This is a genomic window from Pigmentiphaga sp. H8 (assembly GCF_003854895.1).
Classification (GTDB): Bacteria; Pseudomonadota; Gammaproteobacteria; order Burkholderiales; family Burkholderiaceae_B; genus Pigmentiphaga.
In genome coordinates this window covers 559906-670454 of sequence record NZ_CP033966.1, presented here as the reverse complement: position 1 = coordinate 670454, position 110549 = coordinate 559906, and the positions used below count along the sequence as shown (strand labels likewise).

The 110549-nt window shown below is 67.4% G+C and carries 120 protein-coding genes and 1 riboswitch (2 of these 121 only partly in view); of the genes, 44 read left to right on the top strand and 76 right to left on the bottom strand.

Features of this window, described 5'->3' with window-relative positions; genetic code table 11:
- From EGT29_RS03300 to EGT29_RS03280, 5 genes are all read right to left on the bottom strand, one after another.
- On the bottom strand, positions 1-92 hold the beginning of the coding sequence (locus tag EGT29_RS03300) for an alpha-hydroxy acid oxidase (protein ID WP_124687681.1). The gene continues 1102 nt to the left of window position 1, outside the view; 92 of the gene's 1194 nt are visible here — the first part of the coding sequence; the start codon lies at positions 90-92; its stop codon lies beyond the left edge, outside the window.
- A gap of 9 nt (positions 93-101) precedes the next feature.
- Positions 102-1076 (bottom strand): tripartite tricarboxylate transporter substrate binding protein, encoded by a 975-nt coding sequence (locus EGT29_RS03295; RefSeq protein ID WP_124687680.1) that lies wholly within the window; start codon positions 1074-1076, stop codon positions 102-104.
- A gap of 54 nt (positions 1077-1130) precedes the next feature.
- Positions 1131-2261 (bottom strand): mandelate racemase/muconate lactonizing enzyme family protein, encoded by a 1131-nt coding sequence (locus tag EGT29_RS03290; protein WP_124687679.1) that lies wholly within the window; start codon positions 2259-2261, stop codon positions 1131-1133.
- 17 nt (positions 2262-2278) lie between these two features.
- On the bottom strand, positions 2279-3250 hold the full coding sequence (locus EGT29_RS03285) for a tripartite tricarboxylate transporter substrate binding protein (protein ID WP_161567680.1): 972 nt from the start codon (positions 3248-3250) through the stop codon (positions 2279-2281).
- 70 nt (positions 3251-3320) lie between these two features.
- Positions 3321-5036: a thiamine pyrophosphate-requiring protein gene (locus EGT29_RS03280; protein WP_124687677.1), complete on the bottom strand. Its 1716-nt coding sequence runs from the start codon at positions 5034-5036 to the stop codon at positions 3321-3323.
- 99 nt (positions 5037-5135) lie between these two features.
- On the opposite strand from EGT29_RS03280, the gene EGT29_RS03275 reads away from it, so the two are divergent.
- The 4 genes from EGT29_RS03275 to EGT29_RS03260 all read left to right on the top strand — a co-directional run bounded on the left by EGT29_RS03275 (position 5136) and on the right by EGT29_RS03260 (position 8584).
- On the top strand, positions 5136-6071 hold the full coding sequence (locus tag EGT29_RS03275; RefSeq protein ID WP_161567679.1) for a LysR family transcriptional regulator: 936 nt from the start codon (positions 5136-5138) through the stop codon (positions 6069-6071).
- Positions 6072-6115: 44 nt separating this feature from the next.
- Entirely contained in the window at positions 6116-7351 is a 1236-nt protein-coding gene (locus tag EGT29_RS03270; RefSeq protein WP_124687675.1) for an MFS transporter, read from the top strand.
- A gap of 159 nt (positions 7352-7510) precedes the next feature.
- Positions 7511-7984, top strand: a complete 474-nt coding sequence (locus EGT29_RS03265) for a hypothetical protein (protein ID WP_238160275.1) — start codon at positions 7511-7513, stop codon at positions 7982-7984.
- Positions 7985-8002: 18 nt separating this feature from the next.
- Positions 8003-8584 carry a hypothetical protein gene (locus tag EGT29_RS03260; protein WP_124687673.1) on the top strand — a complete coding sequence of 194 codons (582 nt, stop codon included), beginning with the start codon at positions 8003-8005 and terminating at the stop codon, positions 8582-8584.
- 17 nt (positions 8585-8601) lie between these two features.
- On the opposite strand, the gene EGT29_RS03255 is transcribed toward EGT29_RS03260, so the two are convergent.
- The 6 genes from EGT29_RS03255 to EGT29_RS03230 form a co-directional block, all read right to left on the bottom strand.
- Positions 8602-8949 carry a hypothetical protein gene (locus EGT29_RS03255; RefSeq protein ID WP_124687672.1) on the bottom strand — a complete coding sequence of 116 codons (348 nt, stop codon included), beginning with the start codon at positions 8947-8949 and terminating at the stop codon, positions 8602-8604.
- A 74-nt stretch (positions 8950-9023) separates the two neighbouring features.
- Positions 9024-9674 (bottom strand): sulfite oxidase heme-binding subunit YedZ, encoded by a 651-nt coding sequence (locus EGT29_RS03250; protein ID WP_124687671.1) that lies wholly within the window; start codon positions 9672-9674, stop codon positions 9024-9026.
- A 10-nt stretch (positions 9675-9684) separates the two neighbouring features.
- Entirely contained in the window at positions 9685-10650 is a 966-nt protein-coding gene (msrP, locus tag EGT29_RS03245; protein ID WP_124687670.1) for a protein-methionine-sulfoxide reductase catalytic subunit MsrP, read from the bottom strand.
- A gap of 178 nt (positions 10651-10828) precedes the next feature.
- Positions 10829-12103: a c-type cytochrome biogenesis protein CcsB gene (gene ccsB / locus EGT29_RS03240; protein WP_238160414.1), complete on the bottom strand. Its 1275-nt coding sequence runs from the start codon at positions 12101-12103 to the stop codon at positions 10829-10831.
- A 57-nt stretch (positions 12104-12160) separates the two neighbouring features.
- Complete coding sequence (locus EGT29_RS03235) at positions 12161-14293, bottom strand: cytochrome c biogenesis protein ResB (RefSeq protein ID WP_192901818.1); 2133 nt, start codon at positions 14291-14293, stop codon at positions 12161-12163.
- A gap of 128 nt (positions 14294-14421) precedes the next feature.
- Positions 14422-15102, bottom strand: coding sequence for a cytochrome c (locus EGT29_RS03230; protein ID WP_124687668.1), 681 nt, complete (start codon positions 15100-15102; stop codon positions 14422-14424).
- 334 nt (positions 15103-15436) lie between these two features.
- Between EGT29_RS03230 and EGT29_RS03225 the strand changes: the two genes are divergently transcribed.
- From EGT29_RS03225 to EGT29_RS03205, 5 genes are all read left to right on the top strand, one after another.
- The gene (locus tag EGT29_RS03225) at positions 15437-15961 is read left to right on the top strand and encodes a gamma carbonic anhydrase family protein (protein WP_124687667.1); all 525 of its coding nucleotides are present in this window, start codon (positions 15437-15439) and stop codon (positions 15959-15961) included.
- 72 nt (positions 15962-16033) lie between these two features.
- The gene (gene yihA, locus EGT29_RS03220) at positions 16034-16657 is read left to right on the top strand and encodes a ribosome biogenesis GTP-binding protein YihA/YsxC (protein ID WP_124687666.1); all 624 of its coding nucleotides are present in this window, start codon (positions 16034-16036) and stop codon (positions 16655-16657) included.
- Between the two features lie 81 nt (positions 16658-16738).
- Complete coding sequence (gene hemB, locus EGT29_RS03215) at positions 16739-17749, top strand: porphobilinogen synthase (RefSeq protein ID WP_124687665.1); 1011 nt, start codon at positions 16739-16741, stop codon at positions 17747-17749.
- A gap of 4 nt (positions 17750-17753) precedes the next feature.
- Positions 17754-18959: a magnesium transporter CorA family protein gene (locus tag EGT29_RS03210; RefSeq protein ID WP_124687664.1), complete on the top strand. Its 1206-nt coding sequence runs from the start codon at positions 17754-17756 to the stop codon at positions 18957-18959.
- 3 nt (positions 18960-18962) lie between these two features.
- Positions 18963-20075 carry a LuxR C-terminal-related transcriptional regulator gene (locus EGT29_RS03205; protein ID WP_124687663.1) on the top strand — a complete coding sequence of 371 codons (1113 nt, stop codon included), beginning with the start codon at positions 18963-18965 and terminating at the stop codon, positions 20073-20075.
- Between the two features lie 18 nt (positions 20076-20093).
- Here the strand turns inward: EGT29_RS03205 and dsbD are convergent, their stop codons facing one another.
- The 4 genes from dsbD to EGT29_RS03185 form a co-directional block, all read right to left on the bottom strand.
- On the bottom strand, positions 20094-22019 hold the full coding sequence (dsbD, locus tag EGT29_RS03200; RefSeq protein ID WP_124687662.1) for a protein-disulfide reductase DsbD: 1926 nt from the start codon (positions 22017-22019) through the stop codon (positions 20094-20096).
- Positions 22019-22360 (bottom strand): divalent-cation tolerance protein CutA, encoded by a 342-nt coding sequence (gene cutA / locus EGT29_RS03195; RefSeq protein WP_124687661.1) that lies wholly within the window; start codon positions 22358-22360, stop codon positions 22019-22021. Before cutA ends, dsbD begins: the two co-directional genes overlap by 1 nt.
- A 16-nt stretch (positions 22361-22376) precedes the next feature.
- Positions 22377-23171 (bottom strand): ABC transporter permease, encoded by a 795-nt coding sequence (locus EGT29_RS03190; protein WP_124687660.1) that lies wholly within the window; start codon positions 23169-23171, stop codon positions 22377-22379.
- A gap of 115 nt (positions 23172-23286) precedes the next feature.
- Positions 23287-24246: an ATP-binding cassette domain-containing protein gene (locus tag EGT29_RS03185; protein ID WP_124687659.1), complete on the bottom strand. Its 960-nt coding sequence runs from the start codon at positions 24244-24246 to the stop codon at positions 23287-23289.
- Between the two features lie 145 nt (positions 24247-24391).
- On the opposite strand from EGT29_RS03185, the gene EGT29_RS03180 reads away from it, so the two are divergent.
- The gene (locus EGT29_RS03180) at positions 24392-25489 is read left to right on the top strand and encodes a helix-turn-helix transcriptional regulator (RefSeq protein ID WP_124687658.1); all 1098 of its coding nucleotides are present in this window, start codon (positions 24392-24394) and stop codon (positions 25487-25489) included.
- A 133-nt stretch (positions 25490-25622) separates the two neighbouring features.
- A riboswitch (glycine riboswitch) is annotated at positions 25623-25732 on the top strand.
- A gap of 47 nt (positions 25733-25779) precedes the next feature.
- A complete protein-coding gene (locus EGT29_RS03175) occupies positions 25780-27072 on the top strand; it encodes a D-amino acid dehydrogenase (protein WP_124687657.1) in 1293 nt (430 codons plus the stop codon).
- A gap of 6 nt (positions 27073-27078) precedes the next feature.
- Here EGT29_RS03175 and EGT29_RS03170 read toward each other — a convergent pair whose 3' ends face one another.
- The 5 genes from EGT29_RS03170 to EGT29_RS03150 all read right to left on the bottom strand — a co-directional run bounded on the left by EGT29_RS03170 (position 27079) and on the right by EGT29_RS03150 (position 33247).
- Entirely contained in the window at positions 27079-28758 is a 1680-nt protein-coding gene (locus EGT29_RS03170; RefSeq protein WP_124687656.1) for a GMC family oxidoreductase, read from the bottom strand.
- 107 nt (positions 28759-28865) lie between these two features.
- The gene (locus EGT29_RS03165; protein ID WP_124687655.1) at positions 28866-30338 is read right to left on the bottom strand and encodes an aldehyde dehydrogenase family protein; all 1473 of its coding nucleotides are present in this window, start codon (positions 30336-30338) and stop codon (positions 28866-28868) included.
- Between the two features lie 49 nt (positions 30339-30387).
- On the bottom strand, positions 30388-31383 hold the full coding sequence (locus EGT29_RS03160; RefSeq protein ID WP_124687654.1) for a TRAP transporter substrate-binding protein: 996 nt from the start codon (positions 31381-31383) through the stop codon (positions 30388-30390).
- Between the two features lie 38 nt (positions 31384-31421).
- Positions 31422-32699, bottom strand: coding sequence for a TRAP transporter large permease (locus EGT29_RS03155; RefSeq protein WP_124687653.1), 1278 nt, complete (start codon positions 32697-32699; stop codon positions 31422-31424).
- Positions 32696-33247 carry a TRAP transporter small permease gene (locus tag EGT29_RS03150; RefSeq protein WP_161567677.1) on the bottom strand — a complete coding sequence of 184 codons (552 nt, stop codon included), beginning with the start codon at positions 33245-33247 and terminating at the stop codon, positions 32696-32698. The genes EGT29_RS03155 and EGT29_RS03150 overlap by 4 nt, the downstream gene beginning before the upstream one ends.
- 106 nt (positions 33248-33353) lie before the next feature.
- Between EGT29_RS03150 and EGT29_RS03145 the strand changes: the two genes are divergently transcribed.
- Together EGT29_RS03145 and EGT29_RS03140 are read left to right on the top strand one after the other, a co-directional pair.
- Positions 33354-34301, top strand: a complete 948-nt coding sequence (locus EGT29_RS03145; protein WP_124687651.1) for a LysR family transcriptional regulator — start codon at positions 33354-33356, stop codon at positions 34299-34301.
- Positions 34302-34493: 192 nt separating this feature from the next.
- Positions 34494-34976: a cupin domain-containing protein gene (locus tag EGT29_RS03140; RefSeq protein ID WP_238160514.1), complete on the top strand. Its 483-nt coding sequence runs from the start codon at positions 34494-34496 to the stop codon at positions 34974-34976.
- On the opposite strand, the gene EGT29_RS03135 is transcribed toward EGT29_RS03140, so the two are convergent.
- On the bottom strand, positions 34973-35929 hold the full coding sequence (locus EGT29_RS03135; RefSeq protein WP_124687649.1) for a LysR family transcriptional regulator: 957 nt from the start codon (positions 35927-35929) through the stop codon (positions 34973-34975). The two genes, EGT29_RS03140 and EGT29_RS03135, sit on opposite strands and share 4 nt — an antisense overlap.
- A 125-nt stretch (positions 35930-36054) precedes the next feature.
- Here EGT29_RS03135 and EGT29_RS03130 point away from each other — a divergent pair, with 125 nt between their 5' ends.
- The 6 genes from EGT29_RS03130 to EGT29_RS03105 are packed head-to-tail and all read left to right on the top strand — an operon-like array spanning position 36055 to position 42719.
- Positions 36055-37563, top strand: a complete 1509-nt coding sequence (locus EGT29_RS03130; RefSeq protein ID WP_124687648.1) for an FAD-dependent monooxygenase — start codon at positions 36055-36057, stop codon at positions 37561-37563.
- Positions 37560-38897, top strand: coding sequence for an amidohydrolase family protein (locus EGT29_RS03125; RefSeq protein WP_124687647.1), 1338 nt, complete (start codon positions 37560-37562; stop codon positions 38895-38897). Before EGT29_RS03130 ends, EGT29_RS03125 begins: the two co-directional genes overlap by 4 nt.
- Entirely contained in the window at positions 38894-39901 is a 1008-nt protein-coding gene (locus EGT29_RS03120) for an alpha/beta hydrolase (RefSeq protein ID WP_124687646.1), read from the top strand. Before EGT29_RS03125 ends, EGT29_RS03120 begins: the two co-directional genes overlap by 4 nt.
- Positions 39898-40881, top strand: a complete 984-nt coding sequence (locus EGT29_RS03115) for a tripartite tricarboxylate transporter substrate binding protein (RefSeq protein WP_124687645.1) — start codon at positions 39898-39900, stop codon at positions 40879-40881. Before EGT29_RS03120 ends, EGT29_RS03115 begins: the two co-directional genes overlap by 4 nt.
- Before the next feature lie 10 nt (positions 40882-40891).
- Positions 40892-41845, top strand: a complete 954-nt coding sequence (locus EGT29_RS03110; protein ID WP_124687644.1) for a VOC family protein — start codon at positions 40892-40894, stop codon at positions 41843-41845.
- A 19-nt stretch (positions 41846-41864) separates the two neighbouring features.
- Positions 41865-42719 carry a fumarylacetoacetate hydrolase family protein gene (locus EGT29_RS03105; RefSeq protein ID WP_124687643.1) on the top strand — a complete coding sequence of 285 codons (855 nt, stop codon included), beginning with the start codon at positions 41865-41867 and terminating at the stop codon, positions 42717-42719.
- A gap of 31 nt (positions 42720-42750) precedes the next feature.
- On the opposite strand, the gene yghX is transcribed toward EGT29_RS03105, so the two are convergent.
- From yghX to EGT29_RS02980, 25 genes are all read right to left on the bottom strand, one after another.
- Entirely contained in the window at positions 42751-43638 is an 888-nt protein-coding gene (yghX, locus tag EGT29_RS03100) for a YghX family hydrolase (protein WP_124687642.1), read from the bottom strand.
- Between the two features lie 63 nt (positions 43639-43701).
- Complete coding sequence (locus EGT29_RS03095) at positions 43702-44589, bottom strand: alpha/beta fold hydrolase (protein WP_238160274.1); 888 nt, start codon at positions 44587-44589, stop codon at positions 43702-43704.
- 49 nt (positions 44590-44638) lie between these two features.
- Positions 44639-46195: a bifunctional 3-(3-hydroxy-phenyl)propionate/3-hydroxycinnamic acid hydroxylase gene (locus tag EGT29_RS03090; protein WP_238160273.1), complete on the bottom strand. Its 1557-nt coding sequence runs from the start codon at positions 46193-46195 to the stop codon at positions 44639-44641.
- Between the two features lie 5 nt (positions 46196-46200).
- Positions 46201-47112 (bottom strand): VOC family protein, encoded by a 912-nt coding sequence (locus tag EGT29_RS03085; protein ID WP_124687640.1) that lies wholly within the window; start codon positions 47110-47112, stop codon positions 46201-46203.
- 56 nt (positions 47113-47168) lie between these two features.
- Positions 47169-48128, bottom strand: coding sequence for a tripartite tricarboxylate transporter substrate binding protein (locus EGT29_RS03080; protein ID WP_161567676.1), 960 nt, complete (start codon positions 48126-48128; stop codon positions 47169-47171).
- 114 nt (positions 48129-48242) lie between these two features.
- The gene (locus tag EGT29_RS03075) at positions 48243-49172 is read right to left on the bottom strand and encodes a LysR substrate-binding domain-containing protein (RefSeq protein WP_124687638.1); all 930 of its coding nucleotides are present in this window, start codon (positions 49170-49172) and stop codon (positions 48243-48245) included.
- Positions 49173-49321: 149 nt separating this feature from the next.
- A complete protein-coding gene (rplQ, locus tag EGT29_RS03070; RefSeq protein WP_124687637.1) occupies positions 49322-49711 on the bottom strand; it encodes a 50S ribosomal protein L17 in 390 nt (129 codons plus the stop codon).
- Positions 49712-49919: 208 nt separating this feature from the next.
- Positions 49920-50906 (bottom strand): DNA-directed RNA polymerase subunit alpha, encoded by a 987-nt coding sequence (gene rpoA, locus EGT29_RS03065; protein ID WP_124687636.1) that lies wholly within the window; start codon positions 50904-50906, stop codon positions 49920-49922.
- Between the two features lie 179 nt (positions 50907-51085).
- Positions 51086-51709, bottom strand: a complete 624-nt coding sequence (gene rpsD, locus EGT29_RS03060) for a 30S ribosomal protein S4 (protein ID WP_124687635.1) — start codon at positions 51707-51709, stop codon at positions 51086-51088.
- Positions 51710-52028: 319 nt separating this feature from the next.
- Positions 52029-52430, bottom strand: a complete 402-nt coding sequence (rpsK, locus tag EGT29_RS03055; RefSeq protein ID WP_087838298.1) for a 30S ribosomal protein S11 — start codon at positions 52428-52430, stop codon at positions 52029-52031.
- A gap of 29 nt (positions 52431-52459) precedes the next feature.
- On the bottom strand, positions 52460-52825 hold the full coding sequence (rpsM, locus tag EGT29_RS03050; protein WP_087838299.1) for a 30S ribosomal protein S13: 366 nt from the start codon (positions 52823-52825) through the stop codon (positions 52460-52462).
- Between the two features lie 42 nt (positions 52826-52867).
- Positions 52868-52981 (bottom strand): 50S ribosomal protein L36, encoded by a 114-nt coding sequence (gene rpmJ, locus EGT29_RS03045; protein WP_087780027.1) that lies wholly within the window; start codon positions 52979-52981, stop codon positions 52868-52870.
- A 36-nt stretch (positions 52982-53017) separates the two neighbouring features.
- The gene (gene infA / locus EGT29_RS03040) at positions 53018-53236 is read right to left on the bottom strand and encodes a translation initiation factor IF-1 (protein ID WP_124687634.1); all 219 of its coding nucleotides are present in this window, start codon (positions 53234-53236) and stop codon (positions 53018-53020) included.
- Positions 53237-53243: 7 nt separating this feature from the next.
- Positions 53244-54569: a preprotein translocase subunit SecY gene (gene secY / locus EGT29_RS03035; RefSeq protein WP_124687633.1), complete on the bottom strand. Its 1326-nt coding sequence runs from the start codon at positions 54567-54569 to the stop codon at positions 53244-53246.
- A gap of 17 nt (positions 54570-54586) precedes the next feature.
- Complete coding sequence (gene rplO, locus EGT29_RS03030) at positions 54587-55018, bottom strand: 50S ribosomal protein L15 (protein ID WP_124687632.1); 432 nt, start codon at positions 55016-55018, stop codon at positions 54587-54589.
- A gap of 10 nt (positions 55019-55028) precedes the next feature.
- Entirely contained in the window at positions 55029-55217 is a 189-nt protein-coding gene (rpmD, locus tag EGT29_RS03025) for a 50S ribosomal protein L30 (protein WP_124687631.1), read from the bottom strand.
- Between the two features lie 3 nt (positions 55218-55220).
- Positions 55221-55742, bottom strand: a complete 522-nt coding sequence (gene rpsE, locus EGT29_RS03020; RefSeq protein WP_087838303.1) for a 30S ribosomal protein S5 — start codon at positions 55740-55742, stop codon at positions 55221-55223.
- An 11-nt stretch (positions 55743-55753) separates the two neighbouring features.
- Complete coding sequence (gene rplR, locus EGT29_RS03015) at positions 55754-56119, bottom strand: 50S ribosomal protein L18 (RefSeq protein ID WP_124687630.1); 366 nt, start codon at positions 56117-56119, stop codon at positions 55754-55756.
- A gap of 18 nt (positions 56120-56137) precedes the next feature.
- Complete coding sequence (rplF, locus tag EGT29_RS03010) at positions 56138-56671, bottom strand: 50S ribosomal protein L6 (RefSeq protein ID WP_124687629.1); 534 nt, start codon at positions 56669-56671, stop codon at positions 56138-56140.
- A 9-nt stretch (positions 56672-56680) separates the two neighbouring features.
- Complete coding sequence (rpsH, locus tag EGT29_RS03005) at positions 56681-57076, bottom strand: 30S ribosomal protein S8 (RefSeq protein WP_087838306.1); 396 nt, start codon at positions 57074-57076, stop codon at positions 56681-56683.
- Positions 57077-57087: 11 nt separating this feature from the next.
- A complete protein-coding gene (rpsN, locus tag EGT29_RS03000; RefSeq protein ID WP_124687628.1) occupies positions 57088-57393 on the bottom strand; it encodes a 30S ribosomal protein S14 in 306 nt (101 codons plus the stop codon).
- 11 nt (positions 57394-57404) lie between these two features.
- Entirely contained in the window at positions 57405-57944 is a 540-nt protein-coding gene (gene rplE, locus EGT29_RS02995; RefSeq protein WP_124687627.1) for a 50S ribosomal protein L5, read from the bottom strand.
- A 15-nt stretch (positions 57945-57959) separates the two neighbouring features.
- Positions 57960-58277 carry a 50S ribosomal protein L24 gene (gene rplX / locus EGT29_RS02990; RefSeq protein ID WP_124687626.1) on the bottom strand — a complete coding sequence of 106 codons (318 nt, stop codon included), beginning with the start codon at positions 58275-58277 and terminating at the stop codon, positions 57960-57962.
- A 10-nt stretch (positions 58278-58287) separates the two neighbouring features.
- On the bottom strand, positions 58288-58656 hold the full coding sequence (gene rplN, locus EGT29_RS02985; protein ID WP_087780015.1) for a 50S ribosomal protein L14: 369 nt from the start codon (positions 58654-58656) through the stop codon (positions 58288-58290).
- Between the two features lie 292 nt (positions 58657-58948).
- Positions 58949-59938, bottom strand: coding sequence for a LysR family transcriptional regulator (locus tag EGT29_RS02980; RefSeq protein WP_124687625.1), 990 nt, complete (start codon positions 59936-59938; stop codon positions 58949-58951).
- A 108-nt stretch (positions 59939-60046) separates the two neighbouring features.
- Here EGT29_RS02980 and EGT29_RS02975 point away from each other — a divergent pair, with 108 nt between their 5' ends.
- Positions 60047-61225 (top strand): MFS transporter, encoded by a 1179-nt coding sequence (locus tag EGT29_RS02975; protein ID WP_124687624.1) that lies wholly within the window; start codon positions 60047-60049, stop codon positions 61223-61225.
- A 10-nt stretch (positions 61226-61235) separates the two neighbouring features.
- On the opposite strand, the gene EGT29_RS02970 is transcribed toward EGT29_RS02975, so the two are convergent.
- Positions 61236-62186 carry a dioxygenase gene (locus EGT29_RS02970; RefSeq protein WP_124687623.1) on the bottom strand — a complete coding sequence of 317 codons (951 nt, stop codon included), beginning with the start codon at positions 62184-62186 and terminating at the stop codon, positions 61236-61238.
- 40 nt (positions 62187-62226) lie between these two features.
- Positions 62227-63747 carry a glucan biosynthesis protein G gene (locus EGT29_RS02965; RefSeq protein ID WP_124692193.1) on the bottom strand — a complete coding sequence of 507 codons (1521 nt, stop codon included), beginning with the start codon at positions 63745-63747 and terminating at the stop codon, positions 62227-62229.
- 408 nt (positions 63748-64155) lie between these two features.
- Between EGT29_RS02965 and bglX the strand changes: the two genes are divergently transcribed.
- Entirely contained in the window at positions 64156-66450 is a 2295-nt protein-coding gene (bglX, locus tag EGT29_RS02960) for a beta-glucosidase BglX (protein ID WP_124687622.1), read from the top strand.
- A 33-nt stretch (positions 66451-66483) separates the two neighbouring features.
- Here the strand turns inward: bglX and EGT29_RS02955 are convergent, their stop codons facing one another.
- The gene (locus EGT29_RS02955; RefSeq protein ID WP_124687621.1) at positions 66484-67449 is read right to left on the bottom strand and encodes a tripartite tricarboxylate transporter substrate binding protein; all 966 of its coding nucleotides are present in this window, start codon (positions 67447-67449) and stop codon (positions 66484-66486) included.
- A gap of 56 nt (positions 67450-67505) precedes the next feature.
- A complete protein-coding gene (locus EGT29_RS02950) occupies positions 67506-68294 on the bottom strand; it encodes an RraA family protein (protein ID WP_124687620.1) in 789 nt (262 codons plus the stop codon).
- Positions 68295-68464: 170 nt separating this feature from the next.
- Here EGT29_RS02950 and EGT29_RS02945 point away from each other — a divergent pair, with 170 nt between their 5' ends.
- On the top strand, positions 68465-69307 hold the full coding sequence (locus tag EGT29_RS02945; RefSeq protein WP_161567675.1) for an IclR family transcriptional regulator: 843 nt from the start codon (positions 68465-68467) through the stop codon (positions 69305-69307).
- Between the two features lie 92 nt (positions 69308-69399).
- On the opposite strand, the gene rpsQ is transcribed toward EGT29_RS02945, so the two are convergent.
- From rpsQ to rpsL, 15 genes are all read right to left on the bottom strand, one after another.
- Positions 69400-69663 (bottom strand): 30S ribosomal protein S17, encoded by a 264-nt coding sequence (gene rpsQ / locus EGT29_RS02940; protein WP_124687618.1) that lies wholly within the window; start codon positions 69661-69663, stop codon positions 69400-69402.
- Positions 69664-69665: 2 nt separating this feature from the next.
- Positions 69666-69857: a 50S ribosomal protein L29 gene (gene rpmC / locus EGT29_RS02935; protein WP_087838317.1), complete on the bottom strand. Its 192-nt coding sequence runs from the start codon at positions 69855-69857 to the stop codon at positions 69666-69668.
- Positions 69858-69867: 10 nt separating this feature from the next.
- The gene (gene rplP / locus EGT29_RS02930) at positions 69868-70284 is read right to left on the bottom strand and encodes a 50S ribosomal protein L16 (protein ID WP_087780002.1); all 417 of its coding nucleotides are present in this window, start codon (positions 70282-70284) and stop codon (positions 69868-69870) included.
- Between the two features lie 2 nt (positions 70285-70286).
- The gene (rpsC, locus tag EGT29_RS02925; protein WP_124687617.1) at positions 70287-71147 is read right to left on the bottom strand and encodes a 30S ribosomal protein S3; all 861 of its coding nucleotides are present in this window, start codon (positions 71145-71147) and stop codon (positions 70287-70289) included.
- 9 nt (positions 71148-71156) lie between these two features.
- On the bottom strand, positions 71157-71486 hold the full coding sequence (gene rplV, locus EGT29_RS02920) for a 50S ribosomal protein L22 (RefSeq protein ID WP_087838319.1): 330 nt from the start codon (positions 71484-71486) through the stop codon (positions 71157-71159).
- 5 nt (positions 71487-71491) lie between these two features.
- Positions 71492-71767, bottom strand: coding sequence for a 30S ribosomal protein S19 (rpsS, locus tag EGT29_RS02915; RefSeq protein ID WP_087838320.1), 276 nt, complete (start codon positions 71765-71767; stop codon positions 71492-71494).
- 12 nt (positions 71768-71779) lie between these two features.
- Positions 71780-72607, bottom strand: coding sequence for a 50S ribosomal protein L2 (gene rplB, locus EGT29_RS02910; RefSeq protein ID WP_124687616.1), 828 nt, complete (start codon positions 72605-72607; stop codon positions 71780-71782).
- Positions 72608-72907 carry a 50S ribosomal protein L23 gene (gene rplW, locus EGT29_RS02905; RefSeq protein ID WP_087779997.1) on the bottom strand — a complete coding sequence of 100 codons (300 nt, stop codon included), beginning with the start codon at positions 72905-72907 and terminating at the stop codon, positions 72608-72610.
- Positions 72904-73527, bottom strand: coding sequence for a 50S ribosomal protein L4 (gene rplD, locus EGT29_RS02900; protein ID WP_087838322.1), 624 nt, complete (start codon positions 73525-73527; stop codon positions 72904-72906). The genes rplW and rplD overlap by 4 nt, the downstream gene beginning before the upstream one ends.
- Positions 73528-73529: 2 nt before the next feature.
- Complete coding sequence (rplC, locus tag EGT29_RS02895; protein ID WP_087838323.1) at positions 73530-74222, bottom strand: 50S ribosomal protein L3; 693 nt, start codon at positions 74220-74222, stop codon at positions 73530-73532.
- Between the two features lie 248 nt (positions 74223-74470).
- Entirely contained in the window at positions 74471-74782 is a 312-nt protein-coding gene (rpsJ, locus tag EGT29_RS02890; protein WP_087779994.1) for a 30S ribosomal protein S10, read from the bottom strand.
- A 137-nt stretch (positions 74783-74919) separates the two neighbouring features.
- Positions 74920-76110: an elongation factor Tu gene (gene tuf / locus EGT29_RS02885; protein ID WP_124687615.1), complete on the bottom strand. Its 1191-nt coding sequence runs from the start codon at positions 76108-76110 to the stop codon at positions 74920-74922.
- A gap of 55 nt (positions 76111-76165) precedes the next feature.
- Positions 76166-78268: an elongation factor G gene (gene fusA, locus EGT29_RS02880; RefSeq protein ID WP_124687614.1), complete on the bottom strand. Its 2103-nt coding sequence runs from the start codon at positions 78266-78268 to the stop codon at positions 76166-76168.
- A 78-nt stretch (positions 78269-78346) separates the two neighbouring features.
- The gene (rpsG, locus tag EGT29_RS02875) at positions 78347-78817 is read right to left on the bottom strand and encodes a 30S ribosomal protein S7 (RefSeq protein ID WP_087838326.1); all 471 of its coding nucleotides are present in this window, start codon (positions 78815-78817) and stop codon (positions 78347-78349) included.
- 152 nt (positions 78818-78969) lie between these two features.
- Positions 78970-79347 carry a 30S ribosomal protein S12 gene (rpsL, locus tag EGT29_RS02870; RefSeq protein ID WP_124687613.1) on the bottom strand — a complete coding sequence of 126 codons (378 nt, stop codon included), beginning with the start codon at positions 79345-79347 and terminating at the stop codon, positions 78970-78972.
- Between the two features lie 434 nt (positions 79348-79781).
- Here rpsL and EGT29_RS02865 point away from each other — a divergent pair, with 434 nt between their 5' ends.
- From EGT29_RS02865 to EGT29_RS02850, 4 genes are all read left to right on the top strand, one after another.
- A complete protein-coding gene (locus EGT29_RS02865; protein WP_124687612.1) occupies positions 79782-80471 on the top strand; it encodes a TetR/AcrR family transcriptional regulator in 690 nt (229 codons plus the stop codon).
- A gap of 101 nt (positions 80472-80572) precedes the next feature.
- Positions 80573-81622, top strand: coding sequence for an aromatic ring-hydroxylating dioxygenase subunit alpha (locus EGT29_RS02860; protein ID WP_124687611.1), 1050 nt, complete (start codon positions 80573-80575; stop codon positions 81620-81622).
- Positions 81623-81665: 43 nt separating this feature from the next.
- Positions 81666-82673: an ABC transporter substrate-binding protein gene (locus EGT29_RS02855; protein ID WP_124687610.1), complete on the top strand. Its 1008-nt coding sequence runs from the start codon at positions 81666-81668 to the stop codon at positions 82671-82673.
- Positions 82674-82695: 22 nt separating this feature from the next.
- A complete protein-coding gene (locus EGT29_RS02850; protein ID WP_124687609.1) occupies positions 82696-83511 on the top strand; it encodes a TauD/TfdA family dioxygenase in 816 nt (271 codons plus the stop codon).
- A 16-nt stretch (positions 83512-83527) separates the two neighbouring features.
- On the opposite strand, the gene EGT29_RS02845 is transcribed toward EGT29_RS02850, so the two are convergent.
- From EGT29_RS02845 to EGT29_RS02820, 6 genes are read right to left on the bottom strand one after another with little or no spacing between them, the layout of a single operon-like run.
- Positions 83528-84760 carry an NAD(P)/FAD-dependent oxidoreductase gene (locus tag EGT29_RS02845; protein WP_124687608.1) on the bottom strand — a complete coding sequence of 411 codons (1233 nt, stop codon included), beginning with the start codon at positions 84758-84760 and terminating at the stop codon, positions 83528-83530.
- 40 nt (positions 84761-84800) lie between these two features.
- Complete coding sequence (locus EGT29_RS02840) at positions 84801-85544, bottom strand: ABC transporter ATP-binding protein (protein ID WP_124687607.1); 744 nt, start codon at positions 85542-85544, stop codon at positions 84801-84803.
- On the bottom strand, positions 85537-86286 hold the full coding sequence (locus EGT29_RS02835) for an ABC transporter ATP-binding protein (RefSeq protein ID WP_124687606.1): 750 nt from the start codon (positions 86284-86286) through the stop codon (positions 85537-85539). Before EGT29_RS02835 ends, EGT29_RS02840 begins: the two co-directional genes overlap by 8 nt.
- Entirely contained in the window at positions 86279-87319 is a 1041-nt protein-coding gene (locus tag EGT29_RS02830) for a branched-chain amino acid ABC transporter permease (RefSeq protein ID WP_238160272.1), read from the bottom strand. Before EGT29_RS02830 ends, EGT29_RS02835 begins: the two co-directional genes overlap by 8 nt.
- Complete coding sequence (locus EGT29_RS02825) at positions 87316-88236, bottom strand: branched-chain amino acid ABC transporter permease (protein WP_124687605.1); 921 nt, start codon at positions 88234-88236, stop codon at positions 87316-87318. The genes EGT29_RS02830 and EGT29_RS02825 overlap by 4 nt, the downstream gene beginning before the upstream one ends.
- A 10-nt stretch (positions 88237-88246) precedes the next feature.
- Positions 88247-89434: an ABC transporter substrate-binding protein gene (locus EGT29_RS02820; RefSeq protein WP_124687604.1), complete on the bottom strand. Its 1188-nt coding sequence runs from the start codon at positions 89432-89434 to the stop codon at positions 88247-88249.
- Between the two features lie 183 nt (positions 89435-89617).
- Here EGT29_RS02820 and EGT29_RS02815 point away from each other — a divergent pair, with 183 nt between their 5' ends.
- From EGT29_RS02815 to EGT29_RS02735, 17 genes are all read left to right on the top strand, one after another.
- Positions 89618-90088: an Rrf2 family transcriptional regulator gene (locus EGT29_RS02815; protein WP_124687603.1), complete on the top strand. Its 471-nt coding sequence runs from the start codon at positions 89618-89620 to the stop codon at positions 90086-90088.
- Positions 90089-90245: 157 nt separating this feature from the next.
- The gene (locus EGT29_RS02810) at positions 90246-91703 is read left to right on the top strand and encodes a catalase (RefSeq protein ID WP_124687602.1); all 1458 of its coding nucleotides are present in this window, start codon (positions 90246-90248) and stop codon (positions 91701-91703) included.
- A gap of 253 nt (positions 91704-91956) precedes the next feature.
- Entirely contained in the window at positions 91957-92943 is a 987-nt protein-coding gene (locus EGT29_RS02805; RefSeq protein WP_124687601.1) for a tripartite tricarboxylate transporter substrate binding protein, read from the top strand.
- Between the two features lie 30 nt (positions 92944-92973).
- Positions 92974-93966, top strand: coding sequence for an ABC transporter substrate-binding protein (locus EGT29_RS02800; RefSeq protein WP_124687600.1), 993 nt, complete (start codon positions 92974-92976; stop codon positions 93964-93966).
- 7 nt (positions 93967-93973) lie between these two features.
- Positions 93974-94837, top strand: coding sequence for a xanthine dehydrogenase family protein subunit M (locus EGT29_RS02795; RefSeq protein ID WP_124687599.1), 864 nt, complete (start codon positions 93974-93976; stop codon positions 94835-94837).
- 8 nt (positions 94838-94845) lie between these two features.
- Complete coding sequence (locus EGT29_RS02790) at positions 94846-95352, top strand: (2Fe-2S)-binding protein (RefSeq protein WP_124687598.1); 507 nt, start codon at positions 94846-94848, stop codon at positions 95350-95352.
- Positions 95342-97717, top strand: coding sequence for a xanthine dehydrogenase family protein molybdopterin-binding subunit (locus EGT29_RS02785; protein WP_124687597.1), 2376 nt, complete (start codon positions 95342-95344; stop codon positions 97715-97717). Before EGT29_RS02790 ends, EGT29_RS02785 begins: the two co-directional genes overlap by 11 nt.
- 17 nt (positions 97718-97734) lie before the next feature.
- On the top strand, positions 97735-98517 hold the full coding sequence (locus EGT29_RS02780) for an SRPBCC family protein (RefSeq protein ID WP_124687596.1): 783 nt from the start codon (positions 97735-97737) through the stop codon (positions 98515-98517).
- A 64-nt stretch (positions 98518-98581) separates the two neighbouring features.
- A complete protein-coding gene (locus tag EGT29_RS02775) occupies positions 98582-98890 on the top strand; it encodes a non-heme iron oxygenase ferredoxin subunit (protein WP_124687595.1) in 309 nt (102 codons plus the stop codon).
- Positions 98874-100151 carry an NAD(P)/FAD-dependent oxidoreductase gene (locus tag EGT29_RS02770; protein WP_124687594.1) on the top strand — a complete coding sequence of 426 codons (1278 nt, stop codon included), beginning with the start codon at positions 98874-98876 and terminating at the stop codon, positions 100149-100151. Before EGT29_RS02775 ends, EGT29_RS02770 begins: the two co-directional genes overlap by 17 nt.
- Positions 100152-100173: 22 nt before the next feature.
- Complete coding sequence (locus EGT29_RS02765) at positions 100174-101469, top strand: aromatic ring-hydroxylating dioxygenase subunit alpha (protein ID WP_124687593.1); 1296 nt, start codon at positions 100174-100176, stop codon at positions 101467-101469.
- A 5-nt stretch (positions 101470-101474) separates the two neighbouring features.
- The gene (locus tag EGT29_RS02760; RefSeq protein WP_370283089.1) at positions 101475-101987 is read left to right on the top strand and encodes a nuclear transport factor 2 family protein; all 513 of its coding nucleotides are present in this window, start codon (positions 101475-101477) and stop codon (positions 101985-101987) included.
- A gap of 11 nt (positions 101988-101998) precedes the next feature.
- Positions 101999-102961: an amidohydrolase family protein gene (locus EGT29_RS02755; protein WP_124687592.1), complete on the top strand. Its 963-nt coding sequence runs from the start codon at positions 101999-102001 to the stop codon at positions 102959-102961.
- Between the two features lie 82 nt (positions 102962-103043).
- Complete coding sequence (locus EGT29_RS02750) at positions 103044-103871, top strand: alpha/beta fold hydrolase (RefSeq protein WP_124687591.1); 828 nt, start codon at positions 103044-103046, stop codon at positions 103869-103871.
- A gap of 43 nt (positions 103872-103914) precedes the next feature.
- Positions 103915-104946 carry a 2,5-dihydroxypyridine 5,6-dioxygenase gene (locus EGT29_RS02745; RefSeq protein WP_124687590.1) on the top strand — a complete coding sequence of 344 codons (1032 nt, stop codon included), beginning with the start codon at positions 103915-103917 and terminating at the stop codon, positions 104944-104946.
- A 13-nt stretch (positions 104947-104959) separates the two neighbouring features.
- On the top strand, positions 104960-105592 hold the full coding sequence (locus EGT29_RS02740; RefSeq protein WP_124687589.1) for an isochorismatase family protein: 633 nt from the start codon (positions 104960-104962) through the stop codon (positions 105590-105592).
- A gap of 86 nt (positions 105593-105678) precedes the next feature.
- The gene (locus EGT29_RS02735) at positions 105679-106164 is read left to right on the top strand and encodes a MarR family winged helix-turn-helix transcriptional regulator (RefSeq protein WP_124687588.1); all 486 of its coding nucleotides are present in this window, start codon (positions 105679-105681) and stop codon (positions 106162-106164) included.
- Here the strand turns inward: EGT29_RS02735 and EGT29_RS02730 are convergent.
- From EGT29_RS02730 to EGT29_RS02720, 3 genes are read right to left on the bottom strand one after another with little or no spacing between them, the layout of a single operon-like run.
- On the bottom strand, positions 106137-107384 hold the full coding sequence (locus tag EGT29_RS02730; protein ID WP_124687587.1) for a LysR substrate-binding domain-containing protein: 1248 nt from the start codon (positions 107382-107384) through the stop codon (positions 106137-106139). The genes EGT29_RS02735 and EGT29_RS02730 overlap by 28 nt on opposite strands.
- Positions 107384-108049 carry a cysteine hydrolase family protein gene (locus EGT29_RS02725; protein ID WP_124687586.1) on the bottom strand — a complete coding sequence of 222 codons (666 nt, stop codon included), beginning with the start codon at positions 108047-108049 and terminating at the stop codon, positions 107384-107386. The genes EGT29_RS02730 and EGT29_RS02725 overlap by 1 nt, the downstream gene beginning before the upstream one ends.
- 12 nt (positions 108050-108061) lie before the next feature.
- Positions 108062-108595 carry a 3-hydroxybutyryl-CoA dehydratase gene (locus tag EGT29_RS02720; RefSeq protein ID WP_124687585.1) on the bottom strand — a complete coding sequence of 178 codons (534 nt, stop codon included), beginning with the start codon at positions 108593-108595 and terminating at the stop codon, positions 108062-108064.
- Positions 108596-108822: 227 nt separating this feature from the next.
- Between EGT29_RS02720 and EGT29_RS02715 the strand changes: the two genes are divergently transcribed.
- The gene (locus EGT29_RS02715; RefSeq protein WP_124687584.1) at positions 108823-109803 is read left to right on the top strand and encodes a tripartite tricarboxylate transporter substrate binding protein; all 981 of its coding nucleotides are present in this window, start codon (positions 108823-108825) and stop codon (positions 109801-109803) included.
- Positions 109804-109812: 9 nt separating this feature from the next.
- On the opposite strand, the gene EGT29_RS02710 is transcribed toward EGT29_RS02715, so the two are convergent.
- Positions 109813-110523 carry an isochorismatase family protein gene (locus EGT29_RS02710; RefSeq protein WP_124687583.1) on the bottom strand — a complete coding sequence of 237 codons (711 nt, stop codon included), beginning with the start codon at positions 110521-110523 and terminating at the stop codon, positions 109813-109815.
- A 13-nt stretch (positions 110524-110536) separates the two neighbouring features.
- Positions 110537-110549, bottom strand: partial view of a class II aldolase/adducin family protein gene (locus EGT29_RS02705; RefSeq protein WP_161567674.1) — the 3' portion only. It continues 713 nt past the right edge of the window; 13 of the gene's 726 nt are visible here — the last part of the coding sequence; its start codon lies beyond the right edge, outside the window; the stop codon is at positions 110537-110539.

Genomic DNA, 110549 nt, shown 5'->3' with positions numbered 1-110549 from the left:
CGTTCGTCCTCCGCGCCGTGCGCGGCGAAGCCATAGATGCTGCGCGGCAGCCTTCTCCTGGCCTCGCGTTCGAAGTCGGCAAGCGCGAGCATCGGGCCGCCCTACTCCACCTTGACGCCGGCCCGCCGGACCGCTTCCGTCCATCGGCCGGCCTCGCCGCTCACGAAGCGGGCGAACTCGGCGCGCGACTGCGGCACGGGTTTCTCGCTCCCCCAACCTTCCCACATGCGCTGGATGTCCGGGTCGGCCAGCGCCCGGTTCAGCAGGTCGCCCATGGCATCGGCGATGCGCGGCGGCGTCGCCGACGGCGCGAACACGCCGTACCAGGTACCGAGCACCATCCGGTCCAGCCCCAGCTCCTTGACGGAGGGAACGTCGGGAAACAACGGCGAGCGGCGGTCGGACGTGACGGCGAGGGCTTTCAGCCGGCCCTCGCGCACGAAGGTGGAGGCGGCCGGCATGGTATCGAACAGGACGTCGATCTGCCCGCCCACGAGGTCCTTGAGCGCCGGCGCGCTGCCCTTGTAGGGAATGGCGACCATGTGGATGCCGGCGCTCTGCGCGAAGGTGATGCCGGCCAGGTGCTGGAGATTGCCGAGGCTGCCCACGCCGTAGCTGATGCCCTGGGGGGTGCCGCGCGCCTTGGCCACGAACGCGTCCAGGGTATCGACGCCGGTCCCGGCCTTGACCACCACCAGATTGGGCATGGTGGCGAACCGCCCGATGGGCAGGAAGTCCGGCCCGGTCAGGGGATAGGACAGCGACGGCGTCAGCGCCAGCCGGGTCAGCTCGTGGACGCTGCCGAGCAGGAAGACAGTCCCGTCCGCGGGCGCGTGCGCCACGAATTCCCGTGCCAGCACGCCGGCGCCGCCGCTGCGGTTGTCGACGATGAAGGTCTGCCCCGACAGGCGGCTCATGGCGGCGGCCAGCGGCCGCACCATCTGGTCCATCGATCCCCCGGGCGAGGCCGGCACGACCAGCCGCACCGGCTGTGCCGTCCAGGCCTCTCCCGCCGTCGCGGCCGTGGCTGCCGCCAGCCCCAGGACGATGCTTCCCCCCAGCCTTATCCAAGCCATGCTGTCTCCCCTAGTCGAAATGATGGGCGGCACCCCGCGCCGGGGCGCCGCCGTTCACGCGCGAAACAGATCGAGCATCTCGGCGCCGGGCTCGAAGCCCAGGCCGGGCGTATCCGGAAGGTCGAGCCAGCCGGAGGCGGGCTCGGGAAAGCCGGTGAAAAGGCGGTGCATCAGCGCGACCGTGGGCAGGTGCCACTCGACCTTGCCGCCGTTGGCCAGCCCCGCGTGCAGGTGCATGTTGTGCAGCGGAAAGGCGCCGCCGTTGGTGATCGGGACGTTGAACGCGCTGGCGAGTCCCGCGATGCGGACACATTGCGTGTAGCCGCCGCCGATCACCACATTGGGCTGGATGAAATCCACCGCGCCGTGGACCAGCATGTCGCGGAAGCGGAAGGCGAGCCCTTCGTTCTGCCCGGCCGCCACCGCGATGCCGCAGCGGCGGCGCAGGTCCGCCATGGCGGGAATGTCGTTCTGCGTGACCGGCTCCTCGAAGAAGGCGATGCGGCAATCGGACAGGTTCATCGCCAGGCGCTGCGCATGGAAGGCGTCGAGGCTGCAATTGGCATCGATGTAGATCTGCGCGTCCGCGCCCGCGGCCTCGCGCACGGTACGCACCCGGCGTTCGTCCTCGGCGATGACCTCGTCCAGCGAAGGGCCGCCGCGATCGCGCCGCTGCAGTGCCTGGTGGCCGACGACCATCTTCAGGTGCTGGTAGCCCTGGGCCCGGAGCGTGCCAGCCGCCTGGCCGAGCGCGTCGCGGTCCAGGAAATCGAAGCCGAAGGTCGCATAGACGGGCACGCGCGCGCGGGCGCCGCCCAGCAGCCGCCATACCGGCTGCGCCAGCGCCTTGCCCTTGATGTCCCACAAGGCGATATCCACGGCCGCCATGGCGTGGGCGGCGTGGCCGGTCTGCCCCCGGGGGGACAGCAGCCAGTACAGGCGGTCCCACAGCGCCTCGTGGTTCATGGGGTCCTCGCCGACCAGCGCCGGCGCGGCCACGTCGTTCACGGCCGCGGCCACGACCCGTTCGTTGGTGATGGACGTCAGCCCGTGGCCGCACAGCCCGGTGGAGGTTTCCACCCGCACCAGGCAGGCGCGGATTTCCTGCTCGACGGGCGCGGTCCCGGCGATGCCGACCTGCACGGGCCATTTGATCGGCACCGCGGCGACTCGTGTGATCTTCATGTCCGCTCCCGTGTGCCCTACTCGACCTTGATGTCGTTGTCCCGCGCCACCTTGGTCCAGAGCGGCACCTCCTTCTCGATCAGGCGGCGGAACTCGTCGGAGGTGCTGGCCTGGGCCGAGCAGCCGAGGGCGGACATCTTCTTGCTCACCTCGGGCAGGGCGACCACGCGCGCGATCTCCCGCTGCAATACCTGGACCACATCCGCCGGCGTGCCGGTCGGCGCCAGCAGGCCCGCCCACAACTCGACATCCAGGTCCACCCCCGCCTCCCGCATGGTCGGGACCTCGGGCAGGAAGCCGGCCCGCTGCGGAGAGGTCACGGCCAGAGCCCGCACGCGCTTGCCCTGCAAGCCCGTCATGGCCGGCGCCGGATCGGTGATGGCCATGGTGACGTTGCCCGCCATGACCGCCTGAATCGACTCGTTGCTGCCCTTGTAGGGGATGTGCGCGAAGCGCGCGCCGGTCTTGCCGTTGAACAGTTCGGTCACGAGCTGGAACGAGGCGGCGCTGGAGCCGTAGTTCGCCTTGTCCGGATGCTGCTTCGAATAGGCCACCAGATCGCTCACGGACTTGATCGGCAGCGAGGCATCCGATACCAGCACCAGCGGAAACTTCGCCGTCAGCGAGATGGGGGTGAAGTCCTCGACCTTGTAGGGCAGCTTGGCGTACAGGGCCGGATTGAACGAGATGGGGCCGCTGGCCCCCCAGAACAGCGTGTAGCCGTCGGGCTTGGCCTTGGCCACGTAGGCCGCGCCCACGATGGAGGCCACGCCGGGCCGGTTCTCGACGATCACGGGCTGCTTGAGCCCCTTGGTCATTTCCTCGGCCACGATCCGCGCCAGGACATCGTTGCCCCCGCCCGCCGCGTAGCCGATGATGATCGTGATGGGACGCGCGGGATAGGACGGCTGCGCGTGCGCGGCCGGCAGGCCGAGCGGCGAGATGGCCAGCGCCAGCGCGGCCAGGTTCAGGATGCGGCGTACTTGCATGGTGTCTCCTTCCATGGGACTCGTGCGTTCCCTCGTTTCCGGCCACGGGCGGCAGTTGCCGCCGGCGCCGCTAGATCCCGCCGATGCGCACGTGCAGCACGGCGGCCCTGCCTTCATCGACGGCGCGCAGGCAGCGGGCGATCGCGGCCGGCACGTCGTCGGGGTCCTCCACCATCTCGCCATGGCCGCCGAAGGCCTGGGCGACCAGTTCGAAGCGGCGCGTCTCGCCATGCAGGCGCGCGTGGAACTCGTCCGTATCGGCCGCCGTGCCATCCGGATGCACGCGCAGCACGGCCTCCTTCACCGCCTGCCAGCCGCCGTTGTCCAGCACCACGGTCAGGATGGGCAGCCGGTAGCGCTGCGCGACATCGTAGACCGAGGTGGGCGTGCCGAAGTGGAAGCCGCCGTCGCCGACCATCTGCACCACGCGCGCATCCGGCCGCGCCAGCTTGACGCCCAGCGCCATGCCGCCGCTGTAGCCCAGGCCGCCTCCGGCCGTGCCCAGCAGCGTCAGCGGCCGGGTCCGGCGGATGTGGCCCAGCACCGCGGGCGCGTTGCGGATGGCTTCGTTGATGACCACGTCGTCCTGGGACAGCGCCGCGCTCAACTGCGCGCACAGGTAGGCGGGCGAGATCGCGCCACGCGCGCCACGCTTGCCCGCGGCCTGGGACAGGCCCTCGGCACGGGCCTGGGCCTGCGCCCGATAGCCGTCCAGGCGCGCACGCACCCGCTCGTGGAAATCCTGCCCGGCCCGGGCCCGGACGATGTCGATGACCTGGCGCAGCACCGTGGCGCAATCGGCCTGCACCCGCATGTCGGTCGCGAATCCCCACATGGGGAAATCCTTCTTGATCGGATCGACGTCGACATGCAGCCAGCGCATGCCGGGCCGTTCGGCCACGTACTTGGGCAGCCAGGGCACGTCCACGTCCAGCAGCAGGCCCAGGTCGGCATCGGCCTGCGCCGCGCCGGGATCGAAGCCGCCGAAGCACGGCGAATCGCGCGAGATGCCCAGGTAGCTGGGCGCGAATTCGAAGACGCGGATGCCGCACAACAGGGCCAGCTCCTCCAGCGCCTCGACCGCCTCGGCCTTGCGGCCGAGATAGGCGGTGACGGCCATGGGCCGCTCGGCACTCATCAAGGCCTCGGCGATCTGCGCGGCGCGCGCCTCGTCGATGCCGCCGGCGGCCACGGGGCCATAGCGATCCTGGCCGAAGGCCTGCACCTGCTCCTCGGCCCATTCCTGGGTCAGCGCCTCGCGCGGCAGCGTCAGGTAGACCGGGCCCGGCGGATCGCTCTGCATGACCGAGTGGCCGCGACGCACCACCTCGCGGGCATTGATGCCGGTCGACAGCGAGTATTCCCATTTGACGTAGGGGCGCACCAGGCTGGCCATGTCGAACGGGTCCTGCACGAAGTGCACATAGTTGTCGCGCGATCCCGGCAGCTCGCCGCGCACGGTGCCCGGCGCCCGCCCCGCCATCAGCATGACCGGCAGCCGCGAGCGGAACATGTTGTGCATGCCCATGGCGGCGTTGGCCGTGCCGGCGTCCACGTGGACCATCACCGCCTGCCCCTGCCCGGTCATCGCCGCGTAGCCGGCGGCCATGTGGATCGCGACGTTCTCGTGCGGACAAAGCATGAAGCGGGGGTGCTTGCGCCCCTGCTCGCGCCAGCGCGCGAGTTCCTCGATGACGGAGGCGTGGTCGGTGCCCAGGTTGGAAAACACGTACTCGATGCCGAGGTCGGTGAGTCCCTGGAGCAAGTAGTGGGCGCTGCTGTACATGGGGTCTCCTGTAGGGGTTCGCCCATCTTAGGAATGGCAGTGAAATCCGTAAAATGAAATGAGCTGATGTCTGACATGCACCAGAGGTATATCTTCTCCATGGCCAAACGTCTTTCGCACCAGGTCGACCTGAACCTGCTCGAGCTGTTCCTGGCGGTGTACGGCAGCCGCAACCTCACCACCGCCGGCCGGGAACTGGGACTGAGCCAGCCCGCGATGAGCCGCGCCCTCGCCCGCCTGCGCGATGCCTATGGCGACCCGCTGTTCGTGCGCCAGCCGCACGGCCTGCTTCCCACGCCCTTCGCCGACAGCCTGAATTCGTCGCTGCACCAGGCCCTGGACATCGTGCGCTGGACGCTGCACACGCCGGCCTTCGTCCCGGCCAACGAACGGCGCGTGTTCACCCTGGCGATGTCCGACGTCAGCGAGCAGGTGTTCCTGCCCGGCCTGGCCCGGCGGGTGGCGGAACAGGCACCCGGCGTGCACCTGCGCACCAGCCAGTTGCAGGGCAAGGCGCTGCGCGACGCCATGGCGGACGGCAGCGTGGACCTGGCCATCGGCCACCTGCGGCTGGACCCGGAAGGCCTGCAGGCCGACCGCCTGTTCTCCGCCCGCTATGCCTGCATCGCCCGCAGCGACCACCCCGCCATAGGCAGCCGGATGACAATGGCGAACTTCCGTCAGCTCGGCCATGTGATCTCGGAAGGTTCGATGACGGGCCATGCGCACGTGCTGGAAGGCATCCTTGCCTCGCGCAAGGTGGGCGCATCCGTCGCCCTGCGCGTGGGCCACTTCCTGTCGATCGGCCGCATCGTCGCCCAGACCGACTACATCGCCACCATCCCGCGCACCCTGGCCGCCACCTTCGAGACCGCCTGGGGCGTCAGGATGTACGCACCGCCGATGCGGCTTCCCGCCTACGACGTGTCGCAGTTCTGGCACGAGCGCTATGCGCGCGAGCCCGGGCTGGTCTGGCTGCGGACCGTGCTCCGCGACTTGTTCGGCCGGCTCCCGCCGGCGCAGGCGGCTCTGTAACCGGACTCGACATCCCGGACGGCCCGTTGCTATGTTGCCTGTCCATGGACACACACGATACGGACCCCGCCAGCCGTAGCGATGGCGGCTACGGCTGGGTCATCGTCGCCGCGGGCGCGTTGATCACCTGCGTGGCGGCCGGCGCCATGTTCTCGCTGGCGGTCTACCTCCAGCCCATCTCGGCCGACACCGGCTGGTCGCGCGCCGGCATCTCGGCGGCGATGACGCTCGATTTCCTGGTGATGGGCGTCGCCGCCTTCGGCTGGGGCACGCTGAGCGACCGCTACGGCACGCGCCCCGTGGTGCTGGCCGCGTCGCTGCTGCTGGGCCTGGGCCTGCTGCTGGCCAGCCGCGCCACCTCGTTGCCGGCCTTCCAGCTCGGCTATGGCGTACTGGTGGGCGTGGCGGGCGGCGCGTTCTTCGCCCCGCTGATGGCCCTGGCCACGACCTGGTTCGAACGCCACCGGGCGCTGGCGGTCTCGCTGGTATCGGCGGGCATGGGGGTCGCCCCCATGACGGTCTCGCCGCTGGCGAGCTGGCTCATCCTGGAATACGGCTGGCGCACGGCGATGGCCACGACAGGCATCGCCGCCCTGCTGCTCCTGATTCCCGCCGCCCTGCTCATCCGCCAGCCGCCCGCCGCGCGGCTGGCCCGGCAGGCCCAGCCCGAAGCGGCCGGCCCCGGCCTGTCGGTGCGACAGGCCCTGCGATCGGCGCCCTTCATCGCGCTGGCGTTGACCTTCTTCCTGTGCTGCGCCGCCCATTCCGGCCCGATCTTCCACGTGGTCAGCTTCGCCACGTTCTGCGGCATCGCGCCCATGGCGGCCGTGACCATCTACAGCGTGGAAGGACTGGCGGGACTGGGAGGACGGCTGCTGCTGGGCGCGCTGGCCGACAGGCTGGGCACCAAGCGCGTGCTGATAGCCGGCCTGCTGCTGCAGGCCGTGGTGATAGGTGTCTATTCGCAGGCCCGCCTGATCGGCGAGTTCTACGGCCTGTCCATCCTGCTGGGCGCCGCCTACGGCGGTGTGATGCCGCTGTACGCGGTGCTGGCGCGGGACTACTTCGGCCCGCGCATCATGGGCAGCATCTTCGGCGCCGCGGTCATGGCCTCGAGCCTGGGCATGGCCTTCGGACCGCTGGCCGGAGGCTGGATCTTCGACCATTTCAACGGCTATGCCTGGCTGTACCTGGGCTCGGCCGCGGTCGGCCTAGGCGCGGTCGCGATGGCCTTCGCCTTCCCGCCATCGCCGGCCAGGGCAGCGCTTCAGACGGACTGAATCGCGGCTTTTCCCTCCCGCCAAAAGGTTACTATATGTGTCAAATTATTAGTAACCTGAATCGACGAGGGGAGTGGAATGATACGCAGTGTTGGTGCGATGGTTGTCGCGATAGTGCTTTCGGGCTGCGCCATGAATGCGCCGCAGTATTCGGCCCGCATGGATAATGTGATCAAGCTGAAGGATGCGGAGTTCCGGGACGCCAAGGTGGCGGACTTCAGCAGCCTGGCCGCCAAGGACAATGCCAACCCGATTTCCCTGCGCGCCGATCGCCTCGAGTCGCCTTACGGCAAGTCCTATTCCGCCTACCTGACCGAGGCCATCAAGCAGGAGCTCACGCTCGCGGGCAAGTACTCGCAGGCCTCGAACGTGGAAATCTCGGGTGAACTCCAGAAGAACGACCTGAACGCGGGATCGTTCACCACCGGTGACGGCCTCATCGCCGCGCGCGTGGTGGTCAGGAAGGGTGGGCAGGTCGCGTACGACCAGGTCAAGTCCGCCACGATCACCTGGCCTTCCTCCTTCGTGGGTGCCGTTGCAATCCCCGCCGCCGCGCAGTCCTATCCCAAGCTCGTGCAAACGCTGCTGGACACGCTGTTCAGCGACAAGGCGTTCCTGGACGCGCTCAAGTAATCGACACGGAGTTTCCGCATGAATCTCATCAAGCGCCTGAGCGCGCTGGCGGCGGTCCTGGTCCTGGCCGGCTGCGCCCATCCCATATCGATCGCGCCCGACGTCGCCAAGCTCGCCCCCAGCGAAAGCGGGCGGCGGATCGAGGCCCGCGTGGCCTACCACATTCCCGATTCGCTACAGGATAAGGACGTCATCACGGCGGGCGGAGGCGGAGACAAGGTCCAGTACAAGCCGTACAAGGACATGGAAGCCGCTTTCTATGTGATGCTGGGCAACGTCTTCGCGCAGGTCACCAAGACGAAGGCCGTCCCCCCAGCCGCCACGGAGAACGTCAGCTACGTGATCACGCCCGAGATACTGACTGCCTCGTCTTCCGAAAGCCTGCTCACCTGGCCACCGACGCGCTTCCAGACCCAGTTGACCTGCGTCGTCACGGATGCCGCGGGCAACCCGGTGACCACGGTCAGCGTAATGGGGGAAGGACTCGCAGAATTCGACGAGTTCAAGACCAACTTCAATCTTGCGGCGCAGCGGTCGACGGAAAGCGCCCTGCTGAAAATGCGGGACGCCTTGCTGGCCGATGCAACGCTGAAGAAATAGTCTGGAAACCCGGCCCCTCAGGCTGGGTACATCGGCTTGTTGTCGTTCAGGTTCAGCCAGCCCTTCACGATGCGGTAGATGTACCAGATGAAGGCCACGAACCACACGACCCAGCCGATGAAGGCCCATACCGTCAGCGCTCCCACGATGGCCCACAGCACGGAGAACCAGAACGTGCGGATCTGCCAGCGGAAGTGGCTGTCCAGCCAGGTGCCCGCCATGTCGCCCTTCTTGACGTAGTTGATGATGATCGCGACGATGCTGCTCAGGCCGATCAGGATGGCCAGCGCGTACAGCGCATAGACCACGGTGGTGAGGTTCTTGGCGGATTGAAGCTTGGCGGTGTCGACCGTGACGTCGTTCATGATGCACCTCTTGTTGTTGTGGGTAGCGGGCATCGGGAACCGCATGGTCGGGCGGCCCGCGCCGCCTGCTGCAGTCACGGCCTGGCGGCACGCCGGCGCACCAGGCGCCATCCCATCAACCCCGCGAAGACCACAGTGTAGAGAAACACCGCCGAAAAATCATTCTTGCCGGCCTTCTGCCACCAATAGTGCAACAGCACGAGCACGCCGATCAGGTAGACCAGCCGGTGCAGCGACTGCCAGCGCGAGCCCAGGCGCCGCATCCAGCCGCGCGTGGACGTGGCCGCGAGCACGCACAATCCCAGGAAGCCGGCGAACCCCATCGTGATGAACGGACGCTTGGCCACGTCGCGCGCGATGGACATCAGATCGAACCACTGGTCCCACCAGATGTAGGTGGTGAAATGCAGGCAGGCGTAGAAGAAAGCGAACAGCCCGCACATGCGGCGCACCCGCAGCAGGGCCGGCTGGCCCAGCAGGACGCGCAAAGGGCTGATCGCCAGCGTGACCAGCAGCGCCACCAGGGTCCAGGTGCCCGAGGAACGGGTCAGGAACTCCACGGGATTGGCCGTCAGCGCATCCGTCGCCCCCAGCCAGATCCAGCGCGCCAGCGGCAGCAGCGCGACGACGAACAGCAGGACCTTGAAGCGCCCCACGGCCAGCCCGAACACGCGCGGCTCGGACGGCGCTGCCCGGGTGGCGGTACGCGGCGGCGCGACGGGCATGTCCGCCATCTCAGTAGTCGCGGGCCAGGTCCATGCCGGCGTACAAGCTGGCGACCTGGTCGCCGTAGCCGTTGAACATCAAGGTCTTGCGCTTGGGCGAAAACAGGCCGTCCTCGCCGATGCGGCGCTCGGACGCCTGGCTCCAGCGCGGATGGGGCACGTTGGGATTGACGTTGGCGTAGAAACCGTATTCCTGCGGCGCGGCCTTGACCCAGCTGGTGGCGGGCTGTTTTTCCACGAAGCGTATCTTCACCAGCGACTTGCCCGACTTGAAGCCGTATTTCCAGGGCACCACCACGCGCACGGGGGCGCCGTTCTGGTTGGGCAGGGTTTCGCCGTAGACGCCGAAGGTGAGCAGGGTCAGCGGCTGCATGGCCTCGTCCATGCGCAGCGCCTCGACATAGGGCCAGTCGAGCACGCGCGCGCGCAGGCCGGGCATGGTGTCGGGCTGCACGGCGGTGACGAATTCGACGAAGCGGGCATTGCCGGTGGGTTCGACCCGGCGGATCAGCGCCGCCAGCGAATACCCGGTCCAGGGAATCACCATGGACCAGCCCTCGACGCAACGCAGCCGGTAGACCCGCTCTTCCAGCGGCGCCAGCTTGCGCAGGTCGTCCAGGGACAGCACCTGCGGCTTCTTGACCTCGCCCTCGATCGCGACAGTCCAGGGCGAGGTGCGGAAACGCCCCGCATGGTCCGAGGGATCGCCCTTGTCGGTGCCGAATTCGTAGAAATTATTGTAGGTGGTGACGTCTTTCTGCGAGGTCGGCTTGTCCATCACCACGAACGCGCCATTGCGCTGCGCCGCCAGCTTCACGCCCGTCGTCTGCGCGAACGCCTGCCGGTCGCTCCACCCCGCCAGCCCCAGCGCCGACGCGGCCAGCCCCGCCTGCAACATCCACCGCCGCCGCTCGCGATAGACCGCCTCGGGCGTGATCTCGGAAGGCAAAACATCGGCAGGCCTGCGTATCAGCATGACGGTCTCCAGTCCGTATAAAGCCCACCCCGTACCCGCTTACGCGGGCCCCCTCAAGGGGGCAGCGCGGGTGGACCGGCAAAGCCGGATCCACCGCATCCTGGGTCTAGGACCGCTATCTTGGGGTGTGGTTCCGTTGCTATCGCTGGCTGCCAGCGGTAGCAACCGTGAGCCAATGTCAGAGCTCTCCATAGGAGTGCAGTCCCGACAGGAACATGTTCACGCCCAGGAAGGCGAAACCCGTTACCAGCAGGCCCACCAGGGCCCAGTAGGCGGCGCCGTTGCCGCGCAGGCCCTTGATCAGCCGCATGTGCAGCCAGGCCGCGTAGTTCAGCCAGACGATCAGCGCCCAGGTCTCCTTGGGATCCCACTGCCAATAGGCACCCCAGGCGTCGGCCGCCCACAGCGCGCCCAGCACCGTGGCGACGGTGAAGAACGCGAAGCCCACGGCGATGGCCTTGTACATGATGTCGTCCAGCACCTCGAGCGCGGGCAGGCGATCGGCCAGCTGGCGGCGGCCCAGCAGGATGCCGCCGACGATCAGCGCGGCCACGCCGGCGTAGGTCATCCAGTAGGCCGGCATGCCGGTCTGGCGGAAGATCAGCGGCTCGACCGCCAGCAGCACGCCCAGGATGAACAGCGGCGCCAGCTTCACCCACGAGGAGGTCTTGCCGTGCGCCTTGACCAGGTAGGCGAAGGCGACCATGGCGGCCAGCGAGAACGTGCCGTAGCCGATGAAGTTGGCGGGCACGTGCAGCTTCATCCACCAGCTTTGCAGGGCCGGCACCAGCGGCTGGATCTGCTGCGCGCCACGGTCGAAGGTGTACCAGACCAGGAAGGCGACGGCCGAGGCGATGACCAGCAGTACGAAGCCGCCCAGGCTGCGCGTGTCGTATTTGCGCTCGTAGTACAGGTAGAACAGCGCCGTGATCAGCGAGAAAAGAATGAAGACTTCGTACAGGTTGCTGACGGGGATGTAGCCGATGTCCGGGCTGAGCAGGTAGCTTTCGTGCCAGCGCACCAGAAGGCCCGTCAGGCCGGCGAACACCGCGCTCCAGGTCAGCGCCGTCCCCAGCCAGGCTGCCGTGCCGCTGCGGGCGATCAGGCCTATCCAGTAGCATCCGGTGGCGATGACGAACAGCGCGCACATCCACAGGATGGCGGACTGCGAGGACAGCAGATATTTCAGGAAGAAGGCCTGGTCGGCCCGCGCGAGGTCGCCCTGGTAAAGGGTGACGGCCAGGCCGCCGCTGATGGCCACCGCGATCATCAGCGCGCGCAGCGGACGCCACAGCCAGGCCAGCCAGGCCAGCACGACCGCCGTGCCGGCCAGGATGGCCTTGTCGTAGTAGTTCATGATCCCGCCTACCCGCTGGAACGCGAAGGCGGCGCCCGCCGCCAGCAGCGCGGCGAAGGCGATGTCGGTCCAGTCGAGCCCCCGGGGCCCGTCCATGCCCCGGCGGGGAGTCCGGACGGCGCCGTCGCGGGCGGATGAGGTCAGTTCCATTAGCTACCCTTTCTGCTGCGGCGGCAAGGCGGCGATATCCGCCTTGAGCCGTTCGAATTCCTGGTTGAAATCCAGCGTGCGCCGCTGGGAAGTCATGGCCATCATGGTGTGCGCACCCTGTCCGTCCTGCCCCGGCTTGACCCACAGCCAGACGCGGCGCTCGCGGATGTAGAACATCGAGAATACGCCCAGGATCAGCAGCACGCAGCCCAGGTATACCGCATTTTTGCCGGGGGTCCGGCTCAATTGGAACACGCTGGCCTGGACGTGATGGAAATCCTTCAGGCTGAGCACGACCGGCGCCGGATACAGAAACAGGTCCGACATCGCGCCCACGGCCGCCTGGGTCCAGGCCGCGGCCTCGGCGCCCTCGGGGCCGCTGGTGGGCAGCGCGGGCAGCCCCGCGCGCTCGCGCTCGACCGCGCGCAGCTCGCCCATCGCGCCGCCCAGCAGCTTGACCACGACGTCGGCCGCGCGCTGCTGTTCGCCGGACGACACGTTGGTTTCCAGGAAACGGGCGATGGATTGCAGGCCGCCGTCGGCGAAGGTGTCCAGCGCCCGCTCGGCCGAAGCCTGCAACTGGGCGGTCAGTTCGCTGTCGGCGGCGCTGCCCGCGGCCAGCCGGTTGGCGTGGGCGAAGCGGCGCGCGGCCAGCGCGCGGGCCTGCGGATCCTGCAGGATGGCGCGCAGGCCCAGGAATTCCTTCAGGGAGTTGTCGGCGTCGGCCGGCATGCGCACGTAGCGGAAATCATCGTCGGGGTTGGTGCGCACCCCGGACAGGAAGACCTTCACGCCATCGACGTCGACCGGCAGCATGTAATTGTGGAATTCGTGCGCCTGGCCGCTGGCGTCGCGCAGCTTGTACTGCACGCTGGGGCCGACGTTGCGAAAATCCTCGTTCTGGCCCACCCGGGCGGCACTGCCGGACACCGCCGCGACGTGCTCGCGCAAGGCCTTGGGCTCGGCCGCGCCCACGCGGCCGTTGGCGAAGTTCTCGACGTTGATGGGGCGGAAACCGCTGAACTCGACGGTCAGGTCCTTCAGCGCGTCGCTGGCGGGGGCGCCGTCGGCCACCAGTTGCGCCGTGCCGCCGACCTTGCCCGACACCGGGAAGGTATAGGGCTGGCCGCCGCGCAGTGCGTAACCGGTCAGCTCCAGGGTACTGCCGCCGTCGTCGAAGCTGGACTGGTAGACCGTCACGCCCTTGTAGCGCAGCGGTTCATTGACCTTGATGGTGGCGGGGAAGTGTTCGCCGGTCTCGTTGTCGGTGACCTCGACCTCGCTCGCGAACAGGCGCGGCATGCCCGTGGAATAGTATTCGACGATGAATTTCTTCAGCTCCAGCGTGAACGGCAGGGGCTGGACCAGCGCGCCGTCGTCCACCATGACGATGCCGTTGCGGGCCTTGCCGCCCTCGGGCACCAGCACGCTGCTGCGGAAACTGGGGTTGCCCAGGCCCAGGCGTCCGGAGGCGGGCACGTCGGCGATGGCCATGTTCTCGAACAGGGGCTTCTTGCCGGCCAGCCAGATCTGCAGCCGTATCGGCAGCTCGCTGTCGAGCAGGCCGCCTATGCAGACGATGACGATGGCCGTATGGGCGAAGATGTAGCCCAGCCGGTTGCCGCTGCCCCGCTTGGCCGCCAGCAGCGTGGCCGGGCCCTCGGTCCGGGCGCGCACCGCATAGCCCTGGCGCTTGAGCAGCTCGGCCAGCGAGCCGGCCAGTTGGGCCGGTGCCGCCGGCGACGCGAACTCGGCTCGGTGATGGAAGGATCGCAGGCTGCTTTCGCGCACGTGTTCGCGGAACGAACGCATGTCGCGCACCATCTTGGGCGCGGTGCGGAGGATGCAGAGGCTGGTGGAGACCACCAGGAAACCCATGATGAGCAGGAACCACCACGCGTTGTAGACGTGGTAGAGCGAGAAGGTCTCGAACACCTCGAACCAGAACTGCCCGAACTGGTTGACGTAGTTGTTCGACGGCTGGTTCTGCACCAGCACCGTCCCGACGATGCTGGCCAGGCAGATGAAGACCAGCAGGCTGACGGCGAACCGCATCGAAGCCAGCAGTTCTAGCAGATCGGCGCCGAGGCCGCGCGAGGCCGGGCGGGAAGCGGAGGAAGTGGCGGTGGTCATGATGGGTGCTGCGGACCTCGGTTCGGACAGGTCGGTTGCCGCTGAAAACCTGCCAAATCATGCAAAAGCAAAGGGGCGGAAGATCCGCCCCTTCAATGACCGCGATCGACAGCAGTGGTTCCGGGCGCGGATCAGCGCAGGCCGGCGATGTAGTCGGCCACGGCCTTGATTTCGGCGTCGGTCATCTTGTTGGCGATCTGCGCCATCGGCACGTTATTGTGCCGCGCGCCGCTGCGGAAGGCCACGAGCTGGGCCTCGGTGTACTCGCCGAACTGGCCGCCCACGCGCGGATATTGCGAGGGAATGCCGGCGCCGTTGGCGCTGTGGCAGGAGGCGCAGGCCGGAACGCCCTTGCTGGCGATGCCGGCGCGGAAGATGCGCTGGCCGAGTTCGACGGTGTCCTTGCTCTTGGCCACGGCGGGCTTGAGGGTCTGGGCGCCGAGGTAGGCCGAGATGTTGCGCATGTCCTCGTCGGTCAGGCCGGCGGCGTTGACGTTCATGACGGCATTGACGCGCTCGGGCGTCTTGGCGCCTTCCTTGACCTTGAAATTGACGAGCTGCTTGTAGATGTAGTCGGGATGCTGGCCGGCCAGCTTGGGATTGGCGGCGCCGGCGCTATTGCCGCCGGGGCCATGGCAACTGGCACAGGAAATGATGTTGCGGGCCGCGTCGCCGTTGGTGAACAACTGCTCGCCCTTGGCCGCGTCGACCTTGGGACGGGGTTGGGCATCGGCGGCCAGGGACGGCAGAGCCATCGTCGCACCCAGGATTGCACCGCTCGCGACAAGCATCAGGGACAGCACACGCTTCATGAAAACCTCGACCTAAATTCCACAATCAGGCTACGGATACGCGACTCACGGATGCCCTGCTCCTGCTGCTCCAGCCGACGTGCGGCAAGAATTCTCCTGCAGGTGTCTCCGCGGGGCCCACCTACCCCCCACCTACTCCGTTTATCGATTCGTCCCGGCTCGCGCCGGAGGTGATCGTTCTTCTACTGCGAGTTTTGTTCTACTGCAAACCTGGTTCGCCCCCGCTCCCGCGGGGAACGCATAGGCAAGCCCAACGGCGCTTTCCTATGTTAAGTAACCGCTTATTATAGCAACTACAACGTAGCCCATAGAAAACTATTCGGGAAGGACCATCATGGCTGTCTACCAGCTCGGCGCCGACGCGCCCCGCATTCCGGACTCGGCATACGTGGCCGAGCAGGCCACCGTCATCGGCAAGGCCAGGCTGGGCGAGAACGCCAGCGTCTGGCCGGGCGCGGTGATCCGGGCCGACAACGACGACATCGTCCTGGGCGACTCCAGCAACATCCAGGAAGGCGCGGTGCTGCACACCGACCCGGGGCTCAAGCTCACCATCGGCGACTACGTGACCGTCGGGCACCAGGCCATGCTGCACGGCTGTACCATCGGCGACGGCTCGCTGATCGGCATCCAGGCCGTGGTGCTGAACCGCGCGGTCATCGGCAAGAACTGCCTGGTGGGCGCGGGCGCCATCGTGACCGAGGGCAAGGAGTTCCCCGACCGTTCGCTGATCCTGGGCGCGCCCGCCAAGGTCGTGCGCCAGCTGACCGACGAGGACATCGCCCGCATCCGGGCCGGCGTGGAAAGCTACGTGAAGCGGCAGCAGTTGTTCAAGAAGGAATTGAAGCGGGTCGGCTGACGCGCGACCGCGCCGCGGGGCCGGCCGTACAATAGCGGGTTATTGCTTAACTTCGCCGGCCGGCGACGCCCAGTGTCCATTCTCCATCGCGCCCATTTCACGACGTCCGCCGCCCGGCTCGACCAGTTGCCCCCGCCCGGGGCGCCGGAGGTCTGCTTCGTCGGCCGCTCCAACGCCGGCAAGTCGTCGGCGATCAACGTGCTGACCCAGCAAAGGCGCCTGGCCTTCTCCAGCAAGACGCCGGGGCGCACCCGGCTGATCAACATGTTCGGCCTGCCCGACCCGCTCGAGCCCGAGCGCGACCTGGGGTTCCTGGTCGACCTGCCCGGCTACGGCTATGCCTCGGTGGCCCGGGAAGACCGCTCGCAGTGGGCCCAGGTGCTGGGCGGCTACCTGCGCAACCGGTCCTCGCTGGCCGGCGTCGTGCTGCTGGTGGACATCCGCCGCGGCGTGACCGACCTGGACCGCAACCTGATCGACTGGATCGCGCCGTCCGGCAAGCCGGTGCTGGCCTTGCTGACCAAGGCCGACAAATTTCCCTACGGCCAGCGCATCAAGGCCCAGTTCGCCGTCAAGAAGGAACTGGCCGCCATCGGCGCGCTGCACACCGTGCCGTTTTCCTCGACCCACCGCATCGGCCTGGACGAAGCGACCGCCCACATCGAGGGCTGGCTGATGCCCCAGGTCGCGGCATGACGCCCGCGGGGACGCAATGGTATCTTGCGATGGCAGGGGGTCCGTCCCTCGCCGCGCAGCATTGACAGGACGACAACCGCAATGAGCCAACACGAAGTATTCGCCGATTTTCCCGCCGGACGCCCCCGCCGCCTGAGGCGCGACGACTTCACCCGCCGCCTGGTGCGCGAGAACCGGCTGTCGGCCGACGATCTCATCTATCCCGTATTCGTGGCCGAGGGCAAGGGGCTGCGCCAGCCGGTGCCGTCGCTGCCGGGCGTGGAACGCTACAGCCTGGACACGCTGCTGCCGGTGGCCGAGGAATGCGTCGAGCTCGGGATCCCGGTCCTGGCGTTGTTCCCCGTGATCGCGCCTGAACTGAAGACGCCGGACGGCATCGCCGCGACGCGGCCCGACGGCCTGATCCCGCGCGTGGTGGCCGAACTCAAGAAGCGCCTGCCCGAGCTGGGCATCCTGACCGACGTCGCGCTCGACCCCTACACCAGCCACGGGCAGGACGGCCTGATCGACGAGTCCGGCTACGTGCTGAACGAGCCCACCGTCGAGATCCTGGTCAAGCAGGCCCTGGCGCAGGCCGAGGCCGGCGTGGACATCGTCGCGCCCAGCGACATGATGGACGGACGCATCGGCGCCGTGCGCCAGGCGCTGGAAGGCAACGGCCACATCCACACCCGCATCATGGCCTACTCGGCCAAGTACGCCAGCGCGTTCTACGGCCCCTTCCGCGACGCGGTCGGGTCGGCCTCGAACCTGGGCAAGTCCAACAAGGCCGCCTACCAGATGGACCCGGGCAACATCGACGAGGCCCTGCGCGAGGTCGCGCTGGACCTGCGCGAGGGCGCGGACATGGTCATGGTCAAGCCCGGCATGCCCTACCTGGACGTGCTGCGGCGGGTCAAGGACACCTTCCGCGTCCCCACCTTCGCCTACCAGGTCAGCGGCGAATACGCGATGATCAAGGCGGCCAGCGCCAACGGCTGGCTGGACGAGGACAAGGTCGTGATGGAAGCCCTGCTGGCGTTCAAGCGCGCCGGAGCCGACGGCATCCTGACCTATTTCGCGCTCGACGCCGCCCGCAAGCTGAAAGGCTGAAGCCATGGACGTCCTCTGGATCTCGGAAAACGGAGGGCCCCGTCCACATAACGCGGCGCAACTGGCCGCCAGCAAGGGCTACCTGTGGATAGACGCGGGGGCCGAGGACCTGGCGGCCAACCCCGACGCCTGGCGCGACGAGATCGCGCGGCTGACCGGCGTGCAGTTGCACGACCTGCACCTGCAGGATGCCGCCAACCCGGTCCACCCCTCGTACTTCGACAACACGACCACCTACGAGATGGTGGTATTCCGACGCATCGTGACCGACGCGCCGGCAGCCGAGCCGCGCCCCGCGGCCAACGGCAAGACGGGCATCCCGCTGCTGGCCAGCCTGCGCACGCAGCCGGTGTCGTTCTTCGTGCTGGGGCAGGCGCTGATCACCGTCCGCCACGGCTACAGCGCCACCTGCCAGGAAATGAAGCGCCGCCTGGCCGAACAGCGCGGCGAGGTCCCGCCCGAGGGGCGGCGCGACCGCGCGCCCAGCAGCATCGGCCCGCTGGGCCGCGTCCCGTCCGGCCCCGCCGAACTGATGCTGCGGCTGCTGAACGGCATGGTCGACAAGTACCTGGCGCTACGCCAGCCCCTGACCTTGCAGCTCGATCGCTGGCAGCGCGAACTGCTCAATCCCAACGGCCGTTTCCGCAACTGGCTGGCGCTGCTCGATGCCCGCATCGTGCTGCGGCGCCTGGAGAACATCTGCGAGGAACAGTACGACGCGCTGTCCGAGCTGCGCGACGCGGCCATGGACCGCAGCGAGGATGCCTGGGGCTCCGGCGCCTTCGACCAGCGGCGCGATGCGCTGCTGGTCCGCATCAACGACGTCATGGAACATGTGAACCGCGTGCTGAGCCACGCGCGGCGCATGGAATCGTCGGTGGAAACCGCCGTGCAGCTGCACTTCTCCGCCACGGCCCACCGGACCAACGAGATCATGCGCATCCTGACCGTGGTCACGGTCATCTTCATGCCGCTCACGCTCATCACCGGCATCTTCGGCATGAACGTGGACCACCTGCCCTTCGTCCACGACAGCGGATCGTTCTGGTGGATCATGGTCGGCATGGTGCTGCTGGCGCTGCTTCTGTGGAGCTGGTTCTCGGCGCGCCGCTTCCTGGAAATGCGGCCCTACCGGGTGGCGGAGGCGCTGGCGCGCAAGGCGGGACTGCGGGCCGGCAAGGACGATCCGGACACCGCCGACAGGCTTTGAGCCATGCCACCCCGCCTGTCGCTCCTGGAGTGTTCCCAGTCGATCGCCGCGCGCCTGTATGAAGGCATCGCGGCCCCCGACCAATGGCAGGCCGGGCTGGGCCTGCTGGCCGCCAAGGTGGGCGGCCAGGCCTTCCATCAGGTGACGGTGGACCTGCGCGACGGCAGCGTGCCGGACCGCGTGATCTGCGACGCCGCGCCGCTGCACAAGTTCGACGAATACGCCGAGCACTACGTCCAGGGCGACGAACGGCTGGCGCTTTTCGCGCACCTGCGGGAAGGCAGCTTCATCCTGGACCATGAGCACCTGGACAGCCGGCAGATGTCGCGCTCCGCGGTCTACGCGGACTTCCTGCGAAGCGTGGACCTGCGCCATACCCTGTGCATCCTGCAACGCGACGACGGCCATACGCGCGACTATCTGGGCATCATGCGCCCGGCGGACCACCGCCCCTATGGGGATCGCGAACGCGCCTTGCTGGAACTCGTCATGCCCGACATGGTTCGCGCGTCACGGCTGCGCGCGCGCATGAGGCAGTTGCAGCGCGAGGCGCTGGTCGGCCGCGCCGCCCTGGACGGCCTGCCACGAGGCGTGGCGGTCGTCGATGCCCGTGGCCGGATCGAATACGCCAATGCGCGCGCCGAACGATACCTACGCACGTCGCCATGGCTGGCGCCTAAAGGCGGCATCCTGGGCATGCGGGACGCCGCCACCCAGCGGCGCTTGCAGGCCGCGCTAAGCCAGGCCTGCTCGACCGCCAGGAAGGCGGACCTGTTCTCCACCGGCGGGCCGCTGCCGGTCTGGATCACCGTCCTGCCGCTGGACACCCTGCACCTGTTGGCCGGACTGCGCGACACGCCGCTGGCCCTGGTCATATTCTCCGTACCCACCGACCGCCTGCCGCTGGACACCCAGCTCATCGTCCGGGCGCTGGGCATCACGCCGGCGGAGGCACGCCTGGCCCTGGCGCTGGCCACCGGCCAGACCATCAAGGAGTACGCCGCCGCGCAGGCCGTCTCGCCGGAAACCGCGCGCAGCCACCTGAAGAACCTGTTCCGCAAGACCGGCTGCCGGCGACAGGTCGAGCTGGTGCAGTTGATCCGGACGCTGGCCTGAACCCCACCCGGGGCCGACTCAGCGCGCGGCCGTCGCCAGCACGTCGTCCAGCACGCGGGCGAAGCGCTCCGCCCCCTGGAAGCCGATCACCCGCTGTGGCAGCGGCGCGCCGCCCGGCGCGAAGAACACGATGCCGGGCGGGCCGAACAGCCGGAAGCGCTTGAGCAGCTCGCGGTCGTCGGCGTTGTTGGCGGTCACGTCCGCCTGCACGAGACGCATGCCCGCCAGCCGCTGCACGACCTCGGGACGGGGAAAGGTCAGTGCCTCCATTTCCTTGCACGACACGCACCAGTCAGCATAGAAATCCAGCATCACCGGGCGGTCGGACGCCGCCAGCAGCGCATCCAGCTCTGCCACCGAGCGCACGCGCTCGAATGACGCCGCGGCGCCGGGCCGCGACGAGGCGCCGCCGGGAGGACGCCACAAGCCGTCCCCGTCCTGCGCCGGCGCGGGCCCCGGCACAGGCGGCGCGAGGACGGGAACCGGGCCCGCGCCGCCCGACGCGGCCAGATGGCTCAGCGGCTGCCACGGATCCCGGCCGCCGCTGGCCACGCCCACGGCCTGCAGGACGCCGATCAGCGCGAACAGGATGCCCACACCCTTGAGCACGCGGCGGCCCGTGCCCGCGTCGGCGGGCAGGGCATCGAAGGCGTGCAGCAGGGTGGCGGCCAGGATGGCCAGCACCGCCCAGCCCGACATCTGCACCCAGCCCGGCAGGACGGGCCAGAGCATCCACCACGCCACGGCCAGCAGCAGCATGCCGAAGAAGCGCTTCACACCGTCCATCCAGACTCCCGCCTTGGGCAACAACGCGCCGGCCGAGGCCCCCGCCGCCAACAGCGGCACGCCCATGCCCCAGGCCAGCGCGAACAGCGCCACGCCGCCCAGCAGCACGTCGCCCGTCTGCGAGACATACAGCAGCGCGCCCGCCAGCGGCGCGGCCACGCACGGCCCGACGATCAGCGCGGACACGGCGCCCATCGCCAGCGCTCCGGTGGCGCGGCCGCCGGGCAGGCGCGAGACGCGGTCCGACAGGGAAGTCTGCCAACTGGACGGCAATTGCAGCGTGAACACGTCGAACATGGCCAGGGCCAGCACGGCCAGCAGCGCGGCGAACACGCCCAGCACCCAGGGCGTCTGCAAGGTGGCCGCCAGGCTGACGCCGCTCAGCGCCGCCAGCAGGCCGACCGCGGTGTAGACCACCGACATGCCCAGCACATAGGCCGCGGCCAGCCCCAGCCCGCGCAGGCGGGGCCGGGCATGGCCGGCGGCGTCGCCGACCACGATGGCCGACAGAATGGGCACCATGGGCAGCACGCAGGGCGTGAGCGACAACAGGATGCCCAGGCCCAGGAAGATCAGCGCCGTGCGGGCCAGGCCGCTGCCGGCCAGCATGTCGGCCAGGCCCACGTCGTCGGCGCCGGCGAACGCCGACCAGCGCAGGCCGGTCCCCGCCCCGCCCTCGACCTGCGGCAGGCCGCCGGGCGCCGAGGCGGCCACGACGCGCACCTTGTGTTCGGCCGGCGGATAGCACAGGCCGGCGTCGGCGCAGCCCTGACTGGTGACGGCCAGTGCGAAGGCCGTGCCGGTGGGGATCGTCAGTCGGGCCGCCACCTTGTCGCGGTAGGTCTCGACCTCCTTGTCGAAGGTCTGGTCGAACTTGACCTGTCCGGGCGGCAACTGGGGCTCACCCAACGCGACTTCCGGCGGATCCGCGACGAACCGGAACTGCTCGCGGTACATGTAGTAGCCGGGCGCGATCGCCCAGGACAGCTCGATGGCGTCGGGCGCCACGGCGCGCGCGGAAAAACGGAAGGCCTGCTCGGGCGGCAGGAAATCCTCCGCCGGCGCGGAACGCGGCAGGAGCGCGGCGCAGGCCCACACGAGGCAGGCCAGGAGCCAGTGGGCGCGCGGGCCGACCGCCCGCAAACGGAATATGGACATCAGTTCTTCGTTTCCTGCCGGACCCAATCCAGATAGGCCGGCAATCCTTCGGTCACGGGCACGGCGATGATCTCGGGCACCTCGTAGGGGTGCAGCCGGGCGATCGTCTCCTGCACGGCCCTCTGGCGGGCCGCCGTGGTCTTGATGAACAGCGGAATCTCGTCGGCGGACTCCACCTCCCCCTTCCACCGATAGATGGACAACACCGGCGCGCCGACGTTCACGCAGGCGGCCACCCCGTCTTCGACGAGGCGGCGGGCGATGTCCCGGGCGGTATCGGCATCGGGGGCATTGCAGAATACCAGCACCACTTGGCGGGCGGCCTCGGACGGCGACGACATGGCGGTCTCCAGGATTTCAGCTCAGCAGGCGGCGGCGCATCAGCGCGGTGGCCAGCCAGATGGCGACGGCCGCGGTCAGCGCCAGCTGCAGCACCTGTTCCCAGGGCTGGTCGGGCATCCGGCCCAGCACCAGCGGCCTGACCAGCTCGATGGCCGGGGCCAGGGGCAGCAGCCGGGCCGCCTGCACCAGCGCCTCGGGCAGTTGCGACACGGGAAAGAACACGCCGGACAGGAACACCATGGGCGTCACGCCCAGCGTGAAGTAATACATGAAGAAATCGAAGCCCCTGGCCAGCGCCGACATGACCAGCGCCAGCGCCGAGAAGGTCACCCCCAGCAGCACCAGCGCCGGCGGGATCCACAGCAGCGTGACGGCGCGCGAGATGTCCAGCGCCACCACCACCAGCAGGATCGCCAGCCCGCTCTTCATGCTCTTGGCCGCGGCCCACAGGATCTCGGCGAACACCACGTCGTCCAGCGACAGCGGCGTGTTCAGCATCGCATCCCAGGAACGCTGGATGTGCAGCCGGGAAAAGGCGCTGTAGGTCGCCTCGAAGGTGGCCGCGTACAGCGCCCCCATGCAGATCGAACCGGCGGCCAGGAACGTCACGTACGGCACGCCATCGATACCCGGCAGCAGGCTGCCCAGGCCATAGCCCAGCGCCAGCAGCGCCACCATCGGATCCATGACGTCGCCCAGCACCGTGGTCAACGCCGTCTTGCGCCAGACCAGGAAATTGCGCCGCAGCACCGGCACGCACCCCCGCCCCGGCCGAGGCAGCCCCCAGATCCCCAATCGCGAAACATCCATCGCCCATTCACTCATATCATCTCAGCCCTCAATCCAGGGCACAGCGGATCCGGCTCCGCCGGTCCGCCAGTGCCGCCCCCTGGGGGGCGCGCGTCAGCGCGTACGGGGGGCCCTATCATTCTCTTAAATCGCGGCCGGCCAGCCTTAGAAAGAGGTCTTCCAGATTGGCCGGTCGGTGCAGGTAGCGCACCCGGCCTCCCTCGCGCAGCAGCGCCAGCACGCGATCCGGTTCGGCCGTATAACAATAGACCGTCTCGCCGCTGACCTCGACGCGGTCCGGCATGGCGGCGCGATGGCGCGCCAGCCAATCCCGGGCCCCTTCCCCGAACACCTCCACCACCTCGGGTTCGACATGACGCGCGATCAGGTCCTGGGGCGCCCCTTCGGCAATCATCCGGCCCCGGTCCAGCAGGCCCAGCCGATCGCACAGGCGCTCGGCCTCGTCCATGAAATGCGTGGTCAGCAGAATGGTCTTGCCCTGCGCCAGCAGCGTCTTCAGGCGCTCCCAGATCAGGTGGCGCGCCTGCGGGTCCAGCCCGGTCGTGGGTTCGTCCATCACGATCAGGTCGGGATCGTTGACCAGCGCCCGCGCCAGCGTCAGGCGCCGCTTCATGCCGCCCGACAGCTCGTTGATGCGCGCCGTGCGCTTGGCGGCCAGCGAGGCGAATTCCAGCAGACCGGGGATGCGGCGGCGGATCTCGCCGTCGGCCAGGCCGAAATAGCGGCCGAACACGAGCAGGTTTTCCTCGACGGTGAAATCGGGATCGAGATTGTCGATCTGCGGCACCACGCCTATGCGCGCCCGGGCCTGGCGCGCCCGCGCCGGCACCGGGTAATCCAGCAGCCGGATCGAGCCGCCGTCCACCGGCGTCAGGCCCAGGATCGACCGCAGGGTGGTGGTCTTGCCCGCGCCGTTAGGCCCCAGCAAGCCATAGCACTCGCCGCGCGCGATCTCGAAGGACAAGGCGTCCACGATCGCGCGGCCGCCGTAGCGCTTGTCCAGCCGCTCGACCCGCAGCGCGGGTCCGGGGGATGCCAGGGGCCTGGCCCCCGCGTGCAGCGAATTGGTGGTCATGCGCCGATAGTACCCGCAGCCCGCCCGCGCCGGCTGCGACATCCGCGCGCAGGGTTTTCCTGATGTGGACGGATCGATGAAAGTGATTGCCCGCTTCGCATGTTGCGTAACATGATGTAACCACCCGTTCAACCACATGACTACCATGGGCATTGCTCCCTCCCAGGAAACCTACGACGCCCTCGTCGGACTCTGCTATGAAAGCGTGCTGGACAGCGCCCGATGGCCGGCGCTGCTCGACGCGTTGGCCGCCGCCAGCGGCAGGCAGTTCGGCGCGATCGCCATCAACCATCCCGGCGAAACCGCGGCTACCGTCACGCTGGCGGCTCGGTGCGATCCCGCCGCCATCCAGGCCTACAACGTCCACTATGGCGCCATCGACCCGATGCGCGAGCTGATCGCGGCAACGGACGACGGGCGGTGGAACCACGACCGCCGCGAGCTGCCCGCCGAAACGCTCGACCACCACCCCTACTACCAGGAATTCCAGCGGGTCCAGGGCATGGACGACCGCGCCTCGATCCGGCTGAACGGCCAGGGCGCCTGCGTCTACGTCGCGCTGCTGACCGCCATCGGCGTGCGGCCCGATCCCTGCCAGGACGACCTGCTGGCGCGCATCGCGCCGCACCTGCAGCGCGCCGGCACGCTGTACGACACGCTGACCGGGCTGCGCGACGGCCTGGCGCTGCGCGACCAGGTGCTGGACAGCCTGCCCACGCCGCTGTGGCTGCTCGATGAAGGACGGCGGGTGGCCTACCGCAATGCCGCGGCCCAACGGCATGCCGCGCTGCCCGATGGCGCGCTGTGCGAACACAACGGCCAGATCCGCCCCCGCCATGCCGCCGCCAGCCGGCTCGAAACGGCCATCCTGCAAGCCACGGGACATTCCGGATCGCGCCGTGCCTCGCGCATCGCGCCGCCCACCGCCGGTGGTCCGGACGTCGTGGTCACGCCGCTGTCCGAGGACCACCCCGACAATCCGCTGCAACGCCCGCTGGTCGCGGTCAGCGTGGTCGATCCCGAGCAACAGAATCTCCGCGTGAACGACCTTTTCCAGTTCAGCCGGGCCGAGGCGCGCCTGGCAACCAAGCTGCAGGAAGGGCTGAGTCTGGCCGAATACGCCGAACGCCACGGCATCGCGCTCAGCACCGCGCGCACGCAGCTGCGCGCGCTGTTCACGAAGACCGGCACGCACCGCCAGGGCGAGCTGGTAAGCCTGTTGCTGCGGCTCGCGCGGCATTGACGCGCGCCTGCGCGATACCCGGGATGGCACTGGCGCAAGGCCCATGCTATCCTGCTTCGCACCAGGAGAACGAAGCGGCTTGCCGCTTCTACCGAAGGCGTATCCCCTGAAACGCTCAGGTCACGAGACTGGCAACCAAACAACTGGAGAGCGTCGCGCCCTGAACCGGCGCGGCCGCCGAAGGGGCAAGCGGCGCCGGCCGGCGCGCGCGAATCTCTCAGGCAAAAGGACAGTAGGGGCAAGCGGCAGACATCTGCCGCTTGCCCCTGTTTTTTTCCCGAGAGCCTGCAATGAAAGTCATCGTCATGGGCGCCGGCATCACCGGCGTCACGTCGGCCTGGTATCTCGCCAAGGCCGGGCACGAGGTCGTCGTCCTGGAACGCAACGCGGGCGCCGCGCGCGAAACCAGCTTCGGCAACGGCGGCCAGATCTCCGTCAGCCACGCCGAACCCTGGGCCAACCCGTCCGCGCCGCTGAAACTGCTGCGCTGGCTGGGCCGCGAGGACGCCCCCCTGCTGTTCCGCCTGCGCGCCGATCCCGACCAATGGAAATGGGGCCTGCAATTCCTGCGCGAATGCACCTCGGCGCGATCGCGGCACAACATGATCCAGATCCTGAACCTGGGGACCTACAGCCGCTCCAGCCTACAGGAACTGCGCGCCGAGATCGGCATCCGCTACGACCACCTGCAACGCGGCATCCTGCATTTCTACACCAGCCAGAAAGAGTTCGACGCCGCGCTCGAACCGGCCCGCATCATGCGCGAGATGGGCTGCGAGCGGCAGGTGATCGACCGCGACGAAGTCGTGCGCCTCGAGCCCGCGCTGGCGCAGATCGCCCCCCGCCTGGCGGGCGCCACCTACACCAGCGCCGACGAATCGGGCGACGTGCACCTGTTCACCACGCGCCTGGCCGAGCTGTGTGCGCAGCGCGGCGTGAACTTCCGCTACGGCGTGCGCGTGCAGGCGCTGCGCACCGAGGGGGGCGCCATGACCGGTATCGAGATCGCCAGCGAGACCGGCGGCTATGAAACCGTGACGGGCGACGCCTACGTGCTGGCGCTGGGCAGCTTCAGCCCGCAACTGGCGCGGCAGGCGGGCGTCCCCTTGTCCATCTATCCGGCCAAGGGCTATTCGGCCACCCTGCCCGTGCTCGACCCCGCGCTGGCGCCCGAGGTCAGCCTGACCGACGACGAATACAAGCTGGTGTTTTCGCGCCTGGGCGACCGCCTGCGCGTGGCCGGCACCGCCGAACTGAACGGCTACGGGCTGGCGCTGAACCCCGTGCGCTGCGAGGCGCTGGTCAAGCGCACGCTGGAGATCTTTCCCGGCATGAGCCGGCCTGAGCTGGCGCAGTACTGGGCCGGACTGCGGCCGGCCACGCCGGGCAACGTGCCCTACATCGGCGCCTCGAAGGTGCGCGGCCTGTACCTGAACACCGGCCACGGCACCCTGGGCTGGACGCATGGCTGCGGTTCGGGCCGCGCGGTGGCCGAGATCATCGACGGCCGCCAGCCCGAGGTGGACTTCGCCTTCACCGGCCGCGAAGCGATGCAGCCGGCACCCCGGCTGGCGGCGGCCTGACGCGGGTCAGGCCGGGACGGTTTCGCCCGCGGGGAACGGGCGCGACGCCGGCGCCCCGCGCCTGTCGCGCGCCAGCGGCGGCCGGCCCAGGATATGGTCCGCCGCCTTTTCCGCCATCATGATGATGGGGGCGTTGGTCGGCCCCCGCACCACGCGCGGCATGGCCGATCCATCCACCACGCGCAGGCCGTCCACGCCGCGCACCCGCAACTGCGCGTCGAGCACGGCGTCGGGATCGGCATCGCTGCCCATCCGGCAGGTGCCCACCGGGTGGTGCAGGGTGATGGCCGTGCGCCGGATGAAGGCATCGATGTCGGCATCGCTCGTGGCCTGCGGACCGGGCGCCAGTTCCTCGGCCCGGAACGGCGCGAGCGGCGGCTGTTCGCCGATGGCCCGCATGATGCGTACCATCTGGCGCACGGCGCGCCGGTCGTAATCGGTGGACAGGAAGTTCTGGCGGATCACGGCGGGGGCCGTAGGATCGCCGCTCGCCAACGAGACACTGCCCCGGCTCTCGGGCGTGATGAAGACCCCCTTGATGGCGAACGCATCGACGTAGGGCTTGAGCAGCGGACCGAAATGCGGGCCGGCGTCCATGGGCGCGGCGGCCAGCAGCAACTGCAGGTCGGGCAGCGGCAGCTCGGGATGGCTGCGCACCAAACCCACGGCCGCGGCGGGCACCTTGCTGGACAGGCCCGAGCCGAACATCCAGGTCCGCAGCAGGTCGAAGCCGATGCGGTCCAGCCGCAGCGCGCGGTGCAGGGGTCCCGTTTCCTTGCGCCGCCAGCGGACGTCGCACACCACATGGTCCTGCAGATTGCGCCCCACGCCGGGCAGGTCGATCCGGGTCGCGATGCCGTGCCGTCCCAGCTCCGAGGCGTCGCCGATACCCGACAGCATCAAGAGCTGCGGCGAGTTGATCACGCCGCCCGCCAGCAGCACTTCGCGTTCGCACCGCACCTGCTCGCGGCGGCCGCCGCGCTGGACTTCGACGCCCACGGCGCGGCCCTGCTCCATCAGCACCTTCGTGGTCAACGCGCCGGTCCACACCGTGACGTTGCCGCGCGCCACCGCCGGCTTCAGGTAGGCCGACGCCGCGCTCCAGCGGCGGCCGCGGCGGATGGTCGCCTGCATGGGGCCGAAGCCTTCGATGCTGGCGCCGTTGTAGTCGTCGTTGCGTCCATGGCCGGCCAGGTCCGTGGCGCACAGGAAGGCGTCCACCAGCGGGTCCTCGTAGTGCAGGCGTGTCACCGTCAGCGGGCCGTCGCCGCCGCGCAGATCGCTGGCACCTTCTTCCCACGACTCGCTGCGGCGGAAATACGGCAGCACGTCGTCATAGGACCACCCTTCCAGCCCCAGGCCGCGCGCCCAATGGTCGTAGTCCTCGCGGGCGCCGCGCGCATAGGCCATGCCGTTGATCGAGGTCGAGCCGCCCAGCACCTTGCCGCGCGCACATTCGATGCGGCGGCCGTCCATGCCGGGCTCGGGCTCGGTGAAATAGCCCCAGTCGTACATCCGGTGCTTGAGGATCAGGCCCCAGGTCAGCGGAATCCGGATCACGGGCGAACGGTCGGGGCCGCCGGCCTCCAGCACCAGTATCTTCAGCGCCGGGTCGGCACCCAGCCGGTAGGCCAGCGTGCACCCCGCGGAGCCCGCGCCCACGATGATGTAGTCGTAGTTGTTCATGTCATTTTCCAAGCCGCCAGCGCATGTCGATCCAGGGCGCCGCGGATCCGGCTCCGCCGGTCCGCCAGCGCCGCCCCCTGGGGGCGCCCGAAGGGCGTAGGGGGGGACTAGTTCAGTTTCAGGTTGACGTTCTTGGTGTAGGTGAACTCCAGGAGTTCCTCGAAGCACTCCTCGCGGCCGATGCCCGACTGCTTCACGCCGCCGAACGGCGCGCCGATGAAGTGCTGGCTGGTGTTGTTGATCCAGACATAGCCGGTATGGATGCGGCGGGCCGCGCGGTGCGCGGTCTCGAGATCGCGGGTCCAGATCGAACCGGTCAGGCCGAAGTCCACGGCGTTGACGTCGGCCCACATCGCGTCCTCGTCGGACCAGCGGAACACCGACATGATGGGACCGAACACTTCCTCGCGCGCCAGCCTCATGTCCGGCCGCATGTCGGCGAAGATGGTGGGCTCGAAGAAGAAACCGTCGCGCAGCGCGGGATCGTCGGGCCGCCGGCCGCCGGCCACCAGCCGGCCGCCTTCGTCCAGCGCGGACTGCACGAAGCCTTGCACCTTCTCGAGCTGCGCCCGGCTGACCAGCGATCCCATGGTCGTGGCCGGGTCCGTCGGAATGCCCGGCCGGTGCCGCCGGGGCAGCAGTTCGGCCACTCGCGCCAGGACTTCGTCGTGGATGCTTTCATGCAGGAACACCCGGCTGGTGGAGCCGCAGCTCTGGCCCGACCACGTGAAGTTCATGCCGCCCACGATGCCGTCCACCAGCTTGTCCAGGTCCGCGTCGGGATAGGCCACCAGCGCATTCTTGCCGCCCAGCTCCAGCAGCACCGGCTTCAATCCGTCGGCCGCCGTCTTCATGACGGACTTGCCCGTGGGCACACCGCCGATCAGCGTGATCTTGCGCACCAGCGGGTGCTCGGCCAGCGCCTGCCCGCATTCGCGGCTGCCGCACAGGAAGTTGACCACGCCCTTGGGGAACACGTGGCCGATCAGTTCGGCCAGGCGAATGATGGACAGCGGCGCCTGGTCGGGCGACTTGACCACGACCGTGTTGCCCGCCGCCAGCGGCGCGGCCAGGCGCATGGCGGCGAACATCAGCGGATGGTTGTAGGCGACGATGCGCGCCACCACGCCCAGCGGCTCGCGCACGGTGTAGTCGAGGTAGCCGGGCCCCATGGGCAGGGTCTCGCCCTTGACCTCGGTGGCCAGGCCGGCGAAATACTCCAGGCTGTCGGCCGCGAAGCCCGCGTCCTTGGCCAGGATGGACACCGGATTGCCATTGTTCAGCGCATCCAGCAGCGCCAGCTCCTGCGCATGGGTCCGCAGGATGTCCGCCGCCCGGCGCAGCATGCGGCCGCGCTCCATCGGCGGCGTGGCGGCCCAGGCGGGAAAGGCGTCCTGGGCCGCCCGCACCGCGGCGTCGACGTCGCGCGCATCGGCAACCGGCGCATCGGCCAGCCGCTCGTCATACGCGGGATTGATGGTCGGCGCGTAGACGCCGGCCAGGGGCTCGTGCCAGGCTCCCCCATAGAAAAGCTGGCGGTGGGTCGGCAGGATGCCGGCGGGAATCTCGTGTGCGCGCATGGCGTCTCCGGTGTATCAGTGCATGTGGGTATTCATCGCGCCGTTCGCCTCAAGTCCGAAGACGGACAGCGGCGGCGCGCAGCGCTTCGTAGTCCTTGCGGGCATCGGCCGACAACTCCTTCATCGCGGCCGGAATCACCGCGTCCAGGTAGGCCTTGGCGTCGGCCGACGGCAGCTCGATCATCTCGCCGCCGCCCTTCTCCCAGATCGCCCGGGCCTCGGCCACGCGCGCGTGCACGCGCGGACCGATCTCGACATCGGTCTTGCGCGCGGCCTGGCGCAGCGGCTGCTCCAGCGGACCGGCCGATTTCAGGAAGGTGGGGCTGGCCAGCCCGACGATGGCGATGTAGGTGGACGGCAGCAGCGTCTGCGACTTGGCGACGTCGAAGTATTTCAGCGCCGAGGGAATGGGCGTGCCGGAATAGACGCCATCCAGCGTGCCGTTCTGGAACGCGGGCAGCACCTCGCCCAGCGACATCGACACCGGATTGGCGCCCAGTTGCCGCAGTTGCGCGATCAGGATCGAGGAACCGGGCACGCGGATCTTCTGCCCGGCCAGGTCCGACAGCTTGCGGATGGGCTTGCGCGAGACGATGCTGCACTGGGAATGCACGAGCGTGGTCAGCACCTCGACGCCCTTCTTCGAGGCGATGGACGCAAGCCGAGCCTTGACCTCGGGATCGGCCAGCACCTTCATGCCATGATCGATGCTGTCGAACACGCCGGGCACGGCCAGCGCGCCGAAGCGCGCGTCCAGGCCCTCGTACATGCCCGAGGCGTTCAGCGCCATCTCGACGGTGCCCATGCTCACGCCTTCGATCGTGCGCTGCGCGGTACCGAGCTGGCTGGCCGGGTACACCTGGCCCTTGACCTTGTTCTGCGTGGCCGCCTCCAGGTTGACCTTGTAGGCGTTCAGCCAGTCGACGCCCAGGTCGTCGGACGTGGTGGTGGTGAGCTTCATGACCAGGTTCTGCGCGCGGGCGGTGGGCAGGAGCGCGAGCGCTCCCAGGCCGGCCAGATGCGCCAGGCATAGACGGCGATTCATGGTGATGTCTCCAGTGATGGGTGGCCGGCGGACGGCCTTCAGTTCAACAGCAAGCGCATGCCCCAGAGGGATATGTCCGGGATGTAGGTGATCAGCCCCAGCGCGATCAGGTAAATGACGACGAACGGCACGATGCCGCGGTAGATGCTTTCCAGCGGCAGCTTGAGCACGCTCTGCGCGACGAAGATGTTGATGCCGAAGGGCGGATGGAACAGGCCGATGGACAGGTTCACCGTGATGATGATCCCGAAGTGCACCGGGTCCACGCCGATGGCGGTGACCAGCGGCATCAGCAGCGGCGACAGCAGCAGGATGGCCGACAGCGGATCGATGAAGCAGCCTACCGCCAGCAGCAGCACGTTGATCGCCAACAGCAGCGACCAGCCCGGCAGGTGCAGGTCGGTCAGCCACTGCACCAGCGCGGCGGGCACCTGGTGCACCGTCAGCAGCCAGCCGAACACGTTGGCGCAGGCCACGATGATCAGGATCTGCCCGGTGAACACCGCCGTCGTGCCGGCGCTGGCCAGGATGTCGCGCCACGACAATTCGCGGTAGAAGTAGCGCGCCACGACGATGGCGTACAGGCAGGCCACCGCGGCGGCTTCGGTGGGAGAGAACACGCCGCCGTAGATGCCGCCCAGGATGATGACGGGCGCGCCCAGCGCCCCCAGGCCGCGCGCCGCGGCGCGGCCGAAGGCCGCCCACGAGAAGCGATCGCCGCCGCCGATACGATGGCGGCGGGCATACCACATGACGTAGGCGCAAAGCATGCCGGCCAGCAGCAGCCCGGGCAGCACGCCCGCCGCGTACAGCCGGGGAACCGACTGCTGCGCGGCCGCGCCGTAGACGATCATCGGGATGCTGGGCGGGATGATGATGTCGATGGCGCCCACGGCGGTCAGCAGCCCCGCCGAGAACTTCTCGGGATAGCCATTGCGCCGCAGCGCGGGCAGCATTACGCGCCCGATGGTGGCCACGGTGGCCGCGCTCACACCCGAGATCGCGCCGAACAGCGCCGAGGAGCCGACGGTGGTCACCGCCAGGCTGCCGCGCACCGAACCCACGCCGGCGTTGACGAAGTTCACCAGCCGGTCCGCGACCGAACCCCGCCCCATCAGCTCGCCGGCGAAGATGAAGAACGGAATCGCCAGCAGCGCATAGGCATCGATGGCGCCGAAGAGATTCTGGTGCAAGGCCGTGAGCGGCACGTCCATGAAGAACAGCAGCGCCACGCTGACCGACGCCAGCAGCACGAGGAAAATGGGAAAGCCCAGCAGGAGCAGGCCCAGGGGCAGGAAACCGAGCGCGAAACTCATGACAACGCCTCCTCGGCGGCATCCACCGGATCGGGCTGGCGCAGGCCGCCGCCGGCCACGCGCAGCACCACGTCGAACAGGCCGACGACCACCATGGCAGCGAACGCCACCGCCACCAGCGAATGCGGGATCCACATCGGGATGTGGCCGTTCTCGCTCACGCTGCCGATCTGGTAGATGCGCCAGGCGTATTCCGACGAGATGAAGCAGACGAAGCCGCACAGCGCCACCGCCGCCAGCGCCTCGAAGGTGGACAGGAAGCGCCGCAGCTCCTCCGGGAAGTAGCGGTTCAGCACATCCATGCGCAAATGCTGTCCCCGCACCGCCGCCACCGCCGAACCGAAGAAGGCCAGCGCGGCCATCAGGTAGACCTGCAGTTCGTCGGCGCCGGTGATCGAACGGCCGAACACGTAGCGCGCCACCACGTTGGCGACGTTGATCGCGACCGCGGCCAGCAGCGCGCTGGCCAGGGCGCGCTCCAGGCTGGTGGCGGCGCGCTCCAGGCCGCGCAGGATGCGCCGCGCGCCGCCGGGCTGGGTACTGGACATGATGTCTCCTCTCGTTGTGGGGAGAGATCCTAGGTTGACGCCAACCATTCGTCTAATTCAAATATTTACCTTATTACATAGCCGTTCAACTATGGATTGAATCTCCATGGCTCGCTTCGATCCCTACCTCACCTTGCAGAAGCTGGAAGTCTTCTGCGTCGTGGCCGAATTGCAGAGCGTGACGCGCGCCGCGGACTACCTGTTCGTTACCCAACCGGTCGTCACCTCGCACATCCGCAGCCTGGAAGAAAAACTGGGCACCACGCTGATCCGCCGCGAAGGCCGCGGCATCGCGCTGACCGCCACCGGCCAGCGCGTCTACAAATGGGCGCAGGAAGTCGTCACCCGCACGCGCGAACTGGAGCGGGAACTGGGCGGCTCGACCGATCTCGCGCCGGGCCAGGTGGTGGTCGGCTCGTCCATGAGCGTGGGCACCTATCTGTTGAGCCAGTTGATCTGCGACTTCCAGGTGCTGCGCCCCGACGGCCAGGTCCATGTGTCGATCTCGAACCCGCAGGTGGCGCTGGAGGCCACGCGCACCGGCGCCTGCGACTTCGCCGTTCTCATCATCGCGCCCACGCAGAACCTGGATGGCCTGGCGGTGCGCCCGCTGTGGGACGAGGACCTGCTGCTGGTCAGCGCTCCGGGCAGCCGCTGGGTGGGCGATGAGGCGCGGCGCGAGGACATTTCCCGCCTGCCCTTCATCAGCACCGCGAACAGCACCGTCATGCAGCAGCTGGAGGAAGGGCAACTGCGCGCCAACGGCATTCCATCGCGGCGCATCGTGCTCAACCTGGGCCATCCGGAAGCGCAAAAGGAAGCCGTGCGGCGCGATCTGGGCGTGTGCTTCTTTTCCAAGACGGCGGTGGAACGCGACCTGGCTCGTGGCGAACTGCGCTGCGTGCGCACGCCCGGCCTCGCGCTCACGCTGCCGCTCTATCTGGCCAGCCGCGAGGGCAAGGAATTCTCGGAGTTCCAGCTGGCGCTGAAGCGGCATATCGAAAAAGCCCGGCCGCCTGGTCTCAAGCCTTTCCAGGGCAATCCCATGGAGTGATGATTTGTTTTATATATAAGACGTCGGTTTATTAATAAAACATTCATGATCTAGATCAAGGCCTCGGCCTGCCATCCTTCCTAGACTGGCAGTTCCCGTTTCCCCCATACCGCAAGCAGGAGCTGCCCCATGAACGATCCCGTCGACACCTTGATCGATGCCGCCAAACCCACCCTCCGGCGCCCCGAGGGCATGAGCTTCGGCGACTGGATGAATTCGCGCTGTGTCCAGCGCTCCACCCGCAAGTACGACTGGAACGCCCTGAAGTTCCAGGCCGACCACGACCCCAAGTACGGCCGCGCGCAGATGCGCTACCTCGGCACCGGGGCTACCGGCGTCGCCAGCGATTCCAATACCGTGCCGGCGGTGCATTTCACCTTCTCGACCATGATCATCCCCGCCGGCCACGTCGGCCCGCTGCACCTGCACGAGGACACCGAGGAAGTCTTCTTCGTGCTGCGCGGCAAGGTCCGCATCATGTGCGAATCGAAGGAAGGCGAATACTGGGAGATCGAGGCCGGCGAACGCGACCTGATCTCGGTCCCGCCCGGCGTCTACCGAGGCGAGGTCAATATCGGCGACGAAGAAGCGCTGATGTGCGTGATGCTGGGCTCGCCCAGGCCGCAGACGCCGACCTACAAGCCGGACGATCCGCTGTCGCGGGTCAAGCGCTAGGCTCCGCGCCGGCGCCGCGGCGGAGCCTGCGGCGGGACCTCCAGGCGCGGCAAGTCCGCGGCCGTGGCCCGCAACAACCCCCGCAACCACGAGATGGCCGGATCCCGCTCCTGGTACTTATGCCATTGCAGATTCTCCGCGAAACGGGGAATCGCAATCGGACAAGGCACCACCCGCAGCGCAAAGCGCGCCGCCATGTGGCGCGCCAGCCGGGTCGGCAGGGTCGCGATGCGCGGCGTGCCGACCAACAGCTCCGGCACCAGCGTGAAGTTGGGCGCGATCACGTCCTGGCGGCGCTCGCGCCGGCCCCGCGACAGCATCTTCGCGTCGTAGGTGATCCGCCGCCCGCCTCCCCATTCGACGCCCACATGCGTCGCGTCGAAATACGCCTCGCTCGATAAATCGAAGTCCGGCGCGAAATGCGCCTCGCACACCAGGCAGGAGAACGTATCCTCGAACAGCGGTTCGGCCGGGTGTCCCGCCACCACCGCGAACTCCGGCGCGATCAGCAGCTCGATCCCGCCGCTGTCCAGGTGCTCGGGCGTCTGGGGGCTGATCGCCCGCAGGTCGAACTGCATCAGCGGCGCCAGCCGGGCCGCGCGCCGCACCACTTCGGCCAGCAGCACCGTGATCACGTAGTCCGAGGATTCGATCGTGAAGCGGCGCGTGGCCGTGGCGGGATCGAAGGTGGGCCGGGCGCGCGTCACGGTCTGGATCTGCAGCAGCACGTCGCGCACCGGCTTGACCAGTTGCTCGGCCAGCGGAGTCGGCACCAGGGTCTTGCCCACCGGCACCAGCAGCTCGTCGTCGAAATACTCGCGCAGCCGCCCCAGCGCCAGGCTGGTCGCGGGCTGGCTCAGGAAGATGCGCTCGGCGGCGCGGCTCACGCTGCGGGTGGCCAGCAGGGCGTCGAGCACCACCAGCAGGTTCAGGTCCAGCTTGTTGAAGCGCATGGCGCATCCATTTACCAAACAAATGGTTCGAATTTAAACAATTAACTTTACGTCTGTCGATGGGCTCGCCACCATGCGAGGCATGCGGCTTGAAGCCGCCATGACGAGAAAGCTGGAGACAGACAATGCAGTGGGATGTGATCGTGGTCGGTGGCGGCCCGTCGGGGTTGACCATGGCCGCCGAACTGGCCGGCTCGGGAGCGAAGACGCTGGTCCTGGAACGGCGCACCGAAGGCGTGCAGTCGCGCGCCGGCACCCTGCTGCCGCGCGTGCTGGAACTGTTCGACGCGCGCGGCATCGCCGACCGCTTCATCCGGCGCACGCGCGACATCAGCCCCTACCCGTTCCGCCCCTCTCACATCTGGGCGGGCTTCCACCCCATCGAATGGCATTACCTGGAGACCCGCTACGGTTTCACGCTGGGCCTGCCGCAGAACCTGACCGAGGAAATCCTGTGGACCTGGGCCGAGGAAAGCGGCGCCGAGATACGGCGCGGCGCCGAGGTCCGGGCCGTGCGGCAGTCGGCGGACGGAGTCGAGGTCGACGCAGGCAGCGAAGACGGCACCATGACGACCCTGCGCGCCCGCTATCTGGTCGGCGCCGACGGCGGCCGCAGTGTCGTGCGCGGCCAGGCCGGCCTGCCCTTCGACGGCCGCGGCGGTTCGTTCCGCGGCATCGTGATCGACGCCGAACTGGACGCGCCCTGGCCCGGCGGCCGTGTCAACGTCGACAACGAGATGGGCTGGGTGCGCGGCTACGCGTTCGGCGACGGCATCACCCGCTTCAATATCGTGCACCGCGACCGGCGGCATGCATCCAAGGATGAACCCGTCACGCTGGAAGAGGCCCTGCAATGCATACGCGACGTGCACGGCACCGACTACGGCATCCGCGGCCACCGCTGGGCCTCGCGCTTCGACGACCAGATGCGCGCCGTGCCCACGCTGCGCAGCGGCCGCGTCTTCCTGGTGGGCGAGTCGGCGCGCATCCATTACCCCGCCAGCGGCGTGGGCATGAACTTCTGCCTGCAGGACGCCTTCAACCTGGGCTGGAAGCTGGCCCACGTCGTGCAGGGCCACAGCGACGCCGCGATCCTGGACAGCTATGACGAGGAACGCCTGCCGGTCATGCGCGATCTGCTCGACAGCGTCGCGGCCCAGTGTGCGCTGCAATTCAATTTCGAACCCGAGGGCGTCGCGCTGAAGCGGCGCATGCAGCGCGAGTACATTCCGCTGCCCGACGTGCAGCGCAAGCTGGTGCGCGAACTGTGCGGCCTGACCCGGCCCTATCCCGCGCCGACGGGCAGCCATCCGCTGGCCGGGCAGCACGCGCCGGACATCGACCTGATCGGACTGGACGGCCAGTCGGTGCGCCTGGCCGAGCTGCTGCGCGAGCGGCGCTTCGTGCTGCTGGACCTGGAAGGCTACAGCAACCAATACGCCAGCCTGCCGCTGGAGGGCCTGCCCGTGCGCTGCGTGCAGGCCCGCCTGGGCCGCGCGCCCGCCGCGCTGGCCGACGTCAAGGGAATGCTGGTGCGGCCGGACGGCTACATCGCCTGGGCCGGCACCTCCGTGCAACAGGCCGGCGAAGCGCGCGCCGAGCTGGCCCGCTGGCTGCGCGGGGCCCGGGCATGACCCGCCGCACGCTCATCCGCCAGGGCTGGATCGTCAGCGTCGATCCCCAGGTGGGCGACCTGCGCCAGGGCGACCTGCTGATCGAGGACGGCCGCATCGCCGCGATCGCCCCGCAACTGACGGTGGAGGATGCCGAACAGATCGACGCCCGCGGCATGATCGTCCTGCCCGGCTTCGTCGACACGCACCGCCATACCTGGCAGACCTGCGTGCGCCACCGCTACGCCGATATCGATCCGCAGATCTATTTCGCCGAGATGCTGGGCGCCAAGGGCGCGGCCTTCCGCGCCGAGGACGTCTACACGGGCACGCTGCTGGGCGCGGTCTCGGCGCTGGACGGCGGCATCACGACGATGATGGACTGGTCGCACGTGCAGAACAGCCCCGAGCACAGCGACGCCGCCGTCCAGGCGCTGCGCGACGCCGGCCTGCGCGCCGTGTTCGGCCACGGCTGGCCGCTGGTCGAGGGCGCGAGCTGGATGTTCGACAGCCAGCGCGGCCATCCGCAGGACATCCGCCGGCTGCGCCGCGATTTCTTTTCCTCGGACGACCAGTTGCTGACGCTGGCCATGGCGGCGCGCGGCCCGGAAATGGCCCGCCGGGAGATCTGGCTGGACGACCTGCGCCTGGCGCGCGAACTGGGCCTGCGCTCCAGCATCCACATGGGCGCCTACGCGCGCAATGCGCCGATACGCGCGATCGCGCAGATGCAGGCCGAGGGCGCGCTGGGTCCGGACCTGACCTTCGTGCACTGCTGCTTCTGCGGCCGCGACGAGATCGCGATGATGGCCGATGCCGGCGTCACCGCATCGCTGGGCGTGCATTGCGAGATGAACGCCCAGGGCATCGGCGACATCCCCTTCGACCGCCTGCTGGCCGCCGGCATCCGGCCCAGCCTGAGCGGCGATACCGAAACCAAATGCTCGGGCGACATGTTCACCCAGATGCGCCACGCCTTCGCCTACTACCGTTCGTGGATGGGCGGCGGCCATTCCCGCGAGCCGGATGCGCCCGCCACGCTGACGCTGCGCGACGTGCTGGAATTCGCCACGCTGGCCGGCGCGCGCGCCACCGGCCTGGACCACAAGACCGGCTCGCTCACGCCCGGCAAGCAGGCCGACATCGTGCTGATCCGCGGCGACGACCTGAACCTGACGCCGGTGTCGGACGCCGTTGGCGCCGTCGTGCTGGCGGCCCACCCGGGCAACGTCGATACCGTCTTCGTGGCCGGCCGCGCCGTCAAGCGCGCCGGGCGATTGCTGCACGTCGACGTCGAGGCCCTGCGGCGGCGCGCCCGGGCCTCGCAGGCGCACGTGCTGGAGCTACCGGCATGACGGCCGCTCCAGCCGTTCCGCTGGACGCGGACCTGGCCCGCATCGTGGCCGCCCTGCGCGCACAGGACGCGCCGCCGCCCTTCGCCGGCAGTGCACCCGAGGCGCGCCGGCGCATGACGCGCGCCATCCTGGCCGCGCGCGAGCGTCATGGCCTGCCCGAAGTGGGCGCCGTGCGCGACCTGACCGAAGCCCCGGTGCCCGGCCGCGTCTATCGTCCCGCCACCCCGGGTCCGCATGCCACCGTGGTTTTCTTCCACGGCGGCGGCTTCGTGCTGGGCAGCGTCGAGCTGATGGACGACATCGCGCGCAAGCTGTGCCGCGACCTGGATGCCGTGGTCGTCTCGGTGGACTATCGGCTGGCGCCCGAACATCCCTACCCGGCCGCGCACGACGACGCCCTGGCCGCCACGCGCTGGGTGCAGGCGCATGCCCGCGAACTGGGCGGCGACCCGGCCCGCGTGGCGGTGGCCGGCGAAAGCGCGGGCGCCAACCTGGCCGCCAGCGCCGCCCTGCTGTGCCGCGACGCCGGCCAGCCGCTGGCGGCGCAACTGCTGGTCGTGCCCGGCCTGGACATGGCCCGCGACACGCGGAGCCTGGACGCGGACGGCCGCGACTACCCCATGCTTTCCCCGGCCGACCTGCGCGACATCGCCCGCCTGTACATGGGCGATCGCACCGGGGAAGCCGCCGGATTTCCGCCTTCGCCCCTGCGCGCCACCGACCTGGGCCGGCTGCCGCCCGCCGTCATCGCGGTGGCCGGGCACGACCCGCTGCAAGGCGAAGGCCTGGCCTACGCCGACCGGCTGCGCGGCGCCGGCGTGCCCGTCACGCTGCTGCGCCACGACGACATGTTCCACCCTTTCCTGGGCTTCTTCGAAGCCTCGGCCGCGGCACGCCGCGCCAACGATGAACTCTGCCGGGCGTTCCGCGCCTGCCTGGCATCCCTTCCCCAGACCGGGGCCATGCCCCCCGGCCATATAGCCCCTCAAGAGGACCCACGATGAGACACGCCAAGCAACTGATCGCCGGAGCGCTGGCCGCGCTGCTCGGCCTGGCCTGCCCGCTGCAGGCGGGCGCGCAGCAGCCCTACCCCAACAAGCCCATCCACGTGGTGTTTCCCTATCCCACCGGATCGCCCATCGATGCCATCGGCCGCCTGATCGCCGACCGGGCCGGCAAGCTGCTGGGCCAGCCGCTGGTGTTCGAGAACCGCGGGGGCGCCAACGGCATCGTCGGCACCAGCTATGCCGCCCGCATGGCACCCGACGGCTACAACATCCACCTGACCACCACCTCGGCCCTGCTGCTCAATAGCTACCTGCGCAAGGACCTGCCCTACGAGCCGCTCAAGAGCTTCACGCCCATCACCGCCGTGGCCGACCTGCCCGTCGCGCTGATGGTCAACGCCAAGGTGCCGGCCAACACCACGCGCGAATTCGTCGACTACCTGAAGCGCAATCCCGGCAAGCTCAATTTCGCCAGCGTCGGCAACGGCTCGTTCAACCACCTGCTGGGCGAACAGTTCAAGGCTGCCGCCGGCGTCGACATGCTGCACGTGCCCTACCAGGGCGCGGGGCAGATCGCCATGGAGCTGCTGGCCGGCCGGCTCGACGCCACCATCCTGAGCGTGGGCAGCCTGCTCGGGCAATGGAAGGCAGGACAGATCAAGGTGCTGGCCTTCATGACGCCCAAGCGCCACCCGCTGCACCCCGACGTACCCGCCATCACCGAAGACTTTCCCGACTTCCGCCCCTTCGGCAACTGGATGGGGTTCGTCGCGCCCGCGGGCACGCCCGCGCCCATCGTCGCCAAGCTGGCGGACACCTTCAAGACCGTGCTCCAGCAGCCCGACGTGCGTGCCAAGATCGAGGAACAGCACTGGAGCGTGATCGGCAGCAGCCCCGAAGCCTTCGCCGCGTCGCTGCGCGACGACACCGCCATCCTGCGCGCGGCCGTCGACATGGCGGGCGTCAAGCCGGAATAGGAGCACGCCGATGCGCGCCTCTGCCCTGACGACCCACCTCGAACGCCGCGCCGCCGTGCATTCGGTGGACTGCTTCGTGTACTCGGTGCCCGACCTGGCCGAGGCCGAGCACTTCTATCTGGCGTTCGGCCTGGACGTGCGGCGCCGCGCCGACCATCTCGAACTGCGCACGCACGGCCATCCCCACGTCTGGAGCCGCGTCCACGAGGAAGGCACGGCCAAGCGCCTGCAATACGTGCGCTACGGCATCCACGCGCGGGACCTGGACGAGATGCACGAGCGCATCGAGGCCTCGGGCCTGCGGACCACCCCGCACGAACTGTCGGACGGCCAGGGCCTGTGGCTGCGCGATCCGGACGGCACGCCGCTGCAACTGGTGGTGGCGGACAAGGTCTCGCCCGCCGCCAAGAGCCGGCCCACCCCCGTCGTCCCGGTCCCGCCCGGCCAGGGCGCCGCGCCGGCCCGCAGCCGCGTGCAGCCGGTGCGGCCGCGCCACCTGTCGCACGTCCTGTCCTTCACGCCCGACGTCACGCGCATGGTGGAGTTCTGCCGGACCGTCCTGGGCCTGCGCGTGTCGGACCATTCCGGCGACCTCATCGCCTTCATGCACGGCATCCATGGCAGCGACCACCACCTCGTGGCCTTCGCCAAGTCGCATGCGCGCGGCCTGCACCACTCGAGCTGGGACGTCGGCAGCCTGGACGAGGTCGGCCGCGGCTCCGAACAGATGCGCATCGCCGGCTACGAACAGGGATGGGGCGTCGGCCGGCACGTGCTGGGCTCGAACTATTTCTACTATGTGCGCGACCCCTGGGGCAGCTGGGCCGAATACTCGTACGATATCGACTACGTCCCGGCCGGACTGGACTGGCCCGCCGCCGACCATCCCCCCGAGGACTCGCTCTACGTCTGGGGTCCGCCCCTGCCGGCCGACTTCATCACCAACCAGGAATACCCCGCCTGACGGGGCAACGAGGCAAACCATGAGACTGATCGCCTTCAAGAACCAGGCCGGAGCGCCCACGCTGGGCGCCCGCATCGGCAACGACGTGGTCGACCTGACCGCGCGCGGCCTGCCCGCCACGCTGGACGAACTGCTGCGCGACCCCGGCGGCCTGGATGCCGCCCGCACGGCCGCCCACGCTCCGGGCGAACGCCTGGCCCTGGCCGGCCTCGCCCTGCTGCCGCCGCTGCAGCAGCCCGCCAAGGCCTTCGCCATCGGCCTGAACTACGTGGACCACGCCGCCGAAAGCAATTTCGCGCCGCCCGCGCATCCGGTGCTGTTCCAGCGCTTCCCCTCGTCCTGGGTAGCCCACGGCGTCGCCATCGAACGCCCCCGCGTCTCGGTGCAGTTCGACTACGAGGCCGAACTGGTCGCGGTGATCGGCAAGGGCGGCCGCTACATTCCCAAGGAGCGCGCGCTCGAGCACGTGGCGGGTTATTCGCTGTTCAACGAAGGCTCGATCCGCGACTACCAGTTCCGCTCCAACCAGTGGCTGTGGGGCAAGAACTTCGACCGCAGCGGCGGCTTCGGCCCGGAATTCGTCACCGCCGACGAACTGCCCCCCGGCGCCGCCGGCCTGCAGATCCAGTGCCGCCTGAACGGCCAGGTCATGCAGGACGCCAACACCCGCGACATGATCTTCGACGTCGCCACCCTGGTGGCCGCCTGCTCGGACGGCATGGCGCTGCAACCGGGCGACATGATCATCACCGGCACCCCGTCGGGCGTGGGCCTGGCGCGCAAGCCGCCGGTGTGGCTCAAGCCCGGCGACGTGTGCGAGATCGAGGTGGAAGGCGTGGGTGTGCTGCGCAACCCGGTGATCGACGAGGCCTGAGGCCTGGCGACCACCGAGCCAGTCCCGGCGGCTAGGCCAGGTAGCGCTTGAACCAGGCGATCGTCCTGTCCCAGGCCAGCCTGGCCGCCGCCTCGTCGTAGCGCGGCGTGGAATCGTTGTGGAAGCCGTGGTTCGTGCCCGGATAGACGTGGGCTTCGTAGGTCTTGCCTGCCGCCTTCAGGGCCGCCTCGTAGGCCGGCCAGCCGTCGTTGATGCCCTTGTCGTTCTCGGCGTAGTGCAGCAGCAGCGGCGCCTTGATGCGCGGCACGTCCGCCGCGCTCGCCTGCCTGCCGTAGAAGGGCACGGCCGCGGCCAGTTCGGGATACGCCACGGCGGCGGCATTGGCCACGCCGCCTCCGTAGCAAAAGCCGGTGATCCCCACCTTGCCGGTCGTCCTGTCGCCCTGCATCAGGAACTCGACCGCGGCGAAGAAATCGTTCATGAGCTTGGCCGGATCGACCTGCCGCTGCAAGTCACGCCCCTTGTCGTCATTGCCCGGATACCCGCCCACCGAACTCAGGCCGTCGGGCGCCAGCGCCAGGAAGCCCGCCTTGGCCAGCCGGCGCGCGACGTCCTCGATATAGGGGTTCAGGCCACGGTTCTCGTGCACCACGACCACGCCCGGCACCTTGCCCGCGGCCTTCGCCGGCCGCACCAGGTAGCCGCGCACCGTGCCGTGGCCCTTGGGTGACGGATAGCCGACGTATTCGGCGACGATGTCCGGATCGGTGAAGGACACCTGCTCGGCCAACGCATAATCCGGGCTGAGCGAAGCCAGCAGCCCGGCGGCGGTCAGCCCGCCCACCGCGTACCTGGCCGCCCGGTCCAGGAACTCCCGCCGGGAGATCCTGCCATGGACGTAGTAGTCGTACAGTTCCAGCAGTCGAGGGTCGAAGTCCTGCGCAGTCAGACGAGCCATGGCATGCCCTTTTCGGTAAGGTCCGCGAGTGCGGACAACATACACCAGATCCGGGCTGCCCTTCTACCTGCCCGTGCGCGCCTGCCCGCGCAGAAACCCGCTCACGAGTCCATTGATCTTCTCCGGCGCCTCGAACTGGGGCCAATGTCCGACTCCGCTCACCTCGACGGCGGTGGCACCGGGAATATATCCGGCCAGGGTACGCGCCGTCTTCACGTACAGCGGCCGATCGTCGACGGCGACCACGATCAGCGTGGGAACTTCGATCCGCCGCCACTCATCCGGCGTGACCAGGTTGCGGGCCAGGGGCTCCGGCTTGAAAACGGCCAGAATGTTCTCGCCCGCCGCCTTCATGGCAGGCTGGGAATAGGTCTGGAGCCGCAGGCCGATCAGGTCGTCGATCCGGTTCGCCTCATCCAGGATCAATTTGTCGAAAACATCCTTGACGCTGGCCCAGGTGGGGGCGTCGAAGGCTTTGCCGCGCCGGGTCAGGATCGCGCCGATCTCCTCCTGATCATCGGACAGGCCGAACGCGGAAAGAATGACCAGCCTTTCCGTGCGTTCGGGATGGGCCAGCGCAAAACGGCTTGCCGTCCAGCTTCCCATGGAGATGCCCACGAGCGAGGCGGTCTTCAGTTCCAGCGCGTCCATGAAGCGGACGATCTGGGCGACGTGCTCGGCGATCTCGTAGGGCCGGTCCGGCTTGCCCGTATAGCCGCAGCCCACCATGTCCAGCGCGAAGCAATTGAAATGCTCGGACAGCGGGCCGATGTTCGCGCAGAATGCCTCCCAGGATCCACCCGTGCCATGGATCATGATCAGGGGCGGATTGCCCCGCTTGCCGGTTTCGACGTAGCGGGTGTCGAAGTCGCCGGTGGTCACCCACGCCTGCCTGTGCTCGACCGTCGCCAGGTGGGACCAGATGCTGCGATAGCTTGTTTCGTCGTTCACGATGATTCCTCGGATGTGCAAAGTATTCAGGCCCCTCGGCGATGGGGATTCACGCGGCGACCGCGTGGCGGTCCAGCGCGGCGGCGGCTTCATTCAGCAGTTCGTCGACCTCGTCGGCGGACCGGGCCACGCCATAGATGTAGTTGTCGGGCCTGACCAAGGCCGCGACGCACTGGCTTTCCATGAACCACGCCGCGACGACGCCGTCGGCCTCTTCCATGTCGTCGAACGCCACGACGCGGGCGCGCAGTTGCACCCCGCCCGCGTCACGGGGCGCGAGCGACCGATGCGCCAGCATCAGGCGCCAGCCGTTGCCTGTCAGCTGATCCAGCAGGAGCGTGCCGGCCCCCGACCTGACCCGTGGCTGCGGAAACAGCCTGCCGCGGCAAGGATGCGGCCACGCGGACAGGAGCCCGCGCTCCAGGCGTGGCAGGATGTCCTGCCTGGGTGTATCCCTGACCGCCCCGTTGCCCTCGGTCCGCATTCGAGCGTCGCGGGCGCGCGCCTTGTCGATGTCCCGCTCGCAGATCACGGCGCCGAAACTCTTGATGCGGCTCGTCAGTTCACGGACGTGCGCCCCGCGCTCCAGGCCGTAGCTGTCCAGCAGCGCGTCGCCCGCGCGGCCCGTGACGTCGCCGTTCAACACGGCGGCCAGCTTCCAGCTCAGGTTGGCCACGTCGCGGATGCCCTGGCACATGCCCTGTCCCAGGAAGGGCGGCTGCATGTGGGCGGCGTCGCCCGCGAGAAAGACCCGCGACCGGCGCCATTCGGCGGCAACCAGGGCATGGAACCGATAGCTGGACTGGCGCCAGAGTTCGCCGTCCTCCGGCCCCAACCAGCGGGACAACAGGCGCCAGGTCGCCTCCGTGGTGGCGGCCTGCTGCGGATCCTCGCCCGTCAACAGGGAAATCTCGAAGCGCCGGTGGTTCCCGGGGCCCAGGACGAGCGTGCAGGGCCGTTCGGGTTCGCAATACTGCACGCTTACCTTGGGCAGCTTGCGCATACCCTGCTCGTTGACGAGGACATCGACCACCAGCCAGGGTTCGTCGAAGTCGAGGTCTTCGAGCGGCATCCCCAGCTGTGCGCGCACGGAACTGCTGCCGCCGTCGCATGCGATCGCGTACCTCGCCACTATCCGTTTCTTCCCGCCGCCCCGGGTCTCGAGCTCGAGCTCCACAGCATCCGCGCCCTGCGAGATGCGGCGCATTTCGGCGCCGAGGTCCACCTCGACATTGGACAATTGCGCCACCCGTGAGCGCAGGACCCGCTCGACTTCCGGCTGGGTGAAGACGACCGAGGGCGTATACCCTTGCGGATAAGGCGGGGCGATCATAGTCATGCGCCGGATCAATCGGCCATCCACGCCCAGGTACTCGGAGTCAGTGAAGGGCTCCATGAAGGGCTCGACCGCCCGGGCGACGCCGATCTGCTGGAACACCCGCATGATCTCGTGGTCCAGGGCGACCGCGCGCGGAATCTCGTACACCCCGTCGAGCCGGTCGCACACATGGACGCGCAGCCCAGATTGCCCGAGCAAGGCCGCCGCCACGACGCCCGAGGGGCCGTATCCGACAATCGCCACGTCGTACATCGTTGAATCGTTCATTGCCGCTATTCGAAGGTCGCTGGGAAAGGTAGGAAATGGATGCGCTTCTGCGCCGCCTTCAAGGCCTGCGTGGGCGGGTCCGACAAACCCCATTGGTCAATACGGCCCGGCGGCCATTTCCATGCTTCGGGGCCGCGCGGCAGATAGGAGTTATCGACTTGCTGGACTTCGGCCGTGTACTCGATGACGACGCCGAAGGGGTCGATGAAGTAGTTGAAGAGGTTGTTTCCGGGGCCATGCCTGCCTGGCCCCCACTGGATGGGATAGCCCGCGTCTTTCAGCCGACCGCCACCGCGCATCAGCGTATCGCCGTCGGGCATGAAGAACGCGACGTGGTTCAGCGCGTCGTTGTCGGACAGGCCGACCCCGATGGTGTGGTGATCGCGGTTGCAGTTCATGAACGCGATCGCCGCCGTCAGGTCGATCAGGCGGAAATCGAGCACCTGTTCGAGAAACTGGCGCGTGGCGTCCGGCGCACTGCTGTTCAGCACTACATGGGCAAGCCGCATGGGTCCGTCTTGCGGCGCATCGCCCGCGTGCCGGGCGTCGCCGTGGACGATCTGGAATCGGCGCCCATGGGGATCGCGGATGGTCAGCCCCACGCCTCCCGCCGGGTCGTCCAGGGACCTTGGCGGCTGGACGATGGCGCCGCCGGCCTTGCCCGCGGCCGCCGCGATGGCCTCGAGGGCCGCTGCGCTGCGGGCCCGGAGCGTCACGTGCCGCATGCCGGCATCATGCCGGCCGGCATGCAGCGCCAATAGATAGGCGTCCTGGCCCGTGCCGCGCAAGTACAGGGCACCATTGCCGCGCTCGGCCACGCTCAGGCGCCAGACCTTCGTATAGAAGGCTTCCGCCTTGGCCAGGTCCGGCACGTCGAGCGAGATGCTGCGCAGGCCTTCGATCAGGGTGGATGTCATGGTTGCTGGTATTCGTCGTTCATCGATGAGGGGACGCGGCAATGGGGTCCCGCCGCTCACTGTCCGCGTATGCCCAGTTTGGGCAGCAGCCGCTCGTAGCGGGTGTTCTCGTTGCGCAGATAGGCCTCGAACTGTTCCGCGCTCATGGGCGGGGCGACGTCGAGGCTCATGTTCACCAACTGCTGCCGCAGTTCGGGGCGTTCGAGCACGGCGGTGATCGCCTCGTTCACGCGCCGCACGGTCTGGGGCTTCGTGCCCCTGGGAGCGAAGATTCCGAAATAAGGCCCACCGTCCACGCCCTTGACGCCGATCTCCTCCATCGCGGGCGTGTCCGGGAATTGCGGATTGCGCGAGGCCCCCGCGACGGCGAGCAGCTTGACCCGTTTGGTCTTGATGTACTGCGTGGCCAGGCCCGGGTCGAACAGGACATCGACGTGACCGCCCAGGAAATCCTTCAGCGCGTCGCCCGCGCCCTTGTACGGCACGTGCGTCATCCTGATGCCGGCTTCATGGCTGAATGTTTCCGCGGCGATGTGCAAGGCCGTGCCGGAGCCGGCGGAGCCATAGGCAAGCTTGCCGGGATGGGCCTTGGCATAGTTGATGAAATCGGCGGCCGTCTCCACCGGCACCGAGGGATGAACCAGCAGGTTCATCGGAATGGCCACGGCCGGCGCCACCGGCACCAGGGCCTTGCGCGGATCGAAGTCAGGCAGGGGGACGAGCTGCGGCGTGATGATGACCATGCTGCCCGCCGACAGCAGGAAAGTGTGGCCATCCGGACGGGCGCGGGCAACTTCTTGCTGGCCGATATATCCTTCGCCGCCGGGCCGGTTCTCGACGACGATCTGCGCGCCGAGTTTTTCGCCCATGTGCGGCGCCATGACCCGCATCGCGCGATCGGCGACGCCACCGGGCGCGGCGTTCACGATGACGCGGATCGGGCCGCCCGGCCACTCCTCCGCTTGCACGGGTTGAGCCAAGGCCGCAAGGCACAAGGCGATCCAGGCCGATTTCACGATTCGTCTCCTCATTCTTGGTCTGGCCAGGACAATGCCTGGGCGCAGACAGGAATCTAGAGGAGCACACCGCCCTGCAACAGATGGCAGTATTGTCGGAGGGATTCCTGGCGGTTATCCCCGAGAACCGAAGCCGTCGGCAAGACGCGTGGCCAGGTACTCGGCTTCCCGATGCAGGGCGTTCGAAAACGCTTCGGCCGCGGGAGTCAGCGGCAAGTCCTTGCGCTGGATGAGACAGATGGCGGGCGCGCCGATTTCATCGTCCAGGTCCAGCTTCATCAAGAGTTCGGCGGTCACGTTGGCCACCAGCCAGGGCTCCGGCAACAGCGCGATCAGGTCGGTATTGGCCAGGAGGCTTACCAGCGCCATCAGTGATTCGCACTGTATGTCGGCGCGGGGAACCGGCAGTTCCCGCGAGCGGAACACATCGTCCAACTCCGACGAGCGCGGCCCGGCGGCGCCGGTCAGGACCCAGTCCGCGTCGACCAGCTCGGCCAGCGAGCGCGCGCCGCCCAGCGGATGCCCCTTGCGGCAGACCACCGCGCGCCGGTGTCCGAACATCGGCGATACCGCGAACTCGCTGCCGAGCGATTTCGCGGGCTCCGGCGCAAGCACGAAATCCAGCTGGCTGTCGCGCAATTCGGGCAGCATGACCGGAAGCAGGCCCTCGACGATGCGCACCTCGGCATGGGGGTAGCTTCGACGGAACACCTTCAGGGCATTGGGCAGGAACAGGAGAGACGGCGTCGCCGACAGCGCCAGCGCCACGCGTCCGCCCTGGCTGCCCAGCAGCTGGGACACTTCGTCCTGGCCGCGGCTCAGCTCATTGGCGGCGACTTCCGCGCGTCGCAGGAAACGCCTGCCCATCTCGTTCAGGACGGCGCCCTGGGCGGTCCGCTGGAAAAGAGGCGTTCCCAGCTCTTTTTCCAGCTGCCTGACGCTCTTGGTCAGCGCGGGCTGGCTCAGCCCGAGGTCCCTTGCCGCCTGGTGGATACTGCCGGCGCGCGCCACGGCGACGAAGTCGCGCAGTTGGTTGAATTTCATTTAGGCATTCCGCTGGTGCGAGTGACCGGATGGTAACGCCGTGCGCCGGGCTCCATCGATCTCGCCTCGGGCAAAAAAAACTGCGAGACAAGCTCGCAGTTTTCATTCAACCAGACATCGGACCGGGCGCCAGCCCGGCCCCGCCTTGCTTACTCGGCGTCGGCGGCCTCTTCGGCTTCCGGCGCGCGGTCGACCAGCTCCATGTAGGCCATGGGAGCGTTGTCGCCTTGGCGGAAACCCATCTTCAGGATGCGGGTGTAACCACCGTTGCGCTCCTTGAAGCGGGGGCCGATTTCGGCGAACAGCTTGACGACCAGGTCGCGATCGCGCAGGCGGGCGAACGCCAGGCGCTTGTTGGCCAGGGTCGGCTCCTTGCCCAGGGTGATCAGCGGCTCGACGATGCGGCGCAGTTCCTTGGCCTTGGGCAGGGTGGTCTTGATGGCTTCGTGCGTGAGCAGCGAGACAGCCATGTTGCGGAACATGGCCAGACGATGGCTGCTGGTGCGGTTCAGTTTACGGAGACCGTGACGGTGACGCATGATGACTTCCTTTATGAATCTAAGAGCGGCTGTGCCGCGAGGTTTCCAGCTCTTCTATCGGCAAAGCGCCGCGGGCCGGTGGAAAAATTGTTGGTACTACAACTACGTAACGAAACAAGCTCCGCTACCCAGGGCACAGCGGATCCGGCTCCGCCGGTCCGCCAGTGCCGCCCCCTGGGGGGCGCCCGTAGGGCGTAGGGGGGGCCCTCTACGGCCGCTCGAGGCCGAGAGGCGGCCAGTTCTCGAGCTTCATGCCCAGGGTCAGGCCGCGGGCAGCCAGGACTTCCTTGATCTCGTTGAGCGACTTGCGACCCAGGTTCGGGGTCTTCAGCAGTTCGTTCTCGGTACGCTGGATCAGGTCGCCGATGTAGTAGATGTTCTCGGCCTTCAGGCAGTTGGCCGAGCGGACGGTCAGTTCGAGGTCGTCGACCGGGCGCAGCAGGATCGGGTCGATCTGCGGCGTGCCACGGGCGGGCGCTTCGATGGTTTCCGTCGAGCCTTCCAGCGCGGCGAACACCGACAGCTGGTCCATCAGGATGCGGGCCGACTGGCGCACGGCTTCCTCGGGCGAGATCACGCCGTTGGTCTCGATGTCGAGGACCAGCTTGTCCAGGTCGGTACGCTGCTCGACGCGGGCGCTTTCGACGGTGTAGCTGACGCGGCGGATCGGGCTGTACGAGGCGTCCAGCACGATGCGGCCCACGGTGCGGGCATGGTCATCGGCGAAGCTGCGCAGGTTGCCCGGCACGTAGCCGCGGCCCTTCTCCACCTTCAGTTGCATTTCCAGACGGCCGTTGTCCGTCAGGTTGGCAATGACGTGGTTGGGGTTGATGATCTCGACGTCGTGCGAGAGTTCGATATCGGCGGCCGTGACCACGCCGGGGCCTTGCTTGCGCAGGGTCAGGACGACTTCGTCGCGGTTGTGCAGCTTGAACACCACACCCTTGAGGTTCAGCAGGATGTCGACCACGTCTTCGCGCACGCCATCGATGGCCGAGTATTCGTGCACGACACCGGTGATCTGCACTTCGGTCGGCGCGTAGCCCGCCATCGACGACAGCAGGATGCGGCGCAGCGCATTGCCCAGGGTATGACCGTAGCCGCGTTCGAACGGCTCCATGATCACCTTGGCATGATTCGAGCCGATGGTCTCGACGTCGATATTGCGCGGTTTCAGAAATGCGGCATTCGCCATGAATCTTCCTTATTCCTTATCAATACCCTCGGCTCGTTACACCGATAAGGCTGGGGGAAAAATAGGCCCACCCCTACGCGCTCCGCGCGCCCCTCAAGGGGCGGCACTGGCGGACCGGCAAAGCCGGATCCGCTGTGCCCAGGGATGGGAAAGCCGGCACCTAGAGCCGGCTTCAGTTATTAGCGCGAATAGAGTTCCACGACCATGGATTCGTTGATGTCGCGGGCGACATCGGCGCGATCCGGGGCCTGCTTGAACGTGCCTTCCAGCTTGGTCGCGTCGACGCTGACCCACTGCGGCATGCCCTGGCTGGAGGCCAGTTGCAGCGCCTCCTGGATACGGGCCTGCTTCTTGGCCTTCTCACGGATGGTGATCACGTCGCCGGCCTTGACGATGATGGACGGCACGTTGGCGGTGTGGCCGTTCAGCATCAGCGCCTTGTGGCTGACCAACTGGCGCGCTTCGGCGCGGGTCGAGCCGAAGCCCATGCGATAGACCACGTTGTCCAGGCGCGACTCGAGCAGCTGGATCAGGTTTTCGCCGGTGTTGCCCTTGCGGCGCTCGGCTTCTTCGAAGTACTTGCGGAACTGCTTTTCCAGAATGCCGTACATGCGCTTGAGCTTTTGCTTCTCGCGCAGCTGCAGACCGTAGTCCGAGGTACGGGCACCCGAGGTGCGGCCATGCTGGCCGGGCTTGCTCTCGAGCTTGCACTTGGAATCCAGCGAACGGCGGGCGCTCTTCAGGAAGAGGTCCGTGCCTTCGCGGCGGGAAAGCTTACATTTGGGGCCAATATAACGTGCCACGATGTATCCTTTTCTCTGTCAGGCCATGCACACGCATGGCGAGGAGTTTGCCTTGGTCATTTACGTTCGATGAACCAGAACGCGGCAAACGGTGGTCTTACTCGGCGCACCCGACCCATGCCGGCTGCGCCCCCATAAAACAATAAAAACTACGTACCGCAAACAGCAAAGCCCTTTATTCTACCGCGCTTTGCCCGAAGCTCCCACAGCGAGCGGCCCAAAGGGCCGCAAAGCGAAAGACCCAGGATGCGGTGGATCCGGCTCCGCCGGTCCACCCGCATCGCCCCCTGGGGGGCGCGCGAAGCGCGTAGGGGGGGGCTCAGATCCTTCTGCGCTTCGGCGGACGGCAGCCGTTGTGCGGCACCGGCGTGATGTCGGCGATGCTGGAGATCTTGATGCCCAGGGCGTTCAGGGCGCGAACCGACGATTCGCGGCCGGGACCGGGGCCCTTGATACGCACTTCCAGCGTCTTGATGCCGTATTCCATCGCCACGCGACCGGCGGACTCCGCCGCGACCTGGGCCGCGAACGGGGTGGACTTGCGCGAGCCCTTGAAGCCGGCGCCGCCCGACGTCGCCCACGACAGGGCATTGCCCTGGCGATCGGTGATCGTGATGATGGTGTTGTTGAAGGACGCGTGAACGTGCGCGATGCCGTCCGAGACGTTCTTCTTGACTTTCTTGCGAACGCGCTGGGCGCCGCTGTTCGGGGATTTCGCCATTTCTGGATCCTTGACTGGGTGTCAGCCGATTACTTTTTGAGCGACGCGGCGGCGCGACGCGGACCCTTGCGGGTGCGGGCGTTCGTACGGGTACGCTGGCCACGCACGGGCAGGCCGCGCTTGTGGCGGAAGCCACGGTACGAGCCGAGGTCGATCAGACGCTTGATCGACAGTTGGATTTCACGACGCAGATCGCCTTCGACGGTGAAGGTGTTGATCTGTTCGCGAATCCGCTCGAGTTCGGCGTCGTTCAGATCCTTGACCTTCTTGTTGCTCGGCACGCCGGCCACTTCGCAAATCTTGCGAGCGCGCGAACGGCCGATGCCGAAGATAGCCGTCAGACCGATTTCGGTGTGCTGATGCGGCGGAATGTTGATGCCAGCAATACGGGCCATAACGTTTCCTTGAATACCTTTAGCGTAGAACCGAGCCTAGGCTCAGCCCTGACGTTGCTTGTGGCGCGGGTCGGTGCAGATGATCCGCACCACGCCCTTGCGCTTGATGACCTTGCAGTTCCGGCAAATTGCTTTGACCGATGCCATTACTTTCATGATTGACTCCTAATTCTTACCCGGTAAGCCCCAGGCTTACTTCGAGCGGAACACGATTCTTGCTCGCGATAGATCGTATGGCGTCAGTTCGACCGTCACACGATCCCCCGGCAGGATACGGATGTAATTCATCCGCATTTTTCCCGAGATATGTCCCAGCACGACATGGCCATTCTCGAGCTTGACACGAAACGTCGCGTTGGGCAGGTTTTCCACGACCTCGCCCTGCATCTGAATAACGTCGTCTTTGGACATTTTCTCGTTACCGCACCGGTAGATTTCCGCCCTTGAAGTTCGCCTTCTTGAGCAGCGAATCATATTGGTGCGACATCACGTAAGCCTGCACCTGGGCCATGAAATCCATCGTGACCACAACGATAATCAGCAAAGACGTACCACCGAAGTAGAACGGCACGTTCCACCTCAAGACCAGGAACTCCGGCAGCAGGCACACCAACGTGATGTAGATGGCGCCACTGAAAGTCAGGCGCATCAGGATCTTGTCGATGTACCGCGCGGTCTGCTCGCCCGGACGGATACCCGGGACGAACGCGCCGCTCTTCTTCAGGTTGTCGGCGGTCTCGCGGCTGTTGAACACGAGCGCCGTGTAGAAGAAGCAGAAGAACACGATCGCAATGGCATACAGCGTGATGTACAGCGGCTGTCCGGGCGACAACGCGGCGGCCAGGTCCTTCAGCCAGCGCAGGCCGTCACCGCTCGAGAACCAGCTGACCACCGTAGCCGGGAACAGGATGATCGACGACGCGAAGATCGGCGGAATCACCCCTGCCATGTTCAGCTTCAGCGGCAGATGCGAGCTTTGTCCGCCATACACCCGGTTGCCCACCTGGCGCTTGGCGTAGTTGACGACGATCTTGCGCTGTCCGCGTTCCACGAACACCACGAAAGCCGTCACCAGCACCACCAGCACGACGATGAACAGCGCCGACAGGACAGCCATCGCACCCGTGTTGACCAGCTCGAACAGCCCGGCCAACGCATGAGGCAGGCCGGCCGCGATACCCGAGAAGATCAGGATCGAGATGCCGTTGCCCAGGCCCCGCTCGGTGATCTGTTCACCCAGCCACATCAGGAACATCGTTCCCGTGACGAGCGAGATCATCGTGGTGGCCCGGAACATCAGGCCAGGATCGATGACCAGCCCGGGCTGCGACTCCAGCGCGACCGAAATGCCGACCGACTGCACCAGCGCCAGCGCCAGCGTACCGTAGCGCGTGTACTGCGTAATCTTGCGCCGCCCGGCCTCGCCTTCCTTCTTGATCGCTTCCAACGACGGCACGATGACCGTCATCAGCTGCATGATGATCGACGCCGAGATGTACGGCATGATCCCCAATGCAAAGATCGAGAAACGCGAAAGCGCACCGCCCGAGAACATGTTGAACAGGCCCAGAATCCCGCCCTGGTTCTGATGGAACAGGGAGGTCAACTGGACCGGATCGATCCCGGGAACAGGGATGTGCGTACCGATCCGGTACACCACCAGGGCGAGCAACAGGAAGACCAGCCGGCGTTTCAGGTCGCCGTACTTGCTGCCGGTCTTGCCCAGTGCGTTCGCATTAGCCAAAGCTCAGTCCTCGGTTATCAGACCAGGGAGCCGCCGGCGGCTTCGATCGCCGCCTTGGCACCGGCCGTCGCCGTCATGCCCTTGAGCACCACCTTGCGGGAGAGCTCGCCGGTCTTGATGACCTTGACGTAGCGGACCTGCTGGCCGACCACGCCGGCCTGCTTGAGCGCCTGCACGTCGATTTCGTCGACCGGCAGGGCTTGCAGTTCGGACAGGCGGACCTGCGCATACAGGTGCTGATCCAGCGACTTGAAGCCACGCTTGGGCAGCCGGCGCTGCAGCGGCATCTGGCCGCCTTCGAAGCCAACCTTGTGGAAGCCACCCGAACGGGACTTCTGACCCTTGTGGCCGCGGCCGGCGGTCTTGCCGAGGCCGGAACCGATACCACGACCGACACGGCGCTTGGCGTGCTTGGCGCCTTCGGCGGGCTTGAGCGTATTGAGTTGCATGCTAGACCTCTCAGGCTTCCGACACGGTGATCAGATACGACACCTTGCGGATCATGCCGCGCACTTCGGGCGTGTCGACCAGGACGCGCGAGCTGTTCAGCTGGCGCAGTCCCAGGCCACGGATCGTGGCGCGGTGCGATTCGGGCGTTCCGATAGGGGAACGCACGAGCGTCACTTTGACGTTTTTCTTCGTCGTCATGGCTTACCCCAGGATCTCTTCGACCGACTTGCCGCGCTTGGCGGCGACGTCGGCCGGAGTCGAGCTTGCGCTCAGACCGTTGAGCGTCGCGCGCACCAGGTTGTACGGGTTGGTCGAGCCGAGGCTCTTGGCCACCACGTTACGAACACCCAGCACGTCGAAAATCGCGCGCATCGGACCACCGGCGATCACGCCGGTACCTTCGACGGCGGGCGAGATCAGAACGGTCGAGGCGCCGTGCTTGCCGACCACATTGTGGTACAGGGTGCCGTTCTTCAGGGGCACCTTGACCATCTTGCGGCGGGCTTCTTCCATTGCCTTCTGGACCGCGACCGGGACTTCCCGGGCCTTGCCCTTGCCCATGCCGACGCGACCGTCGCCATCGCCGACCACCGTCAGCGCTGCGAAACCGAGGATACGACCGCCCTTCACGACTTTCGTGACGCGGTTGACGGCAATCATCTTCTCGCGAAGACCGTCGTCGCGTTCCTCAGCCGCTGCATTCTTACCTTGCATCTTGGCCATGTAATCCTCGCTTAAAACTTCAGGCCGGCTTCACGCGCGGCATCAGCCAGGGCCTTGACGCGGCCGTGGTAGCGGAAACCGCTGCGATCGAACGCGACGGTCTCGATACCGGCGGCCTTGGCCTTCTCGGCCACGCGCTTGCCCACCAGGGTTGCTGCGGCCACGTTGCCGCCCTTGCCCGAATCTCCCGCCAGTTGCTGGCGGATTTCGGGTTCGACGGTCGAGGCACTGACCAGCACCTTATCGCCTTCAGGCGAAATGATGTTTGCGTAGATGTGCAGGTTGGTGCGGAACACCGACAGGCGATGCACACGCAACTCGGCGATCTTCCGGCGGGTAGGTACCGCACGACGCAAACGAGCTTGCTTCTTGTCCATGATTCGTCCTTGCCCGCCTTATTTCTTCTTGGTCTCTTTGATGATGACCCGTTCGTCCGCATAGCGCACGCCCTTGCCCTTGTAGGGCTCGGGGGAGCGGTAGGCGCGGATTTCAGCGGCCACCTGACCAACCTGCTGCTTGTTGGCGCCCTTGACGATCACTTCCGTCTGGGTGGGGCACTCGACTTTCACGCCGGCAGGCATCTGGTGCACGACATCGTGCGAGAAACCGAGCTGCAGCTTGACGGCATCGCCTTGCGCCTGGGCCCGATAGCCCACGCCGACCAGGGTCAGCTTGCGCTCGAAGCCCTTGCTCACGCCGGTCACCATGTTGTTGACCAGGGCCCGGATGGTACCGGACATGGCCTTGGCTTCGCGGCTGTCATTGGCGGCGACGAAAGTCAGCTTGCCGGCGTCTTGCGCGATCGTGACCTGACCGGTCAGGGCCTGGACCAGCGTGCCCAGGGGACCCTTGACAGTGATCTGGTCGGCAGCGATCGTGGCTTCGACGCCCTTGGGCAGCTCGACGGGATATTTTGCTATACGCGACATGTCGGCTCCTTACGCCACGTAGCAGAGGACCTCGCCGCCCACGCCGTTGGCGCGCGCCTTGCGATCGGTCATCACGCCACGAGAGGTGGACACGATGGTCACGCCCAGGCCGTTCATGACCTGGGGAATGGAATGACGGCCCTTGTAGATACGCAGGCCAGGCTTCGAGACGCGTTCGATGCGCTCGATGACCGGACGGCCGGCGTAGTACTTCAGGGAGATTTCGAGTTCGGGTTTGCCATCGTTGGCCTTGACCTCGAAACCGTCGATATAGCCCTCGTCCTTCAGCACGGTGGCAATCGCCACCTTCAGCTTCGAGGAGGGCATGGACACGGACGCCTTATCTACGCGCTGCGCATTGCGGATGCGCGTCAGCATATCGGCGATCGGATCGCTCATGCTCATGAATGACTCTCCTACCAGCTGGCCTTGGTCATGCCCGGAACTTCGCCGCGCATAGCCATCTCGCGCAGTTTGTTACGAGCCAGACCGAACTTGCGAAACACGCCACGGGGGCGACCGGTCACCGCGCAACGGTTGCGCTGGCGGGTGGGGTTGGCGTTACGGGGCAGCTGCTGAATCTTCAGGCGAGCCTGGTAACGTTCTTCGTCCGACTTGGACGCATCGTCGACGATAGCCTGGAGCGCGGCGCGCTTGGCGGCATACTTGGCCGCCAGCTTGACACGCTTGATATCGCGGTTGATGAGTGAAAGCTTAGCCACTATTTCACCCCTTAATTACGGAACGGGAAGCGGAAGGCCGACAGCAGCGCCTTGGCTTCTTCATCGGTCTTGGCCGTGGTCGTGATGCTGATGTTCAGCCCACGAAGCGTGTCGATCTTGTCGTACTCGATCTCGGGGAAGATGATCTGTTCTTTCACACCGATGTTGTAGTTGCCGCGACCGTCGAAAGCACGGCCGGACACGCCACGGAAATCGCGCACGCGCGGCAGCGCGACGCTGATCAGGCGATCGAGGAATTCGTACATGCGGGCGCCACGCAGGGTCACCATGCAGCCGATCGGGTAGTTCTCGCGGATCTTGAAACCAGCGATAGCCTTGCGCGACTTGGTCACGACGGGCTTCTGGCCAGCGATCTTGGTCAGGTCGCCGGTGGCGTGCTCGATGACTTTCTTGTCAGCGACCGCTTCCGAGACACCCATGTTCAGGGTGATCTTGGTGATGCGGGGCACTTCCATCACGGACTTGTACGAGAACTGCTTGGTCAGGTCGGCAACGACCTTCTCGCGGTAGATGTCTTGAAGACGGGCCATTGTGTTTGCTCCCGCTTACGCTTTCGTCGCAATGGCTTCGCCATTGGAACGGAAAACGCGCACATTCTTGCCGTCGACTTTCTTCACGCTCACCCGATCGGCCTTGCCGGAGGTGGGGTTGAAAATCGCCACGTTGGACACGTGGATGGGCATGGTCTTGTCGATGATGCCGCCGGGCTGGTTGGCCATCGGATTCGGCTTCACATTCTTCTTGACGACGTTGATGCCTTCGACCAGGACGCGGTCTTCGGCAACGCTCAGCACGACGCCGCGCTTCGCCTTGTCCTTGCCGGTCAGGACGATGACTTCGTCACCTTTGCGGATCTTGTTCATCGCGGCACCTTTACAGCACTTCGGGCGCCAGCGACACGATCTTCATGAAACGCTCGGTACGCAGTTCACGCGTAACGGGTCCGAAGATGCGAGTGCCGATGGGCTCGAGCTTGGCGTTGAGCAACACGGCGGCATTGCCACCGAAACGGATCAGCGAACCGTCCTTGCGACGGACGCCCTTGGCGGTACGAACCACCACGGCGTTGTAGATTTCGCCCTTTTTCACGCGACCGCGGGGGGCCGCATCCTTGACGCTCACTTTGATGACGTCGCCGATGCCGGCATAGCGGCGCTTGGAGCCGCCGAGCACCTTGATGCACATAACCGAGCGCGCACCGGTGTTGTCGGCCACGTCCAACGTGGTCTGCATTTGAATCATGGTTTACCCTGTTCCAACTTAACCCGAAATGCCCGGCGCGAGCGCCAAACCTTCCGATCAGTTTTGGTCCCGTCAGGCGGCAATGCGACTTGCGCACCCTGGGTTGAAATTCTGAAGCGGACACCGCAAGAACGCGGTGCCAGGCCAGTTACTACCCACCCCGGACTCCCGCCCCCCGCCACGCGCACGGCTGGCAAAAAGGCACGAACCCATAGGTAAGCCTGCCATCATACCCGGCAAGCAACCACTTAGCAAGCCTTTTGTCGGGATATCCCCCACACCCCCGCCCCTCTCAGCCACCGCCTTCCGCATTCTCCCGCGGCGGGGTCCGTTCGGCGTATCGCAGGTCGACGCTGGCCTGCAGGAAATCCAGCACCGCCCGGGTGCGGGGCGGCAGCCGGCCAGGCTTGCCCATGTAGATGGCATGGATGGGTTCGAGGTCGCCCGTATTGCAGGACTCCAGCACGGGCACCAGGCGGCCGGCCCGCAGGTCGTCCCAGGCGTGGTAGACCGACAGGCGGGCCAGCCCGGCGCCGTCCAGGGCCAGCCGGCGCATCACCTCGCCGTCGTTGACCCGGACGATCTCGCCGATCTCGACCTCGATCCGCCGCCCGTCCACCTCGAAAGGCCAGCGCGGCACCTCGCGCCGGTAGTTCCAGCCCAGGCGCAGATGGGTGCGCAGGTCGTCGGGATGCCGGGGGACGCCGTGGGCGGCAAGATAGCCCGGACTGCCGACGACGACCTGGCGGGTGCGGCCCAGGAGCCGCGCCACCACGTCCGAGGCGGGCAGCCGCCCCCAGCGGATCGCGATGTCGACCCCCGCTTCCAGCAGGTCCACGACCTGGTCGGTGAAGCTCAGGTCCAGCCGCAGCCCGGGATGCGCCGCCAGCAACCGCGGAATCAGCGGCCCCAGCAGGGTCTGCCCGGTCGACGTGCTGGCGGTGATCCGCACCAGCCCGCGGGGTTCGGCCTGCCCCGCCACCGAGGTTTCCAGTTCGTCCAGGTCGGCCAGCACGCGCTTGCCCTGCTCATAGTATTGGGTGCCTTCGGCCGTCAGCAGCACCCGCCGGGTGCTGCGTTGCAGGAGCTGCACGCCCAGCCGTGCCTCCAGCCGGGACATGACCTTGCTCACGGCCGAGGGCGAGACCCCCAGCCGGCGCGCCGCCGCCGACAGGCTGCCGCGTTCGGCCACCAGCACGAAGGTCTCCAGCTCTCCCGACCGATTGGCCTCCCCAGGGGCCGGCTCGGCGCGGTTGCGGACGGCCTTGTCGGATGTCGGCACAGCTTTTCCTTATAGGAACAAATGTCATTCCATTATTCCATCTACACAAAGATCACGCCCACCCCCACAGTGTCGCTGTCGAACGAAATCCGCATACAGGACGCAACCATGCCGCTCTCTTTAATGGCGCTAGCCGCCGGTGCCTTCGGCATCGGCACCACGGAATTCATCATCATGGGCCTGCTGACCCAGGTCAGCACGGACCTGGGCATCTCCCTTCCCACGGCGGGCACGCTGATCTCGGGCTACGCGATCGGCGTCGCCGTGGGCGCGCCCGTGCTGACGCTGCTGACGCGGACCTGGCCCCGCAAGCGGCTGCTGCTGTCGCTGATGCTCATCTTCATCGCCGGCAACGTCGCGGCCGCGGCGGCGCCCGGCTATGGGTGGCTGATGGCCGCCCGCATGCTGACCTCGCTCACGCACGGCACCTTCTTCGGCGTGGGCGCCGTGGTCGCGACCGGCCTGGTTCCGGCCCACAAGCGGGCCTCGGCCATCGCGCTGATGTTCTCGGGCCTGACGCTGGCCACCCTGCTGGGCGTTCCCGCCGGCGCCTGGATCGGCCAGCACTTCGGCTGGCGCTCGGCCTTCGTCGCGGTGGCCGTGGTGGGCCTGGCCGCCTACGCCATCCTGGCCCTGTTCGTCCCGCGCGATCAGGGCCGTCCGCAGCCCTCGCCGCTGGGCCAGGAACTGGCCGTGCTGGGCCGCGTCCAGGTCTGGGCGGGCCTGGGCATCACCGTGTTCGGCTTTGCCGGCGTGTTCGCGCTCTATACCTATATCGAGCCGCTGCTCAAGCAGGTCACCGGCATGAGCGACAACCTGGTCGCGGTCACGCTGCTGCTGTTCGGCGCGGGCCTGGCCGCCGGCAATCTGCTGGGCGGACGCATGGCCGATCGCGGCGTCATGCGGGCGCTGCTGCTGACCACCGCCGGACTGATGGCGGCGCTGGCGCTCGGCCCCTGGGCCTTCGGCCAGCCCCTGATGGCCATGGCCTACACCATCGTGCTGGGCACCGTGGCCTTCGCCACCGTCGCCCCGATGCAGATGCGGGTGCTGCAGCAGGCCGGCCCCGCCGGCGCCACGCTGGTCTCCAGCCTGAACATCGCCGCCTTCAACCTGGGCAATGCCCTGGGTGCCTGGGTGGGCGGCCTGACCCTGTCGGGCCTGGGCCTGGTGTCCGTGGGCTGGGCCGGCGCCGCGCTCACGGGCGTGGGCCTGCTGCTGGCGCTGTGGAGCGGCCGGATGTCGGTCTCGGCGCCGGCCCTCGGCCAGCCGCAGCAGTGCGCCTGAAGCATGCCCGTCAAGGATGCCGCGACAGCACGGTCAGGACGGGCCGCTCGCCGTCCGCCTTGCCGGTGATGGGCGGCCGGGGCAGCCGGGCCTCGCCGGGCTCGATCACGAAGTGGTGGTCCATCGAATACCACCTGCCCCGCAGTTCGGGGTCGGGCGCGGGCTCGGCGGCGCTGTCGTGCAGTACGTATCGCCCCACCAGCGCCTGCGTGACGCCGAACTGCACGTCGGTCTCCAGGTTGGGATCGTCGCTGGAATAGACCTGCGAGAACTGGGTCTTGAAGCCGGGCTTGTGGATCATGAAGTGGATGTGGGCCGGGCGCATGTTGTGCCGGCCCTGGGCCTGGATCAGCTCGCCCACGGGCCCGGTCACCGGGATCGGATAGCCGGCGGGCTTGATGCTGCGGAACGCGATGCGGCCGTCGCCGTCGGTGGTGAACTTGCCGCGCAGGTTCATGTCGCCCTGCGATGGGTCCTGGTTCTCGTAGAAGCCCTCGGTCGAACTGTGCCAGACGTCGACCTCGGCGCCCTGGACCGGCCGGCCCTCGCGGTCGCGCACCCAGGCCTGGACGAATACCGGATCGCCCGGTGTGGGGGACCGCACGATGGAGCCGCCGTTGGGCGTCTGCGGCGAGCCCATGCGCCAGAACGGCCCCATCAGATTGGCGGTGGTCTCGGTCTGTCCGTTGTCGCCGTTGTTGAGCAGGCAGACCAGCGAAGACAGCCCCAGCGAACCGGCGGCCAGCACCACCTCGTTGTGCGAGGCGGTGGTCGCCTGCCCCAGCCGCGCGATCACGCCGCACAGCTGGTGGAACTCCGCCTCGGTCAGCCGCGCCTCGCGCGCGAAGGCATGCAGATGGCGGATACCCGCCGACAGGATTTCGCGGAAACGCGCATCGGGCGCGCGGGCGGCCTCGGCCAGCACCGCGCGGGTGACGTCTTCCTGGTTCTTGATGATCATGGTGGGTCCGTCGGGAAACTCGGCTTGCGGACCCTCCAGATTACCGCGCCGGCAGCTGATAGCTCCAGGTCTCGGTCAGCGCGCGCTTGCCCTCGACCAGCGCGGCCCGCATCTCGACCGGCCGTTTCGGATCCTTGACCTTGACCCGCAGCGTCAGGCGCCAGCCCTGGATGGCGGGGTTGCGCTGCAGGACGTTTTCCATCAGCTCGGCGTTGTCGCCCACGCTGACTTCGGCCCCCACCGGGGCGTCGGGCGAGAGCCGCGCCAGCACCGGCCCCTCGAAGTCGACGATCAGGGCCGTGCTGCCGTCCAGGTGGCGGATCAGGTTGGCCTGGCGGATCTCGCCGTCGGTACGCAGGGTCTGCTTGACCCAGCCCACGTCCTTCTTGATCAGCGCGGGCTCGTCCATCGTCCAGTGGATGCGGTAATCGTGGCGCATGGGCTGGCCCTTGGGCGGCAGCACGTCGGGCGTCCAGAACGCGACGATGTTGTCATTGGTCTCGTCCGCCGTCGGGATCTCGACCAGCTCCACCTTGCCCGGCCCCCAGTTCCCCTTGGGCTCTATCCAGGCGCTGGGGCGCAGGTCGTAGCGGTCGGCCAGGTCCTCGTAGCGCGAGAACTCGTGCCCCCGCTGCAGCAGGCCGAAGCCCTTGGGATCGGCCACCTGGAAGGAACTGACCGACAGCGTGGGCGGGTTGTTCAGGGGGCGCCACAGCCACTCGCCGCTGCCGGTGTGGATAGCCAGGCCGTTGGAGTCGTGCAGCGCCGGACGGAAGTTGTTGCCCCGCACGCCCTGGTTCGGGCCGTACAGGAACATGCTGGTCAGCGGCGCGACGCCCAGCTTGTTGATCTGGCCGCGCAGGAACACGCGCGACTCGACATCCAGCACGGCATCCTCGCCCGGACGCAGCACGAAGCGATAGGCGCCGGTGGCGCGCGGCGAATCCATCAGGGCGTAGATCACCAGGAAGCGGTCCTGGGGCTTGGGCCGCTCGATCCAGAACTCGCGAAAGCGCGGGAACTCCTCGGCCATGCCGTCCTTCCACGCGGTGTCCAGCGCCAGTCCGCGCGCCGACAGGCCGTACACCTGGCCCTTGCCGATCACGCGGAAATAGCTCGCGCCCAGCATGCTCATGATCTCGTCGTGCACGCCGTCGCGATTGATGGGATAGAGCACGCGAAAGCCCGCGTAGCCCAGGTTGCGCGTCGTGTCCGCATCGAAGGACATGCCGCCGAAATCGAACTTGGCGGGGTCGTACTTGATCTCGTGGACCTGGCCGTCGACCACCTCGTTGATGCCGACCGGTGTGGAGAAATGCATGCCCTGGTGGTAGAACGCCAGCCTGAACGGCGTGTCGCGGTCGTGCCACTCGAACTGGTCGCGGCGCGGCTGGATGCGCAGATAGTCGGCGAACTGCATCTTGCTGAAGGCCGGCGGCAGGTTGCTGACCGGTGCCTGGTAGGCCCGGTCGGCGAGCGTCCTGGCGCGCGCCGTCACGTCGTCGAGCGAAAAGGCGTGTGCCGCGGCCGCGCCCAGCAAGGACAACAAGACCGTGGCGATCCCGAGCGAGACAGGCGCGAACCTGTTGCGCGCGAAGGTGGCTACGTCTGCAAAACCCACTAGTTTCTCCCTGGAACGATGTGGTCGATGAAACCCCGAGTCGGGTTACGACCGCCACGAGGCCTGATGATTCCTTGATCCCGGCAGCCCGGACGGACGCGGTTGTAACAAGCCGTCTGGCGCGTCACCGCCCGCGCTCCGCCGCCACGCGGCGCGGGCGAAACGGAAAGTATCACAGCCAGGCGCCGCGCCAGGGCGCGCGGGCGCAGAATCGCGCCGTGCACCCGTACAATCGGACGACCCCGCCCCATGGAGGACGACCACTTGGCGCCAAGCTCTTCCCACCGATTCCGCCTTCCCCGCAATCTTTCCCTCGCCCGCCCCACCGCCGGCGCCGCAGGCAGGTCGATGGCAAGACGGCTAGCCCTGGGCCTGTGCGGCTTCCTGCTCGCCTGCGGCGCCCACGCCGCGGCCAATCCGGCGCTGCTGAACGACAAGGAGGCCTTCATCGCCGACCTGATGTCGCAGATGACGCTGGACGAGAAGATCGGCCAACTGCGCCTGATCAGCATAGGCCCCGACATGCCGCGCGAGAAGATCGCCAAGGAAATCGCCGCCGGCCGCATCGGCGGCACGTTCAATTCGGTGGTCCACGTCGACAACCGCATGATGCAGGATGCCGCGGCCAGGAACAGCCGGCTCCGGATCCCGCTGTTTTTCGCCTACGACGTCGTGCACGGCCACCGGACCATCTTCCCCATCGGCCTGGGCCTGGCGTCGAGCTGGGACATGGACGGCATCGAACGCGCCGCGCGCGTGTCCGCCATCGAGGCCGCCGCCGACAGCCTGGACATGACTTTCGCGCCCATGGTGGACATCTCGCGCGATCCGCGCTGGGGCCGCACCTCGGAAGGTTTCGGCGAAGACCCCTACCTCGTCTCGCGCATCGCGCGGGCCACCGTCAAGGGCTACCAGGGCCCATCGCCGGCGCGCGCCGACAGCATCATGGCCAGCGTCAAGCACTTCGCGCTGTACGGCGCGGTCGAAGGCGGCCGCGACTACAACGTGGTCGACATGAGCCCGCTGCGCATGTACCAGGACTACCTGCCCCCCTACCGCGCGGCCATCGACGCCGGCGCCGGCGGCGTGATGGTGGCGCTGAACTCCATCAACGGCATCCCCGCCAGCGCCAACACCTGGCTGCTGCAGGACCTGCTGCGCAAGGATTGGGGCTTTCGCGGCATCGCCATCAGCGACCACGGCGCCATCACCGAACTGGTCCGCCATGGCGTGGCGCGCGACGACCGCGAAGCCGCGCGGCTAGCAATCAAGGCGGGCGTGGACATGAGCATGGCCGATACGCTGTATCTCCAGGAACTGCCGGGCCTGGTGAAGTCGGGCGAGGTCACCGTGGCCGAGATCGACCGCTCGGTGCGCAACGTGCTGGGCGCCAAGTACGACATGGGCCTGTTCCACGATCCCTACCTGCGCATCGGCGCCGCGGCCGACGATCCGCCCGATCTTTATGCCGAAAGCCGCATGCACCGCGCCGACGCGCGCGAGGTGGCGCGCAAGTCGCTGGTCCTGCTGGAGAACCGCAACCGGACGCTGCCCCTGGCCAGGACGGCCACCGTCGCGCTGGTGGGCCCGCTGGCCGATTCGCCGCTGGACATGATGGGCAGCTGGTCGGCGGCCGGCAAGAGCGAGTCGTCGGTCACGCTGCGGCGAGGCATGGAAGAAGCGATGCGCGGCCAGGGCCGCCTGCTGTACGCGCGCGGAGCCAACGTCACCGACGATGCGCGCATGGTCGACTACCTGAACTTCCTGAACTGGGACCACAAGGAAGTCTTCCAGGACCCGCGGCCGCCCGCCGACATGATCGCCGAGGCCGCCCGCATCGCCCGGCAAGCCGACGTCATCGTCGCCGCGGTGGGCGAATCGCGCGGCATGTCGCACGAATCGTCCAGCCGCACCCGCCTGGACATCCCCACCAGCCAGCGCGCGCTGCTGCATGCGCTCAAGGCCACGGGCAAGCCGCTGGTGCTGGTGCTGATGAACGGCCGGCCGCTGGACCTGCAATGGGAAAGCGCCAACGCCGACGCCCTGCTCGAGACCTGGTACAGCGGCTCCGAGGGCGGCCACGCCATCGCCGACGTCGTGTTCGGCGACTACAACCCGGCCGGCAAGCTGCCCATCTCCTTCCCCCGCTCGATCGGCCAGATCCCGACCTACTACAACCATCCCCGCGTGGGCCGGCCCTTCGTCGAAGGCAAGCCGGGCAACTACACCTCGCAGTACTTCGAGGAAAAGAACGGACCGCTCTACCCGTTCGGGTACGGCCTGAGCTACACCGATTTCAGCCTGTCGGACGTCGTGCTGGACGGCGCCACGATGGCCCGGGGCGGCAAGCTCGGAGCCCAGGTCAACCTGAAGAACACCGGCACGCGGCGCGGCGAGACGGTGGTGCAGCTATACATCCACGACGCGGCCGCCTCGGTCGTGCGGCCGGTGAAGGAACTGCGGGATTTCCAGCGCGTCGCGCTGGACCCGGGCGAGATGCGCACCGTGCGCTTCGAGATCGACGAGGACGACCTGAAGTTCTACGATGCCCGCCTCCAGTACGTCGCGGAACCCGGAGACTTCGAGGTCCAGATCGGACTGGACTCCCAGGACGTCAAGCGCGCAGGCTTCGCGCTGCGCTGACGCAGGCGAGCCGCCCCGCCGGGCGGCCGCCCGCTAGTCGGGCTTGATCTGGTGGGCGTCGATGACCTGCTTCCACTTGGCGCGTTCCTTGGCCGCGTAGGCGCCGAAGGCATCGCCCGACAGTGCCAGCGGCGCGCCCCCCAAGGCCTTGATGCGCTCATCCACCTCCGGATCCTTCAGCGCCGCGGCGACGGCGGCGGCCAGCCGGTCCACCACGGGGCCCGGCGTCGCGGCCGGCGCAAACAGGCCGAACCAGCCGGTGGCCTCGAAACCCGCGATGCCGCTCTCGGCCACCGTGGGCACGTCGGGCACCAGGCTGCTGCGCGCGGCGCCCGTGACCGCCAGGGGCTTGAGCCGGCCGCCCTGGATCATGGGCAGCAAGGTGTTGATGTCGCCCGACATGAACTGCACCACGCCGCTGGCGACGTCGTTCATCGCCGGCGAAGCGCCCTTGTAGGGAATGTGGACCATCTCCACCTTGGCCATCGTCTTGAGCAGCTCTCCCACCAGATGGTTGGTCGTGCCCGTGCCGGGTGAGGCGAAGTTGATGGCCCCGGGCTTGCGCCGGGCCAGCTCCACCAGCCCCTTCACGTCATTGGCCGGCAGGTTGCGGTTCGCCACCAGCATGAACGGCACCGCGGCCACCGCTGCCACCGGGCGCAGGTCGCGCGCGGGGTCGTAGGGAAGCTTGGGATCCAGGCTGGGACTGATGGCGATGGGGCCATTGCTGCCCAGCAAGAGGGTATAGCCGTCGGCCGGTGCCCGCACCACGGCCAGCGACCCCAGCGCCCCAGCCGCGCCCGGCCGGTTCTCGACGATGACCGGCTGTCCCAGCTGCTTGCCGAGCGACTGCGCCACCGCGCGGGCCACGGCATCCGTGCCGCCCGCCGGCGCGAACGGCACCACCAGCTTGACCGGGGCCGAGGGAAAAGGCTGAGCAAGCGCCATGGACCACGGCGCCGCCAGCAGCAGCGGCGCAAGAATACGCAAGCGATGCATGAAAGTCTCCTGTTCTTGTCCTGGGACGGCCCACGCGGCCGTCCCGATGGTCGCGGTCAGTCGTAGCGCTTGCGGAACAAGGGGCGCAGTTCGGAAATGGGCGCCTTGGACACGATCAGCTCCCGCATCTGGTCCTCGGCGCCGCCGACCTTCTCGGCTTCGTCGATCAACGGTTCGATGAACTGGGCCGGCACCACGCAGATGCCCGAATCGTCGGCCACGATCAGGTCGCCCGGATAGACCACGACGTCGTGCACGCGCACCGGTCCGTTGATCTCCATGGCCTCCATCCTGAACTTGCCGGTGATGGGCGTCACGCCCGCGGCCCATACCGGGTAGTCGATCTCGCGGATGGCCGGCAGGTCGCGCACCGCGCCGTTGACGATCGCGCCCGCGAACCCGTGAGTCTTGGCCACCAGCGCCGATTGCCCGCCCATGTTCGAGACGTTCAGATCACCGCCGAAGTCGGCCACCAGCACGTCGCCCGGCTCGGACAGGTAGTAGATCTCGCGCGTGGACATTTTGATGGGCTCCTTGTCCAGGTAGCCCTGAGTGGGCGTCTTGCGCTCGGGCATGGAGCGCAGGGTGACGGCGTGGCCCACGATCTTCCTGCCGCTTTGCAGCGGTTTGATGTGCGAGGCGGCCACCACGCCGCTTACCCCGAAGCCGTCCAGCAGGTCGGACACGGTGGTGGTCAGGTCCGGCAGCGCCAGGTAACGCTCCACGACCGCCCGCGAGACGCGCGGAAATTTGATGCGGGTGATGCGCTCGACCGGCACCTGGCCCCAGATCCGGCCCTGGCTCCGGTATTCCTCGTAGTCCTTCAGCACTTCCTCTCGGCTCATGACGCTTCCTTTCGTCGGATAATTTTTTCGCATATTAAGAGAAATAAATTTTTCCGTCAAAAAGAGAATTATTTATTTTCCCGAAATTACAGAGAAGTGCCATGTTGTGCGATCATAGGAAAGTGCCGATTCCGCCCTTGCCGATGCCTGCCCGTTCCCCCACTTCCGTCTTGCCCCCTTCCACCCCGGCCGATGCCACCGCCCCGCCGGCCACCGGCGAAAGCGCGGTGGGCCGCCTGTTGAACATCCTCGATCTCTTCACGGCCGACAACCTGCAGGTTCAGGTAGACGAAGTGGCCGCCCGGCTGGGCGTGGGGCGCTCCACGTGCTACCGGTATCTTCAGGAACTGAGCGACCGCGGACTGCTGGCGCAGCGGGGCAAGGGCCGCTATTCGCTGGGCTCGCGCATCGTCGAGCTCGAAAGGCTGCTGCAGCAATCTGACCCGCTGCTGAACGCCGGCAAGTCGGTCATGGCCGGCATGGCGGACATCTGCGACAACCGGGCGCTGCTGCTCTGCACCCTGTACAACGACCGCGTGCTGTGCACCCACCAGGTGGGCTCCAGCCATATCACCTACGAGGGCGAGCGCATGCCGCTCTATCGTGGCCGTGGGTCCGCCTTTCCCTTGTTCCAGGGCGCGGGTTCTCAAGCCATCCTGGCCAATCTGGCGCCCCACCAGATCCGCGCCTTGTATCTGGCCAAGCAAGCCGAGATCGCCGAATCGGGATTGGGCCAGGACTGGCAGGAATTCCGCGGTGCCCTGGCAACCATCCGCAAGCAGGGTTACGTGGCCACGGTGGGCAGGCGCAATCCCCGCATCCTGGCGCTGGCCGTCCCGGTGCGCCATGCCGACGGCCAGGTAATGGGCAGCTTGCTGCTGCTGTCCGCCCATACCGAAGCCGAACGCGCCCAGGCGCTGGCGCTCGTGCCCCGCTTGCAAGCCGATGCGGCGCGCATAGGCGAACTCGAACAACGCCTGTCCAACGGCGACGCGCCCCCGCCGGCCAGCTGAGCCATCCGAGCTCCAAAACAAAAAAGCCGCGGAGTTGCCTCCACGGCTTTTTTTCGCCGGGCATCTTGCGATGCCCGTCTAGCCTGCGCGGATCAGATGATGCGTGCGGCTTCGACCAGACGGACCACCGACCAGGCCTTGGTCTTGGAAACCGGACGGGTTTCCGAGATCTCGACCAGATCACCGGTCTTGTACTGGTTGGTTTCGTCGTGAGCGTGGTACTTGGCGGACCGGACGACGATCTTGCCGTACAGCGGGTGCTTGACCCGCCGCTCGACCATCACGGTTACCGTCTTGTTCATCTTGTCGCTGACCACACGACCGGTCAGCGTACGCTTCAGCTTGGTTTCGCTCATGATTACTTCCCGGCTTTCTCGCGCAGCACGGTACGGACGCGCGCGATGTCGCGACGCACCTTGCCGAGCTGGCTGGTGTTGGAAAGCTGCTGGGTAGCCAGTTGCATACGCAGACTGAACTGAGCCCTAAGCAGACCCTCGAGCTCCTTGCCGAGCTCGCCGGCGTCTTTCGAACGGAGTTCGCTTGCCTTCATTGCTATCTCCTTACGTTCCGAGATGACGCGTCACGAAGACGGTCGAGATCGGAAGCTTGGCAGCCGCCAGGCGGAACGCCTCGCGCGCCAGTTCTTCGTTGACGCCTTCCATTTCATACAGCACCTTGCCGGGCTGGATCTCGGCGACCCAGTACTCCGGGTTGCCCTTGCCGTTACCCATCCGGACTTCGGCGGGCTTTTGCGAGATCGGCTTGTCCGGGAAGACGCGGATCCAGATACGGCCGCCACGCTTGATGTGGCGGGTGATGGCACGACGGGCCGACTCGATCTGGCGAGCGGTCAGGCGACCACGACCCGTGGCCTTCAGACCGAATTCGCCGAACGAAACGTTGGCGCCGCGCGTAGCCAGGCCGGTATTGCGGCCCTTTTGTTCCTTGCGGTATTTCCTGCGCGATGGCTGCAGCATGCTTATACTCCGTCTTTGGCAGGCGCGGCCGCATCAGCAGCAGCAGCCGGCTTGCGCGGCGCACGCCGGGCACCGCCCTCGGGCGCGGCAGCAGCTGCTGCCTCGCCTTCGGGCCGGCGGCCGCCGCGACCACGACCGGCGCCGGGGCGATTGCCCGGACGGTCGTTACGCGGGCCGCGGCGCGGCTTGCGCTCTTCGTCCTTGGTTGCTTCAGGGGCGGCGGCCAGCTCGGCCGAGCCCAGCGTGTCGCCCTTGTAGACCCACACCTTGATACCGATCAGACCATAGGTCGTACCGGCTTCGGACGTGCCGTAGTCGATGTTGGCGCGCAGGGTGTGCAGCGGCACACGGCCTTCGCGATACCATTCCGTACGGGCGATCTCGATACCGTTCAGGCGACCGGCGCTCATGATCTTGATGCCCTGGGCACCCAGGCGCATGGCGTTCTGCATGGCGCGCTTCATCGCCCGGCGGAACATGATGCGCTTTTCGAGCTGCTGGGCGATCGAATCGGCGATCAGCTGGGCGTCGACTTCCGGCTTGCGGATTTCTTCGATGTTGACGTGCACGGGCACGCCCATCAGACGCTGCAGATCGGCCTTCAGGATCTCGATGTCCTCGCCCTTCTTGCCGATCACGACACCCGGACGAGCCGAGTAGACCGTGACGCGCGCGTTCTTGGCAGGACGCTCGATGATCACGCGACCCACCGAAGCGCCTTTCAGCTTCTTCTTCAGGTATTCGCGGACCTTGATGTCTTCCGCCAGCATGCCGGCGTAGGCGCTTCCGCTGGCGTACCAGCGGGAAGACCAGTTACGGCTGACCGAGAGACGGAACCCGGTCGGGTGAATTTTCTGTCCCATCGTGGCTCCTTAGCTGCCGACCTTGACCACGATGTGGCAGGTCTGCTTCTCGATCTTGACGCCTCGGCCCTTGGCGCGGGCGTCGAAACGCTTGAGCGACGCACCTTTGTCGACGTAGATGGTTTTCACCTTCAGCTCGTCGATATCGGCACCGTCGTTGTGCTCGGCATTCGCGATGGCGGATTCGACCGCCTTCTTGATGATGCCGGCGGACTTCTTGGGCGTGAACGTCAGAATGTTGATGGCCTGGGCCACCGACTTGCCGCGGATCATATCCGCGACCAGACGGGCCTTCTGGGCCGACACGCGTACGCCACGAACAATCGCAGTGGTTTCCATCGCGCTTACCTCTTGGCCTTCTTGTCCGCAGCGTGGCCCTTGAACGTACGGGTCAGCGCGAACTCGCCGAGTTTGTGACCGACCATGTTCTCGTTGACATACACGGGAACATGCTGGCGACCATTGTGAACCGCGATCGTCAGACCGATGAACTCGGGCAGGATCGTGGAACGACGCGACCAGGTCTTGATCGGGCGCTTGTCTTTTCCGGCCGTGGCCGACTCAACCTTCTTCAGAAGGTGCAGGTCGACAAACGGGCCTTTCTTAATCGAACGTGACATGGCTCGCCTCGCTTACTTCTTCTTGCGCCGCTGGACGATCATATTGCTCGTCCGCTTGTTGCGGCGGGTCTTGAAACCCTTGGACGGAGTGCCCCAGGGGCTGACCGGCTCACGGGCTTCGCCAGTACGGCCTTCACCACCACCGTGCGGGTGGTCGATCGGGTTCATGGCAACACCGCGAACGGTGGGGCGAATGCCGCGCCAACGGGTGGCACCGGCCTTGCCGATCTGGCGCAGGCCATGCTCTTCGTTGCTGACTTCGCCGATGGTCGCACGGCACTCGATGTGCACCTTGCGGACTTCGCCCGAACGCAGGCGAACCTGGGCGTAGGTACCTTCACGGGCCAGCAGCACGGCCGATCCACCCGCCGAGCGCACCATCTGGGCACCCTTGCCGGGGATCATTTCCACGCAGTGGATGGTGCTACCGACCGGGATGTTGCGGATCGGCAGGGTATTGCCAGCGCGGATGGGCGCTTCGCTACCAGACACCAGCGTGGCGCCGACTTCAAGACCGCGCGGGGCGATGATGTAGCGACGTTCGCCGTCGGCGTAGCACAACAGAGCGATGTGCGCCGTACGGTTGGGATCGTATTCGATGCGCTCGACCTTGGCCGGGATGCCGTCCTTGGTGCGCTTGAAATCGACCACACGGTAATGCTGCTTGTGACCACCGCCGCGATGACGCGTGGTGATATGGCCGTTGTTGTTGCGGCCGGCATTCTGCATCTGCTTTTCGAGCAGACTGTCGAGCGGGCGACCTTTGTGCAGGTGGGGGTGAACCACCTTCACCATCGCGCGGCGACCGGCGGAAGTCGGCTTCAGCTTGACGAGGGGCATTTACTTCACCTCCTGCGCAAAGTCGATTTCCTGACCCGGCTTCAGCGACACGTACGCCTTGCGCTCGTTGCGACGGCGACCGATGAAGCGGCCAAAGCGCTTGACTTTGCCCTTGGTATTGAGAACCTGCACGGACTCGACCTGCACCTTGAAGAGCAGTTCGACGGCAGCCTTGATTTCCGGCTTGGTGGCGTCTTGCAGGACGCGGAAAGCCACTTGCTGGTTCTTGTCGGCGATGAACGTGCTCTTTTCAGAGACGATCGGGGCCAGCAGAACCTGGAGCAGACGGTCGTTGCTCATCCCAGCATCTCCTCGAGCTGAGCGATCGCGGGCTTGGTGATCAACACTTTGTTGTAGTGGATCAGCGACAGCGGATCGGCATAACGGGACTCGACCACCGCCACGTGCGGCAGATTGCGCGTGGCCAGATAGAGGTTTTCGTCAACCGTATCGGTAATGATGAGGACCGAGTTCAAGCCCAGGCTCTTGAGCTTGTCGGCGGCCACCTTGGTCTTGGGCGAATCGACCACGAAGTTCTCGACGATCGCGATCCGGTCTTCGCGGGCCAGCTGCGACAAGATCGACCGCACACCGGCGCGGTACATCTTCTTGTTCACTTTCTGGCTGAAGTTTTCTTCAGGCGAATTCGGGAAAATGCGACCACCCCCACGCCACAGCGGCGACGAGGTCATACCGGCGCGAGCGCGGCCGGTACCCTTCTGGCGCCAGGGCTTCTTGGTGGAGTGCTTGACTTCCGTGCGATCCTTCTGGGCGCGGTTGCCGCTGCGGGCGTTGGCCTGGTAGGCGACAACGACCTGGTGCACCAGCGCTTCGTTGAATTCGCGGCCGAAGACCGTATCGGGGGCGCTGACGGTCGCAGCGACCTGGCCCTGGTCATTCAGGAGCTTGAGATCTGCCATGTTCAGGCTCCTTTCACAGCGGGACGAACGACGATGTTCGCGCCGGCATGGCCCGGGACGGCGCCACGGACCAGCAGCAGGCCGCGTTCGGCGTCCACGCGGATCACGTCGAGGTTCTGCACGGTGCGGGTGACGTCGCCGTAGTGGCCGGCCATCTTCTTGCCCGGAAACACGCGGCCCGGATCCTGCGCCATACCAATGGAGCCGGCCGAGTTGTGCGACACCGAGTTACCGTGCGAAGCGCGGTTCGACGAGAAATTGTGACGCTTGATCGCGCCCGAGAAGCCCTTACCGATGGTCGTGCCCGTCACGTCGACCTTCTGGCCGACCGTGAAGACCGATTCCACGGTGATGACTGCGCCCGGAGCGAACTCGGCCGCTTTGGCCGGATCAAGGCGGAATTCTTTGAGCACGCTGCCCGCTTCGGCACCCGCTTTCGCGAAGTGGCCGGTTAGGGGCTTGGTGACGCGCGAAGCACGGCGCGTACCGAACGTGACCTGAACGGCGGCATAACCGTCCGTTTGCGGGGATTTGACCTGGGTCACACGGTTGTTCGACACGTCCAGCACGGTCACGGGGATGGATTCGCCATCGTCCGTGAAAATGCGGGTCATGCCAACCTTGCGACCCACCAGGCCGAGCCGGAATGCGGCTGGCGTGGAGGCCGTCGATTGGGTCGACATCGTTTTCTCCATTCCCGACTACGATTGGCCGGGGCTAAAAATGGCGTCACACCGAGGTGCGGCGCCGGACAGCAACGCCAGAGGCGCTGCGCCAACATTGATGCGATGAGGATTGCTGGCAGCACGATCCGGGAAAAATGCCGGGGAAACCCCCGCCGGAATAAATACGTGCCAAAAGCCCATGGGGTTTACCCACGGGCTAGCCGGCTAGTATAGCCTGCGCCCGGCAGCCTTTTCAAGCCCCGGGCGCAAATACCACGTCACTGCAAAGCGATTTCCACATCCACGCCAGCCGGCAGGTCCAGGCGCATCAGCGCGTCCACGGTCTTGTCGGTGGGATCCACGATGTCCATCAGGCGCTGATGGGTGCGGATCTCGAACTGGTCGCGCGACGTCTTGTTGACGTGCGGCGAACGCAGCAGATCGTAGCGGCGGATACGGGTCGGCAGGGGAACCGGACCACGGACCACGGCACCCGTGCGCTTGGCGGTTTCGACGATCTCGGCGGCCGACTGGTCGATGAGCTTGTAATCGAACGCCTTGAGGCGGATGCGAATCTTCTGCTTTTTCATGAAATATCCTAAAGAGCGATGTTGGACCCCCCCTACGCGCTTACGCGCGCCCCCCAGGGGGGCGACGCTGGCGGACCGGCAGAGCCGGATCCGCGGCGTCCTGGGTGGGGCCGTTTTTTTAAGGGAGACCCTTAAAATCAAGCAATAATTTTAGCGACCACGCCGGCGCCGACGGTACGACCGCCTTCACGGATGGCGAAGCGCAGGCCTTCTTCCATGGCGATGGGAGCCAGCAGCTTGACCGTGATCGACACGTTGTCGCCCGGCAGCACCATTTCCTTGTCCTTGGGCAGCTCGATCGTGCCCGTCACGTCCGTCGTGCGGAAGTAGAACTGGGGACGATAGCCGTTGAAGAACGGCGTGTGACGGCCGCCTTCTTCCTTCGACAGCACGTACACCTCGGCCGAGAACTCCGTGTGCGGCGTGATCGAACCGGGCTTGGCCAGAACCTGGCCCCGCTCGACGTCTTCACGCTTGGTGCCGCGCAGCAGAATACCGACGTTGTCGCCCGCCTGGCCCTGATCCAGCAGCTTGCGGAACATTTCCACGCCCGTGCACGTCGTCTTGACCGTGTCCTTGATACCGACGATTTCGATTTCCTCGCCGACCTTGACGATGCCCCGCTCGATACGACCCGTCACCACCGTGCCGCGGCCCGAGATCGAGAACACGTCTTCCACCGGCATCAGGAACGCACCGTCGACCGCCCGCTCGGGCGTCGGAATGTACGAGTCCAGCGCTGCCGCCAGTTGCAGAATGGCCGGCTCGCCCAGCTCGCCCTTGTCGCCTTCCAGCGCCAGACGGGCCGAACCCTTCACGATCGGCGTATCGTCGCCCGGGAAGTCGTACTTCGAGAGCAGCTCGCGAACTTCCATTTCCACCAGTTCCAGCAGCTCGGCGTCGTCAACCAGGTCCGCCTTGTTCAGGAACACGATGATGTACGGCACGCCAACCTGGCGCGACAGCAGGATGTGCTCGCGCGTCTGCGGCATCGGGCCGTCAGCGGCCGACACCACCAGGATCGCGCCGTCCATCTGCGCCGCACCCGTGATCATGTTCTTCACGTAGTCCGCGTGGCCCGGGCAATCAACGTGCGCGTAGTGCCGCGTCTGCGTCTCGTATTCCACGTGCGCCGTGTTGATCGTGATACCACGCGCCTTCTCTTCCGGCGCCGCGTCGATCTGGTCGTACGCCTTCGCCTCGCCGCCGAACTGCTTCGACAGCACCGTCGTGATCGCCGCCGTCAGCGTCGTCTTGCCGTGGTCAACGTGACCGATCGTGCCCACGTTCACGTGCGGCTTGGTACGCTCAAACTTGCCTTTTGCCATGTTCTCTCTTCCTGCAGTTTGCCTGGAGATTTAACGATTACTTGCCTGTCGCCAATTACTTGGCGCGGGCGCTGATGATTGCGTCGGCGACGTTCTTCGGCGCTTCCGCGTAGTGCTTGAATTCCATCGTGTACGTCGCACGACCCTGGGTCGCGGAACGCAGCGCGGTGGAATAACCGAACATCTCGGCCAGGGGAACCTCGGCCTTGATGACCTTGCCGCCGCCGACCATGTCGTCCATGCCCTGGACCATGCCGCGCCGCGAGGACAGATCGCCCATCACGGTACCGGCGTAGTCTTCCGGCGTCTCGACTTCCACGGCCATCATGGGCTCGAGCAGCACGGGGTTGGCCTTGCGCATGCCGTCCTTGAAGGCCATCGAGGCGGCCATCTTGAACGCGTTTTCGTTCGAGTCCACGTCGTGGTACGAACCGAAGAACAGCGTGACCTTGACGTCCACCACCGGATAACCGGCCATCACGCCCGCCTGCAGGGTGTCGATACAACCCTTTTCCACGGCCGGGATGAATTCACGGGGCACCACGCCGCCCTTGATCGCGTCGACGAACTCGAAGCCCTTGCCGGCTTCCTGCGGCTCGACCTTCAGCACCACGTGGCCGTACTGGCCGCGACCGCCCGACTGCTTGACGAACTTGCCTTCGGATTCTTCGCAGACCTTGCGTATGGTTTCGCGGTAGGCCACCTGGGGCTTGCCGACGTTGGCGTCCACGCCGAATTCGCGCTTCATGCGGTCGACCAGGATTTCCAGGTGGAGCTCGCCCATGCCGGCAATGATGGTCTGGCCCGATTCTTCATCGGTACGCACGCGGAACGACGGATCCTCGGCGGCCAGGCGGTTCAGGGCGATGCCCATCTTTTCCTGGTCGGCCTTGGTCTTGGGTTCGACGGCCTGCGCGATCACGGGCTCGGGGAACTCCATCTTTTCCAGCGTGACGATCGATTCCGGATCGCACAGCGTTTCGCCGGTCGTGACGTCCTTCAGGCCCACGGCCGCGGCGATGTCGCCCGCCAGCACTTCCTTGATTTCTTCACGCTGGTTGGCGTGCATCTGCAGAATACGGCCGACGCGCTCTTTCTTGCCCTTGATCGCGTTGTAGACGGTGTCGCCGGAGTTCAGCACGCCCGAGTACACGCGGATGAAGGTCAACTGGCCGACGAACGGATCCGTCATCAGCTTGAACGCCAGCGCCGAAAACTTTTCCTTGTCGTCGGCCTTGCGGACCACCGGCTGGTCGTTCTCGTCGGTACCGTCGACCGGGGGGATGTCGACCGGCGAGGGCAGGTAGTCGATGACCGCGTCCAGCATGGCCTGCACGCCCTTGTTCTTGAAGGCGGTGCCGCACAGCATGGGCTGGATCTCGCCGGCGATGGTGCGCTGGCGGATGGCGGACTTGATCTCGGCTTCCGACAGTTCACCGGATTCCAGGTACTTGTTCATCAGCTCTTCGGACGACTCGGCAGCCGCCTCGACCAGCTTCTCGTGCCATTCGCTGCAGGTATCGGCCAGCTCGGCGGGGATGTCGCCGTATTCGAACTTGGTGCCCTGGCTGGCGTCATCCCACAGGATGGCCTTCATCTTGACCAGGTCGACCACGCCCTTGAACGAGTCTTCGGCGCCGATCGGCACTTGCAGCGGGATCGGGTTGGCCTTCAGGCGCAGACGCATCTGCTCGTAGACCTTGAAGAAGTTCGCGCCGGTACGGTCCATCTTGTTGACGAACGCGAGACGGGGCACGCCGTACTTGTTGGCCTGGCGCCAGACGGTTTCCGACTGGGGCTGCACGCCGCCCACGGCGCAATACACCATGCAGGCGCCGTCGAGCACGCGCATGGAGCGCTCGACTTCAATCGTGAAGTCCACGTGCCCCGGGGTGTCGATGATGTTGAAGCGATGCTCGGGATAATTGCCCGCCATGCCCTTCCAGAAGCAGGTGGTGGCAGCCGAGGTGATCGTGATGCCGCGTTCCTGCTCCTGCTCCATCCAGTCCATCGTGGCGGCGCCGTCGTGCACTTCGCCAAGCTTGTGGTTGACGCCCGTATAGAACAGGATACGTTCGGTGGTAGTGGTCTTCCCTGCGTCGATGTGCGCAGAGATGCCGATGTTGCGGTAGCGCTCGATCGGGGTCTTGCGGGCCATGATCGGATTTCCTTGGTGACTGGACTGGTTGGCCCACGGCGATCGGCCGCGGGCCATTTGAGAAACAAAGAGTGCTGCTTACCAGCGGAAGTGGCTGAATGCCTTGTTGGCCTCGGCCATCTTGTGCGTGTCGTCGCGCTTCTTGACCGCGCCGCCGCGGCCTTCGGATGCGTCCATCAGCTCGCCGGCCAGGCGCAGGTCCATGGACTTCTCGCCACGCTTCTTGGCGGCCTCGCGAACCCAACGCATAGCCAAGGCCAGGCGGCGCACGGGGCGCACTTCAACCGGCACTTGGTAGTTGGCGCCGCCGACCCGGCGGCTCTTGACCTCGACGATGGGCTTGACGTTGCCGATCGCCTGACCGAACACCTCGATGGGGTCCTTGCCGGTCTTGGTCTGGATTTGTTCGAGGGCGCCGTAAACGATCCGCTCTGCAACGGCCTTCTTGCCGGAGAGCATGACGACGTTCATGAATTTGGCGAGTTCAACGCTGCCGAACTTGGGATCGGGCAGGATTTCACGCTTGGGTACTTCGCGACGACGAGGCATTTCTACTTCCTATGTCTTCAGTTGAACCGCGGGCTTTCGCCTACGGCCGTGGCCTGTCATGTTGGGCTTGCGCCCCGACGGGCCCCTTACTCGCGCCGCCCCTGCGAATCAGGACGCGGCAACGCAACGGGTAAAGCGGCAAGACCCGGAGATCAGGCCTTCTTGGGGCGCTTGGCGCCGTACTTCGAGCGGGACTGCTTGCGATCCTTCACGCCTTGCAGGTCCAGCGAACCGCGGACGATGTGGTAGCGCACACCCGGGAGATCCTTCACCCGGCCGCCGCGCACCAGCACCACCGAGTGCTCCTGCAGGTTGTGGCCTTCGCCGCCGATGTACGAAATGACTTCGTAACCGTTGGTCAGGCGCACCTTGGCAACCTTACGCAGAGCCGAGTTCGGCTTCTTGGGGGTCGTGGTGTAGACACGGGTGCAGACGCCGCGACGCTGCGGGCTGCTTTCAAGAGCGGGCGACTTGCTCTTGGCGTGGCTGGATTCGCGCGGCTTGCGCACGAGTTGGCTGATAGTTGGCATAAGCCCTCTTCCGTAACCTTTTGGGGTCTTTTGGTTAGGTCTGCGGCCTACGTCACAAGGCCCAGACGTCTACAACAAGCCATCCGGCAGCGCGGCCCCGAGCAGGAAGCCGCAACCGGGGCGAACCGGAAGAGGAACATGCACGGGCCGCACGATCGTGCGGCATGAAAACCTGCTGGGGGAGGAACGCCGCGACGCGGCTCTTGAGAAAGGCAGTGTTTGCGGGACATCCGAGCGATTGTGCCTGCCGGATATTGCAATTCTGCACATCAAAGAACGCGCGGCCCGGGCGAGCCGACTCCAGAGAGCTTGCCATAATAGCGTGCCCCGCGCGAGACTGTCAACGAAAGATCTGCTCGGGCGTACCGCGGCGGGCACAAGGGGCCCGGACTAACTAGAATGGCGCGTCGCCACACTCGCCGCCGGCCCGATCCATGCCCAGAACGAAAAAAGACGCCCCGGCTCCGCGCGGCGCCGGCCGGCCCATCGACAGCCAGTCGGTAGGCCGGGATCGTATCATCGACTGCACCGTGGGCCTGCTCAAGCGCCGCACCCCGGAAGAACTCACCATCCTCGAGATCGCCGCCGAAGCGGGGGTGAACCGGTCGCTGGTGCGCTATTACTTCGGCGATCTGCGGGGTTTGCTGCACGAGGTGACCGAATTCCTCATGCGCCAGCTGCAGGACCGCATGGAACAGGCGCTGCGGCAGCCGGGGCCCCTGCGCGAGCAGCTCAAGGCACGCCTGGCGCTGCGCCTCGAGTTCATGCGGCAGCATCCCCATTTCGAGCGGCTGGCGCTGGCCGAGATCTACCATGCCCCCAGGAGCGAGGACGACGCGGACGCGCCGACGCCCATCCAGCGCGTCACCGCGCGCGGGTTGGAGATCACCGCCATGCTTTTTCCCGAGGGCGCGCCCCCGGCCGTCGATCCGCGTTTCGTGCACCTGATATTGATAGGCGTGCCCGCCTTCGTCTCGACGGCCCAGCCGCTCATCGAGACCCTGTTCGGAACCGGCCCCCGGGCCGAGACGATGATGGATGCCTACGTCGACTTCGTCGCGCGCATGCTGGAAGACCAGATCCGGCCGGAAGGCGGCAAGCAGCCCCCCTCGCCCGGCACCTAGGGATTCCCCCGGCGTTGACGCCCGGTTCCAGCCGCCTTATCCTGATTTTAATTACCACTTATGGTAATTATTGACCGGCCGGATGCGGGCGGGTTCGGGGGATGGCCTTGGAATATCTGCGCAATGCCTGGTATGCAGCCGCGGCGGAAGCCGAGGTCACGCGCACCCCCCTGCGCCGGGTGCTCCTGGATACGCCGGTGGTATTGTTCCGCGGCCTGGACGGCGGCCCCGTCGCCCTGCAGGATCGCTGCGCGCACCGCTTCGCGCCGCTGTCCCGGGGCACCGTGCATGGCGACGAAATCCAGTGCGGCTACCATGGGCTGCGCTACGACCGCACCGGCCGGTGCGTGCACAACCCGCACGGCCCGCAGATCCCCGCCCACGCCGGCATCCGCGCCTATCCGCTGGTGGCGCGCTACGGCTTCATCTGGCTGTGGGCGGGCGATCCGGCGCGCGCCGACGCCGCGCTGCTGCCCGACCTGTCTCCGTTCGACGCACGGCCGGGATACCGGACGCAATGGGGCTACCTGCGCATCGAGGCGCACTACCAGCTCGTCATCGACAACCTGCTCGACCTCAGCCACGTCGAATACCTGCATCCCGCCTTTGCCACCGGCGGCGCCATCGGCAATACCCGCCATGAAGTCCTCGAGGCGGATGGCGTGGTCCATGCGAACCGCTGGAAGCCGGGCTGTACCGTCAGCCCGCTGCTGGGCCGGTGCTGGGGCAGGCCCGGCGCCACCGGCGACGCGCGGTCATGCATCCGCTGGCATCCCCCCAGTACCCTGTTCCTGGACGTCGGCGCCACCGAGGCCGGCGCCGACCCCCGCGACGGGGTCACCCTGTCGTTCCTGCACCTGCCGACGCCGGAAAGCGGCACCCGTACGCATTACTTCTGGGCGGCAACGCGCAGCCAGTCCCCGGCCGACGACGAACTGACCGACTGGATACAAGCGACCACCGAACGCGCCTTCATGCTGGAAGACGAACCGATGATCGAAGCGCAGCAGGACAACCTCGGACCGGGCGCCGACATGGCGTCGCTGCATCCGGTCTACCTCGCTCCCGACCTGGCGCCGGTCAAGGCGCGCCGGATGCTCGCCCGCCTGATCGAAGCCGAACGCAACGCCCAATCCCCCGGCACCCGCTAGCCCCCCGCCCTGCCCCCGCCATACACGTGAAGGAGTATCCGCCATGCTGCCTCCCCGCTCATCGATACTGCGCGCCGTCGGGTCGCTGGCCTGTTGCTGGGCGCTGGCCGGGACCGGCGTCCAGGCTGCGGCCGCGCCGGAAGAGATCACGGTCCTGACCCCCGCCCCGCCCACGCTGCCCGGGTTCGCGCCGTGGATACTGGCGCAGGCCCGCGGCTACTACCAGGCCCAGGGCCTGAAGGTGAACCTGATGGCGGCCAATGGCGGCGGGGTCCAGGTGGCCAAGCAGGTGGGCGCCGGCACCGCCCTGGCGGGCAGCTCGGTGGGCGACGCCCCGCTGTTCCTGCGGCCCAACGGCATCCCCATCAAGGTCGTCGCCGTGCTGGGCGGCCACTCCCTGATGCGCGTCGTGGTCCACGAGGACGACACCCGCATCAAGACACCGGCGGACCTGCGCGGCAAGACGGTCACGGTCGGCTCGTACACCGATTCGATCTATTACAGCTTCCTGGGGATGCTCAAGCACTACGGCGTGGACAAGAAGGCCGTGAACGTCCAGGCCGCCGGCCCGACCGGCGTCTGGAAACTGTTCGCCACCCGCGAAGCCGACGCCATGGTCGCCACGCCCGACTGGGCCCTGGCGGCGATCAACGCGGGCGCCAAGGTACGCGTGTTCCATGGCGACCAGGTATTTCCCGGCCTGCCCCAGGCCATCGTGGCCTCGGACGAAACGATACGCACCCGGCCCGAGCTGGTCCAGAAAGTGGTCGGCGCCACCCTGCGGGCCATGCGCGAGATCATGCAGGACCCGGACGCCGCCGTCGACGACTTCATCGCCGCCGCTCCCGCCTACCAGGACAAGCGCGACTACGTCGCGCAGATCATCGGCGCGTACGCCCGCGACATCTATCCCGGGCAGGCCGTGCCCGGCAAGATGGACCCGGCCCTGCTGGGACGGCTGCAGGACTTCTATGTCAAGGAAGGCTTGCTGGCCAGGCGCGCGCCGCTGGAAGACTTCTATACCGACCGCTTCGTCGGCAAGGCGCCGTAGCGCCCCATCGTCCGGAGACATCATGCTGATCCGCCCCCTTACGCCGGCCATAGGTTCGGAAGTGCTGGACATCGACCTTGCCGACGCGGCCGAGGTCACCCGCCACGCCGACCGGCTGCGCGCCCTCCTGGCCGAGCGCCAGGTCATCTTCTTCCGCGAGCAGCGGCTCTCGCCCGATGCCCAGGTGTTCTTCTCGCAAGTGTTCGGCAACGTCGAACCGGTGTCCTCGACCTTCCCGTCGCACCCGGCCAACCCCTACGTGGAAATGCTCGTGACCCGCGGCAAGGAGACCGGCACCGACATCTGGCACGCCGACCTGACCTGGCAGCCCCGCCCGCCGGTGGCCGCCTGCCTGTACGCGGTCGAGGTGCCCGAGGTAGGCGGGGACACCATGTGGGCAAGCATGACGGCGGCGCACGACTCGCTGGACGAAGGACTGCGCCGCTACCTGGCGGGCATGACCGCCGTTCACCATTGGGAAGCCCCCGCGCTCGTGAACAACCTCAAGGGCAAACCCGACGGCGACGAGCAGTACCACGCCATGCGCCGCCGCTATCCTCCGGTGGACCAGCCGGTCTTCCTGGCCCATCCCGCCACCGGCAGGCGCGTGGTCTTCGTCAACAGCCTGTACACCACGCGCATCAACCAGATGGGGCACGACGACGGCGCCCACATGCTGTCCTTCCTGGCGGGCCTTGCGCGCGTGCCGGAATGGCAGGTGCGGTTCAACTGGCGCAAGGGCTCGGTGGCCGTCTGGGACAACCTGGCCACCCAGCACTATGCGGTCAACGACTACTACCCCTCGCCGCGGACCATGCACCGCGTGTCGATCCGCTAGGGCCGGCACGCGCGGGTCAGCTCCGGCCGCGTACTTCCGGCGGCTCCTGCACCTGGGGCGTGGCCGCCGCCAGGATCTCCGACCGGTTCCCACTGCGTGGCGGATAGATGCGCTCGCGGTTGATGGTCCGCTTGGTCGCCTTGGCCGCTTCGCGCGTCGAGATGATCCGGCGGTCCCAGCCGCCGGTATAGACGGCGCCCCACTCGCCCAGGTCCAGCACGGTCACGTACCAGTCGATGTACAGGGGCAGCATGGGTTCGCCGATCAGGTCCGCCGCGACGTTGTAGCCGGCGTAGCGGCCCATGGGCCGGCCATGCTGGCAGGACATGACCGAGGCATGTTCGCCATCGAGTACCGCGCGGGCGGCGTCCCCGGCGGCGAACACGTGGGGCATTCCCCGCACGCGCATGAACTCGTCCACTTCCAGGCGGCCGAGCCCGTCCCTTGCCGCGGGGAAGGCATCGCCCAGGCCGTTGGCCCGCATGCCGGCGCACCAGACGACGGTCGCCGCCTCGATCCGCTCCCCGCCGGCCAGCGTCGCGCCGCGTGCGTCCAGCGCAGCGATGGACACGCCCGGGCGCATTTCCACGCCCTGGGCAGCCAGCGCCTCGACGATGACGGGCCGCGCCTCGTCGCCCATGTCCGGACCGATGAAGGGGCTGGCATCGGCCAGGACGACCCGGGGTGCCGGCCGGTCGTGCGCCTGGGCCGACAGCTTCGCAAGCCTGGCTGGCAGTTCGCACGCCAGCTCGATCCCGGTCAGGCCCGCCCCTACGACCAGCACGCGCAGCCGGCCCGGGTCCCGGCCGCCACGCGCCAGCGCGTGCAGGTGCGCATCGAGCCGCTTGGCGCCGTGATAGGTATCGATGTCGAAGGAATGCTCGGCCAGGCCGGGAATGGATGGCCGCTGCACCCGGCTGCCCAGCGCGTAGACGAGGCGGTCATAGCGGACGGGCACCACGCCCGCGTCCGTGCGCACCTCGACCACGCGGCGCTCGGCATCGACGCCGGTGACCACGCCCCGGAGCCGCTCCACGCCTATCGGATCCAGCACCTGCGAAAACGGTACGATGGTCGCGTCGAGGTCCTCTTCGTAATTGCGGACGCGGATGCTGTGGAAATCGTTCTGGTCGACCAGGGTCACGCGCACGGCATCCGGCCCGATGCCGTGTTCCTCCAGCTTCCTGGCGGCGCCTACCGCGCTCCACAATCCGGCGAAGCCGCCGCCCAATACCACGATGCGTTTCATCTAGACAGCTCCTTTGCTTCAAACATAACAGGCCGGCACGCTACATGCCGATGTAGTCGCGCACCAGCTCGGGTCGGTCCCGCAGCGCTTGCGAGGAGCCCCGCCACACGACGGCGCCCTTCTCGAGGATGTAGTGGCGATCGGCCACCCGCATCAGCGGTCCCAGGTTCTTGTCGATCACCAGCAGCGCGAGTCCGCGCCGCTTGAGCAGTTCGATGCAGCGCCAGATGTCGCCCCGGACCAGCGGTGCCAGCCCTTCGGTGGCCTCGTCCAGGATCAGCAGCTCCGGCGCCGTCATCAACGCGCGGCCGATGGCGAGCATCTGCTGTTCGCCGCCGGACAGATGGCACCCCAGGTTCCGCTCGCGCTCGCGCAGCCGCGGAAACATGCCGTAGATGTCGTCCAGGGACCAGCCGGCCGTCCGGCTTGGCGACACGCGCGCCGTGGCGATCAGGTTCTCGCGTACCGTCAGGTTCGGAAAGACCCGCCGGCCCTCGGGCACCAGCCCCAGGCCGGCCCGCGCGATCTGGTGCGCGCCCAGTGGCCGCAGGCTGCGGCCCCGCCATTCGACGTCGCCTCCCCGCAGCCGCAACAGCCCCATGATGGACTTGACGGTGGTGGACTTGCCCATGCCGTTGCGGCCCAGCAAGGCGACACATTCGCCGGCGTGGATCTCCAGGTCGACGCCGAACAGCGCCTGGCTGGTTCCATACGCCGCCTCGACGCCGCTCAGGCTGAGCAGCGGCGCCGGCGTCCTCTCGTTCGACCGGACCCGTTCAATCATTTCCATCTCCCAGGTAGGCGGTGCGCACCTCGTCGTTGCCGCGGATCTCTTCCGGCGTGCCGCAAGCGATGACGCGGCCGTAGGACAACACGCTGATACGGTCGGCCAGGGCAAAGACCGCGTCCATGTCGTGCTCGACCAGCACGATGCTGTAGGCACGCTTGAGCTCGCGCAGCAAGTCCACCAGGCCGGCGGTTTCCTGCCGGCTCATGCCCGCCATGGGCTCGTCCAGCAACAGCACTTCGGGCCGCATGGCCAGCGCCATGGCGATCTCCAGTTGCCGCATCTCGCCGTGGGCCAGCGTTCCCGTACGCCGCCGGGCGGCCGACGCCAGCCTGACCCGCTCGAGCGCGTCGCGCGCCGGGCGTGCCAGGCTCTCGTCGCCACGGGCCCGTCGCCAGAAACGGAAACTGTGCCCCTGCCCCGCCTGCACCGCCAGCATCACGTTCTCGAGCACGGTGAACTCCCGGAACACCGACGTGATCTGATAGGAGCGCCCCAGGCCCGACAGGGCGCGCCGGTAGACCGGCATGCGCGTGATGTCCCGCCCCCGGAGCGTGATGCGGCCGCTGTCGGGGGCGATCTCTCCGGCCAGTTGATGGATGAGCGTGGTCTTGCCCGCGCCGTTGGGGCCGATGACGGCATGAAGCTCGCCCTTCTTCAGCTCGAGGCTCAGGTCGTCGGTCACCTTCAGGGCGCCGTAGCGCTTGGCCAGCCCGCTCGCGCACAGGATGTCAGTCATCGGCGTCTCCACCCGTCGCCACGGCGCCATAAAGCCCGCGCCTCGCGAACAGGACGACCCCCACGACGAAAACGCCGAAGAAACCCAGCCAATGGGTACGCACCAGGTCCGCCAGCACGGGAGGCAGTTCGAGCGGCATGCTGGACAGGAACTCCTCCAGCAGCACGAAGGCCGCCGCCCCCACGATCGGCCCCAGCAACGTCGCCATGCCGCCCAGCACGCACATCAGCACCAGATCCCCCGACAGGGTCCAGCTCATGTACGAAGGCGATGCGAAACGAGCCAGGTTGGCCAGCAGCACCCCCGCCACCACCACGATCATCGCCGACAGCACGTAGGCGGCCAGGCGGTAGCGCAGGATGGGAAAGCCCAGGGCCTGCATGCGGCGCGGATTCTGGCGGCTGCCGCGCAGCGCCATGCCGAAACGCGAGCCGACCAGCCGGTGGCACAGGAAACAGACCGCAGCCAGCAAGGCCAGCACCAGCAGGTAGAACTGGTAGGGGTCGCCCAGCGACAGGCCCGGCACGCGGCTGTGCTGCGCGATGGTCAGCCCGTCGTCGCCGCCGTACTGCTTCAGGCTGATCGCCAGGAAATAGAACATCTGCGCGAAGGCCAGCGTGATCATGATGAACGCCATGCCGCTGGTCTTCAGGCAGATGAGCCCCACGACCAGCGCCACGGCCGCGCCGACGGCCAGCGCCACCGACATGTGGACCAGCCCCGAATCCACGCCGTGGGCCGACAGGATTCCCACCGAATAGGCGCCCACGCCCAGGTACATCGCATGGCCCAGGCTGACCATGCCGCCGTATCCCAGCACCAGGTTCAGGCCCACGGCCGCCAGCCCGAGGATCATGATGCGCGCGACCAGGCCGAGCCAGAACGGCTGGCCCAGCAGATGGGCGGCCACCGGCACCAGGCACAGCGCCAGGAAGACCGCGGCGGCGGGAGCGGCGCGGCGAACGGCCATTGCGACGGCCGCCGCGCCCGTGCCGCGCGGCAGTGCCTCCTTGGCATACGGGGTCGAGCTCATGCGTGCCTCACCGGAAAGAGTCCGTGCGGGCGCATGGCCAGCACCAGGGCCATCAGCAGGTAGATGAGCATGGACGCGACCGCCGGACCCGCGGCCTGGGCAAAGGCCTTGCTTGCCAGCGCATCGAACACCGCCGGCAGGAAGGCACGCCCCAGCGTATCGATCAGGCCGACCAGCAGCGCGCCGTAGAAAGCCCCCCGTATGGAGCCGATGCCGCCGGTCACGATGACGACCAGGGTCAGCACCAGCACGGGCTCGCCCATGCCGGGCTGCACCGACAGGATGGGACCGGCCATCACGCCCGCCAACCCGGCAAGGCCGGCTCCCAGCCCGAAGATCAGGGCATTGAGCAGGCGGATGTTGACGCCCATCGCGCCCACCATTTCCGCATCGGCCGCGCCGGCGCGTATCAGCATGCCCACGCGCGTCCGGTTGATCAGGGCATAGAGCGCGAGGCCCGCCGCCAGCCCGACCGCGATGATGGCGAACCGGTACGCGGGATACGGGAAGCCGAACAGGTCCACCGTTCCGGACAGCACCTGCGGCACATTGATGTAGACCGGCGCCGGCCCCCAGGCGAAGCGCACGATCTCGTTGAAGACCAGGATCAGGCCGAACGTGGCCAGCACCTGGTCCAGATGGTCGCGCGAGTACAGGCCGGCCAGCACCAGGCGATCGACCGCCAGGCCAATCAGTATGGTGGCGGGCACGGCCAGCAGCAGCGCCAGCAGGAAGGAGTCGAAGGCCCCCAGCATGGCCGCCGCCAGATAGGCGCCCATCATGTAGAGCGATCCGTGCGCGAGATTGACGAAGTTCATGATCCCGAACACCAGCGTGAGGCCGGCCGACATCAGGAACAACAGGATGCCGAGCTGCAGGCCGTTCAGCACCTGGGTGGCGATGAGTTGAGCGTTCATGGCGCGGGCGTCATTCCATCGGGCATTCGGCGTGATAGGCATCGCGGTGGTCCTTCAGCGGAGTTGCGATGGTCTTGAGCGTCACGCGGCCGCGCGCATCCTTCATCACTTCGAACACGTGCATGTCCTGGACGGGGAAGTTGTTGTTGCCGAACCTGAACGCGCCGCGCACCGACGGAAAGTCCGCCTGCCTGAGCGCCGCCATGAACACGCTCTTGTCCTCGACGCGGCCGCCCACCTTCTTCAGCGCCGAATCCAGCAGCTGCGCGCCGTCATAGCTCTGCGCCGCGTAGTGGGAAGGAATGCGTCCGTACTTCTTCTCGAACCCGGCCACGAAGGCGCGGTTGGCCTCGTTGTCCAGGTCCGGCCCCCAGGCGGTGCCGGTGATCACCCCCAGGGCGCTTTCACGCTGGGCGGGAAGGTTGATGGCGTCGGTCGTGGACGCGGACAGCACCGGTATCCGGCCCAGCAGTCCCGCCTGCTGGTACTGGCGCAGGAAGTTCACGCCCAGCCCGCCGGGATAGAAGACGAACACGGCATCGGGCTTGCTGGCCGCGATCCGCGTCAGCTCGGCGGAAAAGTCCTGCTGGCTGAGCGGGGTATAGATTTCATCCAGCAGCGGCGCCTTGTAGTAGCGCTTGAACCCGGTCACGAAATCGAAGCCCGACTGATAGTTGGGCACCATGGCGATGACCCGCTTGTAGCCCTTGGACGCGGCGTAGTGGCCCACAACCTCGGCCTGCTGGTCGTTCTGCCACGAGGTGCTGAAGAAATAGGGCGAGCAGGCCTTGCCGGCCAGCTGGCTGGGCCCGGCGTTGGTGCCGATCAGGAAGACCTTCTTCTGCGTGACGCGCGGATGCACGGCCAGCATGACGTTCGAGAACGTCACTCCGACGATGATGGGCACGTCGTCGCGGCCCGTCAGGCTCTCGACCAGTTGCACGCCCACCTCCGGCTTGAGCTGGCTGTCCGCCTTGACCACGCTGATCTCCCGGCCGCCCAGCTTGCCGCCGTTGCGGTCCAGATAAAGCATGAAGCCGTCGTACATGTCCTGGCCCAGCGCGGCCTGCGGCCCCGACAGTTCGGCCATGAAACCGATCTTCAGTTTCTCCTGCCCGGCCGCGTGCGCGGCGGCCAGGGTCGCCAGGGCCATGCAGGCCCCGATGCAGACGCCCATCAGGCGATGGTGCTTTTTCATGTCGTCTCCTTCCGCCCGCCTTGTCGCGAACGTTGTCGTTACCGGTCCGCATCTCGTCGTTCCCGGCCATAATCTGGATATTTAATAACCAGATTTAGAAGCGGATTCTGGTCTCGTTCACGACGCTAGTCAATCACAATCTGGATGTGTATAGTCCGGATTATCCATTACGAGGCATGAGCCATGAGGATGAGTGAAGGCGTGGAATGGGGCCTGCATTGCTGCGTGGCCCTGGGTTGGATAGGGCAGGACGAGGTGGTGTCCACCGCCAGGCTGGCGGCCAAGTTCGGGCTGCCCGCCGCCTATCTGAACAAGTCGCTGCAGGCGCTCGCGCGGGCCGGCATCCTGGCCTCGTCCGCCGGACCCAAGGGCGGCTTCCGGCTGGCGCGCCCGCCGGCGCGGATCACCCTGCTCGAAGTGGTCGATGCCATCGAGGGCCAGGAAGCGGCGTTCCGCTGCTCCGAGATCCGCCGCAACGGCGAAGGCGCCGCGCCCCCGGCCGAATGCCGCCGCCCCTGTGCCATTGCTTCGGCCATGCGCGGCGCCGAAGCCGCCTGGCGCAAGGAGCTGTCGCGCCAGACGATCGCCATGGTCATGGACAAGGCGCCCCGCAGCGCGGCCGAACGCACGGTGCGCTGGCACGCCTTCGCCTGAGCGCCGCAGGCCCGCATTCGTTACTTATTGATACACAAGGTCGGCGTGGCTTTGTGCGTTCCGTCGCGGCTTCTTGGCTAGGATGAGCCATCGTAGGGCAAAGACCGAAGAACAGTCTTTGGACACGCCCCTCAATCCGCCCTTCAGGAGTCCGACGATGAGCGACAAGACCCCCCTTCCCGGCCACAGCACCACCAGCGCCGGCGCCCCCGCGCCCAGCGACCGCAATTCGCTGACGGTGGGCAGCGACGGGCCGCTGGTCCTGCACGATGTGCATTTCCTCGAACAGATGGCGCACTTCAACCGGGAAAAGGTCCCCGAGCGCCAGCCCCACGCCAAGGGCTCGGGTGCCTTCGGCGTGTTCGAGACCACCGAGGACGTTTCTCGCTACACCAAGGCTGCCCTGTTCCAGAAAGGCTGTAAGACGGAAATGCTGGCCCGGTTCTCGACCGTGGCCGGCGAATCCGGCAGCCCGGACACCTGGCGCGACGTGCGCGGCTTCTCGCTGAAGTTCTATACCAGCGCGGGCAACTACGACCTGGTCGGCAACAACACGCCCGTCTTCTTCGTGCGCGATCCGATGAAGTTCCCCCACTTCATCCGCAGCCAGAAGCGCCTGCCCGACTCCGGCCTGCGCGACGCCCACATGCAGTGGGACTTCTGGACGCACAATCCGGAATCCGCGCACCAGGTCACCTACCTGATGGGCGACCGCGGCATCCCGCAGTCCTGGCGCCACATGAACGGCTTCGGGTCGCACACCTACATGTGGGTGAACGCGGCCGGAGAGAAATTCTGGGTCAAGTACCACTTCCACAACCAGCAGGGCGAGAAGAACCTGACCAACGAGGAAGCCGCCCGCATCGCCGGCCAGGACGCGGACTACCACCGGCGCGACCTGTTCGAGGCGATCGCGCGCGGGGAACATCCCAAGTGGGTGATGTCGGTGCAGGTCATGCCCTATGCCGATGCCAAGACCTACCGCTTCAATCCCTTCGACCTGACCAAGGTGTGGCCGCACAAGGACTACCCGTTGATCAAGGTCGGCGTGATGACGCTGAACCGCAACCCGGTGAACTTCTTCGCCGAGATCGAGCAGGCCGCCTTCTCGCCAGGCAACACCGTGCCCGGCATCGGCCTGTCCCCGGACAAGATGCTGCTGGGCCGCGCCTTCGCCTACAACGACGCGCACCGCGCCCGCGTCGGCACCAATTTCCACCAACTGCCCGTGAACCGTCCGAAGGTGCCGGTCAACACCTACATGTTCGACGGCCACATGGCCTATGAACATGCCGGCAATGCCGCCACCTACGCGCCCAACAGCGAAGGACGCGCCTGGGCCGACGGCGGCGCCGCGCCGGAGGAAAGCTGGGAGGTCGATACCAGCCTGGTGCGCGAAGCCTACAAGCTGCGCAAGGACGACGACGACTTCGGCCAGGCCGGCGCGCTGGTGCGCGACGTGTTCGACGATGCGCAGCGCCAGCGACTGGTCGATACCGTGGTGGGCGCGCTGAAGTCCGGCGTGCGCTCGCCGGTGCTCGAACGGGTGTTCGACTACTGGAAGCAGGTCGACGCCGACATCGGCCGCCGCATCGAGGCCCAGTACAAGGCATAAGCCCAGCGCCGGGAGCTCCGTCTCCCGGCCTTCCCCCATCTGGTCCGGAACTTGCAAGCAGACAGGTCGATGACCGGCCGCTGCACTCATCCGGGGCACGCATTCCTCACCATTAGGTGATTCCCCCAATGAGCGGCCGACCAAATACTCAGTACAGTGAACATATTGTTCAGCCTACTGAGTAATTTGGTGCATCAAGGCACACCTCCGGTGCGCCCCCGATCCGATCAACCCGACCCCTGCGAGCTCCCCCATGCTGACCAAGATGCCCATCCAACTGCTGTGCTCCCTGGCCTTCGCCGCCGCCCTCCTGCCCGCCGCGCGGGCCGACGTCAAGGCCGCCCCCACCTTCCCCGTCAAGACGGTCGAGATCACCGTCCCGTATGCCGTGGGCGGCGGGGTCGACATGCTGGCCCGGCTCATCGGCGACCAGCTCGGCAAGCTGGGGCAGGCCGTCATCGTCGACAACAAGGCCGGCGCCGGCAGCACCGTGGGCACCCGCATCGTCGCGGGCAAGCCCAAGGACGGCCACTCCCTGCTGATGATGAACGACGCCTATTCCCTGGCGCCCGCCATCTACAAGAACCTGGGCTACGACCCCAAGAAGGATCTGGCGGCCGTGATCAATGTCGCCTACGCTCCCATGCTGGTGGTCGTGCCGGCGTCCTCGCGCTTCAAGACCCTGGCCGACGTGGTGGCGGCGGGCCGCCAGCCGGGTTCCAAGCTGTCGTACGGCTCCTGCGGCGCCGGCACCGACCCGCACCTGGCGGGCGAGATGATGAACATCGAATTCAAGATGAGCAACGTGCACGTCCCGTACAAGGGCTGTGGTCCCGCCCTGGTCGACGTCCTGGGCGGGCAGGTGGACCTGGCGGTGGTCACCATCTCCGGCGCGCTGACCTACGTGTCCTCGGGCAAGCTGCGCGCGCTGGCCATCACCTCCGGCGAACGCTCGAAGGCCGTGCCCGACGTGCCCACCGTGGCCGAGAGCGGCGCGCCCGGCTTCAATCTCAGCCAGTGGCAGGGCCTGGCGGTTCCCGGCGGCACGCCGGAGAACGTCAAGATGGACATCTACAAGACGGTGTCGGCCATCATGAAGACCGACGCCATGCGCAAGCGGCTGGAGGACCTGGGCTACACCACCGCCGACGAAGGTCCGGCCGCGTTCCAGAAGATCGTCAACGACGACATCGACCGTTTTGCCGCGCTGGCCCGGAAGATCGGCCTGAGCGCGGACTAAGGCTTCCCGCATCCACGACAAGGAAAATCGATGAACAAGCTGAACATCAGTCTCTCCGTAGGCAACTACGACCGCACCCAGGCCCTGTTCGACGGCCGTGTCGCCATCGAGGGCTGCAACGTACGCGCCGTGCCGCTGGAGCCGGAAGAGGCCTTCCACCGCGCCTTCCGTTACGAGGAATTCGACGTAACGGAAATCTCCATGAGCAGCCACATGATGACCACGGCGCGCGGCGACAACAAGTACGTCGCGGTCCCCGCCTTCCTGTCGCGGGTCTTCCGCCAATCGGGCATCTACGTGCGCACCGACCGCGGCATCGAGCGCCCGCAGGACCTCAAGGGCAAGACCATAGGCGTGCCCGAATACCAGATCACCGCGAACGTCTGGATCCGCGGCATCCTGGAAGACGAATACGGCGTCAAGCCGGCCGACATCAAGTGGCGGCGCGGCGGCGTCGAGGAACCGGGCCGGGGCGAACGCGCACCTATCGAGCTGGATCCGTCCATCGACCTGCAGCAGATCCCCGACGACAAGACCCTGTCGGGCATGCTGGAGTCCGGCGAGATCGACGGCTACATCGGCGCCCGCGCGCCGTCCTGCTTCCTGCGCGGCGCGCCCAACGTCGGCCGCCTGTTCGGCGACTACATCGACGCCGAGAAGGACTACTTCCGCCGCACCCGCATCTTCCCCATCATGCACATGGTGGGCATACGCAAGTCGCTGGTGGAAGAGAACCCGTGGCTGCCGGTCAGCGTCTACAAAGCCTTCCTGAAGGCCAAGGCCCTGGCCGTCAAGGAACTGGACGAGATCTGCCACCTGGCCGTCACCCTGCCCTGGATGGTGCACCACCACAACGAGGCCAAGGCGCTGATGGGCGAGGACTACTGGCCCTACGGCCTGCCCGCCAACCACCACGTGATCGAGACCTTCGCGCGCTATCACCACGAGCAGGGCCTGTCGCGCCGGCGGGTCGCGCCCGAGGAGCTGTTCGCCGCCTCGGCCCTCGACCTGTCGAAGATCTGAAGGCGCCATGAAAGCTCCCGCTGTCGACTACGTGGCGCCGCGCAGCCTGGACGAGGCGCTGCGATGCCTGGCCGGCACCGACAACGCGCGGGTGCTGGCCGGCGGCCAGTCGCTGATGGCCATGCTGAACATGCGGTTCGCGTTCCCGGACTGCCTGGTGGACATCAACCGCATCCCGGAACTGGCCTACCTGCGCGACGAGGGCGACACGATCCGGATCGGCGCCATGACCCGCCAGCGCGACGTCGAGTTCTCGGACCTGGTCCGCGACCGGCTGCCCATCCTGCGCGAGGCGATCCTGAACGTCGGCCACCGGCAGACGCGCAATCGCGGCACCGTGGGCGGCAGCCTGTGCCAGCTCGACCCCTCGGCCGAGATTCCCACCATTGCCATGGCCCTGGACGCCCGGGTCCACGTGGCCAGCGCCGCCGGCTCGCGCAGCCTGGCGATGGCGGATTTCCCCGCCGGCTACATGACGCCGGCGCTGGAGGCCGACGAGATGCTGGTGGGCGTGTCGATGCAGCCCTGGGAGCCGGGGCACGGCTGGAGCTTCCTGGAGTTCTCGCGGCGGCACGGCGACTTCGCCATCGCGTCGGCCGCCGTGCTGCTGCGCTTCGGCCCCGATGCCCGGGTGGAACGCTGCTCCATCACCCTGGGCGGCGTGTCGACCGCGCCCGTGCGCATGGGCCAGGCCGAGCAGGCGCTGCTGGGCACCAAGGTCGAGGCGGCCGACATCGAGCGGGCCGCCGCGCTGTGCGGCGCGGTGGAGGCCAGCTCCGACGCCTACGTGCCCGGCTGGTATCGCCAGCGGCTGGCGCGCGTGCTGTCCGGCCGCGCGATCACCCGCGCGCTCGAGCGCGCAACGAGATGAGATTCCCCATGGCAACGACGCAAGATCCCCGCCCCGTGCACCTGTCCGTCAACGGCAAGCCCTGCCGGGGCATGGCCGCGCCCCGCCTGCACCTGGCCGATTTCCTGCGCGGCGAACTGAAACTGACCGGCACCCACGTCGGCTGCGAGCACGGCGTCTGCGGCGCCTGTACGGTGCTGGTGGACGGCGTCTCTGCGCGCAGCTGTCTGATGCTGGCGGTCCAGGGCGAAGGCTGTTCCATCACCACCGTCGAAGGCCTGGCCGCCGACGAACACGACACCCATCCGCTGCAGCAGGCCTTCCATGAACTGCACGCGCTGCAATGCGGCTTCTGCACGCCCGGCATCCTGATGTCGCTGTCCGAGCTGCTGGCCGCCAATCCCGACCCCGACGAGGACACCGTGCGCGACGTGCTGTCGGGCCACCTGTGCCGCTGCACGGGCTACCAGAACATCGTGGCGGCGGCGCTGCGGGCCGCGCAGCTCCTGCGCGAACGAGGCGGCCATGCACGCTGAGCGCCAGTTGACCGCCATCCCCGGCATGGGCGCGAGCCCCGGCCGCGTCGAGGACGATGCGCTGCTGCGGGGCAAGGCCTGCTTCCTGGACGACGTGCCCGTCCCCGACGCGCTGCACGCCTGCTTCGTGCGCAGCCCGCATGCCCACGCGCGGCTGCGCGGGGTGGACGCGAGCCAGGCGCGCGCCATGCCCGGCGTCGTCGCGGTCTACGCCCGCCAGGACCTGTTCGGGCACGTCACCTCGTGGCGCATGCCGCTGGGCTTTCCGCTGGCGGCCCTGCCCGAGGACACCACGCCCTTCGCGCTGGCCGGCGACGAGGTCGCCTTCGTGGGCGAAGCCTACGCCGTGGTGGTGGCCCGGACCCGGCACGAGGCCGAGGACGCCGCGGCCGCCGTGCAGGCGGAGTTCGACGTCCTGCCCGCCGTCGCGGACTGCCGGCAGGCCGTGCTCGATGACGCCCCCCGCGTGCGCACCGAGCTGGCCAGCAACGTGCTGCAGGACTACACCCTGGCCTACGGCGACTGCGACGCGGCCTTCGACCGCGCCGACATCGTGCTGGACGACGAATTCCGGGTCCATCGCGGCTGCGGCCATCCCATGGAAGGGCGCGGCGTGGTGGCCATGCTCGACCCCGCCACCGGCATGCTGACCGTCTGGTCCTCGACCCAGATGGCGCACGAGCTGCACTACACCATCGCCCACATGCTGGACCAGCCCGAGGACCGGTTGCGGGTGATCACGCCGGACGTGGGCGGCGGCTTCGGCGCCAAGTTCATGATCTACCCCGAGGAAATCGTGGTGCCGGCCGTCGCCCGCGCGCTGGGCCGGCCGGTCAAGTGGGTGGAGGACCGCCGCGAGAACTTCCTGACCACCATCCAGGAACGCGACCAGTTCTGGCGCATCTCGGTGGCCGCCGACCGCGACGGCCGCGTGCTGGGCGTGCGCGGCGGCTTCGTCCACGACCACGGCGCCTACACGCCCCAGGGCACCAACGTCCCGTACAACGCCGCCTCGTCCATGACCGGGCCCTACGTCGTGCCGGCCTTCTCGCTGCACGTGCAGGTGACCTATACCAACAAGGTGCCGGTCGCGACCATACGCGGGGCCGGCTATCCGCAGGCGGCGTTCGTCATGGAACGCATGATGGACAGGCTGGCGGCCGCCGCGGGGATCGACCGGCTCGAATGCCGCCGGCGCAACCTGATTCCCCCGGAGAAGATTCCCTACACCAAGCCGCTCAAGTCGCGCGCCGGCGTGCCGCTGGTCATCGACAGCGGCGACTTTCCCGCGCTCCAGGCCACCGCCGCCCGAGCCATCGACTACGACGGCTTCGCCCAGCGGCGGGAAGCCTCGGCCCGCGCCGGCCTGCTGCGCGGCATCGCGCTGGCCAACAGCGTCAAGCCCACCGGGCGCGGCCCCTACGAAACCGCGCGCGTGCGGGTGCACCCGTCCGGCCGCATCGTGGTCCACACCGGCGCCCTCGCCATGGGCCAGGGCATCAAGACCACGCTGGCGCAACTGTGCGCGGCGCACCTGGGCGTGGAGCCGCAGGCGGTGGAGGTCTCGGCGGGCGATACCGGCCTGGCCGGCTACGGCATGGGCGGCTTCGCCAGCCGCCAGGCCATGATGGCCGGCTCGGCCGTCTCCGAAGCCGCCGCCAAAGTCCGGGACAAGGCGCTGGCCACGGCCGCCGCCGTGCTGGGCGTGAACGCGGACGAACTGACGCTTAGCCAGGGCGAGGTCCATACCCCGGACTTCGCCAAACGCGTCCCGCTGGCCCGGCTGGCCATGCTGCTCAAGGGCGTGCCCGGCTACGCGCTGCCCGTCCCCGGCGATCCGGGCCTGGACGCGACCGTACATTTCCACTGCGACGCCCAGGCCTACGCCGGCTCCTCGCACGCCTGCGAAGTCGAGGTCGATCCGCTGACGGGCGCCGTCCACGTGCGGCGCTACGTGGCCGTGCAGGACAGCGGCAACCTGATCAATCCGCAGATCGCGCACGGCCAGGTCCATGGCGGCGTGGTGCACGGCATCGGCAACGCGCTGTTCGAATGGATGGGCTACGACGACAACGCCCAGCCCCTGACCACGACCTTCGCGGAATACCTGCTGCCCACCGCGCCGGAGGTGCCTCCCATCGAGGTCATCTTCCAGCCCTCGCCCACCCGGCTGAACCCGCTGGGCGTCAAGGGCATAGGCGAATGCGCGACGCTGGCGGTGGCCGCCGCGGTGATAGGCGCCGTCGAACACGCGCTGGACGGCCACGGCGTGCGCATCACCGAATTCCCGCTGACCCCGGTGCGCCTGGCCGAGCTGCTCGACCCGCCGGCCCAGGACACCACGGCGCCCAGCGCCAACCCTTGACTCCGATCGCAGACGCCATGGAATTCACCAATCGCTTTCACGTCCCGCTGCCGCTGGAAGAAACCTGGAAACTGATGCTGGACGTTCCCCGCATCCTGCCCTGCCTGCCCGGAGCCCGGCTCAAGGAAGCGCTGGGCGACGACAAGTACCTGGGCTCGGTGTCGGTCAAACTGGGCCCGATCAAGCTGGCCTTCGACGGCCAGGCCGAACTGGTACGCAAGGACGATGCGCAGCACATCGCCTGGCTGCGCGGCTCCGGTCTCGACCCCAAGGGCCGTGGGTCGGCCCAGTCGGAATTCAGCTTCGCGCTGGTCCCCGCCGCCGGCGGCGGCACCGACGTCACCGTCACCACCCAGTTGCAGCTGTCGGGCGCGGTGGCGCAGTATGGGCGCGGCAGCGGCATGATCGCCGAAGTCGCGGGCCACATCCTCAAGCAGTTCGAGCACAACCTGGCCGCGTCCCTGCAGGACGACGCCGATGCCGCCGAACCGGCCGTGCCCGGGGCGCCCGCGCGGCCCGCCGCCACGATGCAGGACGAGGCGGCCGCGCCCCGGCCGGCCACGGGTTCGGGCAGCGCGCCCGCATCGCCCGAAGCCCAGGCCCTGCTGCTGCAGGCGCAGGCCGTGCTGGCCCAGGCGCAAGCGGTGCTGGCGGCCACGCAGCAGGCCCTGAACCAGAACCGGCGCGGCGCGAGCCGAACCACGCCGCCGCCCCAGGAACTGAACATGCTCAGCATAGGCATGAAGGCGTTCTGGTCCCAATTCAAGCAAGGCGTGGGCGGGCTGTTCGGCCGCCGCTAGCCCACGCCGGCCCCGTGCTTGGGGCCGCACCACGAAATTCAGCATACTGATAAACGGAAGCATCATGAACTGGACACGAATCGCCGCGGTGGACGAAGTCGAAGACGACGCCGGCATGCCGTTCAAGCTGGACGGCCGCGACCTCGCCCTGTTCCGCAGCGGCGGCGAGTTCTTCGCCGCCGACAACGTCTGCACCCATCAATATGCGCTGCTGACCGACGGCTATGTCGAGGACGGCTGCGTGGAGTGCCCGCTGCACCAGGCGCAGTTCGACCTGCGCACCGGCGAGCCGCGCTGCGCGCCGGCCACGCAGCCCATCCGGATCTATCCGGTCAAGGTCGAGGACGAGGCCGTCTATGTCGCCGTCGAATGACACCGCCGCGCCCCTGGTCATCGTCGGCGCGGGACAGGCCGGCGCCATGGCGGCGCGCGCCCTGCGCGAACTCGGCCATGCCGGCGAACTGGTCCTGATCGGCGACGAGCCCCATGCGCCCTACGAACGCCCGCCCCTTTCCAAGGCCGTGCTGGCCGACGAACAGTTGCCGGACATCGGCCTGCTGCCCGAGCCTTTCCAGGTCCAGGCCGGCGTCGCGCTGAAAGCGGGCCGGCGCGTCGTCCGGCTCGATCCCGCGCGGCGCGAACTGCACCTGGACGACGGCACGGTCCAGCCCTACCGCGCCTGCCTGCTCGCCACCGGCGGCGACGCCCGCGTCCTGCCGGCCCTGCCGCCCGGCACGCCGGGCGTGCACTACCTGCGCACGCTGGACGACGCGCAGGGCCTGCGCGCGGCCCTGCGCGCCTCGGGCAGCATGCTGGTGATCGGCGGCGGCTTCCTGGGGCTGGAGATCGCCTCCACCGCCCGCGCGCTGGGCCTGGACGTGACCGTGGTCGAGCTGGGGCCGGCGCTGCTGGGCCGCGCGATGCCGGCCGAGGTCTCGCGCTGGCTGGCCGCGCGCGCCCGGGCCCATGGCGTGCGCCTGCACCTGGACGCGAAGCTGGCGCACCTGGCCCCCGTCGCCGGCGGAATCGCCGCCACGCTGGCGGACGCGGGCGAGCTGCGCGCGGAACTGGCCGTGGTGGCCGTGGGCCAGGTGCCCAGCGTGGCGCTGGCGCGCGAAGCCGGATTGCTGATCGATGCCGGCAACGGCGGCATTCGGGTGGACGCGCGCTGCCGCACCAGCGCCGAAGGCGTCTACGCCGCGGGCGATTGCGTCAGCGGCTTCGATGCCGCCACCGGCATGCACCGCCGCCTCGAATCCTGGCAGAACGCCAACGAACAGGCGCGCATCGCCGCGGCTGCCATGCTGGGCCAGGATGCCGAACCGTCGCCGCCGCCCTGGTTCTGGACCGATCAGTTCGGCTGCAACATCCAGATGCTGGGCCATGGCGCGCCCGGCCTGTCCTACCGGCTGCGCGGCCAGTTGCCGGAAGGCCAGGAGCCGGGCAAGGCCATGCTTTTCGGCATCGACGGCGACCGTCTGGTCCACGCCGTCGCCATCAACGCCGGCGGCGACCTGCGCGCCTTCCGCGGCGTGCTGGGCCGCCGCCTGGCCTGCCCGCCCGAAACACTGGCCGACCCCGCCATCCCCGCCAAACAGCTTGCGCGCCTGGCCCTGGGCCCGGCGTCCGCCTAGACCCGGAACGAAAGGAAGCACGATGTACAAGAACCAGGAAATCCTCGACTACACGGTCGGCGCCAAGAACGGTCCCGCCGACGACTATGCCTGGCCGGCGGACGACCACCTGATTCCCGACTGGGTCTACACCAGCCAATCGGTGTACGAGCGCGAGATGGAGCGCGTCTTCAAGGGCCGCTCGTGGAACTTCGTCGCGCTGGAGGCCGAGATCCCCAACCCGGGCGACTACAAGCGTTCCTACGTCGGTCCCGTGCCCGTCGTGGTCTCGCGCGCCGACGACGGCAGCATCCACGTCTTCGAGAACCGCTGCGCGCACCGGGGCGCGGAATTCTGCCGCAGCAGCCGGGGCCACGCGAAGGAATTCGTCTGCCCCTATCACCAGTGGTCCTACGACCTGAAGGGCAACCTGCAGGGCATCCCCTTCAAGCGCGGCGTGAACAAGCAGGGCGGCATGCCGCGCGAGTTCCGCAATGAAGAACACGGCCTGCTCAGGCTGCACGTCACGACCCGGCACGGCGTGGTCTTCGCGTCGTACTCGCCCGACGTGGAGCCGCTGGAGGAATACCTGACGCCCGAGATCCTGAAGGACTTCGACGTCGTCTTTCCCGGCAAGCCGCTCAAGATCCTGGGCTATTACAAGAACGAACTGCCCTGCAACTGGAAGATGTATCACGAGAACCTGAAGGATCCGTACCACGCCACGCTGCTGCACTCGTTCCTGGTGGTGTTCGGCCTGCTGGTCGCGGGCAACGATTCGGCCATGATCGCCGACCCGGTGCACCACCGGCACGGCACCATGGCCTCGGCCAAGAAGGAAGACAAGTACGCCGCCGTCAGCGAGGAGAACAAGAAGGAGATGCGCTCCTTCCACGACGGCATGCGGCTGCAGGACGACCGCTTCCTGGAGTTCGTGAAGGAATTCGACTCTCCCTGGTCGGTCACCATGCAGACCATCTGGCCCAACCTGGTCGTGCAGCGCGAGATGAACACGCTGGGCGTGCGCCAGATCGTGCCCAACGGCCCCCACAGCATGCTGATGATCTGGACCATGTTCGGCTACGAGGACGACACGCCCGAGATGACCCGGCACCGCCTGCGCCAGGGCAACCTGATGGGGCCCGCGGGCTTTCTGGGCCTGGAGGACAACGAGGCCATGAAATTCGTGCAGGAGGGCGTGCGCCGCAGCAGCCTGGACATGAACGTCGTGAAGCTGGACGCGGGCAACGTCGGCACGGCCACGTCGCTGATCTCGGAAGCCGCCATACGCGGCATGTACCAGTACTACAGAGAAGTCATGGGATGGAAAAAAGCATGATGACATTGCAGCTTTCAGGCTATGCGCCCTCGCGCGTGGACGCACGGCGGGCGGCGGAGCTGCGGCCGCTGGTCGAGCATTTCAACATCGAGTACTGCGCGGTGCTGGACAGCGGCCACATCGAGGAATGGCCGCGCTTCTTCACCGAGGACTGCATCTACCGGATCACCGCACGAGAAAACGCCGAGCTGGACATGCCGGTGGGGCTGGTCTATGCCGAGGGACGCCCCATGCTGCACGACCGGGCGGTGGCGATCTCGCGCACGCAGATGTTCGCGCCCCGCACCATGACTCATCTCCTGTCCGCCCCCCGCATCGTCGGCGAGGAAGGACAGGAAATCTGGGTCCAATGCAATTACGTGCTGTTCCAGACCCTGGTCGAAGGCCCCACCACGCTGCACCTGGCCGGCACCTACCACGACCGGTTCATCCGCGACGGCGACGAACTGCTGCTGCGCGAACGGCAGGTTGTCCACGAATCGTCGGTAATCGCCAACGACCTGGTCTACCCCGTCTAGGAGGAATGGAATTGACTACCCTACGCAAGATCGCACTGGAAGAACACTTCATGATGCCGGGCTTCGAGACCTACTCGAAAGCCTTCCTGAACTTCATCGACCCGGCCACCATGAAGGAGCTGGGCCAGCGGCTGGCCGACTTCGACACGCTGCGGCTCGATGAAATGGACCGCGCGGGCATCGAGCTCGTCGTGCTGTCCCAGTCCGGCCCGGGCGTGCAGGCCGAACCCGACACCGCGCTCGCGCTGCGCCGGGCGCGCGAGAACAACGACTTCCTGGCCGAGCGGATCGCGCGGCGGCCTGACCGCTACGCCGGCTTCGCCATGCTGCCCATGCACGATCCGCACGAGGCGGCGCGCGAACTGGAACGCAGCGTGAAGCAACTGGGATTCAAGGGCTCGCTGGTGAACGGCCACACGCTGGGACGCTACTACGAAGGCCGCGAGTACGATCCGTTCTGGGAACGGATGCAGGAACTGGACGTGCCCATGTACCTGCACCCCATCGACCCGTGGAAGCCGCTGCACGCGCTGGACGGCGCGCCGGTGCTGGCCGGCGCCAGCTGGGGCTGGGGCGTCGAGACCGCCAGCCACGCGCTGCGCATGGTGTTCGGCGGCGTGTTCGACCGTTTCCCCCGGCTCAAGGTCATCCTGGGCCACATGGGCGAGGGCCTGCCCTTCCAGCGCTGGCGCTTCGACAGCCGCTTCGCCGCCTACCCCTACGGCATCAGCCTGAAACGGCGGCCGTCCGAATACATCGGCTCCAACCTGCTCATCACCACCTCGGGCGTGTGCTCGCATCCCACGCTGGTAGGCGCGGTGGGCGAGATGGGCGTCGATGCCGTGATGTTCTCGGTCGACTACCCGTACGAATCGACCGAGGCCGCCGCCCGCTTCATCGACACCGCCCCCCTGGAGCGCGCCCAGCTCGAAGCCATCTGCCATGGCAACGCGGCCCGTATCCTGGGCCTGTGACCCACAACCGACGGCGATCCCGGCCATGCCGGCCGGCGCCTGTTCATTGATACGGCGGCCTCTTCCTTACAGCGAGCCCTTCATGTCGAACAGCCAACTTCTTTACGGCGCCAACGTGCGCGCCAACGGCATCCGCCAGCACTATCTGCGCTACGGCGGCGCCGACGGCGAACGCGCCTCGCGCGACCCTGTCATCGTCGTCCCCGGCATCACCAGCCCCGCCATCACCTGGGGCTTCGTGGGTGAACGCCTGGGCCGGCATTTCGATACCTATGTCCTCGACGTGCGAGGCCGCGGCCTGTCCACCGCGGCCCCCGGCCTGGACTACAGCCTGGACGCCCAGGCCGAGGACCTGATCGCGCTGGTCGAAGCGCTGGGCCTGGCGCGCGCCAGCGTGGTGGGCCATTCCATGGGCGCCCGCATCGGCCTGCGCGCCGCGCGCATCGGCATGCCCGCCATGGTCCGCCTGGTGGCGGTCGACCCGCCGGTTTCCGGCCCCGGACGCCGCCCCTACCCCGCCAAGCTGCCCTGGTACGTCGACTCGATGAAGGCCGCGCGCGCCGGCATGGACTGGACCGCCATGCGCGAGTTCTGCCCCACCTGGACCGAGGAACAGCTGCGGCTGCGCGCCGAATGGCTGCACACCTGCGACGAGGAAGCGGTGCTGGCCAGCTTCGAGGGTTTCCATACCGACGACATCCACGCCGACCTGCCCGCGATCAGCCAGCCCGTGCTGCTGATGACCGCCGAGCGGGGCGGCGTGGTCGAGGACGCCGACGTGGCGGAGTTCGGGCGCCACCTGGCCTCGATGCAGGCCGTGCGCGTGCCCGACGCCGGCCACATGATCCCGTGGGACAACGAGGAAGGCTTCTATCGGGCCTTCGGCACTTTCCTGGGCACTCCGGTGTGAGGCCCACCCCTACGCGCTTGCGCGCGCTATGAGGAGTACGACCATGGCCATCAGCGACTATCCGTTCATCGAAGCCTGGCGCCAGGTGCTGACGCTGTCCCGCCTGGAGGCGGAGCAGACCGTGACCATCCTGACCAGCGCGTCCACCCATCCGCAGACCCTGTCGTGCGCCACCATCGCCGCGCAGTCCCTGGGGGCCATCGTCAACCGGCTGGACCTGCCGCCGGTCAACGGCGACAAGGCCTTGAGCCGGGACGCGCTGGCCTACCTGGGCACGACGCCGCTGACCGGCAACCGCGCCGCCATCGCCGCCCTGAAGGCCAGCGACCTCGTCCTGGACCTGATGACCCTGCTCTTCTCGCCCGAGCAGCACGAGATACTGCAAACCGGCACCAGGATCCTGCTGGCGGTCGAACCGCCCGAAGTGCTGATGCGCATGGTCCCCACCCAGGAGGACAAGACCCGGGTCACCGCCGCCGCGGCGCGCATCCAGGCCGCCCGCGAGATGCGCGTGCGCTCGGCCGCCGGCACCGACCTGCGCTGCCCCCTGGGCGAGTTCCCCGCCATCAGCGAATACGGTTTCGTCGACGAACCCGGGCGCTGGGACCACTGGCCCAGCGGCTTCGCGCTGACCTGGCCCGACGAAGGCGGCGCCAGCGGCCGCATCGTGATCGACCGCGGCGACATCCTCCTGCCGCAGAAATGCTACGTGGACGACCCCATCACGCTCACGGTGGAGAACGGCTACGCCGTGCGCATCGAGGGCGGCCTGTCCGCCGATCTGCTCAACGATTACATGGCGTCCTTCGACGACCCCGAGGCCTACGCGATCTCGCACATAGGCTGGGGATTGCAGCCGCGCGCCCGCTGGTCCACACTTGGGCTCTACGACCGCGAGGCCACGATAGGCATGGATGCGCGCGCATTCGAAGGCAACTTCCTGTTCTCGCTCGGACCCAACAACGAGGCCGGCGGCAGCCGCACCACCGCCTGCCACATCGACATCCCGCTGCGCCGCTGCACCGTCAGCCTGGACGGGCGGGACATGGTCGTGGACGGCAAGGTCCTCGACTAGACACGGAGCCATCATGCACAAGGAAATCTCGACCTACCAGCGCCAGGGATTCGGCGCCGACCTCGAACTGCGGGGCCCGGCCGCGCTGCTTATCGTCGACTTCGTCAACGGCTTCGCCGATCCGGCCATGTTCGGCGGCGGCAACATCCGCGACGCCATCGAGCGGACCACGGTCCTGCTGGCCGAGGCCCGCAGGCTGGGATGGCCCGTGGCCCACACGCGCATCGTGTTCGCCGACGACGACGCCGATGGCAACGTCTTCACGGAAAAGGTGCCCGGCCTGCTGAAACTGAAGGAACACGATCCGGCCAGCGCCATCGTTCCCGAACTGGCTCCGGCGCCTGGCGAACTCGTGGTGCGCAAGACGCTGCCTTCGGCCTTCTTCGGCACCACCCTGGCCGCATGGCTCACCCAGCGCGGCGTGCGCACGCTGATCGTGGCCGGCGCGGTCACCAGCGGCTGCGTACGCGCCAGCGTCGTCGACGCCATGTGCCACGGCCTGCGTCCCATCGTCGCCTCGGACTGCGTGGGCGACCGCGCGCTCGGCCCGCACGAGGCCAACCTGTTCGACATGCAGCAGAAATATGCCGCCGTCATGCCGCGCGACGAAGTGCTCCAGGCACTGGGAGCGGCCGCCAGCCGTTGATTCCTGGGTCTGGCGGATGGTCCGCAGTATACTGACTAAAAATGCGCCGGCCCCACCGGCCCCGGTATACCTGCGAAGCATCCACAATGACCCAGTCCCCCCCCTCGCATCCCTTCGATCCCGCAGAACAGGTGCTCTGGTCGCGCGCGGGATACCTGGTCCGCCGCCTGAACCAGATCCACTACGCGATGTTCTTCGAGGAATGCAGTAACGAGATCACCCCGGTCCAGTACGGCATCCTGACCGCCCTGTCATTGCAGCCCGGCAGCGACCAGAAGACGATCGGCCACGAACTCGGCCTGGACCGCACCACCACCGCCGACGTCGTCAAGCGGCTCGAACGCAAGGGCTACCTGACCCGGCGCGTCGATCCCGACGACCGCCGCTCGCGCCAGTCCTTCATCACCGAGGAAGGACTGCGCGTCATGGGCCTGCTGCAGGACGGCATGACGCGGGCCCAGCAGCGGCTGATCTCGCCGCTCAGCAAGAAGGATCAGGACACCTTCATGCGCCTGCTCTCCAAGCTGGTGCAGGCCAACAACCACTACGGCCGCGCGGCCGCCGACCTCTGATCCTTTGTCCCCGATTCGTCGCGGCACACCCGGCGGATCGCCTCGATCAGCAACTGCGCGCCCGGCGACGAATGCTCCTGCGTGCGGCGCAGGATGCCCATGGAGCGCTCGGTACCCGCCAGCACCACCGGCAACTCCACCAGGATGCCCGCCCGCAGTTCATGAGGGAACAACTGGCGCGAGGCCGCCGACAGCATGTCGGTCTCCAGCAGCAGCCCCCGGATCAGGGAAATGTCCGACGATTCCACCGCCACCTGCGGTTCCGGCAACCCATGCTGCGCCAGGCACGCGCCCAAGGCCTCGCGCGTGGGCGTACCCTGCCGGGGCAGTACCCATGCGGCCTCCATCAGGTCGGCCAGATCCAGGGCGGCAGCCGCGGCCAGCGGATGATCGCGGCGCGCCAGCACCACCATGGGCTCGCGCATCAACTGCTCGACCACCAGCGCGCTTTCCAGCGGCTCCACCGGCAGCGCGCCCACCAGGAAATCCACGTCGCCCAGCCGCAGGCCCGCCACCAGCGTGTCCATGGGCGCCTCCAGCGTGCGCACCTGCAGGCGCGGATGCTGCGCCAGCACGCGCCCGACCGCCACCGGCAGCACATAGGGCCGGCTGAACGGCAGCGCCCCCACCACCACCTGCCCCTCGATCACGCCCTTCAGGGCCGAGATCTCGGTGCCGGCCAGTCGCAGTTGCGCCAGCGCCCGCTTCACGTGCGCCAGCAATAGCTCGCCGCTCTCGTTCAGCGCGACGCCGGCATGCGCGCGGTCGAACAGGGGCACACCCACGCTGGCCTCCAGGTCGTACAGCGCCATGCTGGCGGCAGGCTGCGACACTCCCACCGCCGCCGCGGCCGTGCTGATGTGCTTGCGCTCGGTGAAGGCGAACAGCAGTTCCAGGCGCCGCTCGTGCACGGCCAACGAAAAGAACGGCGCGGTGCGCAGCCGCGGTGCCGACTCGGGATAGCGCTCGCACAACGTGTCGCAGGCTTGCTGCAGTTCGGCGAACGCCAGCCCGGTCCGCCGGTGCAGCGCCTGGCCGAAATCGGTCAACAGCCACTGGCGCGCGCTGCGCTCGAACAGGGAGACGCCGAACCAGCCTTCCAGCTCCTGCACCGAACGCGACACGGCCGACTGGGCGCGGCGTAGTTCCTCGCTCGCGCGAGCGAGGTTGCCGTGGCGCACGACGGCCAGGAAGGGGCGAAGGTGCTTGGTGTGGAGCATCAAAGTGCCGGCAAGGCGTCGGCCGGGGCGTGCCTGCCGAACAATCGCCGCAACTCGGCCGAGGTCGTGACCTCGCCGAAGTTCACCCTGACCGTCGACAACGTGCCTTCGTGCCCCACCGGATTACCGCTGCCCACGCAATCCTCGGCCACGACGATGTGATAACCCAGGAAGAACCCGTGCCTGAGGGTCGAATCGACGCAGACGTTGGTGGCCACGCCCGTCATTATCAGTGTCTTGATGCCGCGTGCCTGCAACTGCGCGTGCAACCCGGTCTCGTGAAAACCGCTGAACGTATGCTTGTCCACGACGACGTCCCCTTGCCGGGGCTGGATGCGGAAGAAATCGGCTCCCCAGGTCCCTTCCATGCAGCAACCTTCGCCGTCCCGCATGGCGACGTGGGCATCCGCCAGGTACTTGAAATCGTAGACCGAGCACAGCCACGCGACCGAGGCCCCCGATCGCCGTGCCTCGTCCGCCAGCACGCCGATCCGGTCGGCGATGGCGGCATTCTCGTCCACCCGGATGGGATTGCGTCCGCTTTCGGCCCGGGTACGCTGCAGGTAGCCGCCCTGGGCACAGAAATCGTTCTGCATGTCCACGATTACCAGCGCCGTATGTCGCGGCTGCACTTTCTCCGCCAGCGTGCGTAGGATATCGCTCATGGCTGCCCCCGCTCAGCGATCCGGCATGATGGCGCCGCACTTCTTGCAGGTGCGGAAATCGAGCGAGCCCCAGAAATTGTCGTAGGCCCGCGATACCGGATCGGCACCGTAGTCGCTGACGATGAAACTTTCCTCGTGCAGCAGATTGTCGCAAGCAGGACAGAACCAATGGAAGCGGTCCACTTCACCGGGACGGCGCTTGCGCTCGACCACCAGTTGGAACGCATCGGGCGGAAACCTGGGCGAATGCGGCACCATGGGCGGCTGGTAAAGACAATGCCCTTCGGGAACCACCGCCACCTTCTCCACCCCCTCGGGCGTGCGATAGTGCAGGTGCAGGTCACCCTTCAGCGAATACTGCATCTCGTGGCTGGGATTCAGATGGAACTCGCTGCGGTATTCACGGCCGCGCGCGATGAAACACAGGCAGTCGTCCTCCTGCCATAGCGGATAGGTCCGCCGTTCCTCGTTGTGCCGCAGATGCTCCATGATTTCCTGCAGGTCGATCTGGGGCATGTGCAGTTGCAGGCTGGGAAATAGTTTCATCGCTATGTCCTGGTAGTGAATCCCCCCTATTCTCGGCCCCCTGCCGGGCTGGCGCCAGCCGGCAATGCTTCTGCCGGCGGCGAAAAAACTTATGCCCGCCCGCCGGCCATCAAAATGCTTCTGCCTGTCCCGAAAGCGCTTATGCCCCGCCTCAACCGGTCCCGGCGGTGGCACAGTGGCAAGGCGTCCCCCTGCGACGGCTTGCTCAACCTTCGGGAATCCGGATCATGAAAACACCAACAATCCATTCCGTGCTCGCGGCGCTCACGCTGGTTCTGAGCGGCATATCCACGGCGCACGCCCAGGACTACCCCGCCAAACCCGTGCGGGTGGTCTCCACCTTCCCCGTGGGCAGCGGCCCCGACGTCGCGCTGCGGCTGGTGGCCGACCGGCTGTCGCAGAAATGGGGACAGCCCGTCATGGTCGAGAACAAGCCGGGAGGCAACGGCTTCATCGCCATCGATGCCGCCAAGCGCAGTCCCGCCGACGGCTACACCCTGCTCCAGATGGACAATGCGCAGACCAGCGCCCACCCCTACCTGTTCAAGAAACTGCCCTACGACCTGATGCGCGACTTCGAGCCCATCACGTCCATGCTGCGCAACTACTTCTTCGTAGTGGTGCCGGTGGACAGCCCCTTCCGCAGCACCGGCGACCTGCTCCAGGCGGCCCGCGCCAAGCCCGGCTCGGTCACCTACGGTTCGTGGTTCGTCGGCAGCCCCGGCCACATCGGCGGTGCCATGCTGGAACAGGGAGCGGGCGTGGAAATGATGCACGTCCCGTACAAGGACATGGGACAACTCTACGCCGCGGTGGCCAACAAGGAACTGGCATGGGCCTTCGGCAGCGGCGGCAGCGCCGGCCCCCTGCAGCGCGCCGGCAAGGTCCGCTACCTGGCTGTCTCGGCGCCCCGGCGGCTGGCGGGCTTCCCGGACGTCCCCACCATCTCGGAATCCGGCGGACCAGCCGGATTCGACCTGGCGGGGTCGGTCGCACTGCTGGCGCCCAAGGGCACGCCCGCGGCGGTCGCCGACAAGATCCAGCGCGACGTGGCGCAGGTGCTGCGCGACCCGGAGGTCCTCAAGCGCTACGACGCGATGTTCTACGAGCCCTACGTGCTGGAACGCGCCGAGTACGTGAAGGAGCTGGCCGACGAGACCCGGCGTTTCGGACTGGTGCTCAAGCGGCTGAACATCGCGCTGGATTGAAACGCTTGGTCAGGCCGACGCCCCGAAGTGCTCCAGGATGTCCGCCGTGTCCAGCACATCCGCATACTTCGCATGCATGTCCAGCAGGCTCATCGCATGGCTGGATTGCAGGCGGTCGAAGCAGGCGTCGGCGGCCACGGCAATGCGGTAGTTGGCGCTGAAGCCATCCACCACGGTGGCACGCACACAGCCCGAGGTGCTGCCGCCCGCCACGACCAGCGAATCCGCGCCCAGCAGGGTCAGGTAGGACTGCAACGGCGTCGAAAAGAACGCCGAGGGCTTCTGCTTGCCGATGACGAGGTCGCTGGGCTGCGGCGCGATTTCATCGACGATCTCGTCATGGTGCCGGTCGGACTGGGGCAGCGGCGCTTCCTGCGGCCGCGACAGCGCATGCTTCCACAGCCACGAACCCATGTCCCATTTGTCGTCGCGGTACGCGCCCCGCGTGTAGATGACGGGCCGCTGCTGCGCGCGAAAGGCGGCCAGCAGTTCGCGGATACGGTCGATGGCGTCCCAGCTTGCCTCGCCGCAGGAGTTGGGCCAGCGGCGGACGGAGTCGGCGATGGGTTCGCGCCGGTCGCCGCAGAAACCATAGGTGGCGTCCACGATCACCAGGGCCGGCCGCGCGCCGAACCCCATGCGGGCGCCATAGCCGGACAGCTCGATGATCTCGCGGTCGCGCGGCGTCAAGTACGAATACAGCGATTCGAGCGTGGCCATGTCCAGGGTCTCCTTAGGCGAAGAGC

Excerpts from the sequence above, each read along its gene's own strand:
- EGT29_RS03295 (WP_124687680.1), bottom strand. The coding sequence starts at position 1,076 with ATGGCTTGGATAAGGCTGGGGGGAAGCATCGTCCTGGGGCTGGCGGCA.
- EGT29_RS03290 (WP_124687679.1), bottom strand. The coding sequence starts at position 2,261 with ATGAAGATCACACGAGTCGCCGCGGTGCCGATCAAATGGCCCGTGCAG.
- EGT29_RS03285 (WP_161567680.1), bottom strand. The coding sequence starts at position 3,250 with ATGCAAGTACGCCGCATCCTGAACCTGGCCGCGCTGGCGCTGGCCATC.
- EGT29_RS03280 (WP_124687677.1), bottom strand. The coding sequence starts at position 5,036 with ATGTACAGCAGCGCCCACTACTTGCTCCAGGGACTCACCGACCTCGGC.
- EGT29_RS03275 (WP_161567679.1), top strand. The coding sequence starts at position 5,136 with ATGGCCAAACGTCTTTCGCACCAGGTCGACCTGAACCTGCTCGAGCTG.
- EGT29_RS03270 (WP_124687675.1), top strand. The coding sequence starts at position 6,116 with ATGGACACACACGATACGGACCCCGCCAGCCGTAGCGATGGCGGCTAC.
- EGT29_RS03265 (WP_238160275.1), top strand. The coding sequence starts at position 7,511 with ATGGATAATGTGATCAAGCTGAAGGATGCGGAGTTCCGGGACGCCAAG.
- EGT29_RS03260 (WP_124687673.1), top strand. The coding sequence starts at position 8,003 with ATGAATCTCATCAAGCGCCTGAGCGCGCTGGCGGCGGTCCTGGTCCTG.
- EGT29_RS03255 (WP_124687672.1), bottom strand. The coding sequence starts at position 8,949 with ATGAACGACGTCACGGTCGACACCGCCAAGCTTCAATCCGCCAAGAAC.
- EGT29_RS03250 (WP_124687671.1), bottom strand. The coding sequence starts at position 9,674 with ATGCCCGTCGCGCCGCCGCGTACCGCCACCCGGGCAGCGCCGTCCGAG.
- msrP (WP_124687670.1), bottom strand. The coding sequence starts at position 10,650 with ATGCTGATACGCAGGCCTGCCGATGTTTTGCCTTCCGAGATCACGCCC.
- ccsB (WP_238160414.1), bottom strand. The coding sequence starts at position 12,103 with ATGGACGGGCCCCGGGGGCTCGACTGGACCGACATCGCCTTCGCCGCG.
- EGT29_RS03230 (WP_124687668.1), bottom strand. The coding sequence starts at position 15,102 with ATGAAGCGTGTGCTGTCCCTGATGCTTGTCGCGAGCGGTGCAATCCTG.
- EGT29_RS03225 (WP_124687667.1), top strand. The coding sequence starts at position 15,437 with ATGGCTGTCTACCAGCTCGGCGCCGACGCGCCCCGCATTCCGGACTCG.
- hemB (WP_124687665.1), top strand. The coding sequence starts at position 16,739 with ATGAGCCAACACGAAGTATTCGCCGATTTTCCCGCCGGACGCCCCCGC.
- EGT29_RS03210 (WP_124687664.1), top strand. The coding sequence starts at position 17,754 with ATGGACGTCCTCTGGATCTCGGAAAACGGAGGGCCCCGTCCACATAAC.
- EGT29_RS03205 (WP_124687663.1), top strand. The coding sequence starts at position 18,963 with ATGCCACCCCGCCTGTCGCTCCTGGAGTGTTCCCAGTCGATCGCCGCG.
- dsbD (WP_124687662.1), bottom strand. The coding sequence starts at position 22,019 with ATGTCCATATTCCGTTTGCGGGCGGTCGGCCCGCGCGCCCACTGGCTC.
- cutA (WP_124687661.1), bottom strand. The coding sequence starts at position 22,360 with ATGTCGTCGCCGTCCGAGGCCGCCCGCCAAGTGGTGCTGGTATTCTGC.
- EGT29_RS03190 (WP_124687660.1), bottom strand. The coding sequence starts at position 23,171 with ATGGATGTTTCGCGATTGGGGATCTGGGGGCTGCCTCGGCCGGGGCGG.
- EGT29_RS03185 (WP_124687659.1), bottom strand. The coding sequence starts at position 24,246 with ATGACCACCAATTCGCTGCACGCGGGGGCCAGGCCCCTGGCATCCCCC.
- EGT29_RS03180 (WP_124687658.1), top strand. The coding sequence starts at position 24,392 with ATGGGCATTGCTCCCTCCCAGGAAACCTACGACGCCCTCGTCGGACTC.
- EGT29_RS03175 (WP_124687657.1), top strand. The coding sequence starts at position 25,780 with ATGAAAGTCATCGTCATGGGCGCCGGCATCACCGGCGTCACGTCGGCC.
- EGT29_RS03170 (WP_124687656.1), bottom strand. The coding sequence starts at position 28,758 with ATGAACAACTACGACTACATCATCGTGGGCGCGGGCTCCGCGGGGTGC.
- EGT29_RS03165 (WP_124687655.1), bottom strand. The coding sequence starts at position 30,338 with ATGCGCGCACACGAGATTCCCGCCGGCATCCTGCCGACCCACCGCCAG.
- EGT29_RS03160 (WP_124687654.1), bottom strand. The coding sequence starts at position 31,383 with ATGAATCGCCGTCTATGCCTGGCGCATCTGGCCGGCCTGGGAGCGCTC.
- EGT29_RS03155 (WP_124687653.1), bottom strand. The coding sequence starts at position 32,699 with ATGAGTTTCGCGCTCGGTTTCCTGCCCCTGGGCCTGCTCCTGCTGGGC.
- EGT29_RS03150 (WP_161567677.1), bottom strand. The coding sequence starts at position 33,247 with ATGTCCAGTACCCAGCCCGGCGGCGCGCGGCGCATCCTGCGCGGCCTG.
- EGT29_RS03145 (WP_124687651.1), top strand. The coding sequence starts at position 33,354 with ATGGCTCGCTTCGATCCCTACCTCACCTTGCAGAAGCTGGAAGTCTTC.
- EGT29_RS03140 (WP_238160514.1), top strand. The coding sequence starts at position 34,494 with ATGAGCTTCGGCGACTGGATGAATTCGCGCTGTGTCCAGCGCTCCACC.
- EGT29_RS03135 (WP_124687649.1), bottom strand. The coding sequence starts at position 35,929 with ATGCGCTTCAACAAGCTGGACCTGAACCTGCTGGTGGTGCTCGACGCC.
- EGT29_RS03130 (WP_124687648.1), top strand. The coding sequence starts at position 36,055 with ATGCAGTGGGATGTGATCGTGGTCGGTGGCGGCCCGTCGGGGTTGACC.
- EGT29_RS03125 (WP_124687647.1), top strand. The coding sequence starts at position 37,560 with ATGACCCGCCGCACGCTCATCCGCCAGGGCTGGATCGTCAGCGTCGAT.
- EGT29_RS03120 (WP_124687646.1), top strand. The coding sequence starts at position 38,894 with ATGACGGCCGCTCCAGCCGTTCCGCTGGACGCGGACCTGGCCCGCATC.
- EGT29_RS03115 (WP_124687645.1), top strand. The coding sequence starts at position 39,898 with ATGAGACACGCCAAGCAACTGATCGCCGGAGCGCTGGCCGCGCTGCTC.
- EGT29_RS03110 (WP_124687644.1), top strand. The coding sequence starts at position 40,892 with ATGCGCGCCTCTGCCCTGACGACCCACCTCGAACGCCGCGCCGCCGTG.
- EGT29_RS03105 (WP_124687643.1), top strand. The coding sequence starts at position 41,865 with ATGAGACTGATCGCCTTCAAGAACCAGGCCGGAGCGCCCACGCTGGGC.
- yghX (WP_124687642.1), bottom strand. The coding sequence starts at position 43,638 with ATGGCTCGTCTGACTGCGCAGGACTTCGACCCTCGACTGCTGGAACTG.
- EGT29_RS03090 (WP_238160273.1), bottom strand. The coding sequence starts at position 46,195 with ATGAACGATTCAACGATGTACGACGTGGCGATTGTCGGATACGGCCCC.
- EGT29_RS03085 (WP_124687640.1), bottom strand. The coding sequence starts at position 47,112 with ATGACATCCACCCTGATCGAAGGCCTGCGCAGCATCTCGCTCGACGTG.
- EGT29_RS03075 (WP_124687638.1), bottom strand. The coding sequence starts at position 49,172 with ATGAAATTCAACCAACTGCGCGACTTCGTCGCCGTGGCGCGCGCCGGC.
- rplQ (WP_124687637.1), bottom strand. The coding sequence starts at position 49,711 with ATGCGTCACCGTCACGGTCTCCGTAAACTGAACCGCACCAGCAGCCAT.
- rpoA (WP_124687636.1), bottom strand. The coding sequence starts at position 50,906 with ATGGCGAATGCCGCATTTCTGAAACCGCGCAATATCGACGTCGAGACC.
- rpsK (WP_087838298.1), bottom strand. The coding sequence starts at position 52,430 with ATGGCGAAATCCCCGAACAGCGGCGCCCAGCGCGTTCGCAAGAAAGTC.
- rpsM (WP_087838299.1), bottom strand. The coding sequence starts at position 52,825 with ATGGCCCGTATTGCTGGCATCAACATTCCGCCGCATCAGCACACCGAA.
- rpmJ (WP_087780027.1), bottom strand. The coding sequence starts at position 52,981 with ATGAAAGTAATGGCATCGGTCAAAGCAATTTGCCGGAACTGCAAGGTC.
- infA (WP_124687634.1), bottom strand. The coding sequence starts at position 53,236 with ATGTCCAAAGACGACGTTATTCAGATGCAGGGCGAGGTCGTGGAAAAC.
- rplO (WP_124687632.1), bottom strand. The coding sequence starts at position 55,018 with ATGCAACTCAATACGCTCAAGCCCGCCGAAGGCGCCAAGCACGCCAAG.
- rpmD (WP_124687631.1), bottom strand. The coding sequence starts at position 55,217 with ATGACGACGAAGAAAAACGTCAAAGTGACGCTCGTGCGTTCCCCTATC.
- rpsE (WP_087838303.1), bottom strand. The coding sequence starts at position 55,742 with ATGGCCAAGATGCAAGGTAAGAATGCAGCGGCTGAGGAACGCGACGAC.
- rplR (WP_124687630.1), bottom strand. The coding sequence starts at position 56,119 with ATGGACAAGAAGCAAGCTCGTTTGCGTCGTGCGGTACCTACCCGCCGG.
- rplF (WP_124687629.1), bottom strand. The coding sequence starts at position 56,671 with ATGTCGCGTATAGCAAAATATCCCGTCGAGCTGCCCAAGGGCGTCGAA.
- rpsH (WP_087838306.1), bottom strand. The coding sequence starts at position 57,076 with ATGAGCATGAGCGATCCGATCGCCGATATGCTGACGCGCATCCGCAAT.
- rplE (WP_124687627.1), bottom strand. The coding sequence starts at position 57,944 with ATGGCCCGTCTTCAAGACATCTACCGCGAGAAGGTCGTTGCCGACCTG.
- rplX (WP_124687626.1), bottom strand. The coding sequence starts at position 58,277 with ATGAACAAGATCCGCAAAGGTGACGAAGTCATCGTCCTGACCGGCAAG.
- rplN (WP_087780015.1), bottom strand. The coding sequence starts at position 58,656 with ATGATTCAAATGCAGACCACGTTGGACGTGGCCGACAACACCGGTGCG.
- EGT29_RS02975 (WP_124687624.1), top strand. The coding sequence starts at position 60,047 with ATGCCGCTCTCTTTAATGGCGCTAGCCGCCGGTGCCTTCGGCATCGGC.
- EGT29_RS02970 (WP_124687623.1), bottom strand. The coding sequence starts at position 62,186 with ATGATCATCAAGAACCAGGAAGACGTCACCCGCGCGGTGCTGGCCGAG.
- bglX (WP_124687622.1), top strand. The coding sequence starts at position 64,156 with ATGGCAAGACGGCTAGCCCTGGGCCTGTGCGGCTTCCTGCTCGCCTGC.
- EGT29_RS02955 (WP_124687621.1), bottom strand. The coding sequence starts at position 67,449 with ATGCATCGCTTGCGTATTCTTGCGCCGCTGCTGCTGGCGGCGCCGTGG.
- EGT29_RS02950 (WP_124687620.1), bottom strand. The coding sequence starts at position 68,294 with ATGAGCCGAGAGGAAGTGCTGAAGGACTACGAGGAATACCGGAGCCAG.
- rpsQ (WP_124687618.1), bottom strand. The coding sequence starts at position 69,663 with ATGAGCGAAACCAAGCTGAAGCGTACGCTGACCGGTCGTGTGGTCAGC.
- rpmC (WP_087838317.1), bottom strand. The coding sequence starts at position 69,857 with ATGAAGGCAAGCGAACTCCGTTCGAAAGACGCCGGCGAGCTCGGCAAG.
- rplP (WP_087780002.1), bottom strand. The coding sequence starts at position 70,284 with ATGCTGCAGCCATCGCGCAGGAAATACCGCAAGGAACAAAAGGGCCGC.
- rpsC (WP_124687617.1), bottom strand. The coding sequence starts at position 71,147 with ATGGGACAGAAAATTCACCCGACCGGGTTCCGTCTCTCGGTCAGCCGT.
- rplV (WP_087838319.1), bottom strand. The coding sequence starts at position 71,486 with ATGGAAACCACTGCGATTGTTCGTGGCGTACGCGTGTCGGCCCAGAAG.
- rpsS (WP_087838320.1), bottom strand. The coding sequence starts at position 71,767 with ATGTCACGTTCGATTAAGAAAGGCCCGTTTGTCGACCTGCACCTTCTG.
- rplB (WP_124687616.1), bottom strand. The coding sequence starts at position 72,607 with ATGCCCCTCGTCAAGCTGAAGCCGACTTCCGCCGGTCGCCGCGCGATG.
- rplW (WP_087779997.1), bottom strand. The coding sequence starts at position 72,907 with ATGAGCAACGACCGTCTGCTCCAGGTTCTGCTGGCCCCGATCGTCTCT.
- rplD (WP_087838322.1), bottom strand. The coding sequence starts at position 73,527 with ATGGCAGATCTCAAGCTCCTGAATGACCAGGGCCAGGTCGCTGCGACC.
- rplC (WP_087838323.1), bottom strand. The coding sequence starts at position 74,222 with ATGGAGAAAACGATGTCGACCCAATCGACGGCCTCCACGCCAGCCGCA.
- rpsJ (WP_087779994.1), bottom strand. The coding sequence starts at position 74,782 with ATGAAAAAGCAGAAGATTCGCATCCGCCTCAAGGCGTTCGATTACAAG.
- tuf (WP_124687615.1), bottom strand. The coding sequence starts at position 76,110 with ATGGCAAAAGGCAAGTTTGAGCGTACCAAGCCGCACGTGAACGTGGGC.
- fusA (WP_124687614.1), bottom strand. The coding sequence starts at position 78,268 with ATGGCCCGCAAGACCCCGATCGAGCGCTACCGCAACATCGGCATCTCT.
- rpsG (WP_087838326.1), bottom strand. The coding sequence starts at position 78,817 with ATGCCTCGTCGTCGCGAAGTACCCAAGCGTGAAATCCTGCCCGATCCC.
- rpsL (WP_124687613.1), bottom strand. The coding sequence starts at position 79,347 with ATGCCAACTATCAGCCAACTCGTGCGCAAGCCGCGCGAATCCAGCCAC.
- EGT29_RS02865 (WP_124687612.1), top strand. The coding sequence starts at position 79,782 with ATGCCCAGAACGAAAAAAGACGCCCCGGCTCCGCGCGGCGCCGGCCGG.
- EGT29_RS02860 (WP_124687611.1), top strand. The coding sequence starts at position 80,573 with ATGGCCTTGGAATATCTGCGCAATGCCTGGTATGCAGCCGCGGCGGAA.
- EGT29_RS02855 (WP_124687610.1), top strand. The coding sequence starts at position 81,666 with ATGCTGCCTCCCCGCTCATCGATACTGCGCGCCGTCGGGTCGCTGGCC.
- EGT29_RS02850 (WP_124687609.1), top strand. The coding sequence starts at position 82,696 with ATGCTGATCCGCCCCCTTACGCCGGCCATAGGTTCGGAAGTGCTGGAC.
- EGT29_RS02845 (WP_124687608.1), bottom strand. The coding sequence starts at position 84,760 with ATGAAACGCATCGTGGTATTGGGCGGCGGCTTCGCCGGATTGTGGAGC.
- EGT29_RS02840 (WP_124687607.1), bottom strand. The coding sequence starts at position 85,544 with ATGATTGAACGGGTCCGGTCGAACGAGAGGACGCCGGCGCCGCTGCTC.
- EGT29_RS02835 (WP_124687606.1), bottom strand. The coding sequence starts at position 86,286 with ATGACTGACATCCTGTGCGCGAGCGGGCTGGCCAAGCGCTACGGCGCC.
- EGT29_RS02830 (WP_238160272.1), bottom strand. The coding sequence starts at position 87,319 with ATGAGCTCGACCCCGTATGCCAAGGAGGCACTGCCGCGCGGCACGGGC.
- EGT29_RS02825 (WP_124687605.1), bottom strand. The coding sequence starts at position 88,236 with ATGAACGCTCAACTCATCGCCACCCAGGTGCTGAACGGCCTGCAGCTC.
- EGT29_RS02820 (WP_124687604.1), bottom strand. The coding sequence starts at position 89,434 with ATGAAAAAGCACCATCGCCTGATGGGCGTCTGCATCGGGGCCTGCATG.
- EGT29_RS02815 (WP_124687603.1), top strand. The coding sequence starts at position 89,618 with ATGAGGATGAGTGAAGGCGTGGAATGGGGCCTGCATTGCTGCGTGGCC.
- EGT29_RS02810 (WP_124687602.1), top strand. The coding sequence starts at position 90,246 with ATGAGCGACAAGACCCCCCTTCCCGGCCACAGCACCACCAGCGCCGGC.
- EGT29_RS02805 (WP_124687601.1), top strand. The coding sequence starts at position 91,957 with ATGCTGACCAAGATGCCCATCCAACTGCTGTGCTCCCTGGCCTTCGCC.
- EGT29_RS02800 (WP_124687600.1), top strand. The coding sequence starts at position 92,974 with ATGAACAAGCTGAACATCAGTCTCTCCGTAGGCAACTACGACCGCACC.
- EGT29_RS02795 (WP_124687599.1), top strand. The coding sequence starts at position 93,974 with ATGAAAGCTCCCGCTGTCGACTACGTGGCGCCGCGCAGCCTGGACGAG.
- EGT29_RS02790 (WP_124687598.1), top strand. The coding sequence starts at position 94,846 with ATGGCAACGACGCAAGATCCCCGCCCCGTGCACCTGTCCGTCAACGGC.
- EGT29_RS02785 (WP_124687597.1), top strand. The coding sequence starts at position 95,342 with ATGCACGCTGAGCGCCAGTTGACCGCCATCCCCGGCATGGGCGCGAGC.
- EGT29_RS02780 (WP_124687596.1), top strand. The coding sequence starts at position 97,735 with ATGGAATTCACCAATCGCTTTCACGTCCCGCTGCCGCTGGAAGAAACC.
- EGT29_RS02775 (WP_124687595.1), top strand. The coding sequence starts at position 98,582 with ATGAACTGGACACGAATCGCCGCGGTGGACGAAGTCGAAGACGACGCC.
- EGT29_RS02770 (WP_124687594.1), top strand. The coding sequence starts at position 98,874 with ATGTCGCCGTCGAATGACACCGCCGCGCCCCTGGTCATCGTCGGCGCG.
- EGT29_RS02765 (WP_124687593.1), top strand. The coding sequence starts at position 100,174 with ATGTACAAGAACCAGGAAATCCTCGACTACACGGTCGGCGCCAAGAAC.
- EGT29_RS02750 (WP_124687591.1), top strand. The coding sequence starts at position 103,044 with ATGTCGAACAGCCAACTTCTTTACGGCGCCAACGTGCGCGCCAACGGC.
- EGT29_RS02745 (WP_124687590.1), top strand. The coding sequence starts at position 103,915 with ATGGCCATCAGCGACTATCCGTTCATCGAAGCCTGGCGCCAGGTGCTG.
- EGT29_RS02740 (WP_124687589.1), top strand. The coding sequence starts at position 104,960 with ATGCACAAGGAAATCTCGACCTACCAGCGCCAGGGATTCGGCGCCGAC.
- EGT29_RS02735 (WP_124687588.1), top strand. The coding sequence starts at position 105,679 with ATGACCCAGTCCCCCCCCTCGCATCCCTTCGATCCCGCAGAACAGGTG.
- EGT29_RS02730 (WP_124687587.1), bottom strand. The coding sequence starts at position 107,384 with ATGCTCCACACCAAGCACCTTCGCCCCTTCCTGGCCGTCGTGCGCCAC.
- EGT29_RS02725 (WP_124687586.1), bottom strand. The coding sequence starts at position 108,049 with ATGAGCGATATCCTACGCACGCTGGCGGAGAAAGTGCAGCCGCGACAT.
- EGT29_RS02720 (WP_124687585.1), bottom strand. The coding sequence starts at position 108,595 with ATGAAACTATTTCCCAGCCTGCAACTGCACATGCCCCAGATCGACCTG.
- EGT29_RS02715 (WP_124687584.1), top strand. The coding sequence starts at position 108,823 with ATGAAAACACCAACAATCCATTCCGTGCTCGCGGCGCTCACGCTGGTT.
- EGT29_RS02710 (WP_124687583.1), bottom strand. The coding sequence starts at position 110,523 with ATGGCCACGCTCGAATCGCTGTATTCGTACTTGACGCCGCGCGACCGC.